Genomic DNA, 114,503 nt, shown 5'->3' on the forward strand with positions numbered 1-114,503 from the left:
GCTACGGCGGTCCGCGTCCCGGCGGCGGCTTCACCGGCCGCGGCGGTCGCGCGGGCGGCGGCGGCACGGCCGGCGCGTTCGGCCGTCCCGGCGGTCGTCCGGGCCGCGGCCGCAAGTCGAAGAAGCAGCGGCGTCAAGAGTTCGACAACATGCAGGCGCCGTCGCTCGGCGGCGCGATGCTGCCCCGCGGCAACGGCCAGACCATCCGGCTGCCCCGCGGCTCGTCGCTGACCGACTTCGCCGAGCGCATCGGCGCCAACCCGGCGTCGCTGGTGCAGGTGATGTTCCACCTCGGCGAGATGGTCACGGCGACGCAGTCGGTCTCCGACGACGTCTTCGAGCTGCTCGGCCAGGAGCTCAGCTTCACCGTGCAGATCGTCTCCCCGGAGGAGGAGGACCGCGCGCTGCTGGAGTCCTTCGACATCGACTTCGGCGAGAACGAGGGCGGCGAGGACGACCTGCAGGCGCGGCCGCCGGTCGTGACCGTCATGGGTCACGTCGACCACGGTAAGACCCGCCTGCTGGACGCGATCCGCAAGACCAACGTCATCGAGGGCGAGGCCGGCGGCATCACCCAGCACATCGGCGCCTACCAGGTGGTCGCCGACGTCGCCGGCGGCGAGCGGGCCATCACCTTCATCGACACCCCGGGTCACGAGGCGTTCACCGCCATGCGGGCCCGCGGTGCCAAGGCGACGGACATCGCGATCCTGGTGGTCGCGGCGGACGACGGCGTGATGCCGCAGACCATCGAGGCGCTGAACCACGCGCAGGCCGCGGACGTGCCGATCGTGGTCGCGGTCAACAAGATCGACAAGGAGGGCGCGGACCCGACGAAGGTGCGGGGCCAGCTCACCGAGTACGGCCTGGTGGCCGAGGAGTACGGCGGCGACACCATGTTCGTCGACATCTCCGCGCGCGAGGGGCTGAACATCGAGGCGCTGCTGGAGGCGGTCATCCTGACCGCCGACGCGTCGCTGGACCTGCGGGCCAACCCGGACATGGACGCCCAGGGCGTGGCGATCGAGGCCAACCTCGACCGCGGCCGCGGCGCCGTGGCCACGGTCCTGGTGCAGCGCGGCACGCTGCGGGTCGGCGACTCGATGGTCGTCGGCGACGCCTACGGCCGCGTGCGCGCCATGATGGACGAGAACGGCGAGTCGGTCGCCGAGGCGGGCCCGTCCCGTCCGGTGCAGGTGCTCGGCCTGACCTCGGTTCCCGGCGCCGGCGACACCTTCCTGGTGGTCGAGGAGGACCGCGTGGCCCGGCAGATCGCCGAGCGCCGCGCGACCCGCGAGCGGAACGCGGCCATGGCCCGCTCCCGCAAGCGCGTCTCGATCGAGGACTGGGAGAAGGTCATCAAGGCCGGCGAGGTCCAGCAGCTCAACCTCATCATCAAGGGTGACGGTGCGGGCTCGGTCGAGGCCCTCGAGGACTCGCTGCTCAAGCTGGACGTGGGCGAGGAGGTGGACCTGCGCGTCGTGCACCGCGGCGTCGGCTCCATCACCGAGTCCGACGTCGACCTGGCCATGGCCTCCGACGCGGTCATCCTCGGCTTCAACGTCCGTCCCGACGGGCGCGCGAAGACCAAGGCCGACCGCGAGGGCGTCGAGATCCGCTTCTACTCGGTCATCTACCAGGCGATCGAGGAGATCGAGGCGGCCCTGAAGGGCATGCTGAAGCCGGAGTACGAGGAAGTGCAGCTCGGCACCGCCGAGATCCGCGCGGTCTTCCGCTCCAGCAAGATCGGCAACATCGCCGGCTGCATGGTCCAGGACGGGCTCATCAAGCGGAACTCCAAGGCACGCCTCATCCGTGGCGGGTCCGTCGTGGCCGACAACCTCACGATCGTGGGGCTGCGGCGCGAGAAGGACGACGTCACCGAGGTCCGCGAAGGCTTCGAGTGCGGTATCAACCTCGGGAACTTCAACGACATCAAGGAAGAGGACATCATCGAGACCTTCGAGATGCGCGAGAAGCCGCGCGTCTGAGGTGATCGATGAAGGGGCGGTCCATCCGGGCCGCCCCTACTACTCTCTACTCGTGTAGAGACTCATCCCCTGGGCCGGGTTGGCCCTGATGCAAAGTGTTCGTGGGGACTCTGACCCTCGACATCCTCCTCGGCGACGTCCACTCGCTGAAGGAGAAGCGCGGGATCGTGAAGCCGATCCTGGCCGAGCTCGACAAGCGCGCCGGCGTCGCCGCCGCCGAGACCGGCCACCAGAATCTCCACCGCCGGGCCGAGATCGGCGTGGCGGTGGTCGCGGCCACGGCCGCACGAGTGAACGAGGTCCTCGACGATCTGGAGGGCACCGTAGCGTGGCGCCCGGAGATCGAGCTGCTCAGCGTCCGCCGGAGGCTGCACAGCGACGAGGACGAATAAGAATCCGAGTACGAATGGAGTGATCCCCATGGCGAACAACGGGACGCGGGCCGCGAAGCTGGCCGACCGGATCCGGGTGATCGTCGCCGAGACCCTCAAGGGCCGGGTCAAGGACCCCCGGCTCGGATTCGTCACCATCACCGACGTCCGGATCACCGGCGACCTGCGGGACGCCACGGTGTTCTACACGGTCTACGGCAGCGAGGAGGAGCGGGCCGAGTCCGCGGCCGCGCTGGAGTCGGCCAAGGGCGTGCTGCGCACCGAGGTGGGCCGGCAGACCGGGGTGAAGCACACCCCGTCGCTGACCTTCGTCGCCGACGCCATCCCGGAGGGCGCGCGGAACATCGAGGACCTGCTGGCCAAGGTCGCGGTGTCGGACGCCGCGGTCCGGGACGCGGCGGCCACGGCGGACTACGCCGGCGAGCCCGACCCGTACCGCGCGCCGCGCGAGGCGGACGACGAGTTCGACGACGAGGACGACTGAGCGCGTGGGGAAGCGGACCAAGGCCGACGACGGGCCCGGCGGCCTGGTGATCGTCGACAAACCCGCGGGGTGGACCTCGCACGACGTGGTGGGCCGGGTGCGGCGGCTGGCGCGCACCCGGCGCGTCGGCCACGCCGGCACGCTGGACCCGATGGCCACTGGCGTGCTGGTGGTCGGCGTGGAGAAGACCACCCGGCTGCTCGGCCACCTGGCGCTGACCCGCAAGACCTACGAGGCGACGATCCGCCTAGGTCAGAGCACCGTCACCGACGACGCCGAGGGGGAGGTCACGGCGCGGGCCGACGCCTCCAGCGTGTCAGATGACATGATCCGCGGCGTGATTCCGTCATTGACCGGCGCGATCATGCAACGACCGTCGGCGGTGTCGGCGATCAAGGTGGACGGGGTCCGCTCGTACAAGCGGGTGCGGGAGGGCGAGGAGGTGGAACTGGCCGCCCGGCCGGTGACCGTCTTCCGCTTCGCCGTGCACGCGGTGCGGCGCGAGGGCCCGCTGGTCGACGTCGACGTCACGGTCGAGTGCTCCTCGGGGACTTATATCCGCGCGCTCGCGCGGGACCTCGGCGCGGCGCTGGGCGTCGGCGGGCATCTCACGATGCTGCGGCGCACCGCGGTCGGTCCGTACACCCTCGAGCTGGCCCGGCCGCTGGCCGAGCTCACCGAACTGGTGGACGGCGGCGGGGAGCTGCCCGTGGTGCCGCTGGACGCGGCCGCGCGGGCGGCGTTCCCGGCCCGGGAGGTGTCCGAGCAGGAGGCCGCGTCCGTGGCCCACGGCGGCTTCCTGGAGGCCTCCGGGAAGGGCGGCGAACCGGTGGCGGTGTTCGGCCCCGAGGGGCGGTTCCTGGCGCTGTACGAGGACCTGCCGAGCGGGAAGAAGGCGAAGCCGGTCGCGGTGTTCCTGTGACCGCGTCGGCGTGGTGAAGCGGGGCGGAAGTCCTTGGCCACGGTGCGGTCTTGGGCCCCTACGCATCGTCCGGCTCGCAGCCCCGCGGTAGCGGGGCGGAGCCGGAGGACGGGTGGGTAGGGACCGATTGCGCGTGCGCGGTCCTCGGATGGCACTCTTGTGTCTCGGCAGATCTCTTCCAACCACAAGGCAGGCATCCCCGTGGAACGCTGGCACGGCACCGCCGAGGTCCCGCAGGACTTCGGCCCCTCGGTCGTCACGATCGGCGTCTTCGACGGCGTCCACCGCGGCCACCGCGAGGTGGTCCGGACCGCCGTGGCCAAGGGTCGCGCACTGGGCCTGCCGACCGTGGTCATGACCTTCGACCCGCACCCCAGCGAGATCGTCCGGCCGGGCAGCCACCCGCCGCTGCTCACGACCCAGCGGCACCGGGCCGAGCTGCTGGCCGCCGAGGGCGTGGACGCGGTGCTGGTGCTGCCGTTCAGCCTGGAGATGTCGCGCTGGTCGCCGGAGGAGTTCATCCGGGTCGTGCTGGTCGAGAGCCTGCACGCGCGCGCCGTGGTGGTGGGCGCCAACTTCCGGTTCGGGCACCGCGCGGCCGGGAACGTCGAGGCCCTGGAGTACGCCGGCGGCCGCCACGGCTTCGAGGTGGTGCCGGTCAGCCTGAAGGGCCCCGAGGGCGAGAGCGCCGACAACCGCTTCTCCTCCACCCGGGTGCGCACGCTCATCGCCGACGGCGCGGTGGCCGAGGCCGCGGAGCTGCTGGGCCGGCCGCACCGGGTCGAGGGCGTCGTGGTCCGCGGCGACCAGCGCGGGCGCGAGCTCGGCTACCCGACGGCCAACGTGGAGACGGTGCCGTTCGCCGCGGTCCCCTCGGACGGCGTGTACGCGGGCTGGCTGATCACCGACGTGGACAAGCCGGAGAAGGCGTTCCGGCACCCGGCGGCGGTCTCCATCGGCACCAACCCGACCTTCGACGGCACCGAGCGCCGGGTCGAGGCGTACGCGCTGGACCGCGACGACCTGGACCTGTACGGCACCCATGTGGCGGTGGAGTTCGCGGCGCGGATCCGGGACACGCTGAAGTTCGACTCGGTCGAGGCGCTGCTGGACCGGATGGCCGACGACTGCAAGGCGGCCCGCGAGATCACCGACGCGGCGGGGTGACCGACGTCACTGAGACGCACGTCACGCCCGGGATGGCCGGGAATACGGAGATCCCCTCCTTGGTTGTAGGCGGTACTACCCGCAGCCGAGGGGACAGGAATGACTTTGGCACTGACGGAGCGGCGTTCGACGGTCAAGATCGACTTGTCGGACGTGTCGCCTTGGATAAGCTCGTCGGGTACCCCCGAGGAGGTGAGGACGGTCGCCGTGACCGCTGATGACGCACGTGGTGGTGAGGCCGTCGTCGCCGAGCCCGCCGAGGCCGTGCGCACCGACCCGGCCGAGACCGAGGACCAGCGCAACGAGCGTTTCGAGCGCGACGCCCTGGTCTACCTGGACCAGCTGTACCCGGCCGCGCTGCGGATGACCCGCAACCCGGCCGACGCCGAGGACCTGATCCAGGAGACGTTCGCCAAGGCCTTCGCCTCCTTCCACCAGTTCCGCGAGGGCACCAACCTCAAGGCCTGGCTGTACCGGATCCTCACCAACACGTTCATCAACAGCTACCGCAAGAAGCAGCGCGAGCCCCAGGTGAGCCCCACCGAGGAGATCGAGGACTGGCAGCTGGCCCGGGCCGAGTCGCACAGCTCGGCCGGCCTGCCCTCGGCCGAGACGGTGGCGCTGGACCACCTGCCGGACTCCGACGTCAAGGAGGCGCTGCAGGCGATCGGCGAGGAGTTCCGCATCGCGGTCTACCTGGCCGACGTCGAGGGGTTCGCCTACAAGGAGATCGCCGACATCATGGGTACGCCGATCGGCACCGTCATGTCCCGGTTGCACCGCGGCCGGCGGCAGCTCCGTGCGATGCTGGAGGACTACGCGCGGGAGCGCGGCCTGGTGGCCGCCGCGTCGGAAGGGAACTGAACCGTCATGAGCTGCGGCCAGCCGCATGAGACCCCATGCACGGAGATCCTCGACCATCTCTACGAGTACATCGACAACGAGATGCCCGAGGAGGACTGCGCGGCGTTTAAGCGCCACCTCGACGAGTGTCAGCCCTGTCTGGAGAAGTACGGACTGGACGCGATGGTGAAGAAGCTCGTGCAGCGGTGCTGCGGGTGTGACGAGCCGCCGGTGGACCTGCGCGACAAAGTGCTGGCGCGGATCCGCCACGTGCGGGGCGAGGTCGCGGTGTCCGGTTCCGGCGAGTAGCCGGTCCACGGTGTTCCAGGGGCGTGCCGGGTGGCGCGCCCCTGGCGCGTTCCGGCCCGGATCCCACGGAAGAGTGGATCTTTTCTTGACGGGGCCGTGATTTTCCTCTGTACTCGTACGTGCTTTGATCCATTCCCGCGATCCGCCCTACGATCGCGGGCGAGTGTGGGAGACGGTGAGTCGGCATGATTTCGATCACGGGAAGCGGCAACCTCGGGTGAGGAACCCGGTCTGGTGAACCGCGCAGGCCGGCGCCGCCCCATGCGCCGGCCTGTGGACCCGCCGCTCGTTTCGTGACAGGGTTCTGCGTTGACCGGTGCCGACGCGCTCCCGGCGCGGACAAGAGGATGCCCGATGCCGTTCTCCCTGCGGTGCTACATATTCACGTTGCTGGCCGCAGCCGCGGCCACGATCGCCTTGCTGCCGCTGTCCAGGACCAAGCCGGTTCTGCTGCTGGCGCTGTGCGCCCTGGTCGTGGCGGCCGAGCGGATCTCCCGGGTCAAGATCGGCGTCTCCGGCTGGACCATGTCGATCTCGCTGGTCGTCACCCTGATCACGGTGCTGGTCCTGGCGCCGCCGGCGGCCGCGCTGGTCGGGCTGGTCACCTCGCTGAGCACGCCGCCCGCGGCGACCACCACCTGGATCAAACGGACGGTCAACGCCGCGATGCTGAGCCTGGTGCCGGCCTCCGGCGCCGCTGTGTGTTATCTCACAGGCGGACACGACCAAGGGCACTTCCTGGGTTTCCCCGGCTTCCTGTGGCCGGTCTTCGCCTCGGTCACCACCTGTCTGCTGGTCAACGAGCTGATCGTCGCCGGCTTCCTGGCGCTGTCCTCCCACGCCCGCTTCCTCGACGTGCTGCGCGGCGACCTCAAGCGCGCGACCATGCCGTACTACTCCTCGGCCGTCCTGGCCCTGATCTTCCTGGCGCTGTGGAACGACATCGGCTGGTACACCACGCCGCTGGTCGTGGTCCCGATGTACATCGCGCACTGGAGCCTGCTGCAGTACGCGCAGGAGGAGGCCGCGCACGAGGGCACGATCGCGGCGCTGGTGCAGGCGGTGGAGATCAAGGACTCGTACACCCGCGGCCACAGCGAGCGGGTGGCGCGCGGCGCGGAGATGCTCGCCCGGCAGCTGAAGATGCCGCAGGAGCGGGTCGTGATGCTGCGGTTCGCCGGGCTGCTGCACGACATCGGCAAGCTCGGCGTCCCGACCCGGCTGCTGACCAGCACCGGCGGCCTGACCGAGGACGAGTTCAAGCTGCTGTGCATGCACCCCAACCACGGCGTGGCGGTGCTGCGGGACATCCGGTTCCTCACCGAGGTCTACGAAGGCGTGCTCTACCACCACGAGCGCCTGGACGGCCGCGGCTATCCGACCGGCAAGTCCGGTGACGAGATTCCGGAGTTCGCCCGGATCATCGGGGTGGCCGACGCCTTCGACGCCATGACCTCCACCCGCTCCTACCGCGCCGCCCGGTCGGTCGAGGAGGCGGTGGCCGAGCTGCGCCGCGGCGCCGGCACGCAGTTCGACCCGGCCCTGGTCCGGACCTTCGAGGAGGCCCTGGCGCTGGCCGAGCGCGCCGGTCGGCCGTGGGTGCCCACCGAGCTGGCTCCCGCCGAACCGCCGGCCGACGAGACCGCCGCCGTGCCGACCGGCCCCTGGCCGTTGCCCAAGCGGGTGCCAGGGTTCTCCTTCGCCGACCACGACGACCCGTTCGTCCCGGCCGAGTGGTTCTCGGACTGGTTCCCGAGCTGGCTGTCCGAGGCCTGGGAAGGGAGCGGCCCGGAGCCGCCGTACGCGGGCCGGCCTCAGATCGGCCCGGGCGGCGGGATCCCGGGGCCGCGTTCGGCCGAGCCGCTGGAGGCGGTGCCCCGGGTCGAGGGTGAGGCGGGGCCGGAGCCGGATGTGAGGCCGGCCGCCGGTTCTGCCGCGTCTGCCGGGTCCGCCGGAACCGATGGCCCCGACGCGGCGGGGGCGGTCGGCTCCGCGGGCGGGTCCATCGCGGACTTCGACGACGGGTGGTCGGCCCGGATGCATTCGGCGGTGGTGCGCGAACCGGCCCCCGAGCCGGACGAGGGCCCGCCTGAGCCGTTCGGCGGCCTCACGCTGCGGTTGCGGGACGTCTCGCTGGGCGTTCCGGCCGAAGAGGGGACCGTGGAGCCGTGCACCATCCCGGGTTCCATGCGGATCCGGGGCGCGGATCCGCGGTCGGCGCGTCCCGAGGCCGAGCGTCCGGTCCCGGAGGACGGGGCCGCGGCGTCCGCTGACGGCGGCGCGAGCTGGTTCGAGCGCGGTCCGGTCACGGATCCGGCGGCGGACGGCCCGGACCCGATCGGGTCCGGGCTCGGCGATCCGGCCGGCCCCGGCTCGGCCGATCCCGCCGGCCCCCGTGATCCCCAGGGTTCCGAAGGATCCGCGGCATGACCCACGCCAAACCCCTGGGGCACCGGGCCTTCGACCCGGACGCCGACGCCCCGACCGCGTGGGCGCAGAGCAACCCGGTGCTGCTCGTCCTGGCCTGCTTCGTGGCCTTCGCCGCGGTGGCCGGCGGCGCGGTCCACGGCTTCGTCCAGCCCGGCTACGCGCTGACCTTCGGCGCGATCATCGCCGCCGGCGAGGCGTTCCGGGTGCGGCTGCCCGGCGGGCGGGAAGCGGCGCCGCTGGGCTCGGCGACCGGGCTGGCCTACGCGGTGGTCACCGAGATCGGCCGGGAGCCGGCTTCGCACACCGCCGCGCAGGCGGTCACGGTGGCCGCCTTCGGCTTCCTCGTCGGCTCGGTGCCGCACCTGGCGGTCCGGCGGCCCACGACGCTGGACTACACCGCGCGCCGGTTCCTGATGGTGGCCCTGACGGCCGAGGTCTTCCGGATGTTCTACCTGCGCTGGGTGCTCGGCTCGGCGCCCGACGCCCCGGCGCTGGCCGACAAGATCGCCGAGGACCAGGACTTCCTCACCCACCACCTGCACAGCGTGTCGGTGGGCCTGGTCACCGCAGGGCTGCTCTGCCTGGCGATCGTGAGCGACGCGCTCCTCGGCGCCGTGCTCCAGGCCGGCAACCACCGGCGGCCGGTTCTGGCCGCGCTGCGCGACGAGCTGCGTTTCACCACCCGGGTCGGCCTGGCGGTGGTGGCCACGGCGCTGCTGGTGAGCCTGGCCACCCGGACCATGAGTATCTGGGTGCTGCCGGTGCTGTGCCTGCCCCTGACCTTCACGCAGTTGTCTCTGCGCCGCTTCGCGCGGATCAAGGAGGTCCACCTCGAGACCATCAGGGCGCTGTCGCGGATCACCGAGGTGGCCGGCCTGACCCAGCCCGGCCACGCCCGCCGCGTGGCCCGCACCTGTCTGCGCATCGGCCGCGAGCTGGGCCTGAGCGAGGCGCAGCTGCTGGACCTGGAGTACGCGAGCCTGATGCACGACATCGGGCAGCTCTCGGTCGCCGAGCCGGTCCACGGCGGCCGCACCGCCCCGCTCCCGTTGCAGCGCCAACGCGAACTGGCCCGGGCCGGCGCCGAGGTGATCCGCCGTGCCGGCGCCCTCGGGAACGCCGCCGACATCGTCGAGCACCACCCCGACCCGTTCGGGGCGGCCGGGCCGCTGCCCAGCCGCATCCTCCGCGTCGCCAACGACTACGACGACCTGGCCGGGGCCACCCCGGAGACGGCCGAGCGCACCGAGGCGCTCCGGCACATCCGCCTGGGCCTGGCCGTGCACTACGACCCGGCGGTGGTGGAGTCGCTCAGCCGGATGGTGGGGGAGTGAGGGCGGCGGCGCCGGCCGCGTCATGATTGGATGCGCTCGTACACCGTTGTTCAAGACTATGAGGAGCGTCGAACGTGGCCGAGGAAGTCCGCGCCGAGATGGTGGCCAACGTGTGGAAGGTCGTGGCAGCCGAGGGCGCCGCGGTCGAGGACGGCGACACCCTCGTGATCCTGGAGTCGATGAAGATGGAGATCCCGGTGCTGGCCGAGGTCTCCGGGACGGTGACCCGGCTCGCGGTCGCCGAGGGCGACGTGGTCCAGGAGGGCGACCTCATCGCCGAGATCGGCTGACGTCCCCGCAGACTCCGAGCGCGCCGCGCGGACCGGTCCGCGCGGCGCGCTCGAGGGTTCCGGTCCGTCAGCCGGTGATCGTCCCGTGCTCGACGCACTTGGCCGCCCAGCCGGTCGGCACCACCTGGACCACCATCCGCCGCCGGCAGCGGCCGCAGTACCGCGGCGGCTCCAGCTCCGCCCGCGCCGCGCACCGCTCGTGCCCGGCGGACGCCGTCGGCTCGCCGCACTGCCCGCAGAATTCCATGCAGGCACGGTAACCCCCGCCCGTCTCCCATCGCCAACCGGCATGGAGGCGCTTCGCGCCGCTGTGCCTCAGGGGTCCGGTCGTGCCGCCGAACAGGTGACATGGCTTTGACATCACAGAACGCGGATCCACTACTCTGCGTGGTCAAACGACCACGCCCCTGGAGGCCGCGCCGTGCAGCAGACCGTGAACCTCGCCATGGACCCGGTGACGGTCGCACGCTGGCAGTTCGGCATCACCACGGTCTACCACTTCCTCTTCGTGCCGCTGACCATCGGGACCTCGTTCCTGGTGGCCGGGTTCCAGACCGCCTGGTACCGCACCGGCAAGGAGCAGTACTTCCGCGCCACCAAGTTCTGGGGCCGGCTGTTCCTGATCAACTTCGCGCTCGGGCTGGTCACCGGGATCGTGCAGGAGTTCCAGTTCGGGATGAACTGGTCGGAGTACTCCCGCTTCGTCGGCGACATCTTCGGCTCGCCGCTGGCCATCGAGGCGCTGCTGGCCTTCTTCCTGGAGTCCACGTTCCTCGGCCTGTGGATCTTCGGCTGGGACCGCCTGCCCCGCGGGGTGCACCTGGCCTGCATCTGGCTCGCCGCGTTCGGCACCGCCGCCAGCGCCTACTTCATCCTCGCCGCCAACTCCTTCATGCAGCACCCGGTCGGCTATGAGGTCAACGCGCTCCAGGGCCGCGCCGAGCTCACCGACTTCTGGGCCGTCATCACCCAGCGGACCACGGTCATCACGTTCTTCCACGTCCTCACCGCCTGCTTCCTGTGTGCGGGCGCGGCCCTGGTCGGGATCGCCTGTTACCACCTGCGTAAACAGCGTCAGCCGGAGGTGTTCCGGCCCGCGCTGAAGGTCGGCTTGTGGGCGCTGCTGATCGCCGGCGTCGGGGTGGCGGTGTCCGGGGACTTCCAGGGCAAGGTCATGTTCGAGCAGCAGCCGATGAAGATGGCCTCGGCCGAGGCGCTGTGGGACACCCAGGGGCCGGCGCCGTTCTCGTTGTTCGCGATCGGCGACGTGGAGAAGGGCCGCAACTCGGTCGAGATCGAGATCCCGCGGCTGCTGTCCTTCCTGGCCCACGGCAACTTCCACGATCCGGTCACCGGCATCAACCAGGTCAACGTCGCCGAACGGGCACAGCACGGTCCCGGCGACTACCGGCCGTGGATCCCCATGGCGTACTGGTCCTTCCGCTGGATGATCGGCTTCGGGATGGTCTCGGTGCTGGTGGCGCTGTTCGGGCTCTGGTTCACCCGGCGCGGCCGCACCCCCGAGGGCGCGTGGGGCACCTGGTTCTGGCGGTTCGGGCTGTGGACGCTGCTGTTCCCGGTGATCGGCTCGGCCTGGGGCTGGATCTTCACCGAGACCGGGCGCCAGCCGTGGATCGTCTACAGCCTGATGTTCACCCGGAGCGGCGTCTCTCCCGCGGTGCCGGCCGGCCGGGTGCTGACCTCGCTGATCCTGTTCACCCTGCTGTACGCGGTGTTGGCCGTGGTCGAGGTGAAGCTGTCGGTGAAGTACATCAAGGCCGGGGCCCACGACACCCCGCCGAGTGCCGTGTCCGACACCGAGGGCGGCGACGACCGGCCGCTGGCCTTCGCCTACTGAGCCGCGTGGACCGGACACGAGGAAGGGACGGCCAGTGAGCCTCGAGAACTTCTGGTACCTGCTGATCGCGGTGCTGTGGATCGGCTACTTCTTCCTGGAGGGCTTCGACTTCGGGGTCGGGATGCTCACCCGGTTCCTGGCGCGCGACGACGTGAACCGCCGGGTGCTGATCAACACCATCGGCCCGGTGTGGGACGGCAACGAGGTGTGGGTGATCACCGCGATCGGCGCCACCTTCGCGGCGTTCCCGAACTGGTACGCCACCCTGCTGTCCGGCTTCTACGTGCCGATGCTGCTGATCTTGCTGCTGCTGATCGTCCGCAATGTCGCGTTCGAGTACCGCGGCAAGGACGATCCGCGGTTCAAGCCCGTGTGGGACTGGTGCATCTTCCTCGGGTCGCTGCTGCCGCCGGTGCTTTGGGGGCTTGTCTTCGGCTGCATGTTCTCCGGCACCGACATCGGCGAGGACATGAACTTCCACGGCCGCATGGCGGACTTCCTGACGACCTTCGACGGCATCGTCGCGGCGCTGGCCTTCGTGGTGCTGTTCCTCGCCCACGGCGCCGTCTACACCGGGCTGAAGACGGTCGGGCCGATCCGGGACGGCGCGCGCCGGATCGCGGTGCCGGCCGCGCTGGTCAGCGTGCTGCTCGTCGGGCTGCTGCTGATCCGGGTGAACAACCAGTGGGGCGGGACCTTCTCCTGGATCGTGGCGGCGGTGCCGGTGGTCGCACTGGTCGGCTGTGCGGCGATGGTCCGGGCCCGCCGCGACGGCTGGGCGTTCGTGCTGTCCGGCGCGGCGGTGGCCACGATGATCGCGTCGATGTTCATCGCGCTGTTCCCGATCGTGATGCCGTCGTCGCTGAACCCGGGCTGGTCGCTGACGGTGCGTTCGGCGTCCTCGTCGCATTACACGCTGACCGTGATGACGGTGGTGGCGTGTGTGTTCACGCCGCTCGTGCTGCTGTATCAGGGCTGGACGTACTGGGTGTTCCGCAAGCGGATCGGGACCCGGAACATCCCCGCGGCGCACTGATGCCGGACCGGCGTTTGGCGCGGCATGCGCGGGCCGTGCGGCCCTGGGCGGCGGCGTGCGTGGTGCTGGGCACGCTCTCCGCCGCGGCGGTGATCGGCCAGGCGTGGGCGCTCGCAGCGCTGATCGTGGCCGGGTTCCAGCGGGGCGCGGCGCCGGGGGCCGAGACGGTTCCGCTGGCGGCCCTGGCGGTGTGTGTCGCGGCCCGGGCGCTGATCGCCTGGGCCACGGAGGCGGCGGCGTTCCACGCGGCGGCGTCGGTGAAGTCGGCGTTGCGGGTCCGGCTGGCCGCGCACGCGCTGGCGCTGGGGCCGCAGTGGCTCGCCGGCCGCAAGACGGCGGCTCTGGTGACCCTGGCGACGCGGGGCGTGGACGCGCTGGACGGGTACTTCGCGCGCTACGTGCCCCAGGTGGTGCTGTCGGTGACAGTCCCGGCGGCGGTGTTGGCGGTGCTGTTCGGCGTGGACTGGGAATCAGGGCTCATCGTCCTGGTGACCCTGCCTCTGATCCCGCTGTTCCTGGCCTTGGTGGGACTGGCGACCCGGGCGCACACCGAGCGGCAGCGACGAGCCCTGGACGTGCTGGCAGGGCATTTCCTGGACGTGGTGGCGGGGCTGCCGGACCTGCTGGTGTTCGGCCGCGCCAAGGCCCAGGCGGCCGCCATCCGCCGCGCGACGGAAGCGAACCGTACGGCGACCCTGCGGACACTGCGCCTGGCCTTCCTGTCCTCGCTGGTCCTGGAACTCGCCTCGACGGTCTCGGTGGCCATGGTCGCGGTCGGCATCGGGCTGCGCCTGGTGGCCGGGACCCTGGACCTGCACACCGGGCTGCTGGTGTTGATCCTGGCGCCGGAGGCGTACTGGCCGCTGCGCCAGGTCGGCGCGTTCTACCACGCCAGCGCGGAGGGGAAGGCGGCCGCCGACGAGGTGCTGGCGGTGCTGGAGGCGGTGCCGGCGATGCCGGGGCAGCGGTCCGCGGTGGCGGGGATCGATATCAAGGGTCTGACGATTCGATACCCGGGGCGCTCCGAACCGGCGCTGGCGGACTTCTCGCTGACGGTGGCGCCGGGAGAGTGCGTGGCACTGGTCGGTGCTTCGGGGGCGGGGAAGTCGACGGTCTTGAAAGCGGTACTCGGGTTCGTGACCGCGGAGGCGGGGACGGCCGCCGCGGGCGGGCCGGTGGCATGGCTGCCGCAGCATCCGCACCTGTTCGCGGGGACGGTGGGCGAGAATGTGCGGCTGGCGCGTCCGCAGGCCGGCGAGGCGGAGGTCTGGGCGGCGCTGCGGGCGGCCGGGGCGGCGGACTTCGTGGCGGCCCTGCCGGGCGGCCTGTCGGCGCGGATCGGCGAGCGGGGGCACGGCCTGTCGGCGGGCCAGCGGCAACGGCTGGCGCTGGCGCGGGTCTTCCTGGCGGACCGGCCCGTGGTGCTGCTGGACGAGCCGACGGCGGCCCTGGACGCGGCCGGCGAGGCCGAGGTCGTGGCGAGCGTGCGGCGACTGGTCGCCGGGCGGACGGCGATCGTGGTGGCGCATCGGACGGCGTTGGCGGAGGTCGCGGATCGGGTGGTGGTGGTCGGCGACCGCTGCGCCGCACCGGTCGGGGATCCGGCGAACGATCCCGGCCGCGATCTTCCGAGAGGGCGCGTCGTGACCGCGGACGGTTCGCTGGAAGAGGACGGCGGCGTCGGCGACTCCGGTGCTCCCAGTGCTCCCATCGCCCGCCTGGCGCTCGCCGCCGCGCTCGGAACCGCGGCGTCGGGGGCGGCGGTTGGGCTGGCGGCGACGGCGGCGTGGCTCATCTCGCGGGCGTCGCAGGAGCCGCCGATCCTGGTGCTGATGGTGGCGATCACCGGGGTGCGGGCGCTGGGGATCGGGCGGGCGGTGTTCCGGTACGCCGAGCGGCTGGTCACGCACGATGCCGCGTTCCGGGTGTTGGCGGGGCTGCGGGTGCGGACCTATGAGCGGCTGCGCCGGCAGGCGCCGGGGCGGCGGCGGGGCGATCTGCTTTCGCGGTTCGTGGCCGATGTCGACGCCGTGCAGGAACGTTATGTCCGCTTCCTGATCCCCTCGATTTCGGCGGGTCTGGTCGGGGGCGGGGCCGCGCTGGCGATCGCCGCGGCGTCGCCGGGTGCCGCGATCGTCACCGCCGCGGGTCTGGCGGTGACCGGTGTCGTGATTCCGCTGGTCGCCGCGGGGGTTTCACGGCGTGCGGACGCGGAGGTGGCACCCGTCAAGGGCGTCCTGTCCGCCGAGTTCCACGAACTCCTCCGCGGCGCCCCCGATCTCATCGCCGCGGACGCCGTCCACAGCCGCGTGAAGCGCCTCCAGGCAGCCGACAGGCGCCTCACGGACGTCGAGCGCCGCTCCGTCGCCGGACGGGCCCTGGGCGCCGCCCTCACAGCGCTCGCGACCGGAGCCACCGTGTGGGGCGTCATCTTCGTCGGTCTGCGGGCGGTGCACGCCGGAAGGATGGACGGCCTCCTGCTCGCCGTCGTCGTCCTCACGCCGCTCGCCCTCTTCGAAACCACGGCGGGCATGCCCCAGGCGCTTCAGTACCTCCGACGCGCTCGTGCGGCCGAACGACGCGTCCAGGAAGTCCTCGACGCGCCCGACGCCGTCACCGAGCCCGCGGCTCCGCGGCCGCTGCCCGCGCAACCGGCGCTCACCGTCGACGTCACAGGCCTCGAAGTCACCTGGCCGGGCGGCGAAACGCCGGCCCTCCATCCGGTGGACCTCAAGCTCACTCCCGGGCGGAAGGTCGCCGTCGTCGGTCCCAGCGGCTCCGGCAAGACCACCCTCATCAGCGCCCTGCTGCGCTTCGTCGAGCCGACTGCCGGCCGCATCACCCTCGGGGGTGTCCCTACCGCGGAGCTGGCCGCCGACGACGTCCGCCGCGTCATCGGCCTCTGCGCCCAGGACGCCCACATCTTCGACAGCACCCTGCGCGAGAACCTCCGCCTGGCCCGTCCCGACGCCACCGACCGCGCCCTCGAAGCCGCGCTCACGCGCGCCCGCCTCGCCGACTGGGTCCGGACTCTGCCGGACGGTCTCGACACCTTCGTCGGCGAGCACGGCGCCCGGCTCTCCGGCGGCCAGCACCGCCGCCTGGTCCTGGCTCGCGCGCTCCTGGCCGGCTTCCCCGTCCTGCTCCTCGACGAGCCGACCGAGCATCTCGACCCGGCGACCGCGGACACGCTGCTGCGCGACCTGCTGGCGCTGCCGCAGTCCGTCCTGCTGGTCACCCACCGGCTGACCGGCCTGGAAGGAGTCGACGAGATCGTGGTCCTGGACGGCGGCCGCGTCGTCGAGCGCGGCACGTGGGGGGAACTCATGCGCCTCCAGGGCGTCTTCCACAGCATGTGTAGTGTCTACGCGTGACCAGCGCCCAGACGACCTTGCACGTCACCCCCGCCGACACGGCGGAGGCCCTCGGTTCCGGCGACCTGCCGGTCCTCGGCACGCCTCGCCTCATCGCCCTCGCGGAGCAGGCGACGGTCGCCGCGGCCGCCGGGCTGCTGGCCGACGGGCAGACCACCGTCGGCACCCGCGTCCGCTTCGACCACCTCTACCCGACCCGCGTCGGCGGGACGGTCACGGCAGCCGCCGAGCTCACCCACCGCGACGACCGCCTGCTGCGCTTCACCGTGGCCGCGCACGACGGCGACGGCCGTCTGGTCGGCGAGGGCGAGATCACGAGGGTGATCGTCGACGCCAAGCGGTTCATGGCGAAACTGTAGGCGGGATCAGACCGGCTTCGATGCGCGCAGCGAGTACATCAGCGGAACCCGCGGATGCCCTCGGCCAGGTCCGAGGCCGTGTCCAGCGCGGGCTGGGAGAAGTCCAGCCCGGTGACCGTCGCTCCGTGCCGGGCCCAGCCCAGCGTCTCGGTCCCGATGTGGCACTGCGGATGGATCAGGCTCTTGCCGCGCACGTCACCGACCTCGGCCAGGGCGAACTCCGGAACGGTCTCCCGCCCGACGACGAAGCCCTCCACGTCGTAGAAGTCGCCGTCGACGTGGATCGGGACCCGCTCGTCCCAGTTGGCGCGGTTGTAGTCGAGCCAGTCGGCGGGATCCGGGGCGGTGGTCTCGGCGCTCATGACATTCGACGCCAGCCGGGGCTCCGCGCCGCCACGAAGGGTTTTAGGCCCTCAGACGTACTCCGTCGAGCGCGGGTCCGGCCGGTCCAGGTTCCAGTGCCGCCCGGTCGCGGTGATCCAGTCCGAGCCGCCGCCTTGGTCCCCCCGCGGCCGCAGGACGAAGCGGCTGATGCTGCTCTGGCCGCCGTCGTGGTCGCTGTACAGCACCTCGACGCTGAACGCCCGCCGCTCCTTGATCGCGGCCGCGACGCCCTCGTAGCGCGGGTCGTCCTGGTCGCGGATGGCTGCGTGCCAGTACCCGACGTCGTGGGCCGGGACGTAGAGGTCGCGGATCATCCGCCGGTGGTCGCGGGCCGGCGTGTGGTCCTCCTCGGCGTGGAGCCGGCCTTCGTGTACGTCCCAGCCCTGAAGCACCGCCAGGCCGGTGCCCACGTTGCGCACCGATATCGCGAGGTAGACGTTGTCGTTCACGACCTCGGCGTAGCCGTGGCCGCCGGGCACGACGGCCCAGTGGTCGTCAGCCCAGAACACCTTCTCGTCCCGGTCGGTGAGCCGGGAGGTCAGCAGCACAGGCCGCAGGCCCACCTGCACGGCGCGCTCGGCGGCCGAAGCCGCGCGCGACGCGGCCCGCACCGAGGAGAGGGTGGCCCCCGCCAGGACCAGCGTGGTCCCGGCGGTGGCCAGCGAGGCTATGGTCACCCAGTCAGTCACGAGGCTGGAGACTACGGGAGCTACAGCCCCGTGGTCGATCGCGGATACGCGACGGCCTGGTCGGTGGCGATGTTCACCAGGTAGGGGACGCCGGAGGCGAAGGCGCGGTCCAGGGCCGGCCCGATCTCCCGCGGGTCGGTCACGAACTCCCCGCCGCCGCCGAGCGCCTGCACCACCCGGTCGTAGCGGGCGTCCGGGTTCAGGTCGGCGGCGACGTCGTACCCGTACAGCGCCTGCATCGGGTGCTTCTCCAGCCCCCAGCACGCGTTGTTGCCGACCACCATCACCACCGGCAGCCGGTGCCGCACCAGGGTGTCCACGTCCATCAGCGAGAACCCGGCCGCGCCGTCCCCGAACATCAGCACCACCTGGGAGGCCGGCCGGGCCAGCCGTGCCGCGATCGCGTAGCCGAGGCCGGTGCCCAGGCAGCCATAGGGCCCCGGGTCCATCCAGCAGCCGGGCCGCGCCGGCTCCACGAAGCGGCCGGCCCAGGACACGAAGTCGCCGCCGTCGCCGATCACCACCGCGTCCTCGGCCAGCCGCGGCAGCAGCTCGCCGTAGATCCGGGCCGGGTGGATCGGGTCGGAGGCGGACGTCAGCAGCTCGGTGTCGGTGGCGATGGCCGCCGCGGCCCGGTCCTGCAAGGCGGAGAGCCAGTCCGCGTAGCCGCCGGGCTTGGCCGCGCCGCGCCAGGCCTCGGCGATGCCCGCGAAAGCCGCCGACAGGTCGCCCGCGGCGCTCCCGGCCAGACCGAGGTGCGTGCTGAGCTGGTCCGGGGAGTCGGCGAGGTGCACCACCGGCGCCAGCGGGTTCCCGTCCCGGCCGCCGAACAGCCCGTAGCCGAGCCGGAAGTCCAGCGGCGTGCCGGCCACGATCACCAGGTCGGCGCCGCCGAAGGCGGCCGAGCGGGCCCGGGTGACCAGCTGCCGGTGGCCGCGCGGCAGGATGCCGCGGCCCATGCCGTTGGTGATCACCGGGACGCCGGTCTCCTCCGCGAAGGCCAGCGCGGCGCTGTCCGCGCCGTCCATCCAGACGTCGGAGCCGAGCACGAGCACCGGCTTCGCGGCGCGCGCGAGCAGCTCGCCGATCGCGGTGAGGGCCTCCGGGTCCGGGGTCACGTCCCGGCGCGGCGCGGGAGCTGGCAGCGGCCCGGCGTCGACGTCGTAAGCGGCCTCCAGCGACAAGTCCAGGAACACCGGCCCGCGGTGCGGGGCGTCGGCGAGGGCGAACGCGTCGTCGAGCTCGGCGGCCAGGGCGGCCGTGGTGTGGACGGTCGCGGACCGCTTCGTCACCGGGGCCAGCAGCGGCGGGTGGTCCAGCTCCTGGAGCGCGCCCTTGCCCCAGTTGGAATCCGCGGCGCGGCCGCCGAGAACGACGACGGGGGAACCGTTGAAGTGCGCGGTGGTGACCGCGGAGACGCCGTTGGTGATGCCGGGCCCGGCGGTCAGCACGGCCAGGCCGGGCCGCCGGGTGAGCTTGGCGGTGGCCTCGGCGGCGAACACCGCGGTCTGCTCGTGGCGGACGTCCAGGATCGGCATCGGCGGGTCGGCCTTCACCGCGCCGTCGTACAGCGGGAAGACGTGTCCGCCGGAGAGCGTGAACATGGTCTGCACGCCGTGCGCGCGGGCCACCTCGACGGAGATCTGGCCGCCGTGCAGCGGCTGCGGGGTTGCGGGCTGGGCTTCGGGCTGGACTTCGGTCACTGCGGTCACCTGGGGGGCTCGGCGGGAAAGGCGAAGTTACGTGCCAGTAGCTTTCCGCCGGCGGACCGGCTCGCGCAAGGCCCGACAGCCGGTCAAAAGTCGATCCGCATCACCCGGCGGCGCGGCGTCGGGGCGCTGACCTCGGTGAAGCCGCAGTCCTGGTAGACGCTCTCGGCGCCGACGAACAACTCGCCCCAGGCGACCTCTTTGCCCGGCACGGGCACTAGCGCGTAGCCCTCGAGCGCTCGGGCTCCCCGCTTCCGGGCGTGTTCGACGGCGGCGGCGGTCAGCGCCCGGCTCACGCCGCGGCGACGGAAGCCGGTGCGGACCACGAAGCAGGTGACCGCCCAGACGCCGGGGTCGTCGCGGTCCTCGTCCCGGCCGGTCCAGGGCACCCTCAGCGTCTGCAGGCGCGGGTACTCCGTACGGGGCTCGACCGCGCACCAGCCGACCGGCTCTCCGTCCAGATAAGCGACCAGTCCCGGGGCGTCGGCTTCGGGTTCGCCGCAGTGGGTCTGCCCGCGGAACATGGCCTCCCGCTCCGGCTGCGGCGCGGCCCGCCACTCCTTGGCGGTGAGCTTGAACCACTGGCACATGCAGTCGTGCGGCACGCCGCGCTCACCGAAGACCGTCCGGAGGTCGTCCCAGGGGGCTTCGTTGGCGGGCACGACGGTGATCGCCGGGGAGTCTGTCATAGGCGCACGATAGACCCGACCGCCGATGGCGGCCGGGTCGAAGGACGCCGGTGCGGGATCAGGTCACGCGGTCGCCGGGCCGGCGCCGGCGCCGGTGCCCCGGATCGCCGCGGCGATCTCGGCCAGGTCTTGCGGGGTGAGCCGCACCGCGCCCGCCCGCAGCCAGCCGTCGACCTGGGCCGGCTTGCGCGCCCCGACGATCGCGCCGGTGACGCCGGGCCAGGCCAGCGTCCAGGCGATCGCGACCTCGGCCACGCTCACGCCGTGCCGGGCCGCGACCGGCCGCAGCGCCTCGGCCAGCCGCAGGTTCGCCGCCAGGCCGGTGGTGAAGTCCGGGCTCGAGCTGCGCCAGTCGCCCTCGGACAGGTTCGCGGCGCGCTCCGCCGAGAACGTGCCCGTGAGCAGGCCGGATTGCAGGGGCGAGTAGACGATGACACCCGTGCCGTGCTCATGCGCCCAGGCGATGTCCGCGGCCGCGGAGCGGTTGATCGCGGAGAACGGCGGCTGGATCGCCTCGACGTGCGCGATGCGCTCGGCGACGGACATCAGCTCCGGGCCGTGGTTGGACAGCGCTATCGCGCGGACCTTGCCCTCGGCCTTGAGGTCGGCCATCAGCTGCCAGTACTCCTCCAGCGGGGTGTGGTTCGGCGAAGCCGGGCCGTCGCCCTCGTCGGCGCCGTACACGAACTCCTCGCCGGTGTCCGGCCAGTGCACCTGGTACAGGTCGATGCGCTCGACGTTCAGCCGTCGCAGCGAGTCCTCCAGTTCGCGGCGCACGCTCGCCGGGTTCATCGTGCGGATCGGCGGGCGGTTCGGGTGTTCCGGGTCCCCGACCAGACCGACCTTGGTGAAGATGTACGGCCGGTCGGCGTCGGAGTAGGCCGCGACCGCCTTGCCCACCAGCGTCTCGGAGTAGCCGAGGCCGTAGTAGGCGGCGGTGTCGATCCAGTTGACGCCGGAGTCGACCGCGTGGCGGATGGCGGCGATCGACTCCGCGTCGTCGGTGGCGCCCCAGCTGTAGGTCCAGCCGCTGCCGGACGCGGCCCAGGAACCGAACCCGACCCGGGTGATCTCCATGCCTGTGTCGCCGAGGCGGGCGGTGTCGAGGGGGGAAACAGTGGTGTCAGCGGTCTGGTTCACGGTCTCGTTCGTCATGACCATCACGATCCGCTCTTTCCGCGGCCGTACCCAGGAGCACGGTTTGCCTAGGCATGGGATGACCAGGAGGCGGTCCGCGTGTTAGGCAGGACCGTGAACATCGACAGGCGCGCGGAGTTGGGCGAGTTCCTCCGGTCCCGGCGGGCCCGGCTGAATCCGGCCGAGCTGGGGCTGCCGGACTACGGCGGCCGGCGCCGCGTGCCGGGGCTGCGCCGCGAGGAGCTGGCGCTGCTGGCCGGCGTGAGCGTCGATCACTACGTGCGGCTGGAGCAGGGCCGAACGCTCCAGTTCTCGGAGGAGGTCCTCGACGCGGTGGCCCGCGCGCTGCGCCTGGACCCGACCGAGCGCGAGCACCTCTACCGGCTGGCCCGGCCCTTCCAGCCGCAGACGTACCAGGGCACCGGCGGGCCGGAGCCCCAGCGGGTGCGGCCGGGCCTGCGGCGGCTGCTGGACGCGGCCACCGACGTCCCGGCGTACGTCGTCGGGCTGGGCACCGACGTGCTGGCCTGGAACCAGCTGGCGGCCGCGCTGCTCACCGACTTCGGGACCCTGGCCCCGCACGAGCGGAACCTGGCCTGGCTGGTCTGCCACGACGAGGGCTTCCGCTCGCTGTTCGCCGACCCGGCGGCCAAGATGGCGGACATCGCGGCCTACGTGCGCTTCGACATCGGACGGCATCCCGACGACCCGGCGCTCGGCGCGCTGGTCGAGGACCTGTGCCGGGATCCGGACTTCGCGGAGGTCTGGGCGCGGCACGACGTGCGGGACAAGACGCACGGCGGCTACACCTACCGGAACCCGGTCGTCGGCGAGATCACGCTCGACTACGAGACCTTCCGCGCCCCGGACGACCCGGACCAGGCACTGATCCTGCACACCGCGCCGGAGGGCTCGCCCTCGGAGGCGGCGCTCCAGCTGCTGGCGGCCTGGGCGCAGACGGTGCGCGTCGGATGAGAGGCGTGGTGTGGATCGCCGGCGGCGTGGCGGTCGCGGGAGCGGCGGCGGTCACGGCGGTCACAGTGGCCGCGCTGACGGCGCCGTCCGGCGAAGGACCGGCGACGGCCGACCCCGCGAAGATCTTCACCCGCGCCGACGCCGCCGGGCTGTTCGCGCAGTCCTCGCAGGGCACTGTTGCGGACGAGCGGAGCACGCTGGGTCCGTACCCGGGCGAGTGGACCGCGACCGGCGGCGCCGAGATCGACTACGCGTTCCAGTCCGAGGGGGCCGCGGCGGCGAAGAGCGAGGTGGTCCAGGCCGGCTTCTCGCACGCCGAGCACCTCGACAAGGGCTCCGTCGTCGAGTACGGCGTGATGCCCGAGGGCTGCCGGCTGGAGCTGGCGCACGACGGTACCCGGGTGAGCGTCAACGACTCGGACGTGCACGGCGACGCCGACTGCTGGTCGCTGATGCAGGCGCTCGCGATCACGATCGACAGCCGCTTCTGACCGCGCTTCTGACCGCGGAGCAGTGAGGCCCGCCGGAAAGGCGGGCCTCATGGGGAGGTTCCGGCCTCTCAGAGCGTCTTCGACAGCTCCTTGATCGGCATCTCCAGCTTGGTCAGCAGCGCCAGGTCCTCCTCCGGCGAACGGCCCAGCGTCGTGAGGTAGTTGCCGACGATGACCGCGTTGATCCCGCCCAGCAGGCCCTGCTCGGTGCCGAGGTCGCCGAGGGTGATCTCGCGGCCGCCGGCGTAGCGCAGGATGGTGCGGGGCAGCGCCAGGCGGAAGGCCGCGATGGTCTTCAGCGCCTCCTGGGAGCTGAGCGGCTCCATGTCGCCGAACGGCGTGCCCGGACGGGGGTTGAGGAAGTTCAGCGGGACCTCGTCCGGCTCCAGGGCGGCCAACTGCGCGGCGAACTCGGCGCGCTGCTCCAGGCTTTCGCCCATGCCGACGATGCCGCCGCAGCACACCTCCATCCCGGCGGCACGGACCATGGTCAGGGTGTCCCAGCGCTCTTCCCAGGTGTGCGTGGTGACCACGTTCGGGAAGTGCGAGCGCGCGGTCTCCAGGTTGTGGTTGTAGCGGTGCACGCCCATGTCCGCCAGGTCGTCGACCTGCTCCTGGGTCAGCATCCCCAGCGAGGCGGCGACCTGGATGTCGACCGCGTCCTGGATCGCCTTCACGCCCTCGCGCATCTGCTTCATCAGGCGCTCGTCCGGGCCGCGTACCGCCGCCACGATGCAGAACTCGGTCGCGCCGGTGGCCGCGGTCTGCTTGGCGGCCTCCACCAGCTCGGGGATGTTCAGCCAGGCCGCGCGCACGGGCGAGGGGAACAGGCCGGACTGCGAGCAGAAGTGGCAGTCCTCCGGGCAGCCGCCGGTCTTCAGCGAGACGATGCCCTCGACCTCAACCTCCGGGCCGCACCACTTCTCGCGCACCTCGTGCGCCAGCTGCAGCAGCTCCGGCAGCGCCGCGTCCGGCAGCCGCAGCACCTGGAGCACCTGCTCCTCGGTCAGGCCGCGGCCCTCCTCCAGCACCTGGCGCCGGGCCACCCCGATGATGTCAAGGTCCTGCTCCGTGGTGGTCATGCTCAGCCCGCCTTCCGAGGGTCAAAGGTCTGTCTGAATTGTGCCGGATCGAAGGTGCCGCCGAACGCCGGGGCCAGTCCGTTCCGGGCGGCCAGCAGGAACTCGGCCGGTTCCAGGGCGCCCGCGCCGGCCGGCAGCGCGCCGGCCAGCGGGCGCGCGCCGATGGTCTCCAGGTCCCGGATGTTGCTGCGCATGGCCAGGTCCGGGTCGGCCGGCCAGCTGCCGAGCACGATCCCGGCCAGGTCCAGCCCGCGCGCGGCCATCGCCTCCAGGGTCAGCGCGGCGATGTTCAGCGTGCCCAGGTTCGGGTGGGCGACCAGCAGCACCGGCGCCTTCAGGGCGTGCGCCAGGTCGGCCAGCGTGGCGCCGTCCTCGTCGTGGCGCACCAGCAGCCCGCCGGCGCCCTCGACCAGCACCAGCCGGCGGGTCTCGGCCAGCTCGTGGATCCGGCGCACCGTGTCGTCGAAGTCCAGCGGCGGGACACCGGACAGCCGCGCGGCGGCGGCCGGCGACAGCGGGTCCGGGTAGCGCGCGTACTCGTGCAGGTCCGAGACCCCGGCCAGCCGCCGGACCACGGCGAGGTCGCCGGGCTCGCCCGGGGCCACGCCGGTCTGCGCGGGCTTCACCACCGCCACCGACGTGCCGCGGGTGGCGGCCAGGGTCGCGACGGCGGCGGTGACGACGGTCTTGCCGACGTCGGTGTTGGTTCCGGTGACTACGACGATGGACACGCGCCGACTTTACGGGAGGGCGGGGGCATACCCCGGCGAAGCGGGGGGTGACGTGGAACACCTCGCGGCCGAATCCTGGGGCGGCCCGGTTGTCGCGAGAGTGCTCCGCGTCGCTCCGGCTCTACTCCTCGGGCCGCTTCAGGCGCGCGACGAACTTGTACCGGTCGCCCCGGTACACCGAGCGCACCCACTCCACCGGTTCGCCCTCGGTGTCGATCGAGTGCCGGGAGAGCAGCAGCATCGGCAGGCCGGTGTCGGTGCCGAGCAGCCCGGCCTCGGTCGGGGTGGCCAGTGCGGTCTCGATCGTCTCCTCGGCTTCGCCCAGGTGCACGCCGTACTCCTCGGCCAGCGCCGTGTACAGCGAGGAGTACCGGCCCAGCAGCTTGCGCAGGTTGGGGAAGCGCTGCTGCGACAGGTGCGTGGTCTCGATCGCCATCGGCTCGCCGTTGGCCAGCCGCAGCCGGCTGATCCGCAGCACCTTCGCCGAGGCCCGGATGCCCAGGCGCTCGCCGAGCTCCACGCCGGCGGCCACGTACTCCATCTCCAGGAGCCGCGAGGTGGGCTCCAGGCCCTGCGCCCGCATGTCCTCGGTGTAGGACGTCAGCTGCAGCGACTGCGCCACCTTCGGCTTGGCCACGAAGGTGCCCTTGCCCTGGATGCGCTCCAGCCGGCCCTCGACCACCAGTTCGGCCAGCGCCTGGCGCACCGTGGTGCGCGAGGTGTCGAACTCGGTCGCCAGCAGGCGCTCCGGCGGCACCGGGGTCCCCGGCGGCATCGTCTGGGTCAGGTCCAGCAGGTGCTGCTTCAAGCGGTAGTACTTCGGCACCCGGACGGTTTCGAGCGCTGATTCCAGCGCCGGCGCGGCGGCCGGCGCGCCGTGCGCCTCCAGCGCGATGTGCGCGGGTTCTGCGGTCATGAAGGCCCCTCCTCCCGGCCCAAAGTGCCATGGACCCGCGCGTGTGTCCAGCCGGACGATCTCCTCGCCGACTGCTCGCCGACCGCTCGCCGACTTTCTTCGGATACCGGCCTTTACCTGCGGCGGCGGGGCATCGCTGAGGGCTGGTTGCGTCTTGGTAACGGCTTGGACAACCGGACCCGGAGAGTCTTGACGGTCCGATTGGTCTATGCCAGTCTCCGGACTGGTCTAAACCAATCGGGAACGGCGGGGAAACGCTTCAGGAGGCGGTTGCCCGGCGGTCCCGACCGCTCCACCCTTCACATGATCCACGACCGGTTCACACCGAGACAACAGGCGCAGCACGGGACGGCATCGCTCAGGGTTGCCGTGTCGCGCGGTCGGTCTGTGGATCGTCCAGATCCCTCACCACCAAGGAGTACGGCATGCAGCGCAAGCTCATAGCCCTGACCTCGGCCGCCGCGGCCGTGGCGCTCATGGCCTCCGCGTGCAGCTCGTCGAAGTCCGACAAGGGCGCGGCGGCCGAGCCGTCGCAGGGCGGATCGGTCACCGCGACCAACGCCCCGACGCTGTCCGGTGCCAAGGACAACGCCGCCGGCACCACGCTGAACGTCTGGCTGGTCTCGGACCCCAAGGACAACCCGGACTGGATGGCGATCATCAACAACGCCACCGACCAGTTCAAGGCGAAGACCGGCGCCGACATCAAGATCAACTGGCAGACCTGGGGCAACCACCTGACCAACCTGGACGCCGCGCTGTCCGGCAGCGGCGACGTCCCGGACGTCATCGAGGTGGGCAACACCGAGGCCGCCAAGTACGCCTTCAACGGCGCCTTCGCGGACGTGTCGTCGGTCAAGTCGACCTTCGACAACAACGACACCTGGCTGGACGGCCTGTCCGCGCCGTGCACCCAGGACGGCCACCTCTACTGCATCCCCTACTACGCGGGGACCCGCACCCTGATCTACCGCACCGACCTGCTCCAGGCCGCCGGCGTGACCTCGGTGCCGAAGACCTGGGCCGACTTCACCGCGGCGCTGGACAAGGTGAAGACCGCCAACGCCTCGAACGCCAACTTCGTCGCCTACAACGCGCCGGGCAAGAACTGGTACCAGGCCGGCTCGTTCGTCTACGGCCAGGGCGGCTCGTTCGCCGTCAAGGGCTCGGACGGCAAGTGGAAGGGCAACCTGGAGGACCCCAAGTCCGTCGCCGGCCTGCAGCAGTGGTCCGACCTGGTCTCCAAGTACTCCACCAAGGCCAGCGCGAGCAAGGACGAGTCGGACGAGGACACGCTGTTCGAGACCGGCGACGTCTTCGCCGAGTACGACTCTGCCTGGCACGCCGGCGCCGTGCAGCAGGTGCACCAGAACCCGAACGACCCCAAGTCGCCGCTGCAGGACACCAAGGTGAAGGGCAAGGTCGACACCGCTCCGCTGCCGGGCGCCACCGCTGACAAGCCGTCCCCGGCGTTCCTGGGCGGTTCGGTCCTGGGCATCACCGCCAAGTCGAAGAACCAGAACCTGGCCGCGCAGTGGATCCAGCTCTACACCAACGCCGCGTCCAACGCGGCCGAGGGCAAGCTGGGCAACCTGCCGAACAACAAGACCGACCTCGCCAAGGCCGTCGGCCCGGCGATCTCCCAGCAGGTGGCCGACCAGGCCGCCTCCAGCTGGTTCACCCCGGTCGCCCCGAACTGGGCGGACGTGGAGTCCAGCAACGTGCTGCAGAACATGCTGGAGAGCATCGCCACCGGCAAGGCCACCGTCGCCGACGCCGCCAAGACCGCGGACGCCAAGATCACCGAGCTGCTGAACAAGAGCTGAGGCCGATCGGCGTGGGGAGCGCGGACCCCGCCCCGACCGGCGGGGCCCGCGTCGCCCGGAACCGAGTTTTCCGGTGGGGGCCGTGCCGCGCTGCGGCACGGCCTCTTCGACGAGTTGAGGTGTGCACATGGCCGCGGTGATAGACCCCGTCGGCACGCTCGACCCGCCGCCGACCCGCGGACGCAGGGGCGTGCGACGGCGGCGGTTCGAGTCGACCCCGTATCTCCTGGTGATCCCGACGATCCTGGTGATCGTCCTGACCCTCGGGATCCCGCTGTACAAGATCGTGATGCTGGCCTTCCAGCATCAGAGCAAGCGCCAGCTCTACACGAACAAGCCCGGCGACTGGGTCGGGTTCCAGAACTTCTCCGACGTGCTGTCCGACAAGGACTTCTGGTCCTCGGTCGAGCGCACGTTCCTGATCACCGTGCTGCTGGTGGTCTTCTCGATGCTGCTGGCACTGGGGCTGGCGCTGCTGCTGAACCAGGTGTCCAAGTGGGTCCGGACGCCGCTGATGGTGCTGCTGCTGTTCGTCTGGGCGATCCCGCAGATCGTCGCGGTCGAGCTGTTCGCGTGGTTCACCGACCCCAGCTTCGGGGTGCTGAACTACGTGCTGACCCAGCTCGGGTTCGACGGCTTCAAGACCCACGACTGGTTCGTGAACCCGGTCCAGGGCTGGATCGTGATCATGGCGCTGGTGATCTGGCAGGCGCTGCCGTTCCTGACCGTCACCCTGGCCGCCGGCATGTCGATGGTGCCCAAGGAGCTCGGCGAGGCCGCGCGCATGGACGGTGCGAACCCCTTCCAGGTGTTCCGGACCGTCACCTACCCGACCATCAAGCCGCTGCTGGTGATCGCCACCTCGCTGTCGGTGATCTGGGACTTCCAGCTGTTCGGCCAGGCCTACGTGATCCGGCAGAACAAGCCGGAGCCGTCCTACCAGGTGCTCGGCATCTTCTCCTACACCGAGGCCTTCGGGCACAGCGACTACGGCCTGGGCGCGGCGATCTCGATCCTCACGATCCTGGCCATGCTCGGGATGATGGTCTTCTACGTGCGGCAGATGCTGCGGATCGGAGACGGTGACTGATGACCGTCAGCACTGGTACCGGCCGCCGCAGGGCGGTCGCCCCGGCACCCCGCCGCTCGGGCGCGGGCCGGAAGAAGTCGAAGAAGGCGCTCTGGAACAGCGCCGGGATCCTGGTCTTCGCGATCATGGGCTTCCCGGTGTACTGGATGATCAACACCTCGCTCAAGAAGCAGAACGAGTGGCAGAACTACACGCCGCACTTCATCCCCGAGCACCCGACCCTGCACAACTTCACCGGCGCGTTCCACGCGGACAACTTCCTGATCTCGCTGCGGAACAGCTTCGTGATCACCATCGGAGCGGTGCTGATCTCGCTGGTCATCGGGTTCTTCGGGGCCCTGGCGATCGCCCGGTTCTCCTTCGCCGGCAAGAAGGCGGTCATCTTCACCGTCCTGCTGGTGCAGATGGTCCCGCTGGTGGTGCTGGTCATCCCGGTGACCCAGACCATGCAGGACCTGAACCTGAACGACACGCTGATCGGCATCACCATCACCTACCTGGTGTTCACGGTGCCCTACACGGTGTGGACGCTGCGCGGCTTCATCTCCAACGTCCCGAGGGAGCTGGACGAGGCGGCGATGGTCGACGGCTGCAGCCGCTGGCAGACCTTCGTCCGGATCATCCTGCCGCTCACCGGGCCGGGCCTGGTCGCGACCTCGGTCTACGGCTTCATCCAGGCCTGGAACGAGTTCATCCTGATCACCACGATCAACCACGACCACCGCAAGCAGAACATGCAGGCCTGGCTGATCGACACCGCCGTGGGCTCCCGCGGCACCGACTGGGGCGTGCTGATGGCCGGCGCGACCATCACCTCGATCCCGGTGGTCATCCTGTTCCTGGCCATCCAGAAGAACCTCGCGACCGGTCTGACCGCCGGCGCGGTCAAGGGATAGGGGCTGCGGCGCGCATGGGGGACCAACTGCTCCGCGACGCCGCCGCCGTGCTCCAGCCGGGGTTCGTCAACGACGACTCCGGCCGGGTCCCGGACTGGGTGCGCCGCGCCCTCGCCGAGGACGGCCTCGGCGGGGTCGCCTACTACGGACGGAACATCGCCGCGACGCCGGAGCGCACCGGCGAGCTGTCGGCGGCACTGCGGGCCGAGAACCCGCACGTGCTGGTCGCGGTGGACGAGGAAGGGGGCGACGTCACCCGGCTCGACGTCGCCACGGGGTCGGCGTTCCCCGGCAACTACGCGCTGGGGTTCGTGGACGACCCCGAGCTGACCGAGACGGTGGCCCGGGAGATCGGGCTGGTGCTGCGGCGCTCGGGGATCAACCTGAACTACGCGCCGGACTCCGACGTCAACACCAACCCGGAGAACCCGGTGATCGGCACCCGGTCCTTCGGGGCCGATCCGGAGGTGGCGGCGCGGCACTCCGCGGCGTACGTGCGCGGCCTGCAGGCGGCGGGCGTGGCCGGGTGCGCCAAGCACTTCCCCGGCCACGGGGACACCGCCGTGGACTCGCACCACGGGCTGCCGCTGGTGCAGCACTCCGACGAGGAGTGGGACAAGCACCTGGCGCCGTTCCGGGCCGCGATCGCCGCCGGCGTGAAGTCGGTGATGACCGCGCACATCCTGGCGCCGCGCTACGACGCCGAGTTCCCGTCGACCATGAGCCGCAAGGTGCTGATCGACCTGCTGCGCGGCGAGCTCGGGTTCACCGGGCTGGTGGTCACCGACGGCATCGAGATGGGCGCCATCGCCGACACCTACGGGGTCGCCGAGGGCACGGTGCTGGCGCTGGCCGCCGGGGTCGACGCGGTGTGCGTCGGCGGCGGCCTGCGGGACGAGGCCGACTACCTGATGCTGCGGGACGCCCTGGTGGACGCGGTGCGGGCCGGCCGGCTCCCGGCCGAGCGGCTGCACGACGCCGCGACCCGGGTGCGCGAGCTGGGGGCGTGGGCCGCCGCGCAGCGTGCGATCGTCCAGGAGGGGACGCACGCTGGCGGCGGGCCGGGGGAGTCCTCGGCGGCAGCGGTGGCCGCGCCGAAGGCTTCGGCACCGGTGCCGTCCGCCACGGCTGCCGCTGACGCTGCCGCTGACGCTGACGCCGACGGTCCCGGCACCGGCACCGTTGCCAGCGCTGGCACCGAGTCCGTCGGGCTCGCGGCCGCGCGCCGCGCGGTGGTGGTCTCCGGCGCCCCGCTGGCCCCGCTCACCGGCCCGGCCGCGGTCCTGGAGTTCGTCCCGATCGCCAACAACGCGGCCGGGGCCGCGGTGCCGTGGGGCCTGAGCCCGGTGCTGGCCGAGCTGCCGGCCGGGAGCACGGCCGTGCGGTTCGTGCAGCCCGGCGCCGGGACCGGCTTCGCCGGCGACGCCGCCCCGGTCGGCGAGCGGCCGACGCAGACCGCCGTGCCGTACACCGCGGCGGCCGTCTCCGAGGCGGTGGCGGCCGCGACCGGGCGCCCGCTGGTGCTGGTGGTCCGGGACGCGCACCGGCACGCCTGGATGGCCTCGGCGCTGGCCGCCGTGACCGCTGTCCGGCCGGACGCGATCGTCGTGGAGATGGGCATCGCATACGGTCTGGGGGAGAAGTCCGTCGGGGCGACGCAGGTGGCTTCGCACGGAGCGGCGCTGGTGTCCGGTCTCGCGGTCGCGCGGGTCCTGGTGGAAGGGACGGTCTAGGTGAGCGATGCCAAGCCCGGAGGCGTTGAGCCGGGGCAGATCATGGCGCGGGAGATCGCCGAGCAGCCGGCGGTGCTGGAACGGATCCTCACCGAGGGCCTTCCGCACATCCGGGAGGTCGCGGAGCGGGTGAAGGCGGCCCATCCGCGCTTCGCCCTGCTCACCGCGCGCGGCACCAGCGACAACGCCGCGTACTACGCCAAGTACCTCATGGAGATCACGCTCGGTCTGCCGGTCGGGCTGACCTCCATGAGCACCACGACGGCGTACCGGGCCGAGCCGGACCTGAGCGACGTGCTCTGCGTGACGGTCTCGCAGTCCGGGGGCTCGCCGGACCTGGTGGCGTACACCGAGATGGCCAAGGCCCGGGGCGGCCTGACGCTGGCGGTGACCAACGTCGCCGGCTCCCCGGTGAACCGGGCGTCGGAGCTCGACCTGGACGTGCTGGCCGGACCGGAGCTGGCACTGCCGGCCACCAAGACCTACACCGCCGAGCTGCTCACACTGTGGCTGCTGGTGGACGCGCTGCGCGGTGGCGACGGCTCGGCGGCCAAGGCGCTGCCCGAGCTGGCCGCCGGGGTCCTGGCCCGGGACGCCGAGGTGGCGGACCTGGCCCTGCGCTACCGCTTCGCCTCCCGCCTGGTGCTGACCGCGCGCGGCTACTCCTACCCGACGGCGCGCGAGGCGGCGCTGAAGATCATGGAGACCAGCTACCTGCCGGCCCACGCCTTCTCCGGCGCGGACCTGCTGCACGGCCCGCTGGCCATGGTGGACAACGTCAGCCCGGTGGTCGCGGTGGCGGCCGAGGGCGTCGGCGGCGCGGCGCTGGAGCCGGTCCTGGAGCGGCTGCGCGAGCGCGGCGCGGACCTGGTGGTGATCGGCTCGGCCGAGCACGTCGCCGGGGCCACGGCGGGCTTCGTGCTGCCGAGCGGGACCCCGGAGGAGCTGTCGCCGATCCTGGAGATCCTGCCGCTGCAGCAGTTGGCGTACCACGTGACGATGAACCGGGGCCTGAACCCGGACGCGCCGCGGGCGCTGGCGAAGGTGACCGAGACGCACTGAGCCGGGGCCGCGCCCGCACAACGGGACGGTCCAGAACCCGCCGGTCGGCGCGACCGGCGGGTTCTGCTTTTCTCGGAAGGACTTCCGGTCGCGGGGGAACCGGCCCGGGCCGGCGGGCGTGTCCGATCGGTGGCGCTGATCGCCACCGATCGGACAGAGGGGCGGGAGCCATGGGTTCAGGACGGACGGAGGCCGACTTCGAGGCGTTCTACGCCGCGTCGTCGCGCCGACTGCTCGGCCATGTCTACGCGATGGTGGGGGATCTGGCGGAGGCCGAGGACGCTCTGCAGGAGGCCTACGCGCGGGCCTGGCAGCGGTGGCGGCGGGTGGGGGCCTACGAGGACCCGGAGGGCTGGGTCCGCACCGTGGCGTACCGGATCGCGGTCAGCGCGTGGCGCCGGGGGGCGAACCGACTGCGGGCGCACATGCGCGGGGCCAGACCGGACGAGGTGCCGGGCGTCTCGCCGGACCGGCTGGTCGTCATCGCGGCGCTGCGGGCCATCCCGGCCGAGCAGCGGCGGGTGATCGTGCTGCACCACTTGGTGGGCCTGACGGTGGAGGAGATCTCCGCCGAGACCGGCACCCCGAGCGGGACGGTGAAGTCGCGCCTGGCCCGCGGCCGCCGCGCGCTGGCCGGCCACGTGTCCGAGTACGCCGACGAGTTGCAGGAGGCAATGACACATGTCTGAGTTCGTTGACGTCTTGACGGAGGCGGTGGAGGCGGGCACCGCCGAGGGCCGGCTCCCCGGCGCCGCGGACGCGATGCGGCGGGGGCGGCGGCGCAGCCTGCGCGCCCGCGGTGGAGCGGCGGCCCTGGGGGTGGCCGTGCTCGGCGGTGCGCTGGGGATCGGCTCCACCTTCGGCCCGGACTCGGGGACGACGCCGGTGGGGGCCGGGGCCGGCCCGGGGGAGTGGGGCGTCCGCCACGCCGACGACGGCATCCTCCCGGTCGCCCAGTGGCCGGGAGACGCTCTCGCGCACTGGAAGCTGACGCCGAGCTGCGGTCTCGCCGACCGGAAGGCCTGCCGTCCCGGTGCGGCGACCGACGACGTCAAGGAGGCCAGGGTCGGCGAGTGGACCGGGCAGTGCGAACCGGGCGCGTCGGTCCCGGTCCGGAGGTTCGTGCAGTACGGGACGCAGTTCGACGAGGGGCGAAAGCTGGACGCCGATGAGATCGTGTTCACCTTCCCCGACCGGGACACAGCCGCCGCCGCGTTCCTGGCGGGCGCCCGCACAGCGGGTTCACCGCAGAGCTGTGCCGGCGTCGCCGACGCGGAAGTCGCCTCGCCCGGCGTCAGCACCGCCGACGGCGTGTCGTGGCTGTTGACGCAGAAGGCCACCCTGGTCGGTTACACCCACTTCTACGTGGTCCAGGTGGATGATCGCGTCGCACTGTTGCGGGTCAACCAGATCGGCGGCGACACTCTCCGGAGCACTACCGGAGACGAGACCGTGTTGCAGAACCTCAAGGCGGCGTTGAGCAGATAGCGGCCGAGAACGCGCGATGCGGGTCCGTCACGTCGTGGCGGGCCCGCATTCGTTCTTCCTGCTTCCTGGAGGCCGGGGGCCTCCGGCCCCGGGCTTCGCGGCGGTGTCGGCCCCTCAACCTCCACCGCCGCGAACAGCCCGCGGCCTTCTTGGTTCGCCACCGTCCCGGCCGTTCCGGCGAGGCGTGCGGAGCCTCGCGGAGCGTAGCCGCCGGGTGGCGGCCTGGTCGGAAACACCGTTCCCGCGCCTGTCAGGGCTAGGCGGGCTGGTGCTCCCTCGCCAGTTCTTGGGGACCGGTCGGCGTGTCCGCGCCGGAACCGGTCTCGAATACGCTACGCCCTGCGATCCAGGTACGCAGCGGGTGGTACCCGTCGTCGAACCAGACGAGGTCCGCGCGGGCCCCGGGTTCGATGCGGCCCAGATCGGTCCGGCCCAGCGCGTCGGCGGGCACGCGGGTGGCCGCCTCCAGCACCGAGGCCTCGTCCAGGCCGATGCCGATCATATTGCGAACGGCCCGGTCCAGCGTGAGCGCCGACCCGCCGATGACGCCGGCCGCGTCCCGCGGGACGCCGTCCTCGCCGAGGAAGACCTTGATCCCGGACAGCTCGTATTCGCCCGGCGGCATCCCGGCGGCGGCGATGGCGTCTGTGACCAACGCCACGCGGCCCGGCGCGGCGCGCCACACCAGAGTGCAGATCTCAGGCGCCACGTGGTGCAGGTCGGCGATCAGTCCGCAGGTGAAGCGGGTGTCGTAGAGCGCCGCGCCGGGCACGCCGGGCTCCCGGTGGTTCAGCGGGCGCTGCGCGTTGAAGATGTGGGTGACCAGGGTGGCGCCCTCGTCGGCGGCGGCCAGGACCTGCTCGGCCAGGGCGTCGGTGTGCCCGAGCGAGACCCGGACCCCGGCCTTGGCCAGGTGGCGCACCGCCTCCGGCCCGCCGTCCAGCTCCGGTGCCAGGGTCACCATGGTGACCAGGCCCCGGGTGCCGTCGGCGGTCAGCGTCTCCAGGACGGCGCCGACGCGTTCCGGCGTCGGCGTGACCAGGTACCGCGGGTCGTGGACACCCGGTTTGTGCGGCGACAGGAACGGCCCCTCCAGGTGCACGCCGAGCGGCTGCGCGCCGGAGAGGGAGCCGAACACCGCGCCGGCCCGCTCCAGCCCCGCCAGCAGGACGTCGAGCGGAGCGGTGATGTAGGTCGGCTGGAACGCCGTGACGCCGGTGCTCGGCAGCCGGTCGGAGACCCGCCGCCAGTCGTCGTCGGTGGCGGTGATGAAGTCGACGCCGAAGCACCCGTTGGTCTGGATGTCCACCAACCCCGGCGCGAGCACGCCGGTGGCCAGGGCTATTTCCGCTTCGGGCGCGGCGCCGTCCAGCACCTCGGTCACCACGCCGTCGCCGATGACGACGGTGGTGGGGCCCACCAGGCGTCCCCCGATCAGGGCGCGCTGAGCTGAGATGCTGGTCACGAGTAGAGATTGTGGACTAGACCAATCTGCGATGTCTAGACCTATGTTCAAAACTGTCACGCGAAGCGGCGAGTTCGCGCAGGACCGCGCGGATGTGATCTGTTTCAAAGTCGGACAAATCGGCGCGAGCCGTCACCCGAAGCCGGGACAGCCCGTCCGGAACGGACGGCGGCCGGAAGCATCCGACCCGGAGACCGCGCTCCAGGCAGAAGGCGGCGGCGGCGACCGCGGCCTCCGGGTCGCCCAGGATGATCGAGGTGACGGCCCCACTCGGCGGCGTCGCCCGGAGCCCGACCTCGAGGGCCAGTTCGTACAGCTCCCATGAGCGTTTGCGCACCAGCTCCGGCAGGCCGGGGTCACGGCGGACCAGCCGCAGGGCCGCCAGCGCCGCCGCCGCCGAGGCCGGGGCCACGCCGGTGTCGAAGATCATCGACCGCGCGGCGTCCACCAAGTGGGCGGTCAGCTCCGCCGAGCCCAGGACCGCGCCGCCCTGCGAGGCCAGCGCCTTCGACAGAGTGGCGGCGACCACCACGTCCGGCTCCCCGGCCAGTCCGGCGTCGAACACGGCGCCACGGCCTCCAGGACCGGCTACGCCGAACCCGTGCGCCTCGTCGACCACCAGGACCGCGCCGTGCGCTCTACAGGCCGCGTGGAGCTCTCTGAGGGGTGCCGTGTCGCCGTCGACCGAGAACAGCGATTCGACGACGACCAGAGCCCGTTCCTCGGTCCGGTTCGCCAGCTCCCCCGCGACCGCCTCGACGTCGCTGTGCGGCGTGACGGCGATCCGGGCGCGCGACAGCCGGGCGGCGTCGATTAGGGAAGCGTGGTTGAGGCTGTCGGAGACGATCAGGTCGCCGCGGCCGGCCAGCGCGGTGATGACGCCGAGGTTCCCCAAGTAGCCGGAGGAGAAGACGAGGGCCGACTCGGTCCCGGCGTGGACGGCGAGCTCGGCCTCCAGTTCGGCGTGCAGCTCGGTGGTGCCGGTCACCAGCCGCGACCCCGTGGAGCCGGCGCCCCATTCCCGGACCGCCGCGACCGCCGCGGCCACGACCTCCGGGTGCCGCGTCAGGCCGAGGTAGTCGTTGCCGGCCAGGTCGATGAGCGGCGAGTCCGCGGCACGGGGAACCAGGGAACGGCGCAGGCCCGCGGCCCGGCGCTGCTCGGCGCGCTCGGAGAGCCAGGACAGGGGGTGGTGATCGTCGGTCGTGCTCACGAGGCAAGAGGCTACCGGCAGGCACATGGGTCCGGACCTGCGCTGACTACCAACGGAATCGAGCGCGGGTTGTGGGGTTCGGTGTGTGATACCAAGAACCCATGCCGTCCATGAACGACCTGATCCACACGCGGACCGACCTCGACGAGACGGACCTGGACTGGCTGCACCTCCTCGTCGCGGACTGGCAGCTGCTGGCCGACCTCTCGTTCGCCGACCTGGTGTTGTGGACCCCGCTGAAGGCGCAGGAGGGCGAGGGGGCCGCCGGTTACGTCGCGGTGGCCCAGATGCGCCCCAACACGGGCCCCACCTGCTACACCGCCGACCTGGTCGGTTCCACGCTCAAGCGCGGCGAGCGGCCGATGCTCGACCTGGCCATCGACTCCGGCCGGATCCGGCGCGAGGGCGATCCGGAGTGGCGCGAGGACGTCCCGGTCCGGGTCGAGGCGATCCCGGTGCGGCGCGGCGACCGGGTCATCGCCGTGATCTCCCGCAACACCAACCTGCTGGCCGCCCGCACCCCGAGCCGCCTGGAGCTGACCTACCTGCAGACCGCGGCGGACCTGGCCCGCATGATCGCCGAGGGGATCTTCCCCTACCCGGAGTCGCGCGACCAGCAGGACAACTCGCCGCGGGTCGGTGACGGCGTGATCCGGTTGGACGCCGACGGCGCCGTCCTCTACGCCAGCCCCAACGCGTTGTCCGCGTACCACCGCCTCGGCTACGCCGCCGACATGGTGGGGGAGCACCTCGGCGACCTGACGGCGGCGCTGGCCCCGGTCAAGGGCCCGATGGAGGAGGCGCTCCAGGTGGTGGCCTCCGGCCGCAAACCGCGTGAGGCCGAGGTCGAGGGCAACGGCGCGGTGGTGCAGCTGCGCGCCATCCCGCTGCGGCCGCAGGGCGAGCGCACGGGAGCGCTGGTGCTCGTGCACGACGTGACCGAGCTGCGGCGGCGCGAGCGCGAACTGGTGAGCAAGGACGCGACCATCCGCGAGATCCACCACCGGGTGAAGAACAACCTGCAGACCGTGGCGGCGCTGCTGCGGCTCCAGGCGCGCCGGATCGAAGGCGAGGCCGGGCGGGCCGCGCTGGAGGAGGCGGTGCGCCGGGTGGGCTCGATCGCGCTGGTGCACGAGACCCTGTCCCAGACCCTGGACGAGCGGGTCGACTTCGACGAGATCGCGGACCGGGTGCTGGCGATGGTGGTGGACGTCGGCTCCGGCGGCCCCGGCGGGGCGACGGTGCGCTCGCGCCGCACCGGGAAGTTCGGGATCCTGCCGGCGCAGGTCGCCACGCCGCTGTCGATGGTGCTGACCGAGGTGCTGCAGAACTCGCTGGAGCACGGACTGGCGGACCGGGGCGGGTCGCTGGAGGTCGAGGCGTACCGGCGGGGGCCGCGGCTGCGGGTGGTGGTGACCGACGACGGGAACGGGCTGCCGGCGGGTTTCGACGCCGCGACCACTGGGAACCTCGGACTACAGATCGTCCGCACGCTCGTTCAGGGCGATCTGCACGGCACGTTCGACCTCCGGCCGGCACCCGGCGGCCGGGGTGCGGTGGCGGTGCTGGAACTGGAGGTCGGGGACACGCCGAAGGCGTGAGGCGGCGTCGGATCGGCAGGGGAGAGGGGCGGCACGGGCCGGCAACTTGGCGGTAACAGGGTTCCGCTAGGCTAGGCGGAACATCCGGAGAAAGACCCCGGAAAGCAAGAGAGCGGCCCTGCAGGCCGCTCACTCAGGCGTCCGTACTGCGGTCCAAGAACGCCGCAGCACGGAGATTCATACGTGCGTCGATGAAGTTGTCTGAAGTCGTCGTACTGTTCGGCCGGACGCGGCCGAGTCGGGTGCGGTGGAAGGCGACCGGAAGGTCCGGTCAGGCCATCCGGCTGCGGGCCCGGGCGGCGCGGCGCTTGAGGGCGCGGCGTTCGTCCTCGCTCATCCCGCCCCAGACGCCGGCGTCCTGGCCGCTCTCCAGCGCCCACTGCAGGCACTGGTCGACCACGTCACAGCGGCGGCATACAGCCTTGGCATCCTCGATCTGCAGCAGCGCGGGCCCGGTGTTCCCGATGGGGAAGAAGAGCTCTGGGTCCTCGTCACGGCAGGCAGCGCGGTGGCGCCAGTCCATGGGGTCCACTCCTTCGGAGTCGTCGTGATACGTGCGTGCGGTGCCGGAGGTGCGGGCGCCGACGGCCCGTCCAGGTCCCCCACGACCCCGGCGGGCCCGGCGGCGTCCGTGTCGCCGGGTACTACAGCCACAACGCCGGACGCGGGTGTCCGGTCACTGTGGGTCCTGCTGTTGTACGTCTGTGTACGTTCTGTGCGGTGGCCCCGCCACTGGAAGACCGCCACGCGGGGTTCCCCGGTTCCCGCGCCCCATCCTTGTGAATGTGAACGCTTTCACTAGTAACCCCGGCGATCGGGACCACTCGAACTTCTGGGGCAGTTGGCCTCGGTGCCGGATGCGCTTGCGCGATCGGCTCACGAGGCGTGACGCAAAGAGAGAACCGCGGTCCGGACAAGATCCGCACCGCTCTTTCCCTCGCGTCCAACCGCACCGAGCCGGGTGATCCGCCGACAGGTGCCTCACCAAAGGTTGTCAGGGGTTCCCACCGGTGCACAAGCCCTTGGTCCGATGTTTTTGGATTTCCAGGGTGTCTCCTCGCTCACACCTTGCCTTCCAAGGGTATGAGCGGATGGCAATGGCAACTCCAAAGGTGCTGGAGCGGTCGATTACCTGGGATTCCCTGGGGGCGGCTCAGTGTGTGGCCGGAGCGGACCGGACCCGGGTGTCCGGACGCGACTCCATGTCATCACATCTTCACGCGCAGCGCGTCGCGAATCGCTCGGAACGTCACACTTTCGCGCAGCCCCAAGTGGTCCCCGTCGACCTGGAAGTCGGTCGGGACCGACGCCGTGAGGGTGAATTCCGCGAGGTCGTGGTGCACGCACACGTTCCTCCCCCGGACCAGCTTCTCCGAGTCGGTGAACATGTGGCGCACGATCCTCAGCGCGGCCCCGCCCGACATCCTGGTCACGCCGAACAGGTCCAGCCCGTGGTCGAACGACGATTCCGGGGTGATGACGATCGGCTTGTTCCCGAGATAGGTCCAGGGCGAGGTGTTGGTGACGACGGCCAGGAACAGCGCCGGTATCTCGGTCCCGTCCGCGAGCTTCATGGCGATGGGGGGATTGCGCCGGTCCAGGCCGTTCCAGAAATGGCGGAGCGCGGAGCGCACGTAGAGGCCGCCGGTGGACTTGTGCCCGGCCCGGCGGCGGTCCTCGACCATCCCGACGACCGCGGCGTCGAAGCCGAAACCGGCGGTGAAGGTGAAGTAGCGGTCGTCGGCCCGGCCCATCGAGACCGGCCGCGAGCGGTTCTCGTGGAGGGCGTCGAGGAGGATGCCGGTGGCCTCGACGGGGTCGTTGGGCAGGCCGAGGGCGCGGGCGAAGACGTTGGTGGAGCCGCCCGGGACCACCCCGAGGTCGGGGCGCGGGGCGCCGTCGGGGAGGTCGGCGGTGAGTATGCCGTTGACGACCTCGTTGACGGTCCCGTCGCCGCCGAGGGCCACGATGAGGTCGAACCCGGACTCGGCGGCCTCGCGGGCCAGCTCGGCGGCGTGACCGCGGTAGGCGGTCTCGCCGATCTCGGTCTCGAGTTCGCCGGCCAGGGCGTGGGACAGCACGTCGCGCGTGCGCGTGGTCGTGCTGGTGGCCTTGGGATTCATGACCAGGAGCGCGCGCATGGGGCACAGGCTACTGGTTCGTATTAGGACTGCGGTACGCGACCCGCTGGGGTGCGGGCGAACCCCGGTCGCTCATCGTCTTTTCGCCACTGGCCGTGGGGAGCCGGTCACGCGTCTCCGCGGGGCGGCAAGCGATTCCCCGCCATGACACTGCGCGACTCGCCGCGCGGGCGGCCTGAGCTTCCGGTACTTCGCGGCTCCGCGCGCCGGCGTTGCTACCCTCCTGCATATGCCGAGCAATCCGACCCCGCAGGCCGTACCGGACACCGCGGCCGTGGCGAACCAGGCCCCGCGACCCCTTCTCGGCGCGGCGGCGATCGTCGCGGTGGAGAGTCTGGTCGCGCTCGGCTACGCGGTGTGGCTCCTGGTGGAGGCCTTCGTGGGCACGCCGCGGGAGCGGGGGCAGGCCATCGCCGTCGCGGTGACGTTCTTGATCCTCGCCGCGCCGCTGCCGTTGGTGGCACGGGGGCTGGCGCGGGTGAAGATGCGGGCGAGGACGCCCGCGGTGATGCTTCAGCTGCTGGCGCTCTGGGTCTCGTACTTCATGGTGAAGGCCGGCTTCTGGGCCGGGGCGGTGCCGACCGTCGCGTGTGCCGTCGCCGGTTTGGCCTGCGTCTTCGCCCCGGCCTCGACCGCTGCGCTGACGCGGGATTGGCGTCGGGACTAGCGGTCGGGCCGGGGCCGGTACTGCTGCGGTAGCCGCTTCTTCCTACTCGTCGACCAGCAACTGGGCGCGGAGCTGCTCCAGGGTGCGGGCCAGCAGGCGGGAGACGTGCATCTGCGAGATGCCGATCTCCTCCGCGATCTGGGACTGCGTCATGTTGCCGAAGAAGCGGAGGAGCAGGATCTTCTTCTCCCGGGGCGGGAGCTGCTCCAGGAGCGGCTTCAGCGACTCGCGGTACTCCACACCCTCCAGGGCCTCGTCCTCGCTGCCGAGCGAGTCGGCGACCGCGGGGGAGTCCTCGTCGCCGCCTTCGGAGACGTCGAGGGAGAGGGTGCTGTAGGCGTTCGCCGACTCCAGGCCCTCGAGGACCTCTTCTTCGGAGATCTTGAGGTACTCGGCCAGTTCGGCGACCGTGGGGGAGCGACGGTTGCGCTGGGAGAGCTCACTGGTGGCGCTGGTGAGGGACAGGCGCAGTTCCTGGAGCCGGCGCGGGACGCGGACGGCCCAGCCCTTGTCGCGGAAGTGGCGCTTGATCTCGCCGATCACCGTGGGGGTGGCGTAGGTGGAGAACTCGACGCCGCGTTCGGTGTCGAAGCGGTCGACCGACTTGATCAGGCCGATCGTGGCCACCTGGGTGAGGTCGTCGAGGGGTTCGCCGCGGTTGCGGAACCGGCGGGCCAGGTGCTCCACCAGGGGCAGGTGCATCTGGACCAGTTCGTCGCGGATCTGCTTGCGCTCCGTGGAGCCCTCGGGGAGCTCGTTGAGGCGGGCGAACAGTTCGCGGGCGCGGGCGTGGGCCTCGGCGTGCGGACCGCCCTGGCGCGGCGGGCGGCGCAGCGGGTAGGTCGGGCCGGCGGCCGGGCTCTCGTGGTCCGGGGCCTCGTCGGCGTCCAGGTCCGGGCCGAGCTCGTCCAGCTCCAGCGCCGGCTCGTCGAAGTCGCCGTCCAGGTCCTGCTCGGTGTCCATCTCGTCCAGGGCGTCCTCGGCGCCGGCGGCGGCCGGGGACGCGCCGGGCCGGTCCTCGCCGTACCCGGCGCGGCGGGCGGCGGGGATCTCGTCTGGCTCGGAGGCGCGCACTGGGATCTCCTCGGCGGCGCTCACGCGGCTCCCACGCCGCGCTGCTTGAGCATGCTGATGGTGACCGTCTGGCCGATGCCGGCGCCGGCCGGGCCGTCCGGGCCCGGGGCGTCCGAGACGTGGGCGTCGACCTGGCCGGCCAGGGCGGCCAGCACGGTCCAGGCGAAGGTGTCGCGCGCCGGGGTCTTGCCGTCCAGGGTGGGCACCGAGACGTCCACCGCGAGCGCGCCGTCGCGCAGTTCGAAGCGGCACGTCAGTCCGGAGCCGGGCACCGCCTTGGTCAGCAGGATGGCGCACGCCTCGTCCACGGCGATGCGCAGGTCCTCGATCTCGTCCAGGGTGAAGTCCAGCCGAGCCGCCAAGCCCGCCGTCGCCGTACGCAGCACTGACAGGTACGCTCCCTCGGCCGGGATGCGTACCTCGACGAAGTCCTGCGGACCACCGTTTTGTTGTCCCATTCCGCTTCCTGCGTTCGTAGAGGCGAATGTGGGGACGGCCGTCTGCTGGGCAGAGTGCTGATGCACGACACCTCCGCTGCTGGAGTGAATCATTCTGCTGCGGATCGTACGCCGAACGCGTGCCCGGCTGCTGCCCGGACGCACCCTCAGTGCTCGTCCCTCACGCTCAACGTACCCCGTTCGGGCGATAAAAGGGCCGTCCGACGCCGGAGGATTTCCGGCGTCGGACGGACCGCTGGGGGCAGGGCTCAGGCCTGCTTGGTCTCCCAGAAGATCTTGGAGATCTCCTCGATCTTGGCGAGCAGCTGCTCGGCCACGTCCGGGTCCATGCTGCCCTTGGTGCCGCCCGCGCCGGCCAGCTTCGTGGCCTCGTTGAACAGGGTGTTCAGCTGCGGGTACTTCTCGAAGTGCGGGGCCTTGAAGTAGTCGGTCCACAGCACCCACAGGTGGTGCTTGACCAGCTCGGAGCGCTGCTCCTTGATCAGAATGGCCCGGGTCCGGAAGGCCTCGTCGGTGCTGTCGGCGTACTTCTTGGTGATGGCCAGCACCGACTCGGCCTCGATCCGGGCCTGCGCCGGGTCGTAGACCCCGCACGGCAGGTCGCAGTGGGCGTGGACGGCGGAGGAGCGGGAGAAGATCCGCGAGAACATGTCAGGTTCCCCTATCTGGTGCGCCGGGTGCAGCGGACAACTAACGTCCCCGACCCTACTGCCCCGCAAGATCGGACGCGTGGCATGGTGGCGTCCGTGAGACCTTTCGCCCGGTGGGCCGTGCACCGCGTCAGCGGGCCCTCGATGGCGCCCGCGCTGCGCGACGGCGACTTCGTGCTGGCGCGCCGGATCCCGGCGCGCCGCGTGCGGGCGGGGGACGTGGTCGTGGCCCGGCACCCGGCCCGCGCCGACGGCCTGTTGCTGGTCAAGCGGGCGGTCCGGCGGACCGACGGCGGGTGGTGGCTGGAGGGCGACAACATGTTCGTGACGTCCGACTCGCGCGAGTTCGGCGCAGTGCCGGACCGGCTGGTCCTGGCCCGCGCCGTCCTGCGCCTGCGGGATCCGCTCGGAGTCGCGCGGATCCCGCGGAAGCGCTGAGCCGGCCCGCGGCCCGCCTTCGAGGTCCCAGTGGGGCTGGGAGCTCGTCAGCGGCCGTGGGAGGCGCCGGCCATCACCTTGGAGGGGGAGGCGGTCGCCGGGACCTCCGAGGAGCCGCTCTGCGCGGCCTCGTTCGCGGCGGCGGCGCGGGCCTGCTCCTTGCGCCGGGCCCGGTAGGCCGCGACGTTGGCCCGGGTCGCGCAGCGGTCCGAGCAGTAGCGGCGCGAGCGGTTGGTGGAGGTGTCGATGAACACCTCGCGGCAGGGCGCGGCCTGGCAGACGCCGAGCCGGTCGAAGCCGAGTTCGGTGGCCTGGACCGCCAGGCCCATGGCGGCCTTGGCGCCGTAGACCGCGGCGATGGTCGGCGCGCCCTCGGCCAGGTGCAGGTGCCAGGAGGCGCCGTCGTGGTCGGTGACCACGGGCCGGATCGGGTACTGCTTCATCAGGGAGTTGAGGACCTGGACGGCGCGCGGCACGCGGCCGGACTCCGCGGCGTCGAACACCTCCCGCAGCCGGTCGCGGATGGCGCGCAGCTCGGCCACGTCGGCGTTGGTGACCCGGCACCTGCCCTCCGGCGCCAGCAGCTCCTTGGCCTGCTCACACGTGGTGAGCGTGTCGCGGTGCCGATAGGGGTCGGCGGTGTTCACCAGCGACACCGCCCGATCTGCGTAGGATGCGAGTTCCACGGTCTTCGTCCTTGTTCGCCTTCAGAGGCGCCAGGCGTCCGATGCCCGACGTTCTGCTCGATTCGTAGCCATGACGGTACGCCGTTCGGGGGCCGGGCGCGAGGGTCAATTCATTCCCGATTCAACAATCGCATCATCGGACCTTTGGGGGGAACACCCAAGAAAGCGCACCGGGCCGCCCCCGGAGCCGCGCGGGTGCGCAGCCGGGGGCGGGTGTCTCCGGGGGGATCCCCGTACGGGTTATCTGACCTTCGCCAGGAAGGCCTGGGTGCGGGCGTGCCGCGGCTCGGAGATGACCTGGCGGGCGTCGCCGTTCTCCACGATCACCCCGCCGTCCATGAACGCCACGGTGTCGCCGACGTCGCGCGCGAAGCCCATCTCGTGGGTCACGACGATCATCGTCATGCCGGCCTCGGCCAGCGCGCGCATCACCGCGAGCACGTCCCCGACCAGCTCCGGGTCCAGCGCGGACGTGGGCTCGTCGAACAGCATCAGCGAGGGCCGCATGGCCAGCGCCCGGGCGATCGCCACGCGCTGCTGCTGCCCGCCGGACAGCTGGCTCGGGTAGCTGCCGGCCTTGTCCGACAGTCCCACCTTCTCCAGGTGCACGCGCGCCTCGGCGATCGCCGCCTCCTTGCCCATCCCCAGCACCTGGGTCGGCGCCTCGATGATGTTCTCCAGCGCGGTCTTGTGCGGGAACAGGTTGAAGCGCTGGAACACCATGCCGATGGCGCGCCGCTGCCGGGCCACGTCGCGGTCGTGCATCTCGTGCAGCCGGCCGTTGCGCTCGGTGTAGCCCACGAGCTCGCCGTGCACGATGATCCGCCCGGCGTCGATCTTCTCCAGGTGGTTCACACAGCGCAGCAGCGTGGACTTGCCGGAGCCCGAGGGCCCGATCAGGCACGCCACCTCGCCCTCGCGGACCGTCATCGACACGCCCTGCAGCACCTGCAGGTGGCCGAAGGACTTGTACACGTTGTCGATCTCGACGGCCGGCCGCGACCGGGAGCCCTCGGGGATCTGGTCGGCGGTCACCGCAGCGCCTCCCTGGCTTCCGTGTAGGGGTGGTGGCGGCGGAACGTCAGGTTGGCGCGCAGCAGCTTCTGGAACGGGGTCGGCGGCAGGGTCCGGGACGAACCGCGGGCGTAGTGCCGCTCGATGTAGTACTGGCCGATGGACAGCACCGTGGTGAAGAACAGGTACCACAGCGAGGCCACGACGTAGAACGGGATCGCCTTGAAGTACAGGTGGATCGCGGACTCGCTGGCGTCGGTCAGCTCCACCACGCCGATCACCGAGGCCAGCGACGAGGTCTTCAGCATGCTGATGGTCTCGTTGCCGGTCGGCGGGATGATCACGCGCATGGCCTGCGGCAGCACGATGCGCCGCATGATCCGGCCGCGCCGCATCCCCAGCGAGGCCGCGGCCTCGGTCTGGCCCTCGTCCACCGACAGCAGGCCGGCCCGGACGATCTCGGACATGTAGGCGGCCTCGTTCAGCCCCAGAGCCAGCACCGCGGCGCTGAACCGGGTGATGGTGGAGTTGGTGTCCAGGTGGAAGAACGCCGGGCCGAACGGGACGCCGAAGCTGATCTGGCTGCCGACCAGCGCCGCGATGTTGTTCCAGAACAGCAGCTGGACCAGCACCGGGGTGCCGCGGAAGAACCAGGTGTAGCCCCATGCGGCGGAGGACGACACCGGGTTCCCGGACAGCCGCATCACGGCCAGCAGCACACCGCCGGCGATGCCGATGACCATCGCGAAGGCGGTCAGCTGCAGGGTGACCCAGACGCCGTTGACGATGGTGTGCCAGAACAGCCACTGCCGGACCAGGTCCCAGCTGAAGTTCTTGTTGAACCACAGCATGTGGACGAACATCGCCAGGAGCACCAGCAGGATGGCCGCGCTGATGTAGCGGCCCGGGTGCCGGACCGGCACCGCGCGGATCACCGGGGGGCGGAAGGCGGCGGCGGGCGCGTCGTCCGCGTCCGCCGCCGGGTTGTTCTCACTCAAGGCGGCTCAGCTCTGGGCCTGGTTCAGGCCCGGCGTGGTGTAGTCGCCGGCCTGGATGCCGTACTTGGTGGTGAGCTGGTGGTACGTGCCGTCGGCCACCAGGTCCTTGAGCGCGGCCTGGATCGCCTGGGACAGCCCGGTGTTGGTCTTCGACACGGCGATGCCGTAGGGCGCACCGGCGTAGATGTCGCCGACCGCCTCGAAGTTGCCGCTCTTGGCGTAGTAGTCGACGACCGGCGAGTCGGCCAGCACCGCGTCGCAGCGGCCGGAGCCCAGCGACTCGTTGATCTGGTCCTGGGTGTCCTGCGAGAGGGTCTTGATGTCCTTCTTGCCCGCCGCCTCGCACGCCTTGTTGCGGTTCGGGATGTCGTCGGTCTCCTGGACGGTGCCCTTCTCGACGCCGACCGTCAGCCCGCACAGCGACAGGTCCGTCGGACCGGTGCCGGTGAGCTTCTTCGGGTTGCCCTTCGGGACCATCAGCTTGGTGCCGGCGTTGAAGTACGTCACGAAGTCGTCGACGCCCTCACGCTTCTTGTTGTCGGTGATCGAGGACATGCCGGCGTCGTACTTGCCGGTGGAGATGCCGGTGACGATGTCGTCGAAGGTGACCTCGGTGAAGTTCGCCTTCAGGCCCAGCTTCGCGGCGATGGCGTTGCCCAGGTCCACGTCCCAGCCGATGATCCTGCCGTTGGCGTCCTTGGACTCGTTCGGCGGGTAGCTGGGGTCGGTCGCGATGGTCAGCGTGCCCTTGCTCTTGATCGCGTCCGGCACCAGGGCGGCGGCGGCGCTGTCGGCGCCGGCCGCGGACGAGGACGACGAGCCGGAGGCCGAGGCCGAGGCCGAAGCCGAGGACGACGAGGCGGACGCCGGGCTGGACGCGCTGCTCGGCGCGCCAGTGGTGCTGCCGCCGCCGGACGCCGCCGGCTTGCTGCCGCTGCCGCACCCGGCGGCGGTGAGGGCCAGCGCGATCCCCGCGGCCCCGACTATGACGGCCTTGGGAGTTCTCCCGGCTCGCATGTGTTCTCCTCCTCGTGGGTGGTCGCACCCCTCTCCAGCCACCTTCATGGGGTACGGTGCTGGAATCCTTGCACCGGCCAAGTGCTGTTGAACATAGGCAGCTATGTAAAAATCGCATCACGGGCGAACCCCGCTGTGTCGATGCGACAGCGTCGATGTGGATCCATCCACGGTGGGCGGAGCGCGGTACGGATGACCATCCGACTGCAGCGCCGCCGCCGGGCGAACCTCCCCTCATCCCCTCAACAGGTTCACCACAGTCCGTCCCCCGTTTCCCTCAACCCGCCGCCCAGCGGCAGCTAGGGGTCAGCCATGTCAGGGCAGCTCATCCCCACCGAGATCCTCGACGAAGGGCTCGTCGCGCAGGCCGTTCCGGCCGCCGAGCCGCCGGTGTTCGGACTGCACCGCGGCGGCAAGATGGAGGTCCGCGCCACCGTCCCGCTGCGTGACCGCGCCGATCTGTCGCTGGCCTACACCCCGGGTGTGGCCGAGGTCTGCACCGCCATCGCCGAGCGGCCCGAGCTGGCGATGGATTACACCTGGAAGTCGAACACGGTGGCGGTGGTCACCGACGGCACCGCGGTGCTGGGCCTGGGGGACATCGGCCCGCTGGCCGCGCTGCCGGTGATGGAGGGCAAGGCGGTGCTGTTCAAGCAGTTCGGCGGCGTGGACGCGGTGCCGCTCTGCCTGGACTGCACCGACGTGGACGAACTGGTCGAGACCGTGGCCCGGCTGGCCCCCGGCTTCGGCGGCATCAACCTCGAGGACATCTCGGCCCCGCGCTGCTTCGAGGTGGAGCGCCGCCTGCAGGAGCGCCTGGACATCCCGGTGTTCCACGACGACCAGCACGGCACCGCGATCGTGCTGCTGGCGGCGCTGCGCAACGCCGCCGAGGTGGTCGGACGCCCGCTGGCGGACCTGCGCGCGGTGATCTCCGGCGCCGGCGCGGCCGGCGTGGCGATCGCCAAGATCCTGCTCGACGCCGGCATCGGGGACCTGACGGTGGTCGACTCGCGCGGGATCGTCTCGGCGGACCGGGCGGACCTGAACGTGGTCAAGGCCGAGCTGGCCGCGATCACCAACCGGGCGGGGCTGACCGGCGGCCTGGCCGACGCGATGCGCGGCGCGGACGTGTTCATCGGCGTGTCCTCCGGCCAGGTGCCGGAGGAGGTCGTGGCCACCATGGCCCCGAACGCGATCATCGCCGCCATGGCCAACCCGACCCCGGAGATCCACCCGGACGTGGCCCGCAAGTACGCCGCCGTGGTCGCCACCGGCCGCTCGGACTTCCCGAACCAGATCAACAACGTGCTGGCCTTCCCCGGTGTCTTCGCCGGCGCGCTGTCGGTGCGGGCCTCGCGCATCACGGAGGGCATGAAGCTGGCCGCCGCCACGGCACTGGCCGGTGTCGTGGCCGACGAGCTGTCCGCGGACAAGGTGATCCCGAGCCCGTTCGACGAGCGTGTCGCCCCGGCCGTGACCGCCGCCGTCGCCGACGCGGCCCGGCGTGACGGAGTGGCGCGCTTGTAGGGCATTCGATGATGCCGCGATGCGAAGCGTCTCCTTGACGGGTGGTGGTGGGAGACGGGCGGCCGTAATAGGGTCTCCGCACTGGTGCCCGGCAGCTCCTCAGGAGCTGCCGGGCACCAGTGCGTCCGCCGCCGGTTCCTTCCGGAACGATCCGACCTCTGATACCCCGCGGGGGTCTGTCACGATTCGCCCTTCTCGGTCACACTCTGTGACAGGGAGTTGCTGGGGATCGGTGGAGGGGACGGCTCTCATGGGAACCTTCGACGGCTGGCTCGGGGTGGCGCTGATCGCCTCCGCGACCCTGTTCGGCGCCGACCTGGGGCGGCGCTCGCCCCGCGCCGCGGCGCTGCCGCTGGCGGCGTCCTGCGGGGCGCTGATCGCGGTCGTGGTCGCGGATCTGGGTCCCGACGTGGTCGGGGACGTGCGCGAGACCGGGGTCGGCTGGCCCGCGGTGATCCTGGTCGGGGCGCTCGGCTTCGTGGCGTCCGGGGTGCTGATGAAGCGCGGCTGCCCGTGCGAGCCCGGGCTGGCCGGCGGTGTCGGCACCGCCGCGGCTCTCGGCGTGCACCGCGCGCTGGAGGGGTCGGCGCTGGCCGTCGCCGCGTCCGCGCCGCTGGTGCTGGCTCTGGTCGTGCACGCCGCCAGCGAGGGCTTCGCGCTGACCGCTCTGCTCGGCGCCGAGCAGAGCCGGCGGTGGGCCGCGGCGCTCTGGCTAGGGGTCGCCTGCGTGGCGCCGGCGTTCGGAATGCTCGTGGTCGGCTCGCTGGGCCTGCCGGAGAAGGCGCATCCGCTGCTCACCGCCGCCGTGGCCGGTGTGCTGGCCCGCACCGCGTTGTCCGCCTACCGGATCGCCGCCGAGCGCGGCCAGGCGATGGTCGCGCGCTCGGCGACCGTGGTCTCGGCCGGGGTGCTGGCCTCCGTGCTGGCACTGCTGACGCATCTGGGGTGATATGGAGGCATGACCCATCATGACCCTGATGCCCGTGTCATCGCCTTCGATCTGGACGGGACCCTGGCCGAGTCCAAGTCCGCGATCACCCCGCGGATGGCGGGACTGCTGGTCCGGCTGCTGGACGAGGTGCAGGTCTGCGTCATCTCCGGCGGGGCCTTCCCCCAGTTCCAGAAACAGGTGCTGGAGCACCTGTCCGCCACGCCGGACCAGCTGGCGCGACTGAATCTGATGCCGACGAACGGGACGCGGTACTACCTGTTCCGGGACGGGGAGTGGAAGGAGATATACGCCGAGGACTTGCCGGAAGAGACCAAGAAGCAGGTCATCGACGTACTGACGCAGGGTGCGAAGGAACTCGGCCTGTGGGAGGAGCACACCTGGGGCGACATCATCGAGGACCGCGGGAGCCAGATCACGTTCTCCGCGCTCGGTCAGGCCGCACCGGTCGCCGAGAAGTCCGCGTGGGATCCGGACGGCTCGAAGAAGGAGCGGCTGCGCGCGTGGGCGGCCGAGCGCCTGCCGGACCTGGAGGTGCGCAGCGGCGGGTCCACGTCCGTGGACGTCACCGCCCGGGGCATCGACAAGGCCTACGGCATGCGCAAGCTGATGGCCGAGCTCGGCGTGACGATGGACGCCGTCCTGTTCGTCGGCGACCGGCTGGACCCGCAGGGCAACGACCATCCGGTGCAGGCTATGGGGATCCGGTCGGTGCCGGTGAAGTCGTGGGAGGACACCGCGGACTTCGTCGAAGGGTGGTTGTAGCCGTCCGCCTCAACTAGATCTGAGGAAAGACCGGGTGGACCTTCGCTCTGCCGAGCGCTTTGGACCAGTGCTTCGCGTCGGGACCGGTCAGGCTGAAGGGGGCGACGACGCGCAGGACGTCGCCGTCCCCGAGCACCAAGCGGACCCGGCCGGGCGCGACCAGCGACCAGCGGGCCTCGACCAAGCGTGGCAGCCCGGCCCGCCACTCCTGGTCACGGCGCACCTCCCATAGCAGAGTCCTGGCGAGCGGGCCCATGATCGGGTGCGCGATGTAGTGCTCCTCCCAGTCCGTCACCGGGATCTCGCGGCCTTCCTGCTGCGCCGTCGCCAGCCGCGTCTTCGCCGCCCGGACCGCTCGGCGGAGGTTGTTCGCCAGATCGGCGACGCTGCTCATCGCCGCCGGGTCCAGGGTGGCGGCAGTGGGCTTCCCGGCCAGCGCGCGGCCGGTGGCGTCGCGGTAGACGACCTGGACGCGGCCGCCGGGCCGCACCTCGACCTCGGCCGTGTGGTCGCGGCCGACGGTGATCCTGGTCCTGCTGTCGGCGTCCAGTCCGAAGGCGTCGGCGGTCCACTCGGGCGCGTCGGACAGCGTGCGCAGCCGGCGCTTCAGTTCGGTGTAGGCGGCCTTGCGGAGCACGGCCCGCGGCGACTCCGAGGCCAGCCGGTGCAGCGCGGGCGGGACCAGTTCGCCGGAGACCATGCCCAGGGCCCGGATCGCGGCGCGGGCGGCCGGCACGGACCCGGCGGTCAGGCCCGACTTCTGGTCGGCCAGGCGGACCAGGTGCGGCACGGCGTCCGCGGGCGGCAGCGACGCCAGGGCATTGATGATCCCGCCGACGAACACGCCGGCTTCCGGTCCGGCCGGGTCCTCCTTGGCCACCAGCCGGCGCAGGGTTTCGGACGCTTCCGGGGCCTCGTCGACCGGCCAGCGCTCCCGGTGCGGCCAGGTCGCACCCTGGGCGCATCGGTCCAGAATCCGGTCCACGCCGGGGTCGGCCGCGAGGGAGCCGAGCAGCAGGACGTACACCCCGCCGTCGAGCTCACGCCACGGCGCGAAAGCGATCGGCTCGTTGCGGTCGGGATCCGCCGCCTGTCGAGCGTCGACCTCTGAGGCCGGTGTCGCCGTCCGGTCCGCGTCCGCGTCCGTATCCGCGTCCGTATCCGGGCCCGTGCCCGATCCCTGTGCCGCCTCGCGCTCCGCGCGCCGTCTGCGTCGCCCCCGCCACCAAGCCACCGCGTCCGTCCTCTCGGCGCGCGAACGCCACCGCCGCCCCTACTGCTCCTGCGCCGCCGTCCATGCCGTGTGCTGGATCCATACCCGCTTCCACAGCCGTTCCTGCTGGATGTCCCCGATCCCCGGCAGGCGCAGCCCGAAGACGTCGGCCAGCGCGTCGAACCACTCGTCGGAGTCGGTGATCTCCCGGCGCTCGGTGGTGGTCCCGTCCGAGCGGGTCAGGACGCAGCCGCGCAGGTGGTCCACGCCCTGGGCGTCGCGGCGGTACACGTCGAGGTTCTTCACGAAGCCGGACTCCGGGTCCGTCTCCATCCACTCGTGCCGGGCCAGGAAGTCCTGGAGGGACGCGATCCGCTCCTCGAAGACCATGCCGGTGAAGGACTCCGCCTTCGGGTCGTGGGTGAAGCTCCAGCCGGAGGCGCCGTTGTCGAAGCGGGTGCGCTCCAGCGTGTACGTGTACGGGCCCTGCGTCGCCTCGCCCGGCACCAGCAGCAGCGGCTCGTGCAGGCCGTCGCCGAGGCCGGTGTCGCAGTAGTAGAGCGTGTTCTCGGCCTCCACCAGCAGCACCAGATGGTTCGGCTCGTCCTGGATCGGGCCCAGGCCGTGGCCGCGCGGCTCCGGGGACCACACCCGGCCGCGGTGCCAGGTGACGTCGTAGCCCAGGGTCTCCAGCAGCGTGCCGAAGGCGCCGTTGAGGTGGTAGCAGTACCCGGCCTCGCCGGCCACGATGCGGGCCGCGGACTCGTACGGGTCCGGGGTCGTGCGCTGGCCGAGGTGGACCTGCAGGGAGGTGTACGCGACGCGCTCCACGTGCGCGCGGTGCAGCGCGAAAAGCCCCTCGATCGTGGGCTTTCCGGGGTCGACGGTGCCCAGGCGGCGGAGATACCCCTGGACGTCTATGTTCGCCATGGTGACATAGAGTAAGGCAGGGTTCAGGCGTTCGCGGGCGCGATCTCGTCAAGGACGTGCGCCGGGGTGGCGTAAGCCCCTGATTCTCGGGGGTAGTGGATCACGAAGTCGGTGAAGCCCAACTCCTCGACGCGCCCGGAGACCTCCTCGAAGCGGGCCTTGGAGTCCATGGTCCGCAGCGGCGACAGACCGGACAGCAGCAGCCGCGGCAGAGTGGCCGGGTCGCGGCCCTCCTTCTCCAGGGCGTCGTCCAGCTTCCGGCTGACCTTCTCCAGCGCCGCCCAGGTCACGTCCTCGGTGGTGCCGTCCGCCTCCCGGCCGGCCAGGGTGTCGTCGGCGATGAACAGCTGCGCGTGCTTCACCACGGTGCGCAGGCCCAGCGGGCCGGTGGCGGCCAGGCCGAACGGCACCCGCGGCCGCTGCACGCAGCCGGGCTCCATGCGGGCGTCGACGGCGCTGTAATACGTGCCGCGGTAGGTGGTGCGGGCGCGGCCCTCGCCGCCGGAGCTCAGCAGCCGGTCGAGGATCTCCACCGACTCGCGGTAGCGTTCGCCGCGCTCCTTGCCGGACCAGCCCTGGCCGTCCTCGCCGTAGCCGAGCACCCGGGCGTCCGGGCCGAAGGAGCCGGCGCCGTAGCCGAGGACGAAGCGGCCCCCCGAGACGTCGTCGAGACTCATGATCTGCTGGGCGAACGGCACCGGATGCCGGAAGTTCGGGGTCGCGACCAGCGTCCCGAGCTGGATCCGCTCGGTCACCGAGGCGGCCGCGGCCAGGGTGGTGAGCGCGTCGTACCAAGGGCCGTCGGGGATGCCGCTGAAGGTGATGTGGTCGTAGGTCCACGCGTGGGCGAAGCCGAGATCCTCGGCCCGCCGCCAGCGCGCGGCGGCCTCACGGAACGGACGGTCGGGCATGATGCAGACGCCGAGACGCAACATGGGCCAGAGCCTATTACGATCACAGTGACAGTGTTGGCGTCCGATGCGGCCTCACGGCCGGATCGCTTTGTTAACCCGTCGGTGGATCCTGCGGATCGCATCGATGATCACAGGAGCTGGGGCTGTGCGGGCGTTCTGGGGCGTGGCCGGGGTCCTGGTGGTACTCGGCACCTTCATGTCCGAGGTGCGGACGCTGGTGGTCCCGCGGGTGTTCCGCCCGGGCCTGTCGAACAAGTTGGGCCGGTTGGTCTATCACGCGTTCCAGTTCCTGGCCGACCGCTTCGACCGGTACGAGACCAAGGACCGCATCCTCGCCTACGCCGGCCCGCTGTCGGTCGTGGTCAAACTGGTCGGCTGGCTGGGCGCCTTCCTCGCCGGCTACGCCATGATCAACTACGGCGTCGGCGGCCTCAGCTGGCGGGCCTCCGCCCGCGAGGCCGGTTCCTCGTTGTTCACACTCGGCTTCGCGTCCGCTGACAAGAGCCGCCTGAACGCGGTCGACTTCGCCGCCGCGGTCACCGGCCCCGTCGCCATCGGCCTGCTGGTCGGGTACCTGCCGGCGCTCTACGCCGCCTACGCCCGCCGCGAGACCGAGGTGACGATGTTGGAGGCGCGCGCCGGCGGCCCGGCCTGGGGTCCGGAGATCCTGGCCCGCTACGCCATGGTCAACCTCAACGACCAGCTGCCCGACCTCTATCGCGGCTGGGAGCGCTGGACCGCGGACGTGTCCGAGAGCCACACCAGCTACCCGGTGCTGATCTACTTCCGGTCCCCGCGCGCCCACCGCAACTGGCTGATCGCCCTGCTGGCGGTCCTGGACGCGGCGGCCCTGCACGTGGCGTTCAACCCCTCGCAGAACGTCGGCGAGATCCGGATGGCTCTGCGAAGCGGCTTCGTGACCCTGCGGGAACTGGCCCGGACCGAACGCGTGCCCTACAACCCGGATCCCTCGCCCGAGGATGCGATCGACCTCACTTATGAGGAGTTCCTCTACGGCGTGCAGCGCATGCGGGCCCAGGGTTACGAGTTCGAGCGCACCCCGGAGGAGGCCTGGCCGCACTTCCGGGGATGGCGGGTGAACTACGAGGCGGTGGCCTACGCGCTGGCGTACCGGATCGACGCGGTCCCGGCCCGGTGGTCGGGGCCGCGGCGGAGTTCTGAGGCGCAGATCGACGTGATCACGCCCGTGAACCGGCAGCCGAGCACGTCCAGGACCGGCGGGATCACGGGCGGGCGGGGGATGGTGCGCTGAGGTTCACCTCGTCGGTCAGGGACCGCCACCGCCCGCGGCCGCGGTCCCAGTCGACCGGACCGGTCCGGAACGCCGTCAGGTCCAGAGTCCGCAGGGCCTCGTAAGCCTCGTCCGGGAGGTCGCGCTCCATCACGACCTTGAGGCCGGTGGCGGTGTCCTGCACGATCAGCGGTGCGGGTCTCGTCTCGTCCTTGGCGGGGCGGTGGAGCAGACGCCGGACGGCGTTCTTGAACCGGGGGTAGGCGTCGGCGGCCAGATGTTCGCCGGCGGTGGTGAGGAAGGCGTGCAGCGGGATCATCAGGAGCGCGACGGCGTCCAGGTTCTCCATGCCGCGGACCTTCGGGAGGTCCTGGGCCAGGAGGTCGAAGCCGGCGGCGGCGAGGGCTTCGCGCAGTTCGTTCTCCTCGCCGGGCGGAATGCCCGCGTCGAGTTGCATGATCACCGGTGTCCGCGGCTGCTCGGCCATCGGTTCCTCCCCTGTCCGGACTCGTGTGTCCCGACGATCATACGGGTCCTGATGAGCTCCAGTGGCTGCCGTCGAGCATGCGCTCCAGGGTCGCGGCGTGGTTCACCAACCCGTCGGGATCGGTCGGGGCCTCCTGTTCGCCGAAACGCACGCGGCGCTGGTTCACGCGGCCCATCACGATCCCGTGCCGCAGGGCCGCGTAGGCCTCGTAGAACTCCAGATCGCGGGGGCGGTAGCCGGTGAGGGCGGCATAGTGGCCGGCCACGTCGGCGAAGGAGAGGAACCCCGGCAGTCCGGGCAGACCGAAGAACTCTGCGATGTCCTGGAAGAAACGGTGCAGGAACACCATCCAGCCGAGATCCACCTCGCGGGGCGCGATCCCGGCCATCTCCCAGTCCAGCACCGCGGCGGGGGTGAAGTCCCGGTACATGATGTTGCCGATGCGGGCGTCGCCCCAACTGAGGACCGGTGTGTCGACGGCAGCCGGCCAGTGCGCGTCCAGCCAGCCGAACATCTTCTCCAGCACCGGGATCGGCCGCTCGCCGTGCGCCCACGTGTAATAGGCGCGCCAGCTGTCGACGTGCGCGCGCAGCGCGGTGTCGCCGTCGGCCGACAGGTCCCCCAGGAACGCGACCTCCTCGGCGGTCGCGGGGAGCGCGTGGATGCGGGCCAGGGTGGCGATCGTCGACTCCTGCAGGCGGAGCCGGTCCGCGTCGGAGGCCCGCGCCAGCCAGTTGTCGCCGAAGGTGTACGGCAGGATGTCCGGCGGCACCTCGCCCTCGACCCGCGCCATGACGAAGAATTCGGTGCCCAGCACCGCCGGGTCGGATTCGTACCACAGTGTGCGCGGCACCGGAACCGCCGTGCGGGCGCCGATCAGCGCCATGATCGTGAACTGGTCGCGCATCCGGTACTCGGGGAAGATCGGCATGGCGTCGGCGGCCGGGGCCAGACGCGCGACGCAGCGGTGGACCTCTACGCCGCCGTGCGGGTCCTCCGCGCCGCCCGCGGTCGGCCAACGGGCGTCGAACAACAACGTCTCACTGGACATGCCATTCGACGGGGGGATGGCGACATCGGATATCTCGACGTGATCGGTACCGGTCCGGGTGGACAACCATGATCGCAGTGCCCTTCGCAACTCCTCGGGGTCGCGAGTGCTGGTCCGCGGGCGGGTGGTCTCCGGTTCCGCGTCGGCGCGCCTGTTCGGTTCGCTCACGGCGCGGACTATAAGCGGAGTAGCGTCAATGCGACATACACCCGTCGGGGATGGCAGTCTTTGACCGCCGAACACCATCTAGATGCCACTTCAGGAACGACGCAGGGGGACGGACTGTGAACCCGGATATCGACCACATCAGAAGGCTCGTCAGCGACCGTCTCACCACCGAGGAGAACGGGGAGGTGGGGCTGGACCTGTCCAACCTGGGTCTGGTCGCGCTGCCCGCGGAGTTCGGCGGCCTGCCGGAAGTCGGCCCGGTCACGTTCCTGAACCTGTCCGGCAACCAGCTCAGGACCCTGCCGGAGAGCCTGCCGCGGATGGAGCGGCTGCGCCGGCTCTGGCTGGACGGCAACGGCGCCGGGCAGGTGCCCCCGGAGGTCGCGCAGCTGACCGGGCTGATCGAGCTCAGCCTGACCGGCAACGGCCTGACCACTCTTCCGGATGAATTCGCCGGCCTGGAGCGCCTCGCGTCGCTGTGGCTGGACGAGAACTCCTTCAGCACCCTGCCGGACGTGGTCGGCCGCCTCGGCGACCTGACCAACCTGTACCTGCAGCAGAACCAGCTGACCGCGCTCCCGGACGCGCTCGGCGGCCCGAGCCTGCGCGTGCTGGTCGTCGACGGCAACCGGCTCACCGAGCTGCCGGACTGGATCGGCGACACCCAGACGCTGACCAAGCTGTCCGCCGACGACAACGCCCTCACCGAGCTGCCGCCGAGCATCGGGGCCCTGATCCGGCTGTCCGAGCTGAGCCTGACCGGCAACCGGCTGCGCAAGCTGCCCACCTCGCTCGGCGACCTGGGTTCGCTGACCAAGCTGCTGCTGCAGAACAACCAGCTGCAGACGCTGCCGGCGTCCATCGGCAACCTCACCGAACTGCAGACCCTGGCGCTGAACGGCAACCATCTGGAGGAGCTGCCGGCCTCCCTGGCCGCGCTGAGCCGGCTCACCGACCTGGACCTGTCCGACAACTGGCTCACCCACGTGCCGGAGGCGATCGGCCAGCTGGCCTCGCTGGACAAGCTCAGCCTGACCTACAACCGGCTCACCGAGCTGCCCGCCTCCCTCGGCGCGCTGCGCGTGCTGACGTCGTTGGACGTCTCCCGCAACAGCCTGCGCGACCTGCCGGACAGCTTCGACGGCCTGGCCAACCTGGACGCCCTGAACCTGGCCCAGAACCCGCTCACCGCGCTGCCCGCGTCGGTCGGCGCCCTGAAGCGGCTGACCTGGCTGTCGCTGGCCTACTGCGACCTGGAGTCGCTGCCCGCCGGCCTCGGCGGCCTGCACCGCCTGGAGACTCTGGACCTGGTCGGCAACAACCTGCGCGAGCTGCCCTTCCAGCTGTCCGGCCTGAGCTCGCTGACCGAGCTGAACCTGGCCTCGAACCAGCTGTGCTGGGTCCCCCGCACCCTCGGCATGCTGCGCAACCTGGTCACCCTGGACCTGTCCGACAACGAGCTCAGCTCCCTGCCGCGCAACTTCGGCGGCCTGGAGTCGCTGCGCAAGCTCGACGTCGCCGAGAACCAGCTCACCTGGGTGCCCCGCTCGGTCTGCGACCTGCCGAAGCTGGAGACGCTGGTGCTGCGCGGCAACCGCCTGGCGGACCTGCCGACCAGCAACTGGCAGAAGCTGACCCTCAAGGAGCTCGACCTCAGCGACAACCCGTTGCTCACCGACGTGCCGGAGAACTGGGACGTCGGCACCATGGCGCTGACCGCCGACAAAGCCCTGTTCGGCACTCTCGGCGACCGGGTGCCGGCCGACCGTCGCGACGCGGTGGCGCAGGCCGGTGTGGCCGAGGCGGAGCAGGCGCGGCTCGCGGCCGAGGACGCCCGGCGCCAGGAGGCGCAGGCGATCGCCGGATTCGTCGGCGGCGCGGTGCACGCCGAGGCGGCGCTGATGGCGCAGGCCGCCGAGGCCGCCGAGGCCGCTGTGGGGCAGGCGGTGGAGGAGGCGTTCGCCGAGGCGGCCGCGGCGGAGCAGGAGGGGTTGGCGGAGGCCGAGTGGGCGGACGCCGAGGACGCTTCCGCTGAGGACCCGGACGCCACGGCCGAGGCCGAGCCGGCGGAGGCCGAGCCGGTCGCGGCGTCGGAGGACGAGAGCCCCGAGACCGCTGCCGGAGCCGCAGCCGCAGCCGAGGATCATGAGGCGGCTGCGGCGGAGCCCGAGGACACCGACGTCCTCGACGAACACGTGCCGGCAGCCGTCCCGGACGACCCGACCGAAGAACTGCCGGTCGTGAGCGAGGAGACGCCCGAGGAGGCGGCGGCCGAGATCGTGTCCGAGGCGATCGACAGCGAACTCGCCGAGGTGCTCAACGCCGGAGGGGTCCTGGACCAGGCGATCGGCGAGGCCAGGGCGCTGGTGCTCGCCGAGATCGGGATCCGCGACGCCGAGGCGCTGCACGGCGTGGCGCGCGCGGTGCTCGAAGCCGCGGCCGAGGGTGTGCGCCGCGACTTGGCCGCCGAGGTGATCGTCGGCGCCGGGCCGGACGCGGATATCTCAGGTATCTCGGACGCCTCGGACATCGTGGAGGGCGCCGATCAGCCGGAACTCGCGGCCGAACTCGCTGAAGCCGCCGCGGCGTTCGAGGACGAGGAGGCGGTGGAACTCGCGGCCCTGGCGGTCGCCGCCGCCGAGGCCGGAGACGACGCCGCGGCCCTGGCCGCCGCCAACGAGGCCGCCGCGGCCGAGGAAGCGGCGCTGTTGGCGGAGATGGTCGCCGAAGCGAACCGCGCCGAAGCGGTGGCGCCGGAGCCGAGTGTCGCGTCCGCCGAGACCGAGCGACCTCACCATGGTGCGGCTCATCGCGCCGAACCTTCCGCCGCCCAGCACGATGCCGCGCACGCAGGCTCCGTCGACGCCATAGCGGCCCGGGCCGCCGCCGAGCAGGACGCCGAACTCCAGGCCGTGGCGCGCGCCATAGGCTTCGCGGAGGGCGAGACCTTCCTGGTGAAGGGGCCGGACGGCGAGGTGGTCGCCGAAGGCGTGGTGCAGCCCGAGGACGTGGTCGCCGTCGAGGAACCGGTCGCGGTCGTGGAGGAGCCGACGCTCGTGTTCCAGCCGGTGCCGGACCAGCCGACCGTCGTGTACGACGAGCCGGCCGCGGTGGTCGACGAAGAAGTGGTCGAGGTCGTCGAGAGTCCGGACGCCTTCACCCCGGCTCCGCGCCGTCCCGGCGAGTTCGAGGAACGAACCTGGCAGCCCACCAATGCCGACCCCGACAGCACCCACATCGGTACGCCGCCCGGCTACGGCCCGCCGCCGGCTCCGTCGCAGCCGTGGCGCAGCACCAGCTGACGGAGAGAGCCGGCACAACGGCTGCGCGCCCCGGTCCGGGCTTCTCCGGGCCGGGGCGCGTCGTCTTATAGGCGTGGCGGCCACGGAGCCATGAGCGGCTCCTGGAGCCCGCTCCAGCTCGCGCTCAGCCGACGACGATCGTGACTCGGAAATCCGTCCAGTCCGTCGGCGGCACACACCGTCGCGCCTCGCCGCACATGTCCCGATGTGCGGTGATCTGCGCGGTTCCGGGTTCGTGCGCCGTGAAACTCATCGGCGGCTCGACGCAGGCGGTCCCCGGCGGTCGGCACGCGATCACCATCGGTGAGATCCCCGGTTGCAGGACCGCGGGATCACTGGACTTCGGCTGAGCCGGATACGGGAACATCTCCGCGATCACCTGCTGTCCGAGCGCCACGTGGATCGTCGTGCCGTTCTGCGCCGGCGTCACGGTCACCGCGCCGTGCGCAGTGCTCGGCGCGCTCGAAGGCACGGACGGCCGCGACGGCGTCGGCGGCCGGGACGACGGCTTCGCGCTCGGGGGAGAGCTCCGGCTCGCCGTGGACGAAGGCGTCGTCGGCGCCGTTGTGGGGGAGCCGGAGGTGGCGCTCCCGGCCGGCGGGCTCGGCGTCGGACTCGAGTCCGCCGCCGGATCCTGCGTCGAGCTCGCGGAGACGGTGCCGGAGGCGCCGCCCGACGAAGCCCCGGCTTTCACCTGATTGGCTGTTGCAGAGCAGGAAACCGTAGTGAAACCAACAAGAACGGCGCATACGGCCATCGCGCTAACACAATGCCCACGGGCGCGCATCGCCTACCTCCTCGGCGTGTCCGGTCCCGGGTCCACCCCCCGACGCTACTCCGGTCTGCCCCGTGCCGAGCAGAGCAATCGCGCGGGGTGCAAGTCGGTCCCAGGTCGCGGGCTCAGCCGCCCGGCTATATCACATCACGTGCCGTTTTATCCGGTTGGATGATCTTCGTGGGCTGATGATCGTTGATCTTCCGGTGATCTCGATCACACTTGCCCGCCCCCCTGTGGCACAGCCCACACCGCGCAGGCGTAGGATCAGGCCGAAAGATGGCACCGACCGTCCCGTGGCGATCACGGTCGCGCTTGTGAAACCGTTCACTGACACCCTGGGTTCACCGGCGGGACACCGAGCGTCGCGGGAGCTTGTGAAATCAGCCACAAGTAGCGTGAGCAGGGCCCACCCGTCCAGAAATTGACACAAACCTGCCTGACAGGACGTCACCCATGAACAGTTACGCGCCGATCCTGGTGCTCGGCGGCCTGGCCGCCGGGTTCGCCGTGTTCTCGGTCGTGGCCGGGATGCTCACCGGACCGAAGCGGTACAACCGCGCCAAGCTGGAGGCCTACGAGTGCGGCATCGAGCCCACTCCGCAGCCGGTCGGCGGCGGCCGCTTCCCGGTGAAGTACTACCTGACCGCCATGCTCTTCATCATCTTCGACATCGAAATCGTGTTCCTGTACCCGTGGGCGGTGCGCTTCGACTCCATGGGCTGGTTCGGTCTCGTCGAGATGGTGTTCTTCATCCTCACCGTCTTCGTCGCCTACGCGTACGTCTGGCGCCGCGGTGGATTGGAATGGGACTGACACATGGGCCTGGAAGAGAAACTCCCCGCTGGCTTCCTCCTCACCACGGTCGAGGGCCTGGCGGGTTACATGCGCAAGTCGTCGGTGTGGCCGGCGACCTTCGGTCTGGCCTGCTGCGCCATCGAGATGATGGCCACCGGCGCCGGGCGCTATGACCTGGCGCGTTTCGGCATGGAGCGGTTCTCCGCCACGCCCCGGCAGGCGGACCTGATGATCGTGGCCGGCCGGGTGAGCCAGAAGATGGCCCCGGTGCTGCGCCAGGTCTACGACCAGATGGCGAACCCCAAGTGGGTCATCGCGATGGGCGTGTGCGCCTCCTCCGGCGGGATGTTCAACAACTACGCGATCGTGCAGGGCGTGGACCACATCGTCCCGGTCGACATCTACCTGCCCGGCTGCCCGCCGCGGCCGGAGATGCTGCTGGACGCCATCTTGAAGCTGCACGAGCAGATCCAGAGCATGCCGCTGGGCGTGAACCGCAAGAAGGCCGCCGAGGCGGCGGAGCAGGCCGCCATGAACGCCAAGCCGACCATCCTGATGGAAGGGCTCCTCCGGTGACTGAGAACGTACCCGCGGTCCCGGAGCCGGGTGCCGAGAACGCCGCGGAGCCGGGCGAGCTGATCGCCACCCGCAAGGGCATGTTCGGAGCCCGCAACGGCGGCGACACCTCCGGCTACGGCGGCCTGGTCCGCCGGATCGAGCTGCCGGGCGCCAGCGAGCGCCCCTACGGCGGCTACTTCGACGTGGTCGCCGACGAGCTCGAGGGCGCGCTGGAGGAGCAGGGCCTGCCGGTCGAGGCGATCAGCGCCTACGTGGTGTACCGGGGCCAGCTGACCATCCACGTGCCGCGCGAGCACCTGGTGCGGGTCGCCCGCACCCTGCGCGACGACCCGGCGCTGCGCTTCGAGATGTGCCTGGGCGTCACCGGCGTCCATTTCCCGGAGCAGGCCGGCCGCGAGCTGCACAGCGTCACCGGGCTGTTGAGCATCACGCACAACCGCCGGATCCGGCTGGAGACCACGGCTCCGGACGTCGACCCGCACATCCCGTCGCTCTACGACGTCTACCCGACGGTGGACTGGCACGAGCGCGAGACCTACGACATGTTCGGCATCGTCTACGACGGCCACCCCGGCCTGACCCGGATCCTGATGCCGGACGACTGGCTGGGCCACCCCCAGCGCAAGGACTACCCGCTCGGCGGCATCCCCGTCGAGTTCAAGGGCGCGCAGATCCCGGCTCCGGACCAGCGGAGGGCGTACTCATGACAGTGATCGACGAGACCGGCGAGGACGTCGGCGGCGCGGCCGAGGCCGAGGGCCGGATCTTCAACGTCTCCGGCGGCGACTGGGACGACATCATCTCCGGTCTGGCCGAGAGCCCCGAAGAGCGGATCGTCGTCAACATGGGCCCGCAGCACCCGTCCACGCACGGCGTGCTCCGCGTGATCCTGGAGATCGACGGCGAGACCGTCACCGAGGCCCGCTGCGGCATCGGCTACCTGCACACCGGCATCGAGAAGAACACCGAGTTCCGCAGCTGGGTGCAGGGCACCACGTTCGTGACCCGCATGGACTACCTCACGCCGTTCTTCAACGAGACGGCGTACTGCCTGGCGGTCGAGAAGGCCCTGGACATCGAGGACCGGATCCCGGAGCGGGCGAACGTCATCCGGGTCCTGATGATGGAGCTGAACCGGATCTCCAGCCACCTGGTCTGCCTGGCCACCGGCGGCATGGAGATGGGCGCGCTGACCATGATGACCGCGGGCTTCCGCGAGCGCGAGGAGACGCTGGACCTCTTCGAGTTCGTCACCGGCCTGCGGATGAACCACGCCTACGTCCGCCCCGGCGGCGTCGCGCAGGACCTGCCGCCCGGCGCCGTGGACAAGATCGGCAGCTACGTCAAGCTGATGCGCAAGCGCTTCCCGGACTACGCGAAGCTGTGCAACGAGAACCCGATCTTCCGCGGCCGCACCGAGGGCGTGGGCTACCTGGACCTGGCCGGCTGCATGGCCCTGGGCATCACCGGCCCGGTGCTGCGCAGCGCCGGCCTGCCGCACGACCTGCGCAAGTCCGAGCCGTACTGCGGCTACGAGACCTACGAGTTCGACGTGCCCACCTGGGACACCGCCGACTCCTACGGGCGCTACCGGGTCCGCCTGGCCGAGATGTACGAGTCGCTGCGGATCGTCGAGCAGTGCCTGGACCGGATCCAGCGCACCCAGGGCCAGCCGGTGATGGTCGAGGACCGGAAGATCGCCTGGCCGGCGCAGCTGGCGCTGGGCAGCGACGGCATGGGCAACAGCCTGGACCACATCCGGCACATCATGGGTGACTCCATGGAGGCCCTGATCCACCACTTCAAGCTGGTGACCGAGGGCTTCCACGTCCCGCCGGGGCAGGTCTACGCGGCGGTGGAGTCCCCGAAGGGCGAGCTCGGCGTGCACATCGTCTCCGACGGCGGCACGCGGCCGTACCGGGTCCACTTCCGGGACCCGTCCTTCACGAACCTGCAGGCGACCGCCGCGATGTGCGAGGGCGGCCAGCTGGCCGACGTCATCGTCGCCATCGCCTCGATCGACCCCGTTATGGGTGGAGTAGACCGGTGACAGCGTACGAACACCTCAGGAAGCTCGACGCGGACGCCGCGGAGGTCATCTCCCGGTACCCGCAGTCCGGCTCGGCCCTGCTGCCGCTGCTGCACCTGGTGCAGAGCGAGGAGGGCTACGTCTCCCCGGCCGGCATCGAGTACTGCGCCGACAAGCTGGGACTGTCCACCGCCGAGGTCTCGGCGGTGTCGACGTTCTACACCATGTACAAGCGGCGCCCGGTCGGCGACTACCACGTCGGCGTGTGCACCAACACGCTGTGCGCGGTGATGGGCGGCGACGCCATCTTCGCCACCCTCAAGGAGCACCTCGGCGTCGGCAACGACGAGACCACCGAGGACGGCCGGCTCACGCTGGAGCACATCGAGTGCAACGCGGCGTGCGACTTCGCGCCGGTGATGACCGTCAACTGGGAGTTCATGGACGACATGAACCCGGACAAGGCGGTCCGGCTGGTCGACGAGCTGCGCGCGGGCAAGGAAGTGCAGTCCACCCGCGGCCCGGCGCTGTGCACCTTCAAGCAGGCCGAGCGGATCCTGGCCGGGTTCGAGGACCCGCGCGAGGGCGCGGTCGCCGGCGGCGGCGCCGCCGGGCACGCCTCGCTGGCCGGCCTGCTCGTCTCGCAGGGCCGGACCCCCACCGGTCCGGCCGCGGCAACCCCGGAGGCGTCCGAGTAATGGCACCCGAACTCACTCCCGTCCTGTCCCGCGGCTGGCTGGACTCCGAGCCCTGGACGCTGGCCGGCTACCAGCGGCGCGACGGCTACACCGCGGTCAAGCAGGCGCTGCGGATGCACCCGGACGAGGTGATCCAGCTCGTCAAGGACTCCGGCCTGCGGGGCCGCGGCGGCGCGGGCTTCCCCACCGGCATGAAGTGGGGCTTCATCCCGCAGAACGACGGCAAGCCGCACTACCTGGTGGTGAACGCGGACGAGTCCGAGCCGGGCACCTGCAAGGACATCCCGTTCATCATGGCCAACCCGCACGAGCTGGTGGAGGGCGTGATCATCGCGTGCTATGCGATCCGCGCCCACCACGCGTTCATCTACGTGCGCGGCGAGGTGCTGCACGTGCTGCGCCGTCTGCAGGCCGCGGTGCGCGAGGCGTACGAGGCCGGCTACCTCGGGCGCAACGTCCTCGGCACCGACTTCGACCTCGAACTCACGGTGCACGCCGGCGCCGGCGCCTACATCTGCGGCGAGGAGACGGCGCTGCTGGACTCGCTGGAGGGCAAGCGCGGACAACCTCGTCTGCGTCCCCCCTTCCCGGCCATCGCGGGGCTCTACGCCAGCCCCACCGTGGTGAACAACGTCGAGTCCATCGGTTCGGTTCCCGCGATCGTCCGCAACGGCGTGGACTGGTTCAAGGGCATGGGCAGCGAGAAGTCCCCGGGCTTCACGCTGTACTCGCTGTCCGGCCACGTGAAGCACCCCGGCCAGTACGAGGCACCGCTGGGCATCACGCTGCGCGAGCTGCTGGACTACGCCGGCGGCATCCGCCCCGGGCACCGGCTGAAGTTCTGGACCCCCGGCGGCTCCTCCACGCCGATGTTCACCGAGGAGCACCTGGACACCGTCCTGGACTACGAGGGCGTCGGCGCGGCCGGCTCCATGCTCGGCACCAAGGCGCTCCAGATCTTCGACGAGACCACCTGCGTGGTGCGCGCGGTGCTGCGCTGGACGGAGTTCTACGCGCACGAGTCCTGCGGCAAGTGCACGCCCTGCCGCGAGGGCACCTACTGGCTCGTGCAGATCCTCAAGCGCCTGGAGAAGGGCGAGGGCTCCGAGGAGGACCTCGGCAAGCTCCTGGACCTGTGCGACAACATCATGGGCAAGGCCTTCTGCGCCCTCGGCGACGGCGCGACCGCGCCGATCACGTCCTCGATCAAGTACTTCCGGGACGAGTACCTGGAGCACTTCGAGCGCGGCGGGTGCCCCTTCGACCCGTCCCTGTCCACCGCGTGGGCCGACGGCCCGCTGTCATTCGCGAGGACCAGCGCATGACCGTGACCACACAGAACTCCGCAGACAGCGGCAAGGAGGTGGCGGTGCCTACGCCACCTCCCGTCGAGCTCGTCACCATCACCATCGACGGTGTCGAGCTGCAGGTGCCGAAGAACGAGCTGATCATCCGCTCCGCGGAGCGGATCGGCACCCAGATCCCGCGGTTCTGCGACCACCCGCTGCTGGCGCCGGTCGGCGCCTGCCGGCAGTGCATCGTGGAGGTGGAGGGCCAGCGCAAGCCGGTGGCCTCCTGCACCACCACGGTCACCGACGGCATGGTGATCAAGACCCAGTTCAGCTCGCCGGTCGCCGAGAAGGCCCAGCGCGGGGTGATGGAGCTGCTGCTCATCAACCACCCGCTGGACTGCCCGGTCTGCGACAAGGGCGGCGAGTGCCCGCTGCAGAACCAGGCGATGAGCAACGGCTCCGGGGAGTCCCGGTTCGAGGGCGTCAAGCGCACCTTCCCCAAGCCGATCAACATCTCCAGCCAGGTGCTGCTGGACCGGGAGCGCTGCGTCTCCTGCGCGCGCTGCACCCGGTTCGCCGACCAGATCGCCGGGGACCCGTTCATCACCCTGATCGAGCGCGGCGCGGAACAGCAGGTCGGCATCTCGGTGGCCGAGGACCAGGACTTCGCGTCCTACTTCTCCGGCAACACGGTGCAGATCTGCCCGGTCGGCGCGCTCACCGGCGCCGCCTACCGGTTCCGCTCGCGGCCGTTCGACCTGGTCTCCTCGCCCTCGGCGTGCGAGCACTGCGCCGCCGGCTGCGCGCTGCGGACCGACCACCGCCGCGGCAAGGTCACCCGGCGCATGGCGGCCGAGGACCCGCAGGTGAACGAGGAGTGGAACTGTGACAAGGGACGCTGGGCGTTCCAGTACGCGCAGGCCCCCGGCGCCAAGCGGATCACCACTCCGCTGATCCGGGACCGCGAGTCCGGCGAGCTGCGCGCGGCCTCCTGGCCGGAGGCGCTGGCCTTCGCCGCCGAGGGCCTGAACGCCGCGCGCGGCCGGGCCGCGGCGCTGGTCGGCGGGCGGCTGACGCTGGAGGACGCGTACGCGTACGCGAAGTTCACCCGGATCGCGCTGGAGTCCAACGACATCGACTTCCGCGCCCGGCCGCACTCCGAGGAGGAGGCCGAGTTCCTGGCCGGGCACGTCGCCGGCACCGGGACCGCGACCACCTACGCGCACCTCGACGCCGCGCCGGCCGTGCTGCTGGTCGGCTTCGAGCCGGAGGAGGAGGCGCCGATCGTCTTCCTGCGGCTGCGCAAGAACGTGCTGGCGCGCCGGCTCGCGGTCTCGGCCATAGCGCCGTTCGCGACCCGCGGGCTGGACAAGCTCAAGGGTTCGCTGCTGAAGGCCGCGCCGCTCACCGAGCCGGCCTTCCTGGCCGCGCTGGCCGACGGCGGCCCGGACTCCGGGCTGGACGCCGCGGGCCTGCGGACCGCCGAGGCCCTGCGCGAGCCGGGCGCGGTGATCCTGGTCGGCGAGCGGCTGGCCGCGGTGCCGGGCGCGCTCACCGCCGCGGTGAAGCTGGCCGCGACCACCGGGGCCCGGCTGGCCTGGATCCCGCGCCGGGCCGGCGAGCGCGGCGCGCTGGAGGCCGGCGCGCTGCCGAACCTGCTGCCCGGCGGCCGCCCGATCACCGACTCCGACGCCCGCAACGAAGTGGCCGCGCAGTGGGGCGTCAGCACCCTGCCGGCCGGCTTCGGACGGAGCACCTCGGACATCGTGGACGCCGCGAACCTGGGCCGGCTGGCCGGCCTGGTGGTGGCCGGCGTGGACCCGTACGACCTGGCCGACCCCGAGGCGTTCCTCAGCGGGCTGGAGCGGGTGCCGTGCGTGGTGTCGCTGGAGTTCCGGCACACCGCGGTGACCGAGCGGGCGCACGTGGTGTTCCCGGTCGCGCCGGTGGCCGAGAAGTCCGGCACCTTCGTGGACTGGGAGGGCCGCCAGCGGGCTTTCGAGACCGCGCTGGACGCCGACGCGGTGCAGGCCGCCGGCCTCGGCGAGATGCCGGACCTGCGGGTGCTGGACCGGATCGCGGACGCCATGGACGTGCACCTGGGCCTGCCGACGGTGGGCGCCGCGCGGCACGAGATCGCGCGGCTGGGGCTGTGGGCCGGGGACCGGACGGCGGCGCCGCACGGCACGCCGGCCGAACTGCCCAAGCCGGCGGCCGGCCAGGCCGTGCTGGCCACCTGGCACCTGCTGCTGGACGAGGGCTCGCTGCAGGCGCACGAGCCGTTCCTGGCCGGGACCCGCAAGCCCACCGTGGTCCACCTGAGCAAGGAGACCGCCTCGGAGATCGAGGCCGCCGAGGGCGACCTGGTGACGGTCTCCACCGAGCACGGCGCGATCACCCTGCCGCTGCGGATCGCCGACCTGGCCGGCCGCGTGGTGTGGCTGCCGACGAACTCGCGCGGCTCGCAGGTGCGCCGCACGCTGCGCGCGGACACCGGCTCGCTGGTCACGATCGCGCGCGCCGCGACCGAAGTGGAGGTCACCGCATGAGCGCGCTGGCAGTCCTGGCCCCGCTCGCCGCCGACGAGCCCACGCCGCCGACGAACTACGAGAACCTCTCGTACTTCGGCACGGACCCGTGGTGGCTGATCCTGATCAAGGTGGTCGCGGTCTTCGCGTTCCTGGTCGTCACGGTGCTGATGGCGATCCTGTTCGAGCGCAAGATCGTCGGCTACATGCAGCAGCGCATCGGCCCGAACCGCACCGGCCCCTGGGGCCTGCTGCAGTCGCTGGCCGACGGCGTGAAGCTGATGCTCAAGGAAGACATCATCCCCACCGCGGCGGACAAGATCGTCTTCATCCTGGCCCCGCTGCTGTCCACCATCCCGGCGTTCCTGGCGATCGCGGTGATCCCGTTCGGGCCGGCCGACGACCAGGTGTCGATCTTCGGGCACCGGACCGCGCTGCAGCTCACCGACCTGCCGGTCGGCATCCTGTACGTGCTGGCCGCCACCTCGATCGGCATCTACGGGATCGTGCTCGCCGGCTGGGCCTCGGGCTCGACCTACCCGCTGCTCGGCGGCCTGCGCTCGACCGCGCAGATGATCTCCTACGAGATCGCGATGTCACTGTCCTTCGTGGCGGTGTTCATGTACGCCGGCACGATGAGCACCTCGGGCATCGTGGCCAGCCAGCACAGCTTCTGGAACGCGATCCCGCTGCTGCCGTCCTTCATCATCTACGTGGTGTCGATGGTCGGCGAGACCAACCGCGCGCCGTTCGACCTCCCGGAGGCCGAGGGCGAACTGGTCGGCGGCTTCCACACCGAGTACTCCTCGATCAAGTTCGCGCTGTTCTTCCTGGCCGAGTACATCAACATGGTCACCGTCTCCTCGCTGGCGGTCCTGATGTTCCTCGGCGGCTGGCACGCCCCGTTCGGGCTGGTGTCGGTCTGGTCCGGCGCGAACAGCGGCTGGTGGCCGGTGCTCTGGTACGTCGGCAAGCTGGTGCTGTTCATGCTGTTCTTCTTCTGGCTCCGCGCCACCCTGCCCCGCCTGCGCTACGACCAGTTCATGAAGCTGGGCTGGAAGGTGCTGATCCCGGTCTCGCTGGTCTGGCTGCTCCTGGTGGCCGTCGAGCGGACCCTGAAGAACCAGGGCGACCTGGACCGGGACCACATCTGGTACATCGGGGGCCCGGTGATCGGGTTCCTGGTGCTGGCCTGGCTGGTCGGCGAGCTGCGCTACCGCCGGGCCGACGCCAGGGAGAAGGCCGAGCAGGCCGCCGAGGCGGAGCAGCCCTTCGACCCGATGGCCGGGGGCTTCCCGGTGCCGCCGATGCCGGGCCAGGCCCTGCCGGCGTTCACCCCGCGCCGGCCGCGGGCCGCCCTGGTGGGCGCCGTGGTGGAGCCGGCCGACAGCGGCGAACTGGAACAGGCAGGAGACTCCGATGTCTGACGCTGAGCAGCAGAACCCGTACTCCGACTCGGACAAGCCCAGGAACCCCCTGGCCGGGGTCGCCGGGTTCGGGGTCACCTTCTCGACGATGTTCAAGAAGCGGACGACCGAGCAGTACCCGGAGGAGCCGAAGCAGACCGCGCTGCGGTTCCACGGCCGGCACCAGCTCAACCGGCACCCCGACGGCCTGGAGAAGTGCGTCGGGTGCGAGCTGTGCGCCTGGGCCTGTCCGGCGGACGCGATCTACGTCGAGGGCGCCGACAACACCGACGAGGAGCGGTACTCCCCGGGCGAGCGCTACGGCCGCGTCTACCAGATCAACTACCTGCGCTGCATCCTGTGCGGGCTGTGCATCGAGGCGTGCCCGACCCGGGCGCTCACCATGACCAACGAGTTCGAGCTCGCCGACGACTCGCGGGCCAAGCTCATCTACACCAAGGAAGAGCTGCTGGCCGGCCTGTCCGAGGGCATGGTGGAGACGCCGCACTCGATCTTCCCGGGCATGACCGCGAAGGACTACTACGAGGGGAAGGTCACCGCGGCCGCTCCGGGCACCGTCCCGCAGCCGCGCGCCTCCCAGAAGCAGGACCAGAAGGACCTGGACAGGGAGGAGGCGTGATGTTTGCAGCAGTCGGCCCATCCCTGGGTGCCGTGACGCTGGCGGACGGGATGACCAAGACCTCCAACGGCGAGGCGGTGCAGTTCTACGTCCTCGGCGCGGTGGCGGTCCTCGGGGCGCTCGGGATGGTCTTCAGCAGGAAGGCCGTGCACTCGGCGCTGTCGCTGGCCGCGACCATGGTCTGCCTGGCGATGTTCTACCTCGCGCAGGGGGCGTACTTCCTCGGCGTGGTGCAGATCGTCGTCTACACCGGCGCGATCATGATGCTGTTCCTGTTCGTGCTGATGCTGGTCGGCGTCTCCAGCGCCGACTCCCTGGTGGAGACCATCAAGGGCCAGCGCAAGCTGGCGGTGCTGGCCGGCGTCGCGTTCGGCGTGCTGGTCATGACCACGCTCGGCCACGCGCGGCTCGGCACCTTCCAGGGCGCCGGCCCGGCGAACGCCGGCGGCGGCAACGTGAAGAACATCGCCGACCTGATCTTCAGCAAGTACTTCTGGGCCTTCGAGGTCACCTCGGCGCTGCTGATCACCGCGGCGGTCGGCGCGATGGTGCTGACCCACCGCGAGCGCCTGGTCGCCCGCAAGTCGCAGAAGGAGCTGGTCGAGGACCGGGTGCGCACCGGCAAGCGGATGACCCCGCTGCCGACGCCGGGCGTCTACGCGCGGCACAACGCGGTGGACATCCCCGCGCTGCTGCCGGACGGCTCGGTGGCCGAGGACTCGGTCAACGCCACGCTGGTGGCCCGCACCCCGGTGCGGGACGCGGTCGGGCTGACCGCGGTCACCAAGCAGGCGATGGCCGTGCCGCGGCAGGGTGACGCTCCTTCAGTGGAGAGCACAGCGAACGCCGCCAACGGAGGCACCGAATGAACCCGGCCAACTACCTGTACCTGTCGGCGCTCCTGTTCACGATCGGCGCCTTCGGCGTCCTGATCCGGCGGAACGCCATCGTGGTCTTCATGTGCGTGGAGCTCATGCTCAACGCCGTGAACCTGTCGCTGGTGACCTTCTCCCGGATGCACGGCGACCTCACCGGCCAGGTCATCGCCTTCTTCACGATGGTGGTGGCGGCGGCCGAGGTCGTGGTCGGGCTGGCCATCATCGTGTCCGTGTTCCGCACCCGCCGCTCGGCCTCGGTCGACGACGCGAACCTGCTGAAGTACTGAGAGGCGGGCCGATCACACCATGCAAAGCCTGATCTGGCTTGTCCCCGGACTGCCGCTCTTCGGCGCGGCGATCCTGCTCCTGGGAGGCAAGCGCACCAACGCCTGGGGGCACCTGCTGGGGTGCCTGACGGCGCTCGGCAGCTTCGCCCTCGGCGCGGGACTGTTCTTCACCATGCTGGGCAAGCACGGCGACGCGCGCACGATGCACCAGCACCTGTACTCCTGGGTCCCGGTGCCCGGGACGGGGCAGAACCCGTTCCAGGCCGACGTGGCCTTCCAGCTGGACCAGCTCTCGATGGTCTTCGTGCTGCTGATCACGGGTGTCGGATCCCTGATCCACATCTACTCGATCGGCTACATGAGCCACGACCCGGAGCGCCGGAAGTTCTTCAGCTACCTGAACCTCTTCCTGGCCGCGATGCTGATCCTGGTGCTGGCCGACAACTACCTGCTGCTGTACGTCGGCTGGGAGGGCGTCGGCCTGGCGTCGTACCTGCTGATCGGCTTCTGGCAGTACAAGCCGAGCGCGGCGGCCGCGGCGAAGAAGGCGTTCGTCGTCAACCGCGTCGGCGACGTCGGCCTGTCGGTCGCCGTGATGCTGATGTTCGTCACCTTCGGGACGTTCAACTTCTCGAACCCCGGCGGGTCCGGCCAGTCGCCGGCGAACCAGATCGGGGTCTTCGGCCTGGCGCCGGAGGCCTCGAAGGGCGCGCTGACCGCGATCGGGATCATGCTGCTGCTGGCCGCCTGCGGCAAGTCGGCGCAGTTCCCGCTGCAGACCTGGCTCGGCGACGCGATGGAGGGCCCGACCCCGGTCAGCGCCCTGATCCACGCCGCGACCATGGTGACCGCGGGCGTCTACCTGATCGTCCGCTCGCACGCCATCTTCGACGGGTCGCCGACCGCGCGCCTGCTGGTGACCATCGTGGGCGCGATCACGCTGCTGCTCGGTGCCGTCATCGGTTGCGCCAAGGACGACATCAAGAAGGGCCTGGCCGGCTCGACGATGTCGCAGATCGGCTACATGATCCTGGCCGCCGGCCTGGGGCCGCTCGGCTACGCGTTCGCGATCATGCACCTGGTCACCCACGGCTTCTTCAAGGCCGGGCTGTTCCTCGGCGCCGGGTCGGTCATGCACGGCATGAACGACGAGGTGGACATGCGCCGCTACGGCGGCCTGCGCAAGTACATGCCGGTCACCTTCGTCACGTTCTTCCTGGGCTACCTGGCGATCATCGGCTGCCCGCCGTTCTCCGGGTACTTCTCGAAGGACAAGATCATCGAGGCCGCGTTCAGCAAGGGCGGCACCTCGGGCTGGATCCTCGGCGGCGCGGCCCTGCTCGGCGCGCTGATCACCGCGTTCTACATGACCCGCATGGTGATCATGACCTTCTTCGGCGAGAAGCGCTGGCACGAGGACGCCGAGGGGCACGAGCCGCACCCGCACGAGTCCCCGTTCAACATGGTGCTGCCGATGCTGGTCCTCGCGGTCGGCTCGGTGGCCGCCGGGTTCCTGTTCAACCTGAACGACGCGTTCGTCGACTGGCTGGAGCCGGTGACCGGGCAGCGTCCGGAGGGCAAGCTGCCCGCCGGCCTGACCACCACGACGCTGTCCATCATGATCCTGGCGGCGGTGGCCGTGGGGGTCGGGATCGCGGTCCTGCAGTACGGCACCCGCAAGGTGCCGGCGGTCGCCCCGCGCGGCTCCTTCATCACCGTGGCGGCCCGCAAGGACCTGTACGGCGACGCCTTCAACGAGGCGGCGCTGATGCGCCCCGGCCAGTACCTGACCCGGACCCTGGTCTACACCGACAACCGCGGTGTGGACGGGGCGATCAACGGCCTGGCGGCGCTGGTCGGCGGGACCTCCGGGCGCCTGCGGCGGCTCCAGAACGGGTTCGTCCGCTCCTATGCCCTGTCCATGTTCGGGGGAGCGGCCGCGCTGGTCGCCGCGATCCTGTTCGCGAAGCTGTAGAGGGAGTTGAGATAGATGAGCAGCTTCCCCTGGTTGACCACGCTGGGCGCCGTCCCGCTGGTCGGTTCGGCCGTGGTGGCGGCGCTGCCGAAGGAGAAGGGCGATCTGGCCAAGAAGACCGCCCTGGCCTTCAGCACGGCCACCCTCGGCGTCGCCGTCGCGATGGCCACGCAGTTCAAGAAGGGCGGGGACCGGTTCCAGTTCACCGAGACCCACGCCTGGATCAAGGCCTTCCACATCAACTACGGCCTCGGGGTCGACGGCATCGCCCTGGTGCTGATCCTGATGGCCGCGGTGCTGATGCCGGTGGTGCTGCTGGCGGCCTGGAACGACGCCGACGAGGCGCAGGCCGCGGGCAAGCGCTCGGTCCGGGCCTACTTCTCGCTGTTCCTGCTGCTGGAGACCATGATGATCGGGGTCTTCGCGGCCACCGATCTGTTCCTGTTCTACGTGTTCTTCGAAGCCATGCTGATCCCGATGTACTTCCTCATCGGGGCCTTCGGCGGGCCGCAACGGTCCTACGCCGCGGTGAAGTTCCTGCTGTACTCGCTGTTCGGCGGCCTGTTCATGCTGGCCGCGCTGATCGGCCTGTACGTGGCTTCCGGCAACCACCTGAGCTCGGCGACGTTCGACTTCACCACGCTGGCCAACGCGGTCGCCTCCGGCCAGCTGGGGATCAGCCCCGGCCTGGCCAAGGCGCTGTTCCTCGGGTTCTTCGTGGCCTTCGCCGTGAAGGCGCCGCTGTTCCCGTTCCACACCTGGCTGCCGGACGCCGCCGCCGAGGCCACACCCGGCTCGGCGGTGCTGCTGGTCGGCGTGCTGGACAAGGTCGGCACCTTCGGGATGCTGCGCTACTGCCTGGAGCTGTTCCCGGGGGCGTCGAAGTTCTTCACGCCGCTGGTGATCGGGATGGCGATCGTCGGCACCCTGTACGGCGCGCTGCTGGCCATCGGCCAGACCGACATCAAGCGCCTGATCGCCTACACCTCGATCTCGCACTTCGGCCTGATCACGCTGGGCGTCTTCGCGATGACCTCGCGCGGGCAGAGCGGCGCCTCGCTTTACATGGTGAACCACGGGCTGTCCACCGGCGCGCTGTTCCTGGTCGCCGGCTTCCTGATCTCCCGCCGCGGCTCGCAGCTGATCGACGACTACGGCGGCGTGAACAAGGTGGCGCCCAAGCTGGCCGGCGTGTTCCTGATCGCCGGGCTGTCCTCGCTGGCGCTGCCGGGCCTGTCCTCCTTCGTCTCGGAGTTCCTGGTCCTGGTCGGCACCTTCGAGCGCTACAAGGCGGTCTCGATCGTGGCCACCACCGCGATCATCCTGGCCGCGCTCTACGTGCTCTGGCTCTACCAGCGGACCATGACCGGCCCGCTGAAGGCCGGGCTGGAGAAGATGACGGACCTGCGGCCGCGTGAGGTGGTGGCCGTGGCTCCGCTGATCGCGCTGATCATCGGCCTGGGCTTCTACCCCAAGCCGGTGCTCGACGTCGTGAACCCCTCCGTCAACACCACTCTGTCGCACGTCCACGAGCAGGACCCGCCTCCGGCCGTGAACGTGATGCAGATTCAGCCGAAGGCGGACCAGAAGTGAGCGTTCTGACTCTCCTCGCGGCGCCGGGCGACCCGGCGGTGCCCGGCGGCCTCACCGGCGCCGCGGCGAACACCTTCACCGCTCCGCACGTCGAGTACCGCGCGCTGATGCCGATGCTCGTGGTGTTCGGCGCGGCCACCGCCGGGATCCTGGTCGAGGCGTTCCTGCCGCGCACCCGGCGGTACTGGGCCCAGGTCGGGATCTCGCTGGCCGGGGTGCTGGTGGCCCTGGGCTTCGTGATCGCCAACCACGGCATGGCCGCGACCACCGCGTCCGACGCGGTGTCGGTGGACGGCGTGACGCTGTTCCTGCAGGGCACCATCCTGGCGCTGGCGCTGCTGGCGATCCTCCTGGTCGCCGAGCGCGGCACCGCCACGGCCGACCTCGACGCCTTCGCCGCCCAGGGCGCCTCCGCCCCGGGCTCCGGCGGCGAGCGCGCGGCCGAGGCGGCCGGGCTGCGGTCCACCGAGGTGTTCCCGCTGATGCTGTTCTCGATCGGCGGCATGCTGCTGTTCCCGGCCGCGAACGACCTGCTGACCTCCTTCGTGGCGCTGGAGGTGCTGTCGCTGCCGCTGTACCTGCTGTGCGGGCTGGCGCGCCGGCGCCGCCTGCTGTCGCAGGAGGCGGCGATGAAGTACTTCCTGCTCGGGGCGTTCTCGTCGGCGTTCTTCCTGTACGGTGTCGCGCTGCTGTACGGCTACTCCGGTTCGGTGCGGCTGTCCACGGCGATGACCGCGGTGCCGCAGGGCGCCACCCCGCCGCCGTCGATCGCCACCGCGATCGCCGCCGGCACCCACTCCGACGTCCTGCTGCTGGTCGGCATCGCGCTGCTGGCGGTCGGGCTGCTGTTCAAGGTGGGCGCGGTGCCGTTCCACTCCTGGACGCCGGACGTGTACCAGGGGGCGCCGACCCCGATCACCGGGTTCATGGCCGCGGCCACCAAGGTGGCCGCGTTCGGCGCGCTGCTGCGCATCGCCTACGTGGCGCTGCCGGGCATGCGCTGGGACTGGCGGCCGGTGCTGTGGGGCGTGGCGATCCTGACCATGCTGGCCGGCGCGGTCCTGGCGATCACCCAGCGGGACATCAAGCGGATGCTGGCGTACTCGGCGATCCTCAACGCCGGCTACATCCTGCTCGGTGTGATCTCCATGACGTCCAAGGGCGTCAGCTCGACGCTGTTCTACCTGGCCGCCTACGGCTTCGCGACGATCGGCGCCTTCGCGGTGGTCACGTTGGTGCGCGAAGGCGTGCCCGGCCGGACCGGCGAGGACGGCGAGGCGGTGCCGGGCTCGGTCGGCGGCGAGGCCACCGACCTGTCGGCCTGGGCCGGGCTCGGGAAGCGGTCGCCGCTGCTGGCGGCCTGCTTCACGGTGTTCCTGCTGGCCTTCGCCGGCATCCCGCTGACGTCCGGCTTCACCGGGAAGTTCGCGCTGTTCACGGCGGCCGTCGACGGCGGCGCCTGGCCGCTGGTGATCGTCGGCGTGATCGCCTCGGCGGCGGCGGCGTTCTTCTACGTCCGCGTCATCGTGCTGATGTACTTCAGCGAGCCGCTCCGGGAGGAGGGCGTCGGGCCGGTGGTCGTCATGCCGTCCCCGATGACGACCATCGCCCTCGGCCTGACCGTGGCCGCCACCATCGTCCTCGGCGTGGTGCCGCAGATGGCGCTGGACCTCGCGGACAAGGCGGCGTACTTCGTGCAGTGACGCCGCCTCGGTGCGACCGACCGCGTCCCGGGCCGTTTTTCGGCGGCCCGGGACGCTTTTTCGGTTTTTCGGGAGAACGCGGGGCCCGCTCGGACGTTGACCGGGCGGGGTGCCTCAATGGCGAAAGTACCGCCGGATAACCTAGGGACGAACATGTGAAGCACCTGTGACCGAACTAGCGCGACCCGAACGCCCACCGCAAGCCCGCAACCGCCACCGCCCCGACCTGGAAGGCCGCCGCAGTGAGTACTCCCGGCACGCTGACCCCCGCCCCCCACGACTCGCTGGGTATGGGTCCGCTCGGCATCGCCGTGCAGGACGAGGCCCTGGCCGTGGCCGTCAAGGACGGGCTGCACCGGGTGGAGGACCTGCTGCTGGCTTCGACCAGCAGTGAGTACCCCTACATCAGCGAGATCACGTCCCACCTGGCCCAGGCCGGCGGCAAGCGGTTCCGGCCCCTCCTGGTCCTGCTCGCCGCGCAGTTCGGCGACGCGGCGGCGCCCGGCATCGTCGAGTCGGCCGTCGTCGTGGAGCTGACCCACCTGGCCACGCTCTACCACGACGACGTGATGGACGAGGCCTCGCTGCGCCGCGGCGTCGCCTCGGCGAACCAGCGCTGGGACAACTCGCTGGCCATCCTGTCCGGCGACTTCCTGTTCGCGCGCGCCTCCACCCTGCTGTCCCGGCTCGGCCCGGAGGCCGTCCGGATCCAGGCCGAGACCTTCGAACGTCTGGTCAGCGGCCAGATCTCGGAGTCCGTCGGCCCGGCGAGCGGCCAGCACCCGGTGACCCACCACCTGGAGGTCCTGGCCGGCAAGACCGGGTCGCTGATCGCCACCTCCCTCCGCTTCGGCGCGCTGTTCGCCGGCTGCGGTCCGAAGGACGTGGAGATCCTGGCCGAGTTCGGCGAGCTGATCGGCGTGGCCTTCCAGCTCTCCGACGACCTCCTGGACATCGCCTCGGAGTCCGAGCAGTCCGGCAAGACCCCCGGCACCGACCTCCGCGAGGGCGTCCACACCCTGCCGATGCTGATCGCCCTGGCGAAGGACGGCACCGCCGATCCGGCCACCGCCCGCCTGCAGGAGCTGCTCCGCACCGACCTGGCCGACGACGACGCGGCCTTCGACGAGGCGCTGGCCCTGCTGCGGGCCCACCCCGGCATGGAGGAGGCCCGCGACGTGGTGCGCGGCTACGCCGAGAAGGCCAAGACGGTCCTGGAGCCGCTCGCGGACCACCCGGCGAAGGAAGCGCTGCGGGCGCTGTGCGACGTGGTGATCTCGCGGACCACGTAAGCCCGCCGGAACGCTGAGGGCGCGCCGACGACTCGGGTCGTCGGCGCGCCCTCCTCATGGGCGCGGCGTGGAGATATCCCCTCGATCTCCCGGCGCGCCCGGCTTCGGCCGGAGGCGGATCCGCTTCAGTCCAGTCCGTCCACGAACTCGCTGACCAGCGTGTCGAACACCGCCGGATGCTCCAGGTTCGGATAGTGGGCGGCGTCGGCGACGACCGCCTTGCGCCCGCCGGGGACGCCGTCTGCGAGCCGTTCGGCGTTCGCGCGGTGGTCGGGCGAGTCGGCGCCGCCGATCACGGCCAGGACCGGGAGCGCCAGCTTGGCGGCGCGGGCCCAGGTGTCCTCGGGGTGGCGGGACCAGTCCGGCTCGTCGGCGGTGTGCTTCATCAGGGTCTTGGCCGTCATCTCGGCGATCAGCGCCGGGATCGCGGGGTCGAGGTCGGTGGCGGACCGGTCGGGCCCGATGGTGAAGTTGTTCCAGAGCTTCAGCGCCCCGGGCAGGTCGCCGCCGAGCAGGGCGGCCCAGAACGCGGCGAGGTTCTCGTGGGTCCAGCCGTCGGTGAACTCCGGCTCGCTGGTCCCGGCGCCGCTGACCACCACGGCGCGGACCAGCTCGGGGTGTTCCAGCGCCGTGTCGGTGGCGGTGCCGGCGCCCATCGAGACGCCCACCAGCACCGCCGGTCCGGCGTCCAGATGGCGCAGCAGGGCCGCGACGTCGTCGGTGTGGCGGAACGGGGCGGCGGCGTTGGTGCTGTCGCCGTGGCCGCGGGCGTCGGGGGCGACGACCCGGTAGCGGGCCGGCAGTGTGGCCAGCTGCGGGGTCCACATCCGGTGGTCCAGCAGGCCGCCGTGCAGCAGCACCACCAAGGGGCCGTTGCCTTCGTCGCGATAGGTGAGGTGGCCGTCTTCGAGGGGGACCCGATGCAGTGTGCTCATGACACCTAAGGTGCCATTTCTGCGGCGAGTTGGCAACCGGGGTGTCATAATGAGGCGTGGCCGACGAACCCCTGCCCCCCGACGAGCTCGCCGTGCGGCTCGCCGACGTGTACCTGTTGGTCGGCCCGCTCTACCGCAGGGTGCTGCGCAAGGTGGAGCAGGGTGAGGAGGTCGAGGGGATCGGCGCCGGGGTGCGCGCGGTGCTGGACCTGCTGCGGCTGAACGGACCGATGACGGTGCCGCAGATGGGCCGGGCCCAGGCCCTCAGCCGGCAGTTCGTGCAGCGCATGGTGAACGAGGCCGCCGAGCGGGGCTTCGCCGAGGCGGTGCCGAACCCGGCGCACCGGCGGTCCTCGCTGATCCGTCTCACGGACTCCGGCCGGACGGTGATCGAGGCGGTGATCGCCCGCGAGCACGCCCTGCTCGGACAGATCGGCGGCGGTCTGACTCAGGCGGACGTCGACGCCTGCGTCAAGGTGCTCTCCGGGATGCTCGACGCGCTGGTGGACATCGACGTGGACTGAGGCCGGGGCAGGGCCCGCCGGGCGCCCCGCAGGGCGTCCACCGTCAGCAGCGCCAACGCCGCCCACACGATCAGGAACCCGGCCAGCCGCGCCGCCGGCACCGGCTCGTGCTGCACCGTGACCCCGATGACGAACTGCAGGATCGGCGCCAGGAACTGCAACAGCCCCACCATCGACAGCGGCAGCCGGTTCGCGGACGCGGCGAAGCAGATCAGCGGCACCACCGTGACCGGTCCGGCGAGCATCAGCAACGCGGTGTTGCCCGCGCCGTGGTGCCCGTAGTCCAGCGTCCCCCGGCTCTGCAGGAAGAACAGGTAGCCGACGGCGGGAATGAACTGCAGCGCGGTCTCGACGGCCATCGACTCCGCGGCCGGTACCGCGGCGAGCTTCTTGAGCAGTCCGTACGTCCCGAAGCTGGCGGCCAGCACCAGCGCGATCCACGGGAGCTTGCCGTACCCGACCGCCAGCACCAGCACCGCGACGGCCCCGATGCCGACGGCGACCCACTGCACGCGGCGCAGCCGCTCCCGGAGCAGGAGCACGCCGAACAGCACGGTCACCAGCGGGTTGATGAAGTACCCGAACGCGGTGTCGACGGTGTGGCCGTGGTTGACCGACCAGATGTAGACGAACCAGTTGACCGATATGACGGCGGCGGCGCCGGCCAGCAGCACCAGCCTGCGCGGCGTCCGGAGCAGCTCGCGGACCCAGCCCCACCGCGTCGTCCCGGCGGGCACGCGCCGCAGCGCGAGCAGGGCCACGACGGCCAGCAGCGACCACGCCATGCGGTGCGCGAGGATCTCCCCGGCCTCCGCGGGCTTGAGCAGCGGCCAGTAGAGGGGGAACAGGCCCCAGGCGCCGTACGCCGCGATACCGAAACCCACCCCGAGACGCCGCTCGGCGGCGCTCCCGCCTTCTCCCATGAGACGAGGATAGGGGCGGGGGCGGATTCTGTCATAACCGTCTCAGCAAAGTGACCCTTACACTTCCGCGGGTCCCCGCCGGCTCCTACTCCTCCTCGTCCTGCCCCTCTCGCGGCAGCAGCTTGTAGGTCGGGTTCGCCATCGCCAGGTGCCCCTCCATCTCGCCGACCATGCCCTCGACGCGCATCCTGGCGCCGGGTTCGATGCCGGGGATGGAGCGGCGGCCGTAGAAGACCAGGCTGATGCCGCCGGAGGCGTCGTAGAGCTCGGCCTCGAGCGCCGGGGAGCCCTTCACCGGGCTCACCGACACCGAGCGCACGCGGCCCTCGACCGCCGCGCGCTCGCGCCAGCGGACCGAGTTGATCGGGCGGACCTCGACCGGGGCGCCGGTGTGGGCGTCGGGCACGGTGGCGCACTCGGCGTCCAGCAGCATCTTGCGCGTGCTGCGCGGCTTGGCGGCGAACTCGTCGCCCTCCTTGGGCTTGACCGCGCGGCCCTGTTCGGCGGCCTCCAGCTCCTCGATGGCCTCGACCACGTCGAACGGGACGATGGTGGCGACCACGTGCGGCAGCGTGGACAGGACCTCGGCCAGGCGGTCGGCGGTGCGGTCGTGGAGGAGCCGGCCGGCGACGGGGGAGTACGTGCGGCGCGGGAGCAGCACCGTCACCTCGTAGCCCTCGGCGGCCTCGCGGGCGGCGAGCTCCATCGAGGCGCGGCGGATGCGGCGGTCCGGGACCTCGATGATCTCCAGGGGGATGTCGGCGGCCTGGGAGGCGTCCCACCACTTGCGCAGTTGTTCGGCGTAGACGTTGTCGACCATCAGGTGGACCGCGCGGATCTCGGTCGGGCGCAGGGAGCGGGCGTAGCGGAGGGTCTTGATCACCGCCAGGTCGACGGAGTCGACCAGGACCAGGATCGAGGTCTGGGTGCGGGTCGGCAGGGAGGCCGAGGCCGGGGTGTTGGCCAGGGCGTCGGCCTCGCGGCGGTAGCGCCGGTTGAGCTGGATCAGGCCCCAGACCGCCGGCGGGAAGACCACGACCACCAGCCAGGCGCCCTCGGTGAACTTGGTGACCGCGAAGATCAGGACGACGGCCAGCGAGCACACCGCCGCCGAACCGTTCACGAACAGCTTCCAGGTGCGTTTCGGCTCGTCGCGGACCCAGTGGTACTTGAACAGGCCGGCGGCCGCCATGACGAAGCCGGTGAACACGCCGATCGCGTAGAGGGAGACCAGTTTGGTCAGGTTCCCGCCCATGGCGACGATCAGCACCAGGGACAGGATGGTCAGCATGATGATGCCGTTGGAGAACGCCAGGCGGTGGCCGCGGGTGCGCAGCTGGCGCGGCAGGAAGGAGTCCTCGGCGACGTAGGAGACCAGGAAGGGGAAGCCGCTGAACGAGGTGTTGCCGCCGGTGTAGAGGATCAGTGCGGTGGCGATCTGGACCAGGGTGATCATCACGCTGCCGACCGCGTTCTTGCCCCACACCAGGTGCGTGATCTGAGCCAGGACCGTGGGTGCGCCCTCGGAGTAGGGGTACGTCTTCATCTGCCACGCCAGGATCGAGATGCCCAGCACCAGGGAGCCGAGGATGATCGACATGGCGGTCAGGGTGACGCGGGCGTTACGGCCGGCCGGCTTCTTGAACACCGAGATGCCGTTGGAGACGGCCTCCAGGCCGGTCAGGGACGAGCCGCCGTTCGCGAAGCCGCGCAGCAGGGCCAGCACGGCGCCGGCGGTCAGGACCCAGCTGGTGTGGTCGCCGGAGCTGATGACGCCGCCGTAGCTCGTGTCGTTCGCGTTGGTGGCCTGGCTCAGGTTGCCGGTGGCCAGCTGGCCGAGGCCCAGGAGCAGGGTCATGCCGACCAGCAGGATGTAGACGTAGGCCGGGGAGGCGAACAGCTTGCCCGCCTCCTTGACGCCGCGCAGGTTGCCGTAGCAGAGCAGCAGGACCACCGCGACCGTGATCCACAGTTTCTCGCTGGTGATGTCCACGGAGAAGGTGATCGCCAGGTAGGAGGCGATGGCGTCGGTGCCGGCCGAGATCTGCACGGCGACCGTGACGATGTAGTCGATCATCAGCGCGACCGCGGCGATCTGCGCGATCCTCGGCCCGAAGTTGTCGCGGGCCACCACGTACGAACCGCCGGCCTTGGTGTACACCGAGACCACGTCCCGGTAGCACAGCGTCAGCAGGATCAGCATGCCGAGGATCACGCCGGTGATGGGCATGACCAGCATGAAGCCCAGGGCGCCGAAGTAGGGGATGAGCTGGGTCAGCATCTGCTCGGAGCCGTACGCCGACGACGAGATCATGTCGATGCCCATGATCCCGAGCGCGGTCGGGTTGGAGAGCTTCTCGCCGTGCAGCTCGTCGTTGACCAGCGGCTTGCCCAGGATCCGCTTCTTCACGCGGTAGCCGAGGGACTCCGGCAGGTTGACGTCCGCCGCCAGGGCGCCCGGGGCCGCGACCGCCTCCGTGCTCGCACGTCGGGGTCGGGCCGTCCTGGTGGTGCTCATCGTGATGTGCCTCATCTCGGCGGGTCCAAAGGGCCAACATGGTCCCTATGCCCATGCCGAGTGTCTGTCCTATCACTCCTGAGATCGGACGATCCAACTCGAAGCGTTTGCATTTCGTTTGCATGAGGGCGAACGCCCCTGCCCGCGGTGCGGGAGGGGCGTTCGCGATCATGAGCGTGGCGTGGGCGACCTGGGCGGTCTCACCGCGGTCGAACTCCCGGCGGCCATAGGGCCGACCGGGGGGTGTAGCGCACCTCTCAGGCGATCGTCCAGGTGTCGGACCCGGTCAGCAGATCGGCCAGCTTGCCCGAGCCCAGCCGGCGCGCGGCGTCGTCGAGCTGCTCGGTCATCAGCCGGTCGTAGGTCGGCCGCCGGACCGAGCGGAACACACCGATCGGGGTCGGCGACAGGGTGGCCGGGTCCGGCAGCCGGGACAGCGCGAAGGCCAGGTCCGGCTCGCCGGCGTGGGCGTCGTGCACCAGCACGTTCTCGATCCCGGCCTCGGCCAGCGGCACCACCCGCAGCGTCGCGTCCGGCATCCGGACCACGCCGAAGCGCTCGTCCTCGGACCCGAACACGATCGGCTCGCCGTGCTCCAGCCGGATCAGGTGCCGGTCCCGGACCGCGTTGTCCTTCAGGTGTTCGAACGCGCCGTCGTTGAAGATGTTGCAGTTCTGGTAGATCTCGATCAGCGCGGTGCCCTCGTGCTCGGCCGCGGCCTGCAGCACCGAGGTCAGGTGCTTGCGGTCGGAGTCGATGGTGCGGGCCACGAACGTCGCCTCGGCGCCCAGCGCCAGCGACACCGGGTTGAACGGCGCGTCCAGCGAGCCGTAGGGCGTGGACTTGGTGATCTTGCCCTGCTCGCTGGTCGGCGAGTACTGGCCCTTGGTCAGCCCGTAGATCCGGTTGTTGAACAGCAGGATCTTCAGGTTGACGTTGCGGCGCAGCGCGTGGATCAGGTGGTTGCCGCCGATGGACAGCGCGTCGCCGTCGCCGGTGACCACCCAGACCGACAGGTCGGGCCGGGACGCGGCCAGGCCGGTGGCGATCGCCGGGGCGCGGCCGTGGATCGAGTGCATCCCGTAGGTGTTCATGTAGTACGGGAAGCGCGAGGAGCAGCCGATCCCGGACACGAAGACGATGTCCTCGCGCTTGATCCCCAGGGACGGCATGAACCCCTGGACCGCCGCCAGGATCGCGTAGTCCCCGCAGCCGGGGCACCAGCGGACCTCCTGGTCGGTCTTGAAGTCCTTCGTTGTGAGCTTCAGCAGTTCCGGCATGTTCAGACCCCCACCCCTTCAACCGCGTCGGTCCCGATCAGATCAGTGATCACTCCGGCCAGCTCGGCCGCCTTGAAGGGCAGGCCGCGCACCTGGTTGTAGCCCACCGCGTCCACGAGGTAGCGGGCGCGGACGAGCATCGAGAGCTGGCCGAGGTTCATCTCGGGCACGAGCACTCTGTCGTACTCCTTCAGTATGCGCCCGAGATTGGCCGGGAACGGGTTCAGATGACGCAGATGCGCGTGGGCGACCGGATTCCCGTCACGGCGCACGCGCCGGCAGGCCGCCTGGATCGGGCCGTAGGTCGATCCCCAGCCGAGCACCAGCACCTTCGCCTCGCCCGACGGGTCGTCGACCTCGAGGTCCGGGACGTCGATGCCGGCGACCTTGGCCGCGCGGGTGCGGACCATCAGGTCGTGGTTCGCGGGGTCGTAGGAGATGTTGCCGGTGCCGTCCTGCTTCTCGATGCCGCCGATGCGGTGTTCGAGACCCGGGGTGCCGGGGACGGCCCACGGCCGGGCCAGCGTCTCGGGGTCGCGCAGGAACGGCCAGAACGCCTCGGTGCCGTCCTCCAGGACCTTGTTCGGGCCGGCGGCGAAGTTCGGGGCGATCACCGGCAGGTCGGCGACGTCCGGGATCCGCCACGGCTCCGAGCCGTTGGCCAGGTAGCCGTCGGAGAGCAGGAACACCGGGGTGCGGTAGGTGACGGCGATCCGCGCCGCCTCCAGCGCGGCGTCGAAGCAGTCGGCCGGCGAGCGCGGCGCCACGATCGGCACCGGGGCCTCGCCGTTGCGGCCGAACATGGCCAGGAACAGGTCGGACTGCTCGGTCTTGGTCGGCAGCCCGGTGCTCGGCCCGCCGCGCTGGATGTCGCAGATCACCAGCGGCAGCTCCAGGCTCACCGCCAGGCCGATGGTCTCGCCCTTCAGGGCGATGCCCGGGCCGGAGGTGGTGGTGACGCCGAGCGCGCCGCCGAAGCTGGCGCCCAGCGCCGCGCCGATGCCGGCGATCTCGTCCTCGGCCTGGAAGGTCCGCACGCCGTGGTTCTTGTGCTTGCTCAGCTCGTGCAGGATGTCCGAGGCCGGGGTGATCGGGTAGGCGCCGAGGAACATCGGCAGGCCGCTCTGGTGGCTGGCCGCGATCAGGCCGTAAGCCAGCGCCAGGTTGCCGTGGATGTTGCGGTAGGTACCCTTCTCCATCGGGGCCGGGGCGATCTCGTAGGAGACGACGAAGTCCTCGGTCGTCTCCCCGTAGTTCCAGCCCGCCCGGAACGCCGCGACGTTCGCGGCCGCGATCTCGGGCTTCTTGGCGAACTTCTTCTCCAGGAACGCCACGGTCGCCTCGGTCGGCCGGTGGTAGAGCCAGGACAGCAGGCCGAGCGAATACATGTTCTTGGCGCGCTCGGCGTCCTTGCGGGAGATGTCGTACCCCTCCAGCACCTTCACCGTCTGCGTGGTCAGCGCGACCTTGTGGACCTTGTAGCCGTCCAGCGAGCCGTCCTCCAGCGGGTCGGCGGCGTAGCCGACCTTGGACAGCGCCCGCGGGGTGAACTCGTCGGTGTTCACGATGACCGTCCCGCCGCGCGGGACGTCCTTCAGGTTCGCCTTCAGCGCCGCCGGGTTCATCGCCACCAGCACGTCCGGCGCGTCGCCGGGGGTGAGGATGTCGTGGTCGGCGAAGTGCAGCTGGAACGCCGACACGCCGGGCAGGGTCCCGGCCGGCGCCCGGATCTCCGCGGGGAAGTCGGGCAGCGTCGACAGGTCGTTGCCGAACGCCGCGGTCTCCGAGGTGAACCGGTCACCGGTGAGCTGCATCCCGTCGCCGGAGTCGCCGGCGAAGCGGATGATCACCCGATCGACCTTCTCAACCTGCTTGGTCATAGGGAACCCGCCCTGCTTGTGAGGTGTTCTGTTGCCCGTCCCTACAGCTTTCTCGCTTCGTCCGCTGCGCGGTCTCCACGAGCCATGCGGTGGGGCCCTTACAACTCTACGGCGGGTAAGTTTCTCCCGGCCGTCGTGGGAATGCTCGGATGTCTTACAGCTCGGAATCCTGGTGAGGGAGCTGTAAAGAAAGGTGGGTCGCAGATGACGACCCACCCCTGGTCCGCTAGCTCCCGCCGGCTGTTCCGCCGGGCTATGGTCGGCCGAGCGCCCGGTAGGTCCACCCGGCGGCCCGCCACTTGGCGGCGTCCAGAGCGTTCCGGCTGTCGATCACCCGCGTGTCGCTCACGTGCCGGGCGACCACGGCCGGGTCCAGGTCCTGGAACTCCTGCCACTCGGTCAGGTGCAGGATCACGTCGGCCTGGTGCGCCGCCTGCAGCGCCGAGTCGGCGTAGGTCAGGGTCGGGAACATCTTGCGCGCGTTGTCCGTGGCCTTCGGGTCGTAGACCGTGACCTGCGCGCCCTGCAGGTGTATCGACGCCGCGACGTTCAGCGCGGGGGAGTCCCGGATGTCGTCGGAGTTCGGCTTGAACGCCGCGCCCCAGACCGCCACCCGCTTGCCCAGCAGCGAGCCGTCGCACTGCTCGCGGGCCAGGTCCACGGTCCGGGCCCGGCGCCGCATGTTGATGGCGTCGACCTCCTTCAGGAAGGCCAGGGCCTGGTCCACGCCGAGCTCGCCGGCCCGGGCCATGAACGCCCGGATGTCCTTGGGCAGGCACCCGCCGCCGAAGCCGAGGCCCGGCACCAGGTACCGGCCGCCGATCCGGGGGTCGTAGGACAGTGCCTGGGCCAGCTGCATGACGTCGGCTCCGGACGCCTCGCACACCTCGGCCATGGCGTTGATGAAGGAGATCTTGACCGCGAGGAAGGAGTTGGCCGAGACCTTCACCAGCTCGGCGGTCGGGAAGTCGGTGACCACCAGCGGGACGTCGGCCTCCAGCAGCTGGGCGTAGACCCGGCGCAGGTCCTGTTCGGCCTGTTCGGAGCGGACCCCGATCACCAGCCGGTCCGGGCGCAGCGTGTCCTGGATCGCGAAGCCCTCGCGCAGGAACTCGGGGTTCCAGGCCACCTCGGCGTTCGGCGCCAGCTCGGCGACCCGGTCGGCGATCCGGCTCGCGGTCCCCACCGGCACCGTGGACTTGCCGACCAGCAGCGAGCGGCCCTGGCCGGCCACCGCGCGGGCCAGACTGTCGAACGCGTCGTCGACCTGGCTGATGTCGGCCGCGTACTCGCCCTTCTTCTGCGGTGTGCCCACGGAGACGAAGTGCACCGCGCCCTCGCCGGCCCAGGCGGCCAGCGCCTCGACGTCGGTGGTGAAGGACAGCCGGCCGGCCGCCAGCTGCTTCTTGAGCAGCTCCTCCAGGCCGGGCTCGTAGAGCGGGACGCGGCCGGCCGACAGCGCGGCGACCTTCTCCACGTCGACGTCCAGGCCCATCACCTCGAAGCCGAGCTCGGCCATGCACGCGGCGTGGGTGACACCGAGGTAGCCGGTGCCGATCACCGAGATCCGCACGTGCGCCTCCGATCTAGCGGGATGTCCTTTGAATCACCCCAGCCTAGACGCAGGGTTGCCGGGAACACTCACCTGAAAGGACGAGTTGTGTCGCTCCAGGGCGATCGTGCCCGATCATCCGCCCGAATCCGGTGCCGAGAGTGAGCGCCTGACTCCGATCCGCTGTTGCGATCATGTGTTTTCCTGCTGGGATCCGTGGTGCGCAGTGTGCGGGAAGGCCTCTTGTGAAGCGCTTCAGCGGCACTGGCGACCTGCGCGGGGCACACCGCCGATTCAGGGTTCTGACAGGCGATCCGGCCCCGTGGACGACTAAGGCGGAACGGGTAGGCGAACAAACGCCCGTCGTCGGACGTTTCCCGTCTCGCCCGCCGCGCCCGGCGCCTAGATTGATCGCTCGAGGCAACGGCAATGAGGATCTCGAGTGTTGGGCGGAATGCCGTGGACACTGTTCGGGACGAGAGCGGGCGGGTGCTGGTGGACCGGGCGGAGAACGGACGGTACCGCTGGCGGGCCAAGGCGAGCAACGGACGGATCGTGGCCATCTCGGCCCCGGCCTACTCCGGCGCCGACGAGGCCCGGCGCGCCTACTCACGGCTGCGGCGCGACGCGCCGAACCTGTCGGCGAGGATCAGCCACGTCAAGGACGGGACCGGGTGGACCTGGGTGCTGCAGTCCCCGGGCGGCACCCCGCTGGCCCGCTCCATCCGCTCCTACGAGCGCTACGCCACCTGCCAGATCGCGGTCGCCAAATTCTTGGCGCTGCTGGCGGCTGACGTCTGAGATGCCCGCCGCCCTGGTGGTGCGCGCGGCCGAGGGCGGGGACCTGACCTGGGTGCTGCTGGCGGCCAACGGCCGCCCGCTGGCGCGCTCGGCCGCCGCCTTCCGCACCGACGAGGCCCTGGCCGCGGCCTGGCGCGAACTGGTCGCCGACCGCGCTGCCCTGAACATCCGCCTGGGCCGGGACGGCACCGGCCCGGACTGGTGGTGGACCGCCACGCTGCCGGCGCGCAGCGTCGGCGCCGGCGTCGGCACCGCCACGGCCGGCGTGGTGGTGGCCCGCAGCGCCCGCGGCTACCTGCGCCCGGACCAGTGCCGGGGCGGCGCCTCCGGGTTCATCAGCGCTTTGTCGGGCTTCGCCCGTCGCGTCGGCGAGCGGGGTGCGTCCAGGGCGACGGCGGGGACCCGCCGCGGGAAGTGAGCAGGGCCCACCGACGCGGCGGAAAACCGTTCCGCGGGTGAACGCGGAACCCCGAAGACCGCACCGCAGCGCCACTGCCGGAAGCACACGAGGTGCCACCTGACTCCGTCTCAGGGGTCGGATACCTGCTTCGACCTGCACCGGAGTTCGGCCCGCAGGCGCGCGTCGCCCGGCCCGCCCGGCGGCCGCCCTCTGGCCGCGACGGCGCCGGTCGGCGAATCTCGACCTCGCAAGGACCAGTCCCCCTTGCAGGAGGAAAGCAATGCGCTCTGTCACCCGCAAGCTCGCCCTGACCTCGGCCGCGGCCGTGGCCGGCTTGGCCGCCGTCGCGGCCACCGTGACCCCGGCCTCGGCCGACCCGCCGGTCGGCACCACCCCGGCCGCGTCCGACATCGTGTCGGTCGGCTCGGACACCATCCAGGCGTTCGACAACGGTCTGTCGACCGCGTACAACGCGACCGGCCCGGCTTCGAAGTACTACAGCTGGGACGCGACCCCGGCGGGCAACATCACGCCGAAGTCCGGCGCCTCGACGATCGCCCGCCCCAACGGCTCCAGCCAGGGCATCAGCGCGCTGAACGCCAACACCGCCGCCACCGTCGACATCGCCCGCGCCTCGCGCGGCCCGCAGACCGGCACCACCGACTGGTTCATCCCGTTCGCGGTCGACGCGGTCGGCTGGTCCGCCTACACCGGCGGCAACGCCCCGTCCGCCCTGACCAGCGCGGAACTGACCGGCATCTACAACTGCACCTACACCACGTGGGACAGCCTGCCGACGCACCCGACCGCCTCGCACGACACCATCAAGGTCTACATCCCGCAGTCCGGCTCCGGCACCCGCTCCTTCTTCCTGGGCGCGCTCGGCATCACGGCCTCGTCCGAGCCGTGCTGGCAGGCCACCACCCCTGAGGAGAACGAGGGCACCGACCCGGTCTTCACCGGCAACGTCGACGCCATCTTCCCGTACTCCCTGAGCCACTACGTCGGCCAGGTCTACAACGGCAAGGGCAGCGGCAACGACAACGCCGGCTCCCTGGACGCCCTCCGCACGCTGGACGGCGTCAACCAGATCGACACGGTCAACAAGGTCTGGAACTCCAGCCTGTCGCTGACCTACACCCGCAACGTCTACCACGTCGTGCGCCAGTCCGACTGGGCCGACGCCACCGAGGGCCCGCGCCTGAAGGCCCTGCTCGACCGCTCCACCGCCAACGGCTGGCTGTGCAAGAACGGTGGCAGCCTGATCGCCAGCTACGGCTTCCACGCCCTGGGCGCCGCCTGCGGCACCCGCACCGCCGGTATCTGATCCCGCGGCGGGCCTGAGCCCGCCGGCGAGATCCCCGGTGATTCCGGGAGGACGACCGGGCCCGTCGGAGCCGTTCCCGGACGGCCCGGCGGATCCGGCCTTTCCCCCTTCGCAGAACCCTTCGCACCTTGTCCGCCTCGCCATCCAGAACCTCCAAGGAGTCCCCATGAACCGCACCGCCGTGCGCTCGCTCGCCGCCGCCTTCGCGCTCGCCGCGACCGCCGTCGCCCTGCCGTCGGCGAGCGCCACCGGCACCCCGGCCTCCGGCAGCGCCGCGCTGACCGCGACCAACACCTTCCTCACCCAGGCCCTGCAGTCCGGGATCGTGGCGGTGCCGCTGCCCAGCGCGACCGGTTCGTACGACAGCACCTCCGGCGCCACCGCCACCTTCCCGGTGACCGGCGGCGACGCCGTCCTGCCGCGCTTCTACGGCAGCATCACCCTCGGCGGCGGGCTGATGTTCGCCGACGGTCTGACCGGCAAGGTGGCCTGCTTCCACCAGGTCGCGTTCGGCGGCGACACCCAGGCGCTGACGGCGGTTCCGGACGGCGGCAGCACTCCGGTGCCGCTGTTCTTCCTCGGTGACGACGTCGTGGGCAGTGGCGTCGGCACCACGCCGCAGACGCTGTCCGGCGACGCCGACCTCGACCCGGCCGGCGCCGCGTACCTGGACAAGGCGCTGAACACCACGTTCTTCTCCGGCGGCCAGGTCGTCGGCACCCTGAACATCGCCTTCACCCCGGCCTCCTGACCCGCGACCGCCACCCCGCCGGCCGCGCGGCGGCGCCCGGGCCCGCGCCCGGCGTCGACGCGCGGTCGGCCAGCGTTTCCGCCTTGGCCGTCCCGCGGACGGGCCCCGGTCGCCCGCCGACGGGCGAATATATGCGTCCCCTGATTCTCGATCTCGGAGGTTCCCCCATGTCGCCCCGTGGAGCGGGAGCCGGCCGGCGCAGAGGCCTGATCGCCTACTGCGCCGCCGTGCTCGCCTGGACGGTCAGCTTCATGACGGCGCTGGTCCTGCTGCCTCCGGGCGCGCACACCACCGCCGTCGCCCACGCCGACGCCACCTCGGTCACCGTCGCCGGACCGGAGCAGTGGGATCCGGCTTCCGGGCAGTACGGCGCGCGCGGGACGGTCACGGTCTCCCAGACCCAGAACCTCGTCGACCAGGTGGTCCACGTGTCCTGGACCGGGTTCACCACCAGCTCGACGTCGTTCGTCTCCTGGGACGACAGCGTCTCCGAGCGGCTGACCTTCTATCCGGTGATCGTGTACGAGTGCCGGGGGAAGGACCCGAAGATCACCGACTGCTACGGGTCGACGCACTACAACCAGGACCCCGCCCGCGGGTTCAAGCAGGCGCAGGCCGACCCCTCGGCGCCGGACTACCCGACCAACGCCGGCATCGCCGTCACCCACGGCGACCACGCCGGCAGCGTGGACCTCGAGGTCTACACGGCGAGCCAGGCACCGACCCTGGGCTGCGACGCGACGCACCAGTGCTCGATCGTCGTGGAGCCCGACTACGGCGGCGACGCGCTGGGCTACGACACGGCGGACGGGTCGCCGGACTGCACCGACCACAGCCTCGACGCCGACGGCGGGTTCAACCAGGCGAACGTCCAGTCGTTCACGCAGGTCGACGCGGCCGACGACTTCCAGGCCGGCGAGTACTGCGCGTGGACCCACCGCACGGTCGTCCCGATCTCCTTCGCCCCGGTGCCCGCGGCCTGCGCCGCCGGCGCGACCGACGTGGCCGGCGAGGGCACGCCGATGCTGGACCGCGCCCTGACCCAGTGGGTCGTGGGGTCCTGCCTGGCCGGGAACAACCCGGTGACGGTGAACGACGCCAGCGGGCTGACCGAGCCGCAGGCCCGGGGCGACTTCCTCAAGGGGGCGCCGGGGGCGGACCTGGCCTTCACCTCGCTGCCCGCGGACCCGGCCGCGAGCGCGGCGCGCCCGTACACGTACGTGCCGGTCGGCAGCAACGGGATCGCGATCGCCTTCTTCGTCGACGATCCGGTCACCCACCTGCCGATCACGAGGATGAAGCTGAACGCGCGGCTGGTGGCCAAGCTCCTGACGCAGTCCTACGACCTCGAACACGTCCAGGGGCTGAAGAGCGACACCCCGTCGGTGGCGGGGAACCCGATCTGCCTCTACAACGACCCCGAGTTCCTGGCGCTGAACCCGACCGACGGCGCCTTCACCTGGCCGGTCTGCCCCGGCCTGGACGCCCCGAACACCCTGCCGATCGTCATGGGCGGCAAGACCGACATGGTCCGCGAGCTGACGACCTGGATCATGTCCGACCCCGACGCGCGGGCGTTCCTGAGCGGGACACCCGACCCGAGCGGGATGCGCGTCGACGGCTTCTACAAGACGTCGGCGTACCCGTACCCGATCGACGGCTTCATCCCGCAGGACTCCAGCGGGCCGCCGGTCGACCCCACCACCGGCCTGCCGTACGACCCCGCCGGGGACCGCCGGGACTACGGCAGCCTCAAGAGCTTCGAGTGGAGCCCGATCCAGTCCGGGCTCGACGACGTCCTCCGGCACCTGTTGCGTGCCACCGCGACGTGCAGCGGGCCGGTGCTGATCAACGGGGTCCACCCCAAGTGCGCGGGCCTGCACCTCGGCAACCGGGGCGTGATCGCCATCATGGACACCGGCCGTGCTTCGGCCTTCAGCCTGCCGACCGCGTCACTGCTCAACGCCGCCGGCAACTATGTCGCCCCGGGCGCGCCGAGCATGACCGCGGCCGTCGCCGACTACGTGACCGACGCCAAGACCGGGACCCAGTCGCTGCCGTGGGGCGTCGCGGGCACCGACTACGCGAAGGACGCCAACGCCTACCCGCTGACCGTACCGGCCTATGCGATGGCGCCGACCTCCGGCGTCTCCGCCGCCAAGGCGAACAACATCGCGAACTTCCTGAGCGCGGTCACCGACAACCGCAGCGGCCAGCTCCCGGGCACGACGCCCGGCGAGCTCGCCCCGGGCTACGTGCCCAACTCCGCCAAGCAGGCCGTGCAGGCCGGGGCCGCGATCGCCGCGATCCGGCCCAAGGCCGCGCCCGGCTCCGGGTCCACCGTGACCGTGACCGCGACCGGCCCGGTGCCGACCGGCGGCGTGACCGGGACGCCGACGACGTCCGGGAGCGTGGTGGTCACGCCGGTCACCGTGGTGAGCAACGGCAAGACCACGATCTACCGGGTCACGAGCACCATCGGCGGCAACGGGAACGGCAGCGGCGACACCGGGGGCGCCGCCGGGACGGGCCCGGGCACGACCGGGAACGGCGGCTCGACCTCGAAGGGCGTGGCCGGAGCCCCTAGCGGCGGCTCCACCCGCTCGCTCAGCGGCTCCACCACGCCGGCCGCCGCAGCCGTGGGCGCCGCCGCCCCGGACACGGCCGGTCCGGCCCGCTTCGTCCTGCCGACGCTGCTGGTGATCGGCGTGGTGCTGGTCGCCGCGGGCCCCGCCGGGCTCCTGCTGTCCGCCCCCGGCGGGACCGGCGCCCGCATCCGGGCCCTGACCTCGCGGCCGCGGCCCACGCGCCGCTTCGGGAAGTGAGCGCCGTGTCGGCCGCCGCCCCGGGCGCCGGAGGGCTCGTCGACGAGGTCTTCGGCCCGCCGCCCCCTCAGCTCCCGCCGTCCGGCCCCGCCTCCGGCGGGGCACCGGTCCCGGGCGAGCAGGCGCCGATCCCGATCATCCCGGGCGTGTCGCGCGGCGACCGGGTGTTCCGCGCGGTCTTCCGGTCCGCCGGGCTGTCGGTGTTCGTCATCATGGGCCTGATCGCGCTGTTCCTCGCCACCCGCGGGGCGCAGGCCCTGCGCGCCACCGGGTGGTCGTTCCTGACCGAGCAGCGCTGGCAGACCGCCACGCACCGGTTCGGCGTCGGCGCGGTGCTGCTGGACGGGATCATCATCGCCCTGATCGCCCTGGTCATCGCGGTGCCCGTGGCGCTGTGCGCGGCGGTGTACATCGCCGAGTACGCGCCGGCCGGACTGCGCCGGCTGCTGATCTCGCTGATCGACCTGATGGCGGCGGTGCCCAGCATCGTCTACGGCTTGTGGGGGCTGATCTTCCTCACGCCGCGCGTCATCGGGTTCGAGGCGTGGCTGTCGAGCCACCTCGGCGGCGTGCTGCCGTTCCTGAAGGTCCGCAACGAGCAGGTCGCCGCGTCCTTCACCCAGTCGGCGTTCATCGCCGGAGTGGTGGTGGCGCTGATGGTGATCCCCATCATCTGCTCGCTGTCGCGGGAGGTGTTCTCGCAGGCCCCGACCGGGGAGCGGGAGGGAGCCTACGCACTCGGCTCGACGCGCTGGGGCATGGTGCGCACGGTCGTGTTGCCGTTCGGCAAGGGCGGCGTGATCGGCGCCGTGATGCTCGGGTTCGGCCGGGCGATGGGCGAGACCATCGCGGTCGCGCTGATCATCTCGCCGGTGTTCGCGATCTCCACGCACCCGTTGCAGGCCGGCGGCAACTCCATCTCCGCGCTGATCGCGCTGCGCTACGGCGAGTCCGACAAGCTCGCGCTGTCCGCGCTGATGGCCGCCGGGCTGGTGCTGTTCCTGATCACGCTGCTGGTCAACATGGCGGCGGCCGCGGTCATCTCCCGTTCGCGCTCCGGCGCCGCGACCAATGAGTGAGGGGGCTGACGCCGCCATGACCACCGTGACGACGAAGGCCGCGGCGACCGCGACGCCCGCGGCGACCGTTGGCACCCCGTACCTCGACGCGGACAGCGGCCAGGTCCTGGTCCGCCCGGGTGCGATCACCGCGGCGGACGCCGGCTCCCTGGCCGGGGCCGCGGCCGGCTCGCTCGGCCTGGTCTGGCTGCTCTACGAGCGGATCCTTCCCTTCTCCGGCGCGCTGGGCTTCTGGGTGTGCTGGTACGTCGCCTTCCTCGCCTTCTATTGGGGCATCGCGCGCACCCAGTGGGAATCCCGGCACGTGCGCGAGAAGATCGCGACCGCCGTGTTCACCGGCGCGGGCGTGCTCGTGGTGGCGGTGCTGGCCGACCTGATCGGCTACATCGGCTGGCGTGGCGCCAAGGCGGTGGGGCACGGCAACTTCCTGACCACCGACATGCAGCGGACCGGACCGCTGGACCGCCTGGACAGCGGCGGGATCCTGCACGCGATGATCGGCTCGCTGGAGCAGCTGGGTCTGGCGACGCTGTTCGCGGTGCCGCTGGGCATCGCCGCCGCGGTGTTCATGTCCGAGGTCGGCGGCCGGCTGGCGCAGCCCGTGCGCACCGTGGTGAACGCGATGACCGCGCTGCCGTCCATCGTGGCCGGGCTGTTCGTCCTGGGCTCGGTGATCCTGACCCTGGGCTACGACCGCAGCGGGTTCGCCGCCTCGCTGGCGCTGACCGTGATGATGATGCCGATCGTCACCCGGGCCTCGGAGGTGGTGATCCGCGTGGTACCGAACACTCTGCGCGAGGCTTCCTACGCCCTCGGCGGGAGTCAGTGGCGCACGGTGTGGAACGTGGTGCTGCCCACGGCGCGCTCCGGCCTGACCACCGCGATCCTGCTCGGCATGGCGCGGGCGGTGGGGGAGACCTCACCGGTGCTGCTCAGCGCCGGGTTCACGCCGCGCAAGAACGCCAACCCGTTCAGCGGCCAGCAGGTCAGCCTGCCGCTGTACGTCTGGAACTACGTCCGCTACCCGCAGGAGGACATGAAGGTCCGGGCGTTCGGCGCGGCGCTGGCGCTGATGTCGATCGTGCTGATCCTGTTCGTCGCGGCCCGCGTCGCCGGCGGCCGGCGGCCCGGCGAACTCTCGCGGCGCAGTCTGCGGCGGCTGGCCCGGGACCGTGCCTCCGGCGCATCCGACGCCTCCGGCGCTTCCGCGCCCGCCACCTCGGCCACTTCCACCGCCCCGCCCCCGCCGGCCGCGCGTCCGGCCCCCGTGACCACGGCCGTCATCCCATCCCGACCGGAGCCAGCATCGTGACCCCAGGACGAACCTTGAGACATCGGATCCCGGCCTGGCTGGCGGCCGCCGTGGGCGCGGCACTGGCCGCGGCGTTCGTGCCGGCCGCCCCCGCGCACGCGACCACCGCGCTCACCGGCTCCGGCTCCTCGTGGAGCGGGCCGGCGCTGGACCAGTGGCGCCGCGACATCCTCCCGCAGGGCATCAACATCAACTACGCGACCAACGGCTCGGCGGCCGGCCGTCAGGACTGGACCAACGACCTGGACGACTTCACCGCCTCCGACGTGCCCTTCCGCACCACCCCGGACCAGGGCGTGAACGACTCCGGGCACAGCAACGGCCTGGGCAACGTGGAGAACCCCCGCTACCGCTACTCCTACGTGCCGGTGACCGCCGGCGGCACGACCTTCATGTACAACCTGAAGATCGGCGGCAAGCAGATCACGGACCTGCGCCTCTCGCCGGACACCCTGGTCGGGATCTTCACGAACAAGATCACCATGTGGGACGACGCGCGGATCAAAGCCGACTACCCGGGCAACCTGCCGCACCTGCCGATCACGCCGGTGGTCCGCTCCGACGGCTCGGGGGCGACCGCCCAGTGGACCCGCTACATGGAGCACACGCACAAGGCCGAGTGGGATGCCTACTGCACTTCCATCAACGGTGTCTCGTGCGGGGACTACACGGAGTTCTTCCCGACCCCGTCCAGCAGCAACATGCACTCCGAGAACGGGTCGGACGTGGTGGCGAACTTCATCATGGCCCCGACCGGCAACGGCGCGATCGGCTATGACGAGTACGCCTACGCCAAGCTGAACAACTGGCCGGTCGTCAAGGTGCTGAACCCCGCCGGGTACTACACCGTCCCCACCGCGTCGAACGTGGCCATCGCGCTGACCGCGGCCAAGATCCGCGGCGTGGACGACGACACGGCGCCGGACGACCCGAACTACCTGCAGCAGAATCTGGACGGCGTCTACGTCAACAGCGACAAGCGGTCGTACCCGATCTCCAGCTACAGCTACATCATCGTGCCGCGCGACGCCGGGTCCCTGCCGTCGCTCCCGCGCGGGACCACCGACCACGGCGGGGCGCTGTCCAAGTACGCCGCTTACATCCTGTGCGCCGGACAGGCCGAGGCCGACCAGCTCGGATACTCGCCGATCCCGCGCAACCTGGTCCGCGGCGGGATGCTGCAGGTCTCGCACATCCCCGGCCAGCAGTCCGGGGTCGATCCCAACTCGCTGGCGAACTGCCCGAACCCCACCTTCAACTCCGCCGGCCAGCTCACCGTGCTCGTCGACGCGCCACAGCCGAGCCCCTGCGACGCCAAGGGCGCGCCGCTGAACTGCACCCCGGGCTCCACGACCGGTGGTTCCTCGGGCGGTTCGAGCGGGGGGACCACCGGGGGCGGCAGCGGCGGTTCGAAGGGCGGCGCCGCAGGCGGGACGACCGGCGGCAAGACCGGCGGGACCAGCGGATCCTCCGGCGGTTCGTCGGGCGGTTCGTCGGGCGGTGCGAGCGGCGGGAGCGCAGGTGGGACCACTGGGGGGACGACCGGCGGCGCGACCGGTGGAGCTTCCGGCGGGACGACCGGCGGCGCATCCGGCGGCACCGCCGGCGCAGACTCCGGCGGCACGATCGACCCGCTGACCGGCCAGGTCGACAACGGAGGCGACTCCGGCGGCACCGGCGGATCGCTCGACGACAGCGCCGTCGTCGCCGACGTCCCGGCCCGGCACGACCCGAAGCTGATGGCCTCCCTGACCGCGCTGGAACTGCTGGCGGTGGTGGCCCTGCCGCCGGTGCTCGGGACCTACCTCGTGCGGCGCCGACGGCTCGCGGCCGCGGGGCCGGGGCCGAGGCCAGGGCCGGGATCAGGGGATCAGGAGCCGAAGTCGTGACCGCGCCCACCGCGCCCACTGCGTCCGCGGCCGCGGCCGCGACCGGCGACCCGGGCCCGGGCGACTCGTCCGGCACCACCGCGACACTGCCCGGTGCCGGGAAGGGGGGCGGGACCGGAACCGGCGAGCCCGAAGGCGCCGCGGCGTCGGTGGTCGCGTCCCCCGAGCCCGCGCCGTCGGCGCCCCGGCCCCAGGCCCGCGTGGCGGACAGCGTGCCGGCCTCCCGCGCCGGTCGGGGCCTGCGAGTCGCCCGGACCGTGGCCGCCTCAGCGACCCTGGCTTCGGGGCTGCTGCTCGGGTTCGGCGTCTACGCCTACGGCCTGACCGGCCTGCAGGAGCAGCACAGCCAGGCGAACCTCTACCGGGAGCTGGACAGCCGGCTCTCCGACGCCACCGCGCCGACCGGTCCCGCCGCCGACGGGGCTCCGCTGGCGATCGTCGACATCCCGGCGATCGGGCTGCACCAGACGGTGGTCGTCGAGGGCACCACCGGGGCCGACCTTGCTCGGGGGCCGGGGCACCTGCGGGACACCGTCCTGCCCGGCCAGGACGGAGTCAGTGTGCTGCTGGGGCGGCGCGGGACGTTCGGCGCGCCGTTCGCGCACCTGACCCGGCTCAAGCCGGGCGACAAGATCAACGTCACCACCGGTCAGGGCCAGTTCTCCTATACCGTCAACGCCTTCGGGGAAGGCAGCCGGACGATCCACGACGCCTTCAAGGACCGGCTGGTGCTGGCCACCGGGGACTCGACCTGGATCCCGACGCACGTCGTCTATGTCGGCGCGCGTCTGGACGGCGCCCCCGCGCCGGTCGCCGGCCACCGGGTCAAGCGCGGAGACCTGGACAAGCCGCTGGCGTCGGACACCGACGCCTGGCCCGCGCTCCAGCTCTGGGCGCTGGCGCTGGTCTTCGCCGTGGCGCTGACCGTGTGGCTGGTCTCGGTGTGGAACCGTCGCGCGGTCTACCTGTCCGCGGCGCCGGTGTTGGCCGCCCTGCTGTGGTGCGTGTACGAGAACGCCGCCCTCCTGCTTCCCAACCTTTACTGACCGGGGACGACGATGACACAGATGGAAGAGCTCACCACCGTCGCGTCGCCGCCGGCCACGCGCCTGGTCGGGCTGGAGACCCGCGATCTGTCGGCCTGGTTCGGCGACCACAAGGTGCTGGACCGGGTCTCGCTGACGATGGCTCCCGGCGAGGTGACGGCGCTGATCGGCCCCTCGGGCTGCGGCAAGTCCACGTATCTGCGGATCCTGAACCGCATGCACGAGATGGTGAAGACGGCGAAGCTGGCCGGCCAGGTGCTGCTGGACGGCGGCGACGTCTACGCCCCCGGGCGGCGCCCGGCGGACGTGCGGGCGCGGGTCGGCATGGTGTTCCAGCGCCCGAACCCGTTCCCGGCGATGAGCATCTACGACAACGTCGCCAGCGGACTGAAGCTGGCCGGGATCAAGGTCGCCAAGGCCCGGCGCGACGAGCTGGTGGAGACCAGCCTGATCAAGGCCGGGCTGTGGACCGAGGTGCGCAGCCGGCTGCGCTCGCCCGGCGGCGCGCTGTCCGGAGGCCAGCAGCAGCGGTTGTGCATCGCACGCTCGCTGGCCGTGGAGCCGGACGTGCTGCTGATGGACGAGCCCTGCTCGGCGCTGGACCCGACGTCGACGCGGCGGGTCGAGGAGACCATCGCCGAGCTGCGCGGGCGGCTGACGATCGTGATCGTCACGCACAACATGCAGCAGGCGGCGCGGGTGTCGCAGAAGTGCGCGTTCTTCCTGGCCAGCCACGACACCCCGGGCAAGGTGGTGGAGTTCGGGCCCACGCAGCAGGTGTTCGAGGACCCGCGGGACGCGCGGACCGCCGACTACGTGCACGGCCGGTTCGGGTAGCGGGGTCCGGCGCCGGGCCCCGCCGACGCGTCGTCAGGACGCGTCGAGCAGCCCGGCGTCCCGGCCGACCAGCGCCGCCTGGACCCGGTTGGCGACCCCGAGCTTGGCCATGACCCGGGAGACGTGCGCCTTCACCGTGGCCTCGCTCAGGTACAGGCTGCGGCCGATCTGCGCGTTCGACAAGCCGCGCGCCACCTCGGCGAGGACCTCCCGCTCGCGCGGCGTCAGGTCGGCCAGCAGTTTCGCGGCCTGCTCGGCGCGATCCGCGACGCGCAGGCCGGTGTAGTGGTCCAGCAGCCGCTTGGTCACCGGTGGGGACAGCATCGCGTCGCCGCGCGCCACCACCTGCATCGCCGATATGAGGTCACGCGGCGGGGTGTCCTTGAGGAGGAAGCCGGTGGCGCCCAGCCGCAGCGCCTCGAAGATGTACGCGTCCAGGTCGAAGGTGGTGAGCATGACCACCGGCGGCGGGGCCTCGGAGGCCATGACGCGGCGCAGCGCCTCCAGGCCGTCCACGCGCGGCATCCGGACGTCCATCAGCACCACGTCCGGCCGGTGCCGGGCGACCGCGTCCAGCACCTGCGAGCCGTCCTCGGCCTCGGCCACCACCCGCAACTCCTCGACGGACTCCAGGATGGTGCGCAGGCCGGCGCGGACCAGGCTCTCGTCGTCGACGAGCAGGATGCGGATCATGGTGCGGGCTCCGGGGTCGGCGGGGTCGGCGTCAGGCGGCGGCGGTGGCGGCGGGCACGGGCACGGGCACGGTGTCGGGGACGGCCGGTGCTCCGGTCATATCATCGTCGCGTTCGGGGTTCGGGGCCGCGCGCACCGGGCTGATCGGGGCCGCCGAGGGCTTCCCGCAGGTGTCCGTGTCCAGGTCCAGGTCCGGGTCCGGGTCCAGGTCCGGGTCCAGGTCCAGGTCCAGGTCCGCGTCCGCGTCGGAGTCCTCAGCTTCGGCCGCGGCTTCCGCCCAGGGCAACCAGGCCAGCACCCGGAACCCGCCGTGCAACGTCGGCCCGGCCTCGAAGCTGCCGCCGGCCACCTCGACCCGCTCGCGCAGCCCGGCCAGCCCGGATCCGGAGCCGGGCAACGGGATCACCGGGGTGCGCGGCGCCAGGTTCTCGACCCGGACCTCCAGGCCGATCCCCGGGGCCCCGGCCAGCCGCACCGTGGCGGACGCCGACGCCGCGTACTTGTGGATGTTGGTCAGCGCTTCCTGGACCACCCGGTAGGCGGCGCGTCCGACGGTCTCCGGCACGTTCGCGTCCAGGCCCAGGCTGCTGTTCGGCACCAGGACCACGGGCACGCCGGCCGTGGCCGAGCGCTCGACCAGCCCGGCGATGTCCGCGAACCGCGGCTGCGGCGCCAGCGGCGCCGAGGTGTCGCCGCTGGCCAGCACGCCGAGCACGTCGCGCAGGTCCTCGAGGGCCGAGCGCGCGGTCTCCCGGATCAGGCCGGCCGTCTGCCGGGTCATCTCCGGCTTCGGGCGCTCGGTGATCTCCAGGCCGCCGGCGTGCAGCGCGATCAGCGAGATGCGGTGCGCCAGCACGTCGTGCATCTCGCGCGCGATCCGCGTGCGCTCGGCCAGCCGCGCGGCCTCGGCCCGGGCCTCCTGCTCGGCCTCGGCCCGTTCGGCCCGCTCCTGCAGCGCGACCAGCCGGTCGTGACGGGCGCCGACATAGGCCCCGGACAGGGCCACCACCGCGACGAACAGAGTGGTCATGACCGAGTCGCCGACCGCGACGTACCCCCGCTTGACCGTGTCCTCGGCCAAGATCACGGCGCCGGAGACGGCGGTCATGCTCCACATGACCCGGTCCCGGCGGTGCACCGCCAGCGCGAAGACCATCATCGTGAGCGGGACCTCGACCTGGCCGATCAGGCACAGGAGCATCGCCAGCACGGTGACCAGTTCCGGACGGGTGCGGCGCCACCACAGGGCCACCGCCCCGACCAGGGCGAGCGACGTCTGCCACACGCCCGGGAAGACCTCGTGGCCGTTCCAGTGCTGGACCAGATCCGTGGCGGCCTCCAGCAGGCCCAGGGTGATGACCGCGATATCGCGGGCGCGCGGGAGCCAGGCCGGGGATTTCACCCCTTCAGAGTAGGTCGGCGGCACAAGTGCGCACGTCCTACTTTCGTAGGGGAACAGGGAGATCATGACCCGGGATCCGGCCGGACAGCCCACCGGCGAGTACCTCGGCGCCACCGCCGACGAGCTGGGGCACACCACCCCCGAGGAGATGGCGGCGGCCGGGGTCAGCCAGCACGCCCAGTTCCACCGGCACGGCGTGATCAGTCTCACCCCGGACGCCCTGGTGCTGGCGGGCTGGCACGGCCCGGGGAACCCGGAACCGCTGCTGCTGCGCCGCCCTGACATCCTGGCGGTCGAGACCCGCTACACCGGCCTCTACGGCCGCTTCGTCGGCGGGATCCTGAACGCCGGCAAACCCTTGATCCTCAGCACCCGTACGGTGGGACAGATCTACTTGCTGATCGACTGGAAAGAGTTCATGGAGACCACGCACGACCGGCAGTGGGCGGCGGCCATCAGGGACTGGCTGGCGCGGGGGCCGGCGGCGGAGGCGGACGGAGAAGGTGGGGAGGCGGCCGATGGCCGGTGAGGAGGGCGCGGCGGTCTCCGTCGACGACCTGGCGTACGACGCGCTGCTGGAGTGGATCGCCGACGAGGTCGCCCCGTACGTCGGCGACGGCCGCGTGGCCGACTACATCCCGGCGCTGGCCGAGGTGCCGCCGGAGCGCTTCGGGATGGCCCTGGCCACCGTCGACGGCCGCCTCTACGGCGTGGGCGACTACCGGGAGCGGTTCTCCCTGCAGAGCATCTCCAAGGTCTACAGCCTGGCCCTGGTGATGGCCCGCGACGCCGGCGTCCTGCGCGGCCGGGTGGGCGTCGAGCCCTCCGGCAACGCCTTCAACTCCCTGATCCAGCTGGAGTACGAGCGCGGCATCCCCCGCAACCCCTTCATCAACGCCGGCGCGCTGGTCGTCACCGACCTGCTGCACAGCCTGACCGGTGACGCGGCGGGAGCGGTCCTGGACTTCCTCCGCGCCGAAGCGGACGACCACACCATCACCATCGACGGCGCCGTGGCCGCCTCCGAAGCCGAACACGGCGACCTGAACCTGGCCCTGGCCCACTTCATGGCCGCCTACGGCAACATCGAGAACCCCGTCGATCTCGCCGCCGACCACTACTTCCGCCACTGCTCGATCGCCATGTCCTGCGCCGAAGCCGCCCTCGCGACCCTGTTCCTGGCCCGTCACGGCGTCCGCGCCGACGGCTCCCGCCTGCTGCCGGTCCTGGGCGCCAAGCGGGTCAATGCCCTGATGATGACCTGCGGCGCCTACGACGCCGCCGGCGAGTTCGCGTTCCGCGTCGGCCTCCCGGTGAAGAGCGGCGTCGGAGGCGGGATCGTGGCGGTGGTGCCCGGCCGCGCCTCCCTGTGCGTTTGGTCGCCGGCGCTGGACCGCCACGGGAACTCGGTCGCGGGCGTCGAGGCGCTGGACCGGTTCACGACGGCGACGGGGTGGTCGGTGTTCTGAACCCCCACACCTTGTCGGATCGTCCGGTTATGGTGAGGGGGTGTCCACGACGACAGACCGCGACGCCGTCGCTGAGCAGCTCGAACAGTTCCGGCGGGAGCTGACCGCGTACTGCTACCGCATGCTCGGTTCCGCTTTCGAAGCCGAGGACGCGGTGCAGGAGACCCTGCTGCGGGCCTGGTCCAAGTTCGAGGGGTTCGAGGGCCGCTCGCAACTGCGGACCTGGCTCTATCGCATCGCCACCAACGTCTGCCTGGACATGGCGCCGGCCGCTCAGCGGCGGGCGCGGCCGATGGACCTGTCCGGGCCCGGTTCGGCCGCGGCGCCCAATCTGGCGCAGCTCGAGGAGAACATCTGGGTCGGGCCGATCCCGGATGAGCGGGTTCTGGCCGGTGACCCCGCCGAGGTGGCGGTCGGGCGGGAGACCATCAAACTGGCGTTCGTCGCGGCGCTGCAGAAGCTCGCCCCGCGGCAGCGCGCGGTGCTGATCCTTCGCGAGGTGCTGGCGTGGTCGGCGGCCGAGACCGCCGAGCTGCTCGACAGCTCCGTCGCGTCGGTGAACAGCGCCCTCCAGCGGGCGCGCGCCACGCTCGCCGCGAGCGGCGGCGTCGAGGGTGACGTCGCCAAGCCGCTGGACGAGGAGCAGCGCGCCTTCCTGGCCCGGTACGTCAAAGCCTTCGAGGCCTTCGACGTCGAAGGCCTCACCGAACTCCTCCGGGCCGACGTCTCGCTGAACATGCCGCCGTTCGAGCTCTGGCTCCAGGGCGTCGACGAGCTCCGCACGTGGTGGAACGGCGTGGGGTGCGGCTGCCGCGGCTCCCGCCTGCTGGAGGTCCAGGCCAACGGCACCCCCGCCTTCGCGCAGTACCGTCCGGCCGAGGACGGTGACGGCTGGACCCCCTGGGCGATCATGATCCTGGAGATCCGCGACGGCAAGCTCGCCGGGATCGGCAACTACCTCGACACCGACCGCCTGTTCCCGCTCTTCGGCGTCCCGATGCGGCTGACGGCGGAGGGGACGCCCGCCTGAGGCGGTCAGTCCGTCTCAACCATGGGTCCCCGCGCCCTCATCGTCCTCCGCGTCCTCCGCGCCCTCCGCGCCCTCGACGGGCTCGGTGCACGCGCCGGGCCCGTCCGCCGTGTCCGGCCCCGTCGTGTCCGGCGAGATCGTGAACACCTCGGCGAGCCCCGTCACCGCCAACAGCAGCCGCAGCCGCCGCCCGACGCCGGTCAGCACGAGGTCGCACCCGTCCCGCCGCGCGGCCAGCCGCATGCGCGCCAACCGGTGCAGGTCCTCACGGGTCGGCCGTTCGATGGCCGACGCGTCGTACAGCACTATGCGCTTCACACCACTACAGACCGGCGGCGCGCCCCCGAATCATCGATCCGGCGGGAATCCGGCGAAGAAATCGCCGCCGCGACCGATGAGTTCCGCCGTGCCGTGCCGTCTGACCCTACGAAGCGACCACACGGAGCTGACCGACACGACCTCCCCGAGGAGCCATCATCATGCGCAAGATCACCGCGGGCTTCTTCTCCGGCGCCGACGGCGTCGTCGACGAGCCGCAGACTTGGCACTTCCCCTACTTCTGCGACGAGCTGGGGGCGGCCGTCATGGAGTTGATGGGCTCGGCGGACACCGTGCTCTTCGGCCGCAAGACCTACGAGGGCTTCGCCGAGGCCTGGCCGGCCCGCGAGGAGGCCGGGGGCGAGGACTACGAGATGGCCAAGGCGCTCGGCGACGCGCGCAAGATCGTGGTCTCGCACTCGCCGCTGGACCTCACCTGGCGGAACTCCGAGCAGGTGCAGGGCGACCTGATCGAGTACGTCCAGGCCCTGAAGGCGGAGGACGGCGGCCCGATCGGCATGTCGGGATCGGTCTCCGTCGCGCGCCAGCTGCTGCACGCCGGCCTGCTCGACGAACTGCACCTGTTCATCCACCCCGTCGCGGTCGGCAAGGGCCTGCGCCTGTGGGAGGACGACCTCGACGAGCCGCTCAAGCTGAGCCTGATCAAGTGCGACGTGTTCAAGTCCGGCACGCTGCACGTGGTGTACGGGCCGGCTGAGTGACGGGGCCGGATCGGCCGGCCCTAGTTCCTAGTACGACCTGTTGCCCCCGCCGTAGGGATCGTTCTCCTGCGGCGGCGGCACGATCTGCGTCGGGGCCGAGGCGGACGACTCCTCGCTGTTGCCGTAGTCGGGAGTCGAAGAGGAAGCGGAATACGGCGATCCCGGGCTGAAGGAGTAGTCCGGCCCCGACGTGGGCGCCGCCGAGCCGTAGTCGTAGCTGAAGGGTGACGTGTATCCCGGGCCGTCCCCGTTCCCGTCGGCGCCCTCGGAGACCCCGTAGGTGATGACCGCGACGAGCCCGACCAGCCATCCGGCGAAGAGCCCGAACACCAGACCGGCGTTGAGCATCAGATAGTAGGTGTCGCCGTAGGAGAAGCGGGTCCCTCCCGAGGTGGCGCCGATGACGAGCGACTCGCCGGCGATGGCACTGCCGGCGACGAGGGCCAGCCCGGCGCCCGCCGCGGTGGCGAACCACGACGCGGCGAACAGCGCCCAGCGGCCCCGGGAGGCGGCCACGCCGCGACAGACCAGCAGGACCAGCAGGAACGTGAACAGCACGACGAGCACCGCCGCGCCCAGGAAGCCGAGGAAGATCCGCGTGGGCTCGCCGGTGGCCGGCGCCACGCGCCAGTCGAAGGCGCTCAGCGCCTGCACCGGCGCCGCGGTCCAGCTGTGCGCGGTCTCCTCGCGGTCCCCGGTCATCTGATCGAGACGCCACGTGTGGGTGCCCTGGTTGTCGAACGCGGCGACCAGCGCCAACAGCGCCAGCGCCGCGAACCCGGCTATCAGCATTCCGCGTCGGGCGGAAAGGTTCTCTGTCATTGGAACGCCCCCTGTCACTATCCGCTCCCTGACATTCTGTCCTCGGGATCTTGCCGTGGGTAGCCCCGCCGTTACCCCCGTCCGGGCGGACCATGCCCTCGGATCGAGGCACGTCCCGGGACGATCTACGCTGAAGACGTGACCGATGACGCCGCCGGCACCCCCGGCCCCGCACCCCGTACCACCGCGGCCTCGCGCACCATGCTGTCCCACATCATGGGGCCCACCGAGGTGAACCTCCTGGGCACCGTGCACGGCGGCGTGGTCATGAAGTTCGTCGACGACGTCGCCGGCGCGGTGGCCGGCCGCCACTCCGGCGGCCCGGCGGTCACCGCGGCCATGGACGAGATGCAGTTCCTGAACCCGGTCCGGGTCGGCGATCTGGTCCACGCCTACGCGCAGGTCAACTGGGTGGGCGCGACCTCGATGGAGGTCGGGGTGCGGGTGATGGCCGAGCCCTGGAACGAGGCCGGCACCGCGCCGCGCCACGTCGCCAGCGCCTACCTGGTGTTCGTCGCGGTCGACGACAAGGGCCAGCCCCGCGCGGTGCCCCCGCTGATCCTGGAGACCGATCTGGACCGCCGCCGCCACGCCGAGGCGGAGATCCGCCGCAGCCACCGGCTGGCCCGCCGCCGCGCCATCCAGGCGGCGCGCGCCGAGGCCGACACCGAGGCCGACACCGAGGCCGAGACCGCGGCCGGCACCGAGGCCGAGGCCGCGGTGCTGACGGTCGTCGAGAACGCGGGGGCCGGCGCGTGAGCGCGGGCGGCGTCGGCGACCGCGCCCAGCGGCTCCGCCTGGTCCCGGGGTGCTTCGTGGTCGAGCACCTGCCGGCCGCGGTGGCTCCCCCGAACGGCTGGATCGCCCAGGTCCGCGCCCCCGAGGGGCTGACCGTGGTGCGCGAGGTCGTCGACCGCGACACGGCCGGCGCCGACCTCTGGCGCGCCCTCTACGGCGGCGAGTCCGCGCACGGCCTGGGCCTGCCGGGCATGCTCGCCGCCCTGCTCGAACCGCTGGCCGCCGCCGCGGTCCCGGTGTTCGTGGCCTCCACGTTCCACGCCGACCTGGTGTTCGTGCCCGAGCAGGCGGTCGAGCGGGCCGTCGCCGCGTTGCGCGCCGCCGGCCACACCGTCGACGCGCCCGGGCAGGCCGTCGACTGAGCCGTTGGTGAACGGTCGGCTGAGCGGTCGGTTGAGTGGTCGGCCGAGTCGCCGCTGAGCGGCCCGCCGAGCGCTCGGCTGAGTTCCGCGGAACGGCGAGTCGAACGCTCGGCCGAGCTCCGCGGAACGGCCGCCCGAGCGGCCAGCCGAGCCGCCGCTCTACCGGCAGATATCCGAATCCGCCGCCCGCACCGCCAGCGGCGTCGGATGCGCCACATGGGTCTTGCGCGCGTGCTTCTTCGCTGCGGACGCCGAGGTCTCCCCGCTCGTCGGCGTCGCCGCGGGCGCGTCGGCCGCCCCCGGAGCCGCCACCGCCGAAGCCGCCACCTCGGCCACCGGCTTGTCCTGCCGCAGCGCGTCGAACAACCGCGCGGACACCGCCGGATCCCACAGCACCGTCGAGCCCGTCCCCGGGGCTTGGTAGTCCGCGTCGGACAGCGGCATCGAAACGAACCGGATGCGGTCGCGCGGCAGGTTCTTGGCGGCCAGGGCCAGGTTCAGCATCTCCTCGGTGCTCAGCGCCGAGTCGGTCCGCACCGAGGCGGCCGCCGCGCGGACCAGGCCGGAGAACCGCGCCGGGTCGGCCAGCACGTCCGAGGAGGCCACCCGGTCGGCCAGCGAGCCCAGGAACTGCTGCTGCCGGTGGATCCGTCCCAGGTCGCTGCCGCCGGTGAGGGTGTAGCGGGCGCGCACGTACGCCAGCGCCTGCACCCCGTTGACGTGCGAGACGCCGGCCGGCAGGTGGAGACCGCTCCTGGGATCGTCCGCGGCCTTGGGCAGGCACACGTCCACGCCGCCGACCGCGTCGACGATCGAGGAGAACGCCGAGAAGTCGACCTGGACGTAGTGATCGATGTGGATGCCGGTGGCGTGTTCCACAGTGGCCACGGTCAGCGCCGGGCCGCCGAGGTCCAGCGCCGAGTTGATCTTCGCCTTGTGCTCCGGGCGGGTGGCCGTCGCCGGGATCGTGACGTAGGAGTCGCGGGGGATCGACAGCAGCGTCAGCGACTTCCTGTCCGCCGCGAGCTGCGCCAGGATGATCGTGTCCGAGCGCTGCCCGTCCGCCGAGCCCAGCGATCCGAGGTGCAGCGTGTCCCGCGTGCCCTCGCTGAGCCCACGCCGGGTGTCCGAACCGACGAGCAGGATGTCGGTGGCCGGGGTGTCGGCGGGCCGGCCGTCCAGGCCTTGGAAGACGTCTGAGCGCACGGTCGCGGTGTCCACGGCGTCGGTCACCGACCAGCCGTAGCCGGACACCATCAGGATCGCCGCCGACAGCGTGCCGCCGGTCCAGGCGGCTGCCAGCCGCGCGGTGCGGCGGTTCGGGCCCCTTCCCCGGGGCGGGCGGGGGGCGGGCCGGCGGCGGAGAAGCTCCGCGACATTATCGACCATTCCGACAGCCTGTCACCATCCCGTCGCAGTCCGTGCTTACGCCACGCCGCCTTCGGCCGGGCCGGTAATCTGACCGACGATGAACGTCTCAGAACCCTCCGCGGCCCCCGCAGGGGAGAGCACGGCCGGCTGGCCGGCGGTCTCGGTGATCATGCCGGTCCTCAACGAGGAGCGGCACCTCGCGCACGCCGTCGACGGCGTCCTGCGCCAGGACTACCCCGGCGAGCTGGAGCTGATCCTGGCCATCGGCCCGAGCGAGGACCGCACCCAGCAGATCGCCGACGAGCTCTCCGCCGCCGACCCGCGGGTGCGCAGCGTCCCCAACCCCACCGGGCGCACCCCCGCCGCCCTGAACGCGGCCCTGGCCGAGGCCAAGCACGACATCGTGGTCCGCGTCGACGGCCACGGCGAGCTGGCCCCCGGCTACATCGCCACCGCCGTCCGGCTGCTCGGCGAGACCGGCGCGGCCAACGTCGGCGGCATCATGCGCGCCGAGGGCATCACGGTCTTCGAACAGGCCGTGGCCCGCGCCATGACCAGCAAGCTCGGCGTCGGAAACGCCCGCTTCCACACCGGCGGCGAGGGCGGCCCCTCGGACACCGTCTACCTCGGCGTGTTCCGCCGCGAGGTCCTCGACGAGCTCGGCGGCTACGACGAGCACTTCACCCGGGCCCAGGACTGGGAGCTGAACCACCGGATCCGCGAGTCCGGCCGCCTGATCTGGTTCGACCCGAGCCTGTCGGTGACCTACCGGCCGCGCCCGACCTTCAAGGCGCTGTCCAAGCAGTACAAGGAGTACGGCCGCTGGCGCCGCGTCGTGATGCGCACCCACGCCGGCACCGCCAGCCTCCGCTACCTGGCCCCGCCCGGGGCGCTGCTCGCCGTCGCGGCCGGCACCGTGGTCGGCCTGAGCGCGCTCACCGGCGCCCCGGCGGTCGCCGCCCTCGGCTTCGTGGTCCCGGCCGGCTACTTCGGCGCGCTGACCGCGGGCGCGCTGGTCGAGTCGCGCGGGCTGCCGGCCGGCGTCCGCGCCCGGCTGCCGCTGGTGCTGGCCACCATGCACGGCTCCTGGGCCTACGGGTTCCTCACCTCCCCGGCGCGCCTGGCCAGGGGCGCCGCCGGCCAGCCCGCGAAGAAGTAGCCGCGCATGCGCATCCTGATGCTCGTCATCTCCAACGTCGCCACCGACACCCGGGTGATGCGCGAGGCCGCGGCGCTGGCCGACGCCGGCCACGCCGTCCACGTCATCGGCAAGGACGTCTCGACCGGCTACGAGCCGCCGAAGGGCGTCACGGTCGGCAGCGTCGGCGCCGGGTCGGCGTTCCGCAAGGAGGGCGCCGAGTCGCTCGGCGCCCGCCGCAGGCTGCCTCCGCATCTGCGCGCGGCCCGCTGGCTGTTGCTGCCGCAGCACCGCAACTCGGCGTTCGCGGCGTGGCGGGCCAAGGCCGGGCAGCTGGCGGCCGCGGCCGAGTTCGATGTCGTGCACGCCCACGACTTCAACACCCTGCCGCTCGGCGTCGAGCTGGCGCGGCAGCGCGGGGTGCCGCTCGTCTACGACACCCACGAGCTGTGGCGAGGCCGGCCGCGGGTCGGCCGTCCGACGCCGCTCCAGAAGCGCCGGGAGGCGCGGCAGGAGCGGGACTGGGGCGCGCGGGCCACGACAGTGATCACCGTCGGCGAGGGCGTGGCCGACGCGTTGCGCGAGGCCTACGGCTGGCGCCACGTCGACGTCGTCCGCAACACCTTCCCGCTGCCCGAGGGCGGCCCGGTCGAACCGCCGCGGACGGCTTCCGGCGCCGTCTACGCGGGCCGCATCGCGCCGTTCCGCGAGCTGGAGGCCATCGCCGGCGCCTCGGAGCTGGTCCGGCCGCTGCGGATCGTGATCGCCGGCCCGGCCGACGACACGTATCTCGGCTCCTTCGACGGCAAGGCCGCCGAGGTGGTCGGCCCGCGTCCGGTGGACGAGGTCGACGCGCTGCTGCGGGAGCTCGGCATCTCCCTGGTCACGCACTCGGACAAGTGGCTGAACCACCGGCTGGCGATGCCGAACAAGCTGTTCCACGCGGTCCGCGCCGGCGTCCCGGTGGTCGGGACCGACGTGCAGGAGCTGCGCCGCGTCGTCGAGGAGCACAAGCTCGGCGCGCTCTACCGGCCGGGGGACGCCGCGTCGCTGGCCGCGGCGCTGCGCGAGGTGGCGCAGAACTACGAGACGTACGCGGCGAACGTCCGCGCCGCGGCCCCGGCACTGAGCTGGGAAGCCGACGCGGCGGTACTGAGGGGGATCTATGAACGGCTCGCTCCGCGCGGGGATTGACTACGGCCGCTTCGCCGAGCGGCTGGCCGCCCAGCGGGCGAACCAGGACCCGGCGAAGCGGTGGGACCTGTACCGGGAGTTCCATGCTGAATGGGGCTTCGAGCCGACCCGCGAGCCGTCGCCGCACCCCGAGTACTTCCTGGCGTTGATCGGCCAGCCGGCGACCGACGACCCGGAGGACGACCCCGGCATCCCGGAGGCACTCGCCGAGTGGTGGGTGTTGCCGGAGAACTCGTGGCTGTACGGGGAGTTCGACGACTCGTCCGCGCACTGGCCGCCGATGTGGTGCCCGGGCGGCGGCTACGGGCAGCCGTTGGCGCCCGGCAGCCCGCTCGCCGTCCCGGGCTCGGACGATCTGCGCACGGTCGCCTTCATGGCTGAGGCGCAGTACTGCAACGAGTGGGGCTACCTCAGCGCGGAGTCCACCGTCGCCGACCCCAAGGTGCTGGTCACCATGGGCAAGGAGTGGGAGGCCGTGGCGCCGACGGTCAGCGAGTTCGCGCTGCTGCTGGCGGCGGTGCGGGTGCCGGCGGCGCTGGGGTGGCAGGCGTACCCGGCGGACGGCGAGGACGAGGTCGCCGCGCGGATCCGCGGGGAGTGGCCGGGGCTGGGCCTGCCGGCGTGGCGCGAGATCGGCTCCGAGCTGTGGCTGTACGGCGGTCCGGACGCGATCGTCGTGCTCGACGAGGGTTCGGGCGACTACCCCTTCCGGCTCTGCACCCGCACCCAGGAGGCCGCGGAAGCCGCGATCGGCAGGCTCGGCGGCGCGGACTGGTCCCTGTTCGAGCCGGAGCAGTAGGGTCGGGCTGTGTCGAAGCTCCGCGTCCTGTACGCCCCCCGAGACATCGCCGGCCAGCCGTCCGAGTGGGCTCGGGCGCTGCGGGCCCGGGGCGTGGACGCCCAGGTCTGGTCGTTCGGCGAGCCGGCCTTCGGGCTGCGCCCGGACCGCGAGTGGGACCAGGACCGCCTGCTGGCCGACCCGCAGTACCGCTGGCAGGCGCTGGACGACGCGGTACGCGGCTTCGACGTCTTCCACCTGCAGTACGGCCGCGGCCTGCTGGACGCCCGGGAGCCGGTGCTGCCCGAGCTGTGGGACCTGCCGCTGCTGCGCTCCCTCGGTAAGCGCGTCTACATGCACTGGCACGGTTCCGACGTCCGCCTCCCCTCGGTCCACGCCGAGCGCGAACCGGACTCCTACCTGGCCGGCGCGACCGTCGACGAGGACGCGATCCGCGCCCGCGTGTCGGTGGCCCGTCGGTACTGCGACGCCATGTTCGTCTCCACGGCCGGCTTGCCGGACTACGTCCCGGACGCCGAGCTGGTGCCGCTGGCGCTGGACGTGGCGGCCTGGCGCACCTCGCGCGGCGCCGAGCCCGCGGTCCCGGTGGTCGTGCACATGCCCTCCCGCCGTTCGACGAAGGGCTCGGACCTCGTCGACGCCGCCCTCCGGCCGCTCCACGACGAAGGCGTGATCGTCTACCGCCCCCTGTCCGGCCTGACCCGCGACCAGGTGAAGGCCGAGTTCGCCAAGGCGGACGTCGTGGTCGACTCCCTGACCATCGGCGACCACGGCGTGGTCAGCTGCGAGGCGATGGCCAGCGGCGCCATCGCGGTGGCGCACGTCCACGAACGGGTCCGCGCCCGCGAGGCGATGCCCGGCGCCGCGGTGGCGGAGCTGCCGATCGTCGAGGCCACCGGCACGACCCTCGGCGAGGTGGTGCGCAAGCTGGCGGCCGACCCGGCGGAGCGTTCCCGGCTCCGCGCCGAGGGCCTGACCTGGGTGACCCAGCGCCACGACAGCGCTGTGGTGGCGGCACAGCTGCTGGAGGCGTACACGCGCCCGCGCGGCCGTGTCGTCAGCGCCTACCCGGAGTGGCCGGAGTCCACGGGCAAGAAGCGGGTGCAGGAGCTGGAGGCCGAGATCGAGCGGCTACGGGCCCAGCTGGGGCCGAACGGCGAGCCGCTGCCCGGCCTGACGCGGCGAGACCGGCTGGAGGCGAAGCCGGGGCTGCACCTGGCGGTGCGGCGGGCGGACCGGGCTTATCGGAGTCTGCGGAAGAAGTTGAAGTAGGAGCGCGCCGGTCCCCGAACCCACCGGCATCACCGTGGTGCAATGGATCGATGACCCACAGCGACCATAGCCCGCGCATCGTGATGCTCGTCGGCAACTTCGTCGACGGCGACTCCAGGGTGCAGAAGGAGGCGCGGTACGCGGCGGCGGCTGGCTGGGACACCTATCTCGTCGGGCGGTCGCCGACCGGGAAGCGCGAGCAGTACGCCCTCGGGGAGGCAACTGTGGTGCGCGCCGCCGAGACGATGACCGCGACCCGGTACCGGGCCTCGCATCCCCATCGCCGCGGACTACGAGGGCTGATCGCCTACCGGTCCCTTGAGCAGACGCGCACGCGGCATCAGCGGCAGCGGTTGCGGCAGCGGGACCTGGTCACCGACCGGCTCCTGCTGGCGCGGCGGCTGGCCTCCGGGCTGCGGCCGGCGGAGGCGTTGCGGGCGCGGGTGGCGCTGGCGGTGCGGGTGCTGGGGGTGCGGCTTCGGGGGCATTGGGTCGCGGCGCGGAAGCGGGCCTTCGACCGCAACTATGCTGCGGCGGCTCAGGGGCCCAGCAATGCGTGGGAGCGGGCTCTGGTGCGGCGGGGCGGTGACGTGGCGGCGTGGGCCGTGCAGCCGCGCCTGGCGGACTTCGAGGACTCCTTCGGGCGGGTGGCCGACGAGTTGGAGCCGGACGTCATCCACGCCAACGACGCCGAGATGCTGGGCGTCGCGGTGCGTGCGGCCGTCCGGGCCCGCCGCACCGGACGCCGCGTCGCGGTGGTCTACGACTCGCACGAGTACACCGCCGGGGACATCCGGCCCGAGGACGTGACCTGGGCTCCGGTGATAAGCGCACAGGAGGCGAAGTACATCCCGCTGGCCGACGGCGTGGTGACCGCCGTCGACAACTTCGCCGACAAGCTGGTCGAGCACCACGGGCTCGCGGTGCGTCCCTCAGTGGTGCGGAACATGCCGGAGGCGTCGACCTTCACCGTGCCCGGTGGCCGGGGCCCGGGGGTGCGCGGGCGGCTGGGCCTGGGCCCGGAGGCCACCCTGCTGGTGTATCCGGGCTCGGTGACGCCGATCCGCGGGCTCGACACCGCCGTCAGAGCT

Annotated in this window: 106 protein-coding genes (1 of these 106 running past the window's edge); 69 read left to right on the forward strand and 37 right to left on the reverse strand. The window is 71.6% G+C overall.

The window, feature by feature from the left end; translation table 11 throughout:
• The 10 genes from infB to ABD466_RS15655 all read left to right on the forward strand — a co-directional run.
• Positions 1-1,991 (forward strand): translation initiation factor IF-2 (gene infB, locus ABD466_RS15610; RefSeq protein WP_344657763.1); only part of this gene is annotated, 1,991 nt, incomplete at its 5' end.
• A gap of 95 nt (positions 1,992-2,086) precedes the next feature.
• Positions 2,087-2,383 (forward strand): DUF503 domain-containing protein, encoded by a 297-nt coding sequence (locus ABD466_RS15615; RefSeq protein WP_344657764.1) that lies wholly within the window; start codon positions 2,087-2,089, stop codon positions 2,381-2,383.
• Between the two features lie 28 nt (positions 2,384-2,411).
• A complete protein-coding gene (gene rbfA, locus ABD466_RS15620) occupies positions 2,412-2,867 on the forward strand; it encodes a 30S ribosome-binding factor RbfA (RefSeq protein WP_344657765.1) in 456 nt (151 codons plus the stop codon).
• 4 nt (positions 2,868-2,871) lie between these two features.
• On the forward strand, positions 2,872-3,789 hold the full coding sequence (gene truB, locus ABD466_RS15625) for a tRNA pseudouridine(55) synthase TruB (protein WP_344657766.1): 918 nt from the start codon (positions 2,872-2,874) through the stop codon (positions 3,787-3,789).
• 201 nt (positions 3,790-3,990) lie between these two features.
• Entirely contained in the window at positions 3,991-4,956 is a 966-nt protein-coding gene (locus tag ABD466_RS15630) for a bifunctional riboflavin kinase/FAD synthetase (RefSeq protein WP_344657767.1), read from the forward strand.
• 99 nt (positions 4,957-5,055) lie between these two features.
• The gene (locus ABD466_RS15635) at positions 5,056-5,820 is read left to right on the forward strand and encodes a sigma-70 family RNA polymerase sigma factor (protein WP_344657768.1); all 765 of its coding nucleotides are present in this window, start codon (positions 5,056-5,058) and stop codon (positions 5,818-5,820) included.
• Positions 5,821-5,826: 6 nt separating this feature from the next.
• Positions 5,827-6,108 carry a mycothiol system anti-sigma-R factor gene (rsrA, locus tag ABD466_RS15640; RefSeq protein WP_344657769.1) on the forward strand — a complete coding sequence of 94 codons (282 nt, stop codon included), beginning with the start codon at positions 5,827-5,829 and terminating at the stop codon, positions 6,106-6,108.
• A gap of 354 nt (positions 6,109-6,462) precedes the next feature.
• Positions 6,463-8,538, forward strand: a complete 2,076-nt coding sequence (locus ABD466_RS15645; protein ID WP_344657770.1) for an HD-GYP domain-containing protein — start codon at positions 6,463-6,465, stop codon at positions 8,536-8,538.
• Positions 8,535-9,872 (forward strand): HD-GYP domain-containing protein, encoded by a 1,338-nt coding sequence (locus ABD466_RS15650; protein WP_344657771.1) that lies wholly within the window; start codon positions 8,535-8,537, stop codon positions 9,870-9,872. Before ABD466_RS15645 ends, ABD466_RS15650 begins: the two co-directional genes overlap by 4 nt.
• Before the next feature lie 74 nt (positions 9,873-9,946).
• The gene (locus tag ABD466_RS15655) at positions 9,947-10,162 is read left to right on the forward strand and encodes a biotin/lipoyl-binding carrier protein (protein WP_344657772.1); all 216 of its coding nucleotides are present in this window, start codon (positions 9,947-9,949) and stop codon (positions 10,160-10,162) included.
• 67 nt (positions 10,163-10,229) lie between these two features.
• Here ABD466_RS15655 and bsaP read toward each other — a convergent pair whose 3' ends face one another.
• On the reverse strand, positions 10,230-10,409 hold the full coding sequence (bsaP, locus tag ABD466_RS15660; RefSeq protein WP_344657773.1) for a biotin synthase auxiliary protein BsaP: 180 nt from the start codon (positions 10,407-10,409) through the stop codon (positions 10,230-10,232).
• 186 nt (positions 10,410-10,595) lie between these two features.
• Here bsaP and ABD466_RS15665 point away from each other — a divergent pair, with 186 nt between their 5' ends.
• The 4 genes from ABD466_RS15665 to ABD466_RS15680 are packed head-to-tail and all read left to right on the forward strand — an operon-like array spanning position 10,596 to position 16,789.
• Complete coding sequence (locus ABD466_RS15665) at positions 10,596-12,020, forward strand: cytochrome ubiquinol oxidase subunit I (RefSeq protein WP_344657908.1); 1,425 nt, start codon at positions 10,596-10,598, stop codon at positions 12,018-12,020.
• 34 nt (positions 12,021-12,054) lie between these two features.
• A complete protein-coding gene (gene cydB, locus ABD466_RS15670; protein ID WP_344657774.1) occupies positions 12,055-13,056 on the forward strand; it encodes a cytochrome d ubiquinol oxidase subunit II in 1,002 nt (333 codons plus the stop codon).
• On the forward strand, positions 13,056-16,430 hold the full coding sequence (gene cydD, locus ABD466_RS15675) for a thiol reductant ABC exporter subunit CydD (protein WP_344657775.1): 3,375 nt from the start codon (positions 13,056-13,058) through the stop codon (positions 16,428-16,430). Before cydB ends, cydD begins: the two co-directional genes overlap by 1 nt.
• On the forward strand, positions 16,427-16,789 hold the full coding sequence (locus ABD466_RS15680; RefSeq protein WP_344657776.1) for a thioesterase family protein: 363 nt from the start codon (positions 16,427-16,429) through the stop codon (positions 16,787-16,789). The genes cydD and ABD466_RS15680 overlap by 4 nt, the downstream gene beginning before the upstream one ends.
• Positions 16,790-16,827: 38 nt before the next feature.
• Here the strand turns inward: ABD466_RS15680 and ABD466_RS15685 are convergent, their stop codons facing one another.
• From ABD466_RS15685 to ABD466_RS15705, 5 genes are all read right to left on the reverse strand, one after another.
• Positions 16,828-17,151 (reverse strand): class I SAM-dependent methyltransferase, encoded by a 324-nt coding sequence (locus ABD466_RS15685; protein ID WP_344657777.1) that lies wholly within the window; start codon positions 17,149-17,151, stop codon positions 16,828-16,830.
• A gap of 51 nt (positions 17,152-17,202) precedes the next feature.
• A complete protein-coding gene (locus tag ABD466_RS15690; RefSeq protein ID WP_344657778.1) occupies positions 17,203-17,862 on the reverse strand; it encodes a hypothetical protein in 660 nt (219 codons plus the stop codon).
• 20 nt (positions 17,863-17,882) lie between these two features.
• Positions 17,883-19,565, reverse strand: coding sequence for an acetolactate synthase (locus tag ABD466_RS15695; RefSeq protein WP_425558658.1), 1,683 nt, complete (start codon positions 19,563-19,565; stop codon positions 17,883-17,885).
• A 92-nt stretch (positions 19,566-19,657) separates the two neighbouring features.
• Positions 19,658-20,260 carry a GNAT family N-acetyltransferase gene (locus ABD466_RS15700; protein ID WP_344657780.1) on the reverse strand — a complete coding sequence of 201 codons (603 nt, stop codon included), beginning with the start codon at positions 20,258-20,260 and terminating at the stop codon, positions 19,658-19,660.
• Between the two features lie 63 nt (positions 20,261-20,323).
• Complete coding sequence (locus ABD466_RS15705; protein ID WP_344657781.1) at positions 20,324-21,415, reverse strand: aldo/keto reductase; 1,092 nt, start codon at positions 21,413-21,415, stop codon at positions 20,324-20,326.
• Between the two features lie 96 nt (positions 21,416-21,511).
• Here ABD466_RS15705 and ABD466_RS15710 point away from each other — a divergent pair, with 96 nt between their 5' ends.
• A complete protein-coding gene (locus ABD466_RS15710) occupies positions 21,512-22,372 on the forward strand; it encodes a helix-turn-helix transcriptional regulator (protein ID WP_344657782.1) in 861 nt (286 codons plus the stop codon).
• On the forward strand, positions 22,369-22,863 hold the full coding sequence (locus ABD466_RS15715) for a hypothetical protein (RefSeq protein WP_344657783.1): 495 nt from the start codon (positions 22,369-22,371) through the stop codon (positions 22,861-22,863). Before ABD466_RS15710 ends, ABD466_RS15715 begins: the two co-directional genes overlap by 4 nt.
• A gap of 68 nt (positions 22,864-22,931) precedes the next feature.
• Here ABD466_RS15715 and bioB read toward each other — a convergent pair whose 3' ends face one another.
• The 3 genes from bioB to ABD466_RS15730 form a co-directional block, all read right to left on the reverse strand.
• The gene (gene bioB / locus ABD466_RS15720; RefSeq protein WP_344657784.1) at positions 22,932-23,945 is read right to left on the reverse strand and encodes a biotin synthase BioB; all 1,014 of its coding nucleotides are present in this window, start codon (positions 23,943-23,945) and stop codon (positions 22,932-22,934) included.
• A gap of 2 nt (positions 23,946-23,947) precedes the next feature.
• Positions 23,948-24,676, reverse strand: a complete 729-nt coding sequence (bioD, locus tag ABD466_RS15725) for a dethiobiotin synthase (protein WP_344657785.1) — start codon at positions 24,674-24,676, stop codon at positions 23,948-23,950.
• A 121-nt stretch (positions 24,677-24,797) separates the two neighbouring features.
• Positions 24,798-25,592, reverse strand: a complete 795-nt coding sequence (locus tag ABD466_RS15730; RefSeq protein ID WP_344657786.1) for a GntR family transcriptional regulator — start codon at positions 25,590-25,592, stop codon at positions 24,798-24,800.
• A 425-nt stretch (positions 25,593-26,017) separates the two neighbouring features.
• On the opposite strand from ABD466_RS15730, the gene ABD466_RS15735 reads away from it, so the two are divergent.
• From ABD466_RS15735 to ABD466_RS15765, 7 genes are all read left to right on the forward strand, one after another.
• Entirely contained in the window at positions 26,018-27,418 is a 1,401-nt protein-coding gene (locus tag ABD466_RS15735; RefSeq protein ID WP_344657787.1) for an extracellular solute-binding protein, read from the forward strand.
• 127 nt (positions 27,419-27,545) lie between these two features.
• Complete coding sequence (locus ABD466_RS15740) at positions 27,546-28,508, forward strand: carbohydrate ABC transporter permease (protein WP_344657788.1); 963 nt, start codon at positions 27,546-27,548, stop codon at positions 28,506-28,508.
• Positions 28,508-29,404: a carbohydrate ABC transporter permease gene (locus tag ABD466_RS15745; protein WP_344657789.1), complete on the forward strand. Its 897-nt coding sequence runs from the start codon at positions 28,508-28,510 to the stop codon at positions 29,402-29,404. The genes ABD466_RS15740 and ABD466_RS15745 overlap by 1 nt, the downstream gene beginning before the upstream one ends.
• Before the next feature lie 14 nt (positions 29,405-29,418).
• A complete protein-coding gene (locus ABD466_RS15750) occupies positions 29,419-31,137 on the forward strand; it encodes a glycoside hydrolase family 3 N-terminal domain-containing protein (RefSeq protein WP_344657790.1) in 1,719 nt (572 codons plus the stop codon).
• A 42-nt stretch (positions 31,138-31,179) separates the two neighbouring features.
• Entirely contained in the window at positions 31,180-32,199 is a 1,020-nt protein-coding gene (locus ABD466_RS15755) for an SIS domain-containing protein (protein WP_344657909.1), read from the forward strand.
• 170 nt (positions 32,200-32,369) lie between these two features.
• Positions 32,370-32,888, forward strand: a complete 519-nt coding sequence (locus ABD466_RS15760; RefSeq protein WP_344657791.1) for a SigE family RNA polymerase sigma factor — start codon at positions 32,370-32,372, stop codon at positions 32,886-32,888.
• Positions 32,881-33,687: a hypothetical protein gene (locus ABD466_RS15765; RefSeq protein ID WP_344657792.1), complete on the forward strand. Its 807-nt coding sequence runs from the start codon at positions 32,881-32,883 to the stop codon at positions 33,685-33,687. Before ABD466_RS15760 ends, ABD466_RS15765 begins: the two co-directional genes overlap by 8 nt.
• Positions 33,688-33,943: 256 nt before the next feature.
• Here ABD466_RS15765 and nagA read toward each other — a convergent pair whose 3' ends face one another.
• A complete protein-coding gene (gene nagA / locus ABD466_RS15770) occupies positions 33,944-35,152 on the reverse strand; it encodes an N-acetylglucosamine-6-phosphate deacetylase (protein ID WP_344657793.1) in 1,209 nt (402 codons plus the stop codon).
• 16 nt (positions 35,153-35,168) lie between these two features.
• The gene (locus ABD466_RS15775; RefSeq protein WP_344657794.1) at positions 35,169-36,365 is read right to left on the reverse strand and encodes an 8-amino-7-oxononanoate synthase; all 1,197 of its coding nucleotides are present in this window, start codon (positions 36,363-36,365) and stop codon (positions 35,169-35,171) included.
• Between the two features lie 110 nt (positions 36,366-36,475).
• Here ABD466_RS15775 and ABD466_RS15780 point away from each other — a divergent pair, with 110 nt between their 5' ends.
• On the forward strand, positions 36,476-37,966 hold the full coding sequence (locus ABD466_RS15780; protein ID WP_425558662.1) for a sensor histidine kinase: 1,491 nt from the start codon (positions 36,476-36,478) through the stop codon (positions 37,964-37,966).
• 271 nt (positions 37,967-38,237) lie between these two features.
• Here the strand turns inward: ABD466_RS15780 and ABD466_RS15785 are convergent, their stop codons facing one another.
• Together ABD466_RS15785 and ABD466_RS15790 are read right to left on the reverse strand one after the other, a co-directional pair.
• Positions 38,238-38,489 (reverse strand): WhiB family transcriptional regulator, encoded by a 252-nt coding sequence (locus ABD466_RS15785; protein ID WP_015796260.1) that lies wholly within the window; start codon positions 38,487-38,489, stop codon positions 38,238-38,240.
• A 685-nt stretch (positions 38,490-39,174) separates the two neighbouring features.
• On the reverse strand, positions 39,175-40,107 hold the full coding sequence (locus ABD466_RS15790; RefSeq protein WP_344657796.1) for a diacylglycerol/lipid kinase family protein: 933 nt from the start codon (positions 40,105-40,107) through the stop codon (positions 39,175-39,177).
• Between the two features lie 229 nt (positions 40,108-40,336).
• On the opposite strand from ABD466_RS15790, the gene ABD466_RS15795 reads away from it, so the two are divergent.
• Positions 40,337-40,774, forward strand: a complete 438-nt coding sequence (locus ABD466_RS15795) for a hypothetical protein (RefSeq protein WP_344657797.1) — start codon at positions 40,337-40,339, stop codon at positions 40,772-40,774.
• A 42-nt stretch (positions 40,775-40,816) separates the two neighbouring features.
• Here ABD466_RS15795 and ABD466_RS15800 read toward each other — a convergent pair whose 3' ends face one another.
• From ABD466_RS15800 to sodN, 3 genes are all read right to left on the reverse strand, one after another.
• Entirely contained in the window at positions 40,817-41,848 is a 1,032-nt protein-coding gene (locus ABD466_RS15800; RefSeq protein ID WP_344657910.1) for an RNA polymerase sigma factor SigF, read from the reverse strand.
• A 20-nt stretch (positions 41,849-41,868) separates the two neighbouring features.
• On the reverse strand, positions 41,869-42,306 hold the full coding sequence (locus ABD466_RS15805) for an ATP-binding protein (RefSeq protein ID WP_344657798.1): 438 nt from the start codon (positions 42,304-42,306) through the stop codon (positions 41,869-41,871).
• Positions 42,307-42,554: 248 nt separating this feature from the next.
• Positions 42,555-42,956: a superoxide dismutase, Ni gene (gene sodN, locus ABD466_RS15810; RefSeq protein ID WP_344657799.1), complete on the reverse strand. Its 402-nt coding sequence runs from the start codon at positions 42,954-42,956 to the stop codon at positions 42,555-42,557.
• A 96-nt stretch (positions 42,957-43,052) separates the two neighbouring features.
• Between sodN and sodX the strand changes: the two genes are divergently transcribed.
• A complete protein-coding gene (gene sodX / locus ABD466_RS15815) occupies positions 43,053-43,394 on the forward strand; it encodes a nickel-type superoxide dismutase maturation protease (RefSeq protein WP_425558659.1) in 342 nt (113 codons plus the stop codon).
• 47 nt (positions 43,395-43,441) lie between these two features.
• Here the strand turns inward: sodX and ABD466_RS15820 are convergent, their stop codons facing one another.
• The 4 genes from ABD466_RS15820 to ABD466_RS15835 form a co-directional block, all read right to left on the reverse strand.
• Entirely contained in the window at positions 43,442-44,080 is a 639-nt protein-coding gene (locus ABD466_RS15820) for a CGNR zinc finger domain-containing protein (RefSeq protein ID WP_344657801.1), read from the reverse strand.
• Positions 44,081-44,320: 240 nt separating this feature from the next.
• The gene (locus tag ABD466_RS15825) at positions 44,321-45,115 is read right to left on the reverse strand and encodes an amino acid ABC transporter ATP-binding protein (RefSeq protein WP_344657802.1); all 795 of its coding nucleotides are present in this window, start codon (positions 45,113-45,115) and stop codon (positions 44,321-44,323) included.
• Positions 45,112-46,092, reverse strand: coding sequence for an amino acid ABC transporter permease (locus tag ABD466_RS15830; RefSeq protein ID WP_344657803.1), 981 nt, complete (start codon positions 46,090-46,092; stop codon positions 45,112-45,114). Before ABD466_RS15830 ends, ABD466_RS15825 begins: the two co-directional genes overlap by 4 nt.
• Before the next feature lie 6 nt (positions 46,093-46,098).
• Entirely contained in the window at positions 46,099-47,109 is a 1,011-nt protein-coding gene (locus ABD466_RS15835) for an ABC transporter substrate-binding protein (RefSeq protein WP_344657804.1), read from the reverse strand.
• A 312-nt stretch (positions 47,110-47,421) separates the two neighbouring features.
• Between ABD466_RS15835 and ABD466_RS15840 the strand changes: the two genes are divergently transcribed.
• The 3 genes from ABD466_RS15840 (at position 47,422) to ABD466_RS15850 (ending at position 50,353) form a co-directional block, all read left to right on the forward strand.
• Positions 47,422-48,639, forward strand: coding sequence for an NAD(P)-dependent malic enzyme (locus tag ABD466_RS15840; RefSeq protein ID WP_344657805.1), 1,218 nt, complete (start codon positions 47,422-47,424; stop codon positions 48,637-48,639).
• Between the two features lie 250 nt (positions 48,640-48,889).
• Complete coding sequence (locus tag ABD466_RS15845) at positions 48,890-49,588, forward strand: ZIP family metal transporter (protein WP_344657806.1); 699 nt, start codon at positions 48,890-48,892, stop codon at positions 49,586-49,588.
• A gap of 9 nt (positions 49,589-49,597) precedes the next feature.
• Complete coding sequence (locus ABD466_RS15850) at positions 49,598-50,353, forward strand: HAD-IIB family hydrolase (protein ID WP_344657807.1); 756 nt, start codon at positions 49,598-49,600, stop codon at positions 50,351-50,353.
• A gap of 13 nt (positions 50,354-50,366) precedes the next feature.
• Here ABD466_RS15850 and ABD466_RS15855 read toward each other — a convergent pair whose 3' ends face one another.
• The 3 genes from ABD466_RS15855 to ABD466_RS15865 are packed head-to-tail and all read right to left on the reverse strand — an operon-like array spanning position 50,367 to position 53,431.
• Positions 50,367-51,587 (reverse strand): DUF4132 domain-containing protein, encoded by a 1,221-nt coding sequence (locus tag ABD466_RS15855; protein ID WP_344657808.1) that lies wholly within the window; start codon positions 51,585-51,587, stop codon positions 50,367-50,369.
• A 39-nt stretch (positions 51,588-51,626) separates the two neighbouring features.
• The gene (locus ABD466_RS15860; RefSeq protein ID WP_344657809.1) at positions 51,627-52,496 is read right to left on the reverse strand and encodes an arylamine N-acetyltransferase family protein; all 870 of its coding nucleotides are present in this window, start codon (positions 52,494-52,496) and stop codon (positions 51,627-51,629) included.
• Positions 52,497-52,519: 23 nt separating this feature from the next.
• Positions 52,520-53,431 carry an LLM class flavin-dependent oxidoreductase gene (locus tag ABD466_RS15865; RefSeq protein ID WP_344657810.1) on the reverse strand — a complete coding sequence of 304 codons (912 nt, stop codon included), beginning with the start codon at positions 53,429-53,431 and terminating at the stop codon, positions 52,520-52,522.
• 103 nt (positions 53,432-53,534) lie between these two features.
• On the opposite strand from ABD466_RS15865, the gene ABD466_RS15870 reads away from it, so the two are divergent.
• Positions 53,535-54,683: a hypothetical protein gene (locus ABD466_RS15870; protein ID WP_344657811.1), complete on the forward strand. Its 1,149-nt coding sequence runs from the start codon at positions 53,535-53,537 to the stop codon at positions 54,681-54,683.
• Here ABD466_RS15870 and ABD466_RS15875 read toward each other — a convergent pair.
• Positions 54,655-55,149, reverse strand: a complete 495-nt coding sequence (locus ABD466_RS15875; protein ID WP_344657812.1) for a hypothetical protein — start codon at positions 55,147-55,149, stop codon at positions 54,655-54,657. The genes ABD466_RS15870 and ABD466_RS15875 overlap by 29 nt on opposite strands.
• A gap of 37 nt (positions 55,150-55,186) precedes the next feature.
• Complete coding sequence (locus ABD466_RS15880) at positions 55,187-56,368, reverse strand: phosphotransferase family protein (RefSeq protein ID WP_344657813.1); 1,182 nt, start codon at positions 56,366-56,368, stop codon at positions 55,187-55,189.
• Positions 56,369-56,484: 116 nt separating this feature from the next.
• On the opposite strand from ABD466_RS15880, the gene ABD466_RS15885 reads away from it, so the two are divergent.
• Complete coding sequence (locus ABD466_RS15885; protein WP_344657814.1) at positions 56,485-59,670, forward strand: leucine-rich repeat domain-containing protein; 3,186 nt, start codon at positions 56,485-56,487, stop codon at positions 59,668-59,670.
• A gap of 124 nt (positions 59,671-59,794) precedes the next feature.
• Here the strand turns inward: ABD466_RS15885 and ABD466_RS15890 are convergent, their stop codons facing one another.
• Positions 59,795-60,100, reverse strand: a complete 306-nt coding sequence (locus ABD466_RS15890) for a hypothetical protein (RefSeq protein ID WP_344657815.1) — start codon at positions 60,098-60,100, stop codon at positions 59,795-59,797.
• Between ABD466_RS15890 and ABD466_RS15895 the strand changes: the two genes are divergently transcribed.
• The 16 genes from ABD466_RS15895 (at position 60,078) to ABD466_RS15970 (ending at position 78,143) form a co-directional block, all read left to right on the forward strand.
• The gene (locus ABD466_RS15895; RefSeq protein ID WP_344657816.1) at positions 60,078-60,368 is read left to right on the forward strand and encodes a hypothetical protein; all 291 of its coding nucleotides are present in this window, start codon (positions 60,078-60,080) and stop codon (positions 60,366-60,368) included. The two genes, ABD466_RS15890 and ABD466_RS15895, sit on opposite strands and share 23 nt — an antisense overlap.
• A gap of 533 nt (positions 60,369-60,901) precedes the next feature.
• Positions 60,902-61,261, forward strand: a complete 360-nt coding sequence (locus ABD466_RS15900) for an NADH-quinone oxidoreductase subunit A (protein ID WP_344657817.1) — start codon at positions 60,902-60,904, stop codon at positions 61,259-61,261.
• A gap of 3 nt (positions 61,262-61,264) precedes the next feature.
• On the forward strand, positions 61,265-61,819 hold the full coding sequence (locus tag ABD466_RS15905) for a NuoB/complex I 20 kDa subunit family protein (protein ID WP_344657818.1): 555 nt from the start codon (positions 61,265-61,267) through the stop codon (positions 61,817-61,819).
• Entirely contained in the window at positions 61,816-62,529 is a 714-nt protein-coding gene (locus ABD466_RS15910) for an NADH-quinone oxidoreductase subunit C (protein WP_344657819.1), read from the forward strand. The genes ABD466_RS15905 and ABD466_RS15910 overlap by 4 nt, the downstream gene beginning before the upstream one ends.
• Positions 62,526-63,872 carry an NADH-quinone oxidoreductase subunit D gene (locus tag ABD466_RS15915; RefSeq protein ID WP_344657820.1) on the forward strand — a complete coding sequence of 449 codons (1,347 nt, stop codon included), beginning with the start codon at positions 62,526-62,528 and terminating at the stop codon, positions 63,870-63,872. The genes ABD466_RS15910 and ABD466_RS15915 overlap by 4 nt, the downstream gene beginning before the upstream one ends.
• Positions 63,869-64,549, forward strand: coding sequence for an NADH-quinone oxidoreductase subunit NuoE (gene nuoE, locus ABD466_RS15920; RefSeq protein ID WP_344657821.1), 681 nt, complete (start codon positions 63,869-63,871; stop codon positions 64,547-64,549). The genes ABD466_RS15915 and nuoE overlap by 4 nt, the downstream gene beginning before the upstream one ends.
• Positions 64,549-65,874, forward strand: coding sequence for an NADH-quinone oxidoreductase subunit NuoF (nuoF, locus tag ABD466_RS15925; RefSeq protein WP_344657822.1), 1,326 nt, complete (start codon positions 64,549-64,551; stop codon positions 65,872-65,874). Before nuoE ends, nuoF begins: the two co-directional genes overlap by 1 nt.
• Positions 65,871-68,390 carry an NADH-quinone oxidoreductase subunit G gene (locus tag ABD466_RS15930; protein WP_344657823.1) on the forward strand — a complete coding sequence of 840 codons (2,520 nt, stop codon included), beginning with the start codon at positions 65,871-65,873 and terminating at the stop codon, positions 68,388-68,390. Before nuoF ends, ABD466_RS15930 begins: the two co-directional genes overlap by 4 nt.
• Positions 68,387-69,796, forward strand: a complete 1,410-nt coding sequence (gene nuoH, locus ABD466_RS15935; protein ID WP_344657824.1) for an NADH-quinone oxidoreductase subunit NuoH — start codon at positions 68,387-68,389, stop codon at positions 69,794-69,796. The genes ABD466_RS15930 and nuoH overlap by 4 nt, the downstream gene beginning before the upstream one ends.
• Positions 69,789-70,415, forward strand: a complete 627-nt coding sequence (gene nuoI / locus ABD466_RS15940) for an NADH-quinone oxidoreductase subunit NuoI (protein ID WP_344657825.1) — start codon at positions 69,789-69,791, stop codon at positions 70,413-70,415. Before nuoH ends, nuoI begins: the two co-directional genes overlap by 8 nt.
• Positions 70,415-71,284 (forward strand): NADH-quinone oxidoreductase subunit J, encoded by an 870-nt coding sequence (locus tag ABD466_RS15945; protein WP_344657826.1) that lies wholly within the window; start codon positions 70,415-70,417, stop codon positions 71,282-71,284. The genes nuoI and ABD466_RS15945 overlap by 1 nt, the downstream gene beginning before the upstream one ends.
• A complete protein-coding gene (gene nuoK / locus ABD466_RS15950) occupies positions 71,281-71,580 on the forward strand; it encodes an NADH-quinone oxidoreductase subunit NuoK (RefSeq protein WP_344657827.1) in 300 nt (99 codons plus the stop codon). Before ABD466_RS15945 ends, nuoK begins: the two co-directional genes overlap by 4 nt.
• A 19-nt stretch (positions 71,581-71,599) precedes the next feature.
• Positions 71,600-73,555 (forward strand): NADH-quinone oxidoreductase subunit L, encoded by a 1,956-nt coding sequence (gene nuoL / locus ABD466_RS15955; RefSeq protein ID WP_344657828.1) that lies wholly within the window; start codon positions 71,600-71,602, stop codon positions 73,553-73,555.
• Positions 73,556-73,570: 15 nt separating this feature from the next.
• Positions 73,571-75,148 (forward strand): NADH-quinone oxidoreductase subunit M, encoded by a 1,578-nt coding sequence (locus tag ABD466_RS15960; RefSeq protein WP_344657829.1) that lies wholly within the window; start codon positions 73,571-73,573, stop codon positions 75,146-75,148.
• On the forward strand, positions 75,145-76,851 hold the full coding sequence (gene nuoN / locus ABD466_RS15965) for an NADH-quinone oxidoreductase subunit NuoN (protein ID WP_425558660.1): 1,707 nt from the start codon (positions 75,145-75,147) through the stop codon (positions 76,849-76,851). The genes ABD466_RS15960 and nuoN overlap by 4 nt, the downstream gene beginning before the upstream one ends.
• A gap of 290 nt (positions 76,852-77,141) precedes the next feature.
• On the forward strand, positions 77,142-78,143 hold the full coding sequence (locus ABD466_RS15970) for a polyprenyl synthetase family protein (RefSeq protein ID WP_344657912.1): 1,002 nt from the start codon (positions 77,142-77,144) through the stop codon (positions 78,141-78,143).
• 125 nt (positions 78,144-78,268) lie between these two features.
• On the opposite strand, the gene ABD466_RS15975 is transcribed toward ABD466_RS15970, so the two are convergent.
• Positions 78,269-79,078, reverse strand: coding sequence for an alpha/beta fold hydrolase (locus ABD466_RS15975; protein ID WP_344657830.1), 810 nt, complete (start codon positions 79,076-79,078; stop codon positions 78,269-78,271).
• A gap of 56 nt (positions 79,079-79,134) precedes the next feature.
• Here ABD466_RS15975 and ABD466_RS15980 point away from each other — a divergent pair, with 56 nt between their 5' ends.
• Positions 79,135-79,602 (forward strand): MarR family winged helix-turn-helix transcriptional regulator, encoded by a 468-nt coding sequence (locus ABD466_RS15980; protein WP_344657831.1) that lies wholly within the window; start codon positions 79,135-79,137, stop codon positions 79,600-79,602.
• On the opposite strand, the gene rarD is transcribed toward ABD466_RS15980, so the two are convergent.
• From rarD to ABD466_RS16005, 5 genes are all read right to left on the reverse strand, one after another.
• Positions 79,527-80,525, reverse strand: coding sequence for an EamA family transporter RarD (gene rarD, locus ABD466_RS15985; protein ID WP_344657832.1), 999 nt, complete (start codon positions 80,523-80,525; stop codon positions 79,527-79,529). The two genes, ABD466_RS15980 and rarD, sit on opposite strands and share 76 nt — an antisense overlap.
• Positions 80,526-80,610: 85 nt before the next feature.
• Positions 80,611-83,043, reverse strand: a complete 2,433-nt coding sequence (locus ABD466_RS15990; RefSeq protein WP_344657833.1) for an amino acid permease — start codon at positions 83,041-83,043, stop codon at positions 80,611-80,613.
• Between the two features lie 257 nt (positions 83,044-83,300).
• On the reverse strand, positions 83,301-84,323 hold the full coding sequence (locus ABD466_RS15995; RefSeq protein ID WP_344657834.1) for a 2-oxoacid:ferredoxin oxidoreductase subunit beta: 1,023 nt from the start codon (positions 84,321-84,323) through the stop codon (positions 83,301-83,303).
• Positions 84,324-84,325: 2 nt separating this feature from the next.
• Positions 84,326-86,203, reverse strand: a complete 1,878-nt coding sequence (locus ABD466_RS16000) for a 2-oxoacid:acceptor oxidoreductase subunit alpha (protein ID WP_344657835.1) — start codon at positions 86,201-86,203, stop codon at positions 84,326-84,328.
• Between the two features lie 253 nt (positions 86,204-86,456).
• The gene (locus ABD466_RS16005) at positions 86,457-87,776 is read right to left on the reverse strand and encodes a UDP-glucose dehydrogenase family protein (RefSeq protein ID WP_344657836.1); all 1,320 of its coding nucleotides are present in this window, start codon (positions 87,774-87,776) and stop codon (positions 86,457-86,459) included.
• Positions 87,777-88,214: 438 nt separating this feature from the next.
• Here ABD466_RS16005 and ABD466_RS16010 point away from each other — a divergent pair, with 438 nt between their 5' ends.
• The 10 genes from ABD466_RS16010 (at position 88,215) to ABD466_RS16055 (ending at position 100,022) form a co-directional block, all read left to right on the forward strand.
• Entirely contained in the window at positions 88,215-88,556 is a 342-nt protein-coding gene (locus ABD466_RS16010) for a YegP family protein (protein WP_344657837.1), read from the forward strand.
• A 1-nt stretch (position 88,557) separates the two neighbouring features.
• Positions 88,558-88,974 carry a hypothetical protein gene (locus ABD466_RS16015; RefSeq protein ID WP_344657838.1) on the forward strand — a complete coding sequence of 139 codons (417 nt, stop codon included), beginning with the start codon at positions 88,558-88,560 and terminating at the stop codon, positions 88,972-88,974.
• 262 nt (positions 88,975-89,236) lie between these two features.
• On the forward strand, positions 89,237-90,283 hold the full coding sequence (locus ABD466_RS16020) for a hypothetical protein (RefSeq protein ID WP_344657839.1): 1,047 nt from the start codon (positions 89,237-89,239) through the stop codon (positions 90,281-90,283).
• 166 nt (positions 90,284-90,449) lie between these two features.
• Entirely contained in the window at positions 90,450-91,034 is a 585-nt protein-coding gene (locus ABD466_RS16025) for a hypothetical protein (RefSeq protein ID WP_344657840.1), read from the forward strand.
• Between the two features lie 167 nt (positions 91,035-91,201).
• On the forward strand, positions 91,202-93,859 hold the full coding sequence (locus ABD466_RS16030) for a hypothetical protein (RefSeq protein ID WP_344657841.1): 2,658 nt from the start codon (positions 91,202-91,204) through the stop codon (positions 93,857-93,859).
• Positions 93,856-94,938, forward strand: coding sequence for a phosphate ABC transporter permease subunit PstC (pstC, locus tag ABD466_RS16035; RefSeq protein ID WP_344657842.1), 1,083 nt, complete (start codon positions 93,856-93,858; stop codon positions 94,936-94,938). The genes ABD466_RS16030 and pstC overlap by 4 nt, the downstream gene beginning before the upstream one ends.
• 16 nt (positions 94,939-94,954) lie before the next feature.
• On the forward strand, positions 94,955-96,250 hold the full coding sequence (pstA, locus tag ABD466_RS16040) for a phosphate ABC transporter permease PstA (RefSeq protein ID WP_344657843.1): 1,296 nt from the start codon (positions 94,955-94,957) through the stop codon (positions 96,248-96,250).
• 14 nt (positions 96,251-96,264) lie between these two features.
• On the forward strand, positions 96,265-98,139 hold the full coding sequence (locus ABD466_RS16045; RefSeq protein WP_344657844.1) for a substrate-binding domain-containing protein: 1,875 nt from the start codon (positions 96,265-96,267) through the stop codon (positions 98,137-98,139).
• A complete protein-coding gene (locus tag ABD466_RS16050) occupies positions 98,136-99,185 on the forward strand; it encodes a class E sortase (RefSeq protein WP_344657845.1) in 1,050 nt (349 codons plus the stop codon). Before ABD466_RS16045 ends, ABD466_RS16050 begins: the two co-directional genes overlap by 4 nt.
• Positions 99,186-99,206: 21 nt before the next feature.
• Positions 99,207-100,022, forward strand: coding sequence for a phosphate ABC transporter ATP-binding protein (locus ABD466_RS16055; protein WP_344657846.1), 816 nt, complete (start codon positions 99,207-99,209; stop codon positions 100,020-100,022).
• Between the two features lie 33 nt (positions 100,023-100,055).
• Here ABD466_RS16055 and ABD466_RS16060 read toward each other — a convergent pair whose 3' ends face one another.
• A complete protein-coding gene (locus ABD466_RS16060; protein WP_344657847.1) occupies positions 100,056-100,715 on the reverse strand; it encodes a response regulator in 660 nt (219 codons plus the stop codon).
• Positions 100,716-100,746: 31 nt separating this feature from the next.
• Positions 100,747-102,117, reverse strand: a complete 1,371-nt coding sequence (locus ABD466_RS16065) for a sensor histidine kinase (RefSeq protein ID WP_344657848.1) — start codon at positions 102,115-102,117, stop codon at positions 100,747-100,749.
• Positions 102,118-102,181: 64 nt separating this feature from the next.
• On the opposite strand from ABD466_RS16065, the gene ABD466_RS16070 reads away from it, so the two are divergent.
• The 3 genes from ABD466_RS16070 to ABD466_RS16080 are packed head-to-tail and all read left to right on the forward strand — an operon-like array spanning position 102,182 to position 104,616.
• Positions 102,182-102,646, forward strand: a complete 465-nt coding sequence (locus ABD466_RS16070; protein ID WP_344657849.1) for a hypothetical protein — start codon at positions 102,182-102,184, stop codon at positions 102,644-102,646.
• Complete coding sequence (locus ABD466_RS16075) at positions 102,636-103,586, forward strand: glutaminase (RefSeq protein ID WP_344657850.1); 951 nt, start codon at positions 102,636-102,638, stop codon at positions 103,584-103,586. The genes ABD466_RS16070 and ABD466_RS16075 overlap by 11 nt, the downstream gene beginning before the upstream one ends.
• Before the next feature lie 40 nt (positions 103,587-103,626).
• Positions 103,627-104,616: a sigma-70 family RNA polymerase sigma factor gene (locus tag ABD466_RS16080; RefSeq protein ID WP_344657851.1), complete on the forward strand. Its 990-nt coding sequence runs from the start codon at positions 103,627-103,629 to the stop codon at positions 104,614-104,616.
• Between the two features lie 15 nt (positions 104,617-104,631).
• On the opposite strand, the gene ABD466_RS16085 is transcribed toward ABD466_RS16080, so the two are convergent.
• Positions 104,632-104,934: an STAS domain-containing protein gene (locus tag ABD466_RS16085; RefSeq protein ID WP_344657852.1), complete on the reverse strand. Its 303-nt coding sequence runs from the start codon at positions 104,932-104,934 to the stop codon at positions 104,632-104,634.
• A 161-nt stretch (positions 104,935-105,095) separates the two neighbouring features.
• On the opposite strand from ABD466_RS16085, the gene ABD466_RS16090 reads away from it, so the two are divergent.
• On the forward strand, positions 105,096-105,656 hold the full coding sequence (locus tag ABD466_RS16090) for a dihydrofolate reductase family protein (protein WP_344657853.1): 561 nt from the start codon (positions 105,096-105,098) through the stop codon (positions 105,654-105,656).
• Positions 105,657-105,683: 27 nt separating this feature from the next.
• Here ABD466_RS16090 and ABD466_RS16095 read toward each other — a convergent pair whose 3' ends face one another.
• Positions 105,684-106,478 (reverse strand): hypothetical protein, encoded by a 795-nt coding sequence (locus ABD466_RS16095; protein WP_344657854.1) that lies wholly within the window; start codon positions 106,476-106,478, stop codon positions 105,684-105,686.
• A gap of 138 nt (positions 106,479-106,616) precedes the next feature.
• Between ABD466_RS16095 and ABD466_RS16100 the strand changes: the two genes are divergently transcribed.
• Both ABD466_RS16100 and ABD466_RS16105 read left to right on the forward strand, forming a co-directional pair.
• Complete coding sequence (locus ABD466_RS16100) at positions 106,617-107,237, forward strand: acyl-CoA thioesterase (protein ID WP_344657855.1); 621 nt, start codon at positions 106,617-106,619, stop codon at positions 107,235-107,237.
• The gene (locus tag ABD466_RS16105) at positions 107,234-107,638 is read left to right on the forward strand and encodes an ACT domain-containing protein (RefSeq protein WP_344657856.1); all 405 of its coding nucleotides are present in this window, start codon (positions 107,234-107,236) and stop codon (positions 107,636-107,638) included. The genes ABD466_RS16100 and ABD466_RS16105 overlap by 4 nt, the downstream gene beginning before the upstream one ends.
• Positions 107,639-107,797: 159 nt before the next feature.
• Here ABD466_RS16105 and ABD466_RS16110 read toward each other — a convergent pair whose 3' ends face one another.
• Entirely contained in the window at positions 107,798-109,027 is a 1,230-nt protein-coding gene (locus ABD466_RS16110; RefSeq protein WP_344657857.1) for an LCP family protein, read from the reverse strand.
• A 79-nt stretch (positions 109,028-109,106) separates the two neighbouring features.
• On the opposite strand from ABD466_RS16110, the gene ABD466_RS16115 reads away from it, so the two are divergent.
• The 5 genes in view from ABD466_RS16115 to ABD466_RS16135 are tightly spaced (at most 50 nt apart) and all read left to right on the forward strand, a layout consistent with a single transcriptional unit that may run on beyond the window.
• A complete protein-coding gene (locus ABD466_RS16115; protein ID WP_344657858.1) occupies positions 109,107-110,168 on the forward strand; it encodes a glycosyltransferase family 2 protein in 1,062 nt (353 codons plus the stop codon).
• Positions 110,169-110,174: 6 nt separating this feature from the next.
• Positions 110,175-111,341, forward strand: coding sequence for a glycosyltransferase family 4 protein (locus tag ABD466_RS16120; protein WP_344657859.1), 1,167 nt, complete (start codon positions 110,175-110,177; stop codon positions 111,339-111,341).
• Positions 111,313-112,140 carry a hypothetical protein gene (locus ABD466_RS16125; protein WP_344657860.1) on the forward strand — a complete coding sequence of 276 codons (828 nt, stop codon included), beginning with the start codon at positions 111,313-111,315 and terminating at the stop codon, positions 112,138-112,140. Before ABD466_RS16120 ends, ABD466_RS16125 begins: the two co-directional genes overlap by 29 nt.
• A gap of 9 nt (positions 112,141-112,149) precedes the next feature.
• Positions 112,150-113,412 carry a glycosyltransferase family protein gene (locus ABD466_RS16130; RefSeq protein ID WP_344657861.1) on the forward strand — a complete coding sequence of 421 codons (1,263 nt, stop codon included), beginning with the start codon at positions 112,150-112,152 and terminating at the stop codon, positions 113,410-113,412.
• 50 nt (positions 113,413-113,462) lie between these two features.
• Positions 113,463-114,503, forward strand: partial view of a glycosyltransferase family 4 protein gene (locus ABD466_RS16135; RefSeq protein WP_344657862.1) — the 5' portion only. It continues 597 nt past the right edge of the window; 1,041 of the gene's 1,638 nt are visible here — the first part of the coding sequence; its start codon is at positions 113,463-113,465; the stop codon falls past the right edge of the window.

Source organism: Catenulispora subtropica (assembly GCF_039531675.1).
Lineage (GTDB): Bacteria > Actinomycetota > Actinomycetes > Streptomycetales > Catenulisporaceae > Catenulispora > Catenulispora subtropica.

Excerpts from the sequence above, each read along its gene's own strand:
- rbfA (WP_344657765.1), top strand. The coding sequence starts at position 2,412 with ATGGCGAACAACGGGACGCGGGCCGCGAAGCTGGCCGACCGGATCCGG.
- ABD466_RS15635 (WP_344657768.1), top strand. The coding sequence starts at position 5,056 with ATGACTTTGGCACTGACGGAGCGGCGTTCGACGGTCAAGATCGACTTG.
- rsrA (WP_344657769.1), top strand. The coding sequence starts at position 5,827 with ATGAGCTGCGGCCAGCCGCATGAGACCCCATGCACGGAGATCCTCGAC.
- ABD466_RS15645 (WP_344657770.1), top strand. The coding sequence starts at position 6,463 with ATGCCGTTCTCCCTGCGGTGCTACATATTCACGTTGCTGGCCGCAGCC.
- ABD466_RS15650 (WP_344657771.1), top strand. The coding sequence starts at position 8,535 with ATGACCCACGCCAAACCCCTGGGGCACCGGGCCTTCGACCCGGACGCC.
- bsaP (WP_344657773.1), bottom strand. The coding sequence starts at position 10,409 with ATGGAATTCTGCGGGCAGTGCGGCGAGCCGACGGCGTCCGCCGGGCAC.
- cydD (WP_344657775.1), top strand. The coding sequence starts at position 13,056 with ATGCCGGACCGGCGTTTGGCGCGGCATGCGCGGGCCGTGCGGCCCTGG.
- ABD466_RS15685 (WP_344657777.1), bottom strand. The coding sequence starts at position 17,151 with ATGAGCGCCGAGACCACCGCCCCGGATCCCGCCGACTGGCTCGACTAC.
- ABD466_RS15700 (WP_344657780.1), bottom strand. The coding sequence starts at position 20,260 with ATGACAGACTCCCCGGCGATCACCGTCGTGCCCGCCAACGAAGCCCCC.
- ABD466_RS15705 (WP_344657781.1), bottom strand. The coding sequence starts at position 21,415 with ATGACGAACGAGACCGTGAACCAGACCGCTGACACCACTGTTTCCCCC.
- ABD466_RS15715 (WP_344657783.1), top strand. The coding sequence starts at position 22,369 with ATGAGAGGCGTGGTGTGGATCGCCGGCGGCGTGGCGGTCGCGGGAGCG.
- bioB (WP_344657784.1), bottom strand. The coding sequence starts at position 23,945 with ATGACCACCACGGAGCAGGACCTTGACATCATCGGGGTGGCCCGGCGC.
- ABD466_RS15730 (WP_344657786.1), bottom strand. The coding sequence starts at position 25,592 with ATGACCGCAGAACCCGCGCACATCGCGCTGGAGGCGCACGGCGCGCCG.
- ABD466_RS15735 (WP_344657787.1), top strand. The coding sequence starts at position 26,018 with ATGCAGCGCAAGCTCATAGCCCTGACCTCGGCCGCCGCGGCCGTGGCG.
- ABD466_RS15740 (WP_344657788.1), top strand. The coding sequence starts at position 27,546 with ATGGCCGCGGTGATAGACCCCGTCGGCACGCTCGACCCGCCGCCGACC.
- ABD466_RS15745 (WP_344657789.1), top strand. The coding sequence starts at position 28,508 with ATGACCGTCAGCACTGGTACCGGCCGCCGCAGGGCGGTCGCCCCGGCA.
- ABD466_RS15750 (WP_344657790.1), top strand. The coding sequence starts at position 29,419 with ATGGGGGACCAACTGCTCCGCGACGCCGCCGCCGTGCTCCAGCCGGGG.
- ABD466_RS15755 (WP_344657909.1), top strand. The coding sequence starts at position 31,180 with ATGGCGCGGGAGATCGCCGAGCAGCCGGCGGTGCTGGAACGGATCCTC.
- ABD466_RS15760 (WP_344657791.1), top strand. The coding sequence starts at position 32,370 with ATGGGTTCAGGACGGACGGAGGCCGACTTCGAGGCGTTCTACGCCGCG.
- ABD466_RS15765 (WP_344657792.1), top strand. The coding sequence starts at position 32,881 with ATGTCTGAGTTCGTTGACGTCTTGACGGAGGCGGTGGAGGCGGGCACC.
- ABD466_RS15780 (WP_425558662.1), top strand. The coding sequence starts at position 36,476 with ATGAACGACCTGATCCACACGCGGACCGACCTCGACGAGACGGACCTG.
- ABD466_RS15785 (WP_015796260.1), bottom strand. The coding sequence starts at position 38,489 with ATGGACTGGCGCCACCGCGCTGCCTGCCGTGACGAGGACCCAGAGCTC.
- ABD466_RS15790 (WP_344657796.1), bottom strand. The coding sequence starts at position 40,107 with ATGCGCGCGCTCCTGGTCATGAATCCCAAGGCCACCAGCACGACCACG.
- ABD466_RS15795 (WP_344657797.1), top strand. The coding sequence starts at position 40,337 with ATGCCGAGCAATCCGACCCCGCAGGCCGTACCGGACACCGCGGCCGTG.
- ABD466_RS15805 (WP_344657798.1), bottom strand. The coding sequence starts at position 42,306 with ATGGGACAACAAAACGGTGGTCCGCAGGACTTCGTCGAGGTACGCATC.
- sodN (WP_344657799.1), bottom strand. The coding sequence starts at position 42,956 with ATGTTCTCGCGGATCTTCTCCCGCTCCTCCGCCGTCCACGCCCACTGC.
- ABD466_RS15835 (WP_344657804.1), bottom strand. The coding sequence starts at position 47,109 with ATGCGAGCCGGGAGAACTCCCAAGGCCGTCATAGTCGGGGCCGCGGGG.
- ABD466_RS15840 (WP_344657805.1), top strand. The coding sequence starts at position 47,422 with ATGTCAGGGCAGCTCATCCCCACCGAGATCCTCGACGAAGGGCTCGTC.
- ABD466_RS15845 (WP_344657806.1), top strand. The coding sequence starts at position 48,890 with ATGGGAACCTTCGACGGCTGGCTCGGGGTGGCGCTGATCGCCTCCGCG.
- ABD466_RS15850 (WP_344657807.1), top strand. The coding sequence starts at position 49,598 with ATGACCCATCATGACCCTGATGCCCGTGTCATCGCCTTCGATCTGGAC.
- ABD466_RS15860 (WP_344657809.1), bottom strand. The coding sequence starts at position 52,496 with ATGGCGAACATAGACGTCCAGGGGTATCTCCGCCGCCTGGGCACCGTC.
- ABD466_RS15865 (WP_344657810.1), bottom strand. The coding sequence starts at position 53,431 with ATGTTGCGTCTCGGCGTCTGCATCATGCCCGACCGTCCGTTCCGTGAG.
- ABD466_RS15870 (WP_344657811.1), top strand. The coding sequence starts at position 53,535 with ATGATCACAGGAGCTGGGGCTGTGCGGGCGTTCTGGGGCGTGGCCGGG.
- ABD466_RS15875 (WP_344657812.1), bottom strand. The coding sequence starts at position 55,149 with ATGGCCGAGCAGCCGCGGACACCGGTGATCATGCAACTCGACGCGGGC.
- ABD466_RS15900 (WP_344657817.1), top strand. The coding sequence starts at position 60,902 with ATGAACAGTTACGCGCCGATCCTGGTGCTCGGCGGCCTGGCCGCCGGG.
- ABD466_RS15905 (WP_344657818.1), top strand. The coding sequence starts at position 61,265 with ATGGGCCTGGAAGAGAAACTCCCCGCTGGCTTCCTCCTCACCACGGTC.
- ABD466_RS15915 (WP_344657820.1), top strand. The coding sequence starts at position 62,526 with ATGACAGTGATCGACGAGACCGGCGAGGACGTCGGCGGCGCGGCCGAG.
- nuoF (WP_344657822.1), top strand. The coding sequence starts at position 64,549 with ATGGCACCCGAACTCACTCCCGTCCTGTCCCGCGGCTGGCTGGACTCC.
- ABD466_RS15930 (WP_344657823.1), top strand. The coding sequence starts at position 65,871 with ATGACCGTGACCACACAGAACTCCGCAGACAGCGGCAAGGAGGTGGCG.
- nuoH (WP_344657824.1), top strand. The coding sequence starts at position 68,387 with ATGAGCGCGCTGGCAGTCCTGGCCCCGCTCGCCGCCGACGAGCCCACG.
- nuoI (WP_344657825.1), top strand. The coding sequence starts at position 69,789 with ATGTCTGACGCTGAGCAGCAGAACCCGTACTCCGACTCGGACAAGCCC.
- ABD466_RS15945 (WP_344657826.1), top strand. The coding sequence starts at position 70,415 with ATGTTTGCAGCAGTCGGCCCATCCCTGGGTGCCGTGACGCTGGCGGAC.
- nuoK (WP_344657827.1), top strand. The coding sequence starts at position 71,281 with ATGAACCCGGCCAACTACCTGTACCTGTCGGCGCTCCTGTTCACGATC.
- nuoL (WP_344657828.1), top strand. The coding sequence starts at position 71,600 with ATGCAAAGCCTGATCTGGCTTGTCCCCGGACTGCCGCTCTTCGGCGCG.
- ABD466_RS15960 (WP_344657829.1), top strand. The coding sequence starts at position 73,571 with ATGAGCAGCTTCCCCTGGTTGACCACGCTGGGCGCCGTCCCGCTGGTC.
- ABD466_RS15970 (WP_344657912.1), top strand. The coding sequence starts at position 77,142 with ATGGGTCCGCTCGGCATCGCCGTGCAGGACGAGGCCCTGGCCGTGGCC.
- ABD466_RS15975 (WP_344657830.1), bottom strand. The coding sequence starts at position 79,078 with ATGAGCACACTGCATCGGGTCCCCCTCGAAGACGGCCACCTCACCTAT.
- rarD (WP_344657832.1), bottom strand. The coding sequence starts at position 80,525 with ATGGGAGAAGGCGGGAGCGCCGCCGAGCGGCGTCTCGGGGTGGGTTTC.
- ABD466_RS15990 (WP_344657833.1), bottom strand. The coding sequence starts at position 83,043 with ATGAGCACCACCAGGACGGCCCGACCCCGACGTGCGAGCACGGAGGCG.
- ABD466_RS15995 (WP_344657834.1), bottom strand. The coding sequence starts at position 84,323 with ATGCCGGAACTGCTGAAGCTCACAACGAAGGACTTCAAGACCGACCAG.
- ABD466_RS16000 (WP_344657835.1), bottom strand. The coding sequence starts at position 86,203 with ATGACCAAGCAGGTTGAGAAGGTCGATCGGGTGATCATCCGCTTCGCC.
- ABD466_RS16015 (WP_344657838.1), top strand. The coding sequence starts at position 88,558 with ATGCCCGCCGCCCTGGTGGTGCGCGCGGCCGAGGGCGGGGACCTGACC.
- ABD466_RS16020 (WP_344657839.1), top strand. The coding sequence starts at position 89,237 with ATGCGCTCTGTCACCCGCAAGCTCGCCCTGACCTCGGCCGCGGCCGTG.
- ABD466_RS16025 (WP_344657840.1), top strand. The coding sequence starts at position 90,450 with ATGAACCGCACCGCCGTGCGCTCGCTCGCCGCCGCCTTCGCGCTCGCC.
- ABD466_RS16030 (WP_344657841.1), top strand. The coding sequence starts at position 91,202 with ATGTCGCCCCGTGGAGCGGGAGCCGGCCGGCGCAGAGGCCTGATCGCC.
- pstA (WP_344657843.1), top strand. The coding sequence starts at position 94,955 with ATGACCACCGTGACGACGAAGGCCGCGGCGACCGCGACGCCCGCGGCG.
- ABD466_RS16055 (WP_344657846.1), top strand. The coding sequence starts at position 99,207 with ATGGAAGAGCTCACCACCGTCGCGTCGCCGCCGGCCACGCGCCTGGTC.
- ABD466_RS16060 (WP_344657847.1), bottom strand. The coding sequence starts at position 100,715 with ATGATCCGCATCCTGCTCGTCGACGACGAGAGCCTGGTCCGCGCCGGC.
- ABD466_RS16070 (WP_344657849.1), top strand. The coding sequence starts at position 102,182 with ATGACCCGGGATCCGGCCGGACAGCCCACCGGCGAGTACCTCGGCGCC.
- ABD466_RS16075 (WP_344657850.1), top strand. The coding sequence starts at position 102,636 with ATGGCCGGTGAGGAGGGCGCGGCGGTCTCCGTCGACGACCTGGCGTAC.
- ABD466_RS16090 (WP_344657853.1), top strand. The coding sequence starts at position 105,096 with ATGCGCAAGATCACCGCGGGCTTCTTCTCCGGCGCCGACGGCGTCGTC.
- ABD466_RS16095 (WP_344657854.1), bottom strand. The coding sequence starts at position 106,478 with ATGACAGAGAACCTTTCCGCCCGACGCGGAATGCTGATAGCCGGGTTC.
- ABD466_RS16110 (WP_344657857.1), bottom strand. The coding sequence starts at position 109,027 with ATGGTCGATAATGTCGCGGAGCTTCTCCGCCGCCGGCCCGCCCCCCGC.
- ABD466_RS16115 (WP_344657858.1), top strand. The coding sequence starts at position 109,107 with ATGAACGTCTCAGAACCCTCCGCGGCCCCCGCAGGGGAGAGCACGGCC.
- ABD466_RS16120 (WP_344657859.1), top strand. The coding sequence starts at position 110,175 with ATGCGCATCCTGATGCTCGTCATCTCCAACGTCGCCACCGACACCCGG.
- ABD466_RS16125 (WP_344657860.1), top strand. The coding sequence starts at position 111,313 with ATGAACGGCTCGCTCCGCGCGGGGATTGACTACGGCCGCTTCGCCGAG.